We start from the raw sequence: 95,049 nt of genomic DNA, 5'->3' as shown, positions 1-95,049 counted from the left end.
GGGGTGATGGGTGGCTGGTCGTTGTTTGAGAACTGCACAGTGGACGCGAGCATCTGTGGCCAAGTTTTTAAGGGCGCACGGTGGATGCCTTGGCACCAGGAACCGATGAAGGACGTGGGAGGCCACGATAGTCCCCGGGGAGTCGTCAACCAGGCTTTGATCCGGGGGTTTCCGAATGGGGAAACCCGGCAGTCGTCATGGGCTGTCACCCGCTGCTGAACACATAGGCAGTGTGGAGGGAACGAGGGGAAGTGAAACATCTCAGTACCCTCAGGAAGAGAAAACAACCGTGATTCCGGGAGTAGTGGCGAGCGAAACCGGATGAGGCCAAACCGTATACGTGTGAGACCCGGCAGGGGTTGCGTGTGCGGGGTTGTGGGATCTCTCTTCYRYSGTCTGCCGGCSRYRGGACGAGTCAGAAACCGTTGATGTAGGCGAAGGACATGCGAAAGGTCCGGCGTAGAGGGTAAGACCCCCGTAGTCGAAACGTCAGCGGCTCGTTTGAGAGACACCCAAGTAGCACGGGGCCCGAGAAATCCCGTGTGAATCTGGCGGGACCACCCGCTAAGCCTAAATATTCCCTGGTGACCGATAGCGGATAGTACCGTGAGGGAATGGTGAAAAGTACCGCGGGAGCGGAGTGAAATAGTACCTGAAACCGTGTGCCTACAAGCCGTGGGAGCGTCGGAWMWSWGCTTGCWSWKWTCTCGTGACTGCGTGCCTTTTGAAGAATGAGCCTGCGAGTTTGCGGTGTGTTGCGAGGTTAACCCGGGTGGGGTAGCCGTAGCGAAAGCGAGTCCGAACAGGGCGRYTTTAGTAGCACGCTCAAGACCCGAAGCGGAGTGATCTAGCCATGGGCAGGTTGAAGCGGAGGTAAGACTTCGTGGAGGACCGAACCCACCAGGGTTGAAAACCTGGGGGATGACCTGTGGTTAGGGGTGAAAGGCCAATCAAACTCCGTGATAGCTGGTTCTCCCCGAAATGCATTTAGGTGCAGCGTCGTGTGTTTCTTGCCGGAGGTAGAGCACTGGATAGGCGATGGGCCCTACCGGGTTACTGACCTTAGCCAAACTCCGAATGCCGGTAAGTGAGAGCGCGGCAGTGAGACTGTGGGGGATAAGCTCCATGGTCGAGAGGGAAACAGCCCAGAGCATCGACTAAGGCCCCTAAGCGTACGCTAAGTGGGAAAGGATGTGGAGTCGCAGAGACAACCAGGAGGTTGGCTTAGAAGCAGCCACCCTTGAAAGAGTGCGTAATAGCTCACTGGTCTAGTGATTCCGCGCCGACAATGTAGCGGGGCTCAAGCGTACCGCCGAAGTCGTGTCATTSMWRYAAYASGSCCAACGSCKNYWKKGATGGGTAGGGGAGCGTCGTGTGCCGGGTGAAGCYGCGCCGGAAGGCAGTGGTGGACGGTTCACGAGTGAGAATGCAGGCATGAGTAGCGATTCACACGTGAGAAACGTGTGCGCCGATTGACTAAGGGTTCCTGGGTCAAGCTGATCTGCCCAGGGTAAGTCGGGACCTAAGGCGAGGCCGACAGGCGTAGTCGATGGATAACCGGTTGATATTCCGGTACCCGCTGTGAAGCGTCAAACATCGAACCHRKYRATGCTAAGKCCGTGAAGCCGYYCCGGASCCTTCGGGGMAAGGRRAGTGGTGGAGCCGMYGRMCCARRSTKGYAGTAGGTGAGTGATGGGGTGACGCAGGAAGGTAGTCCAGCCCGGGCGGTGGTTGTCCCGGGGTAAGGGTGTAGSMCGWSAKGTAGGCAAATCCGCCWSWCAYWKAGKSTGAGACCTGATGCCGAGCCGATTGTGGTGAAGTGGATGATCCTATGCTGTCGAGAAAAGCCTCTAGCGAGTTTCATGGCGGCCCGTACCCTAAACCGACTCAGGTGGTCAGGTAGAGAATACCGAGGCGTTCGGGTGAACTATGGTTAAGGAACTCGGCAAAATGCCCCCGTAACTTCGGGAGAAGGGGGGCCAYVHYTGGTGAGRRSACTTGCTSYYCGAGCTGGGGGTGGCCGCAGAGACCAGCGAGAAGCGACTGTTTACTAAAAACACAGGTCCGTGCGAAGCCGTAAGGCGATGTATACGGACTGACGCCTGCCCGGTGCTGGAACGTTAAGGGGACCGGTTAGTCAVKMTTCGKSKTGGCGAAGCTGAGAACTTAAGCGCCAGTAAACGGCGGTGGTAACTATAACCATCCTAAGGTAGCGAAATTCCTTGTCGGGTAAGTTCCGACCTGCACGAATGGCGTAACGACTTCTCGACTGTCTCAACCATAGGCCCGGTGAAATTGCACTACGAGTAAAGATGCTCGTTTCGCGCAGCAGGACGGAAAGACCCCGGGACCTTTACTACAGTTTGATATTGGTGTTCGGTTCGGCTTGTGTAGGATAGGTGGGAGACTGTGAAGCTTGGACGCCAGTTCAGGTGGAGTCGTCGTTGAAATACCACTCTGGTCGTGCTGGATGTCTAACCTGGGTCCGTGATCCGGATCAGGGACAGTGTCTGATGGGTAGTTTAACTGGGGCGGTTGCCTCCTAAAGGGTAACGGAGGCGCCCAAAGGTTCCCTCAGCCTGGTTGGCAATCAGGTGTTGAGTGTAAGTGCACAAGGGAGCTTGACTGTGAGACCGACGGGTCGAGCAGGGACGAAAGTCGGGACTAGTGATCCGGCGGTGGCTTGTGGAAGCGCCGTCGCTCAACGGATAAAAGGTACCCCGGGGATAACAGGCTGATCTTCCCCAAGAGTCCATATCGACGGGATGGTTTGGCACCTCGATGTCGGCTCGTCGCATCCTGGGGCTGGAGTCGGTCCCAAGGGTTGGGCTGTTCGCCCATTAAAGCGGTACGCGAGCTGGGTTTAGAACGTCGTGAGACAGTTCGGTCCCTATCCGCTGTGCGCGTAGGAGTCTTGAGAAGGGCTGTCCCTAGTACGAGAGGACCGGGACGGACGAACCTCTGGTGTGCCAGTTGTTCTGCCAAGGGCATGGCTGGTTGGCTACGTTCGGGAGGGATAACCGCTGAAAGCATCTAAGCGGGAAGCCTGCTTCGAGATGAGGACTCCCACCCACTTGATGGGGTAAGGCTCCCAGTAGACGACTGGGTTGATAGGCCGGATCTGGAAGCACGGTAACGTGTGGAGGTGACCGGTACTAATAGGCCGAGGGCTTGTCCTCAGTTGCTCGCGTCCACTGTGTTGGTTCTGAAACCACGAACAGCCCCACGCCCGTGTCAGGGCGTGGTGCGGCTGAAACAGTTTCATAGTGTTTCGGTGGTCATAGCGTGAGGGAAACGCCCGGTTACATTCCGAACCCGGAAGCTAAGCCTCACAGCGCCGATGGTACTGCAGGGGGGACCCTGTGGGAGAGTAGGACACCGCCGAACTCCTTTTAGAGCTCTGGCTCTTGGGCACACAGCCCAAGGGCCAGAGCTTTTTTGCGTTGAGGTAGGGTCAGGGGGCATCGTTGGCTCATTTTCTACGGAGGCCCCCGGGTGGAGGTCCAGGAGACCCGCGTTCAGACGGATCGGGTTCTCACCATCCCGAACATCCTCAGCATGGCGCGTCTCGCCGGCGTGCCGCTCTTCCTGTGGTTGATCCTCAGGCCCGAGTTCGGTGGCCCGCAGAGCGACGGCTGGGCCCTGCTGGTGCTGGCCCTGAGCGGCATCAGCGACTATCTCGACGGCAAGCTGGCGCGACGCTGGAACCAGATCAGCAGCCTCGGCCGGCTCCTGGACCCGGCCGCCGACCGGCTTTACATTCTCTCGACTCTGGTGGGTCTCACCTGGCGCGAGATTCTGCCGCTCTGGTTGACGGCTGCACTTCTCGCGCGGGAACTCGTCCTGCTGGTGATGGTGGGCATCCTCAGGCGGCACGGCTATCCGCCGCCCCAGGTGAACTTCCTGGGGAAGGCGGCTACCTTCAACCTGATGTACGCGTTCCCGTTGCTGCTGCTCAGTGACGGAAGCGGATGGCTGGCGTCACTCGCTGCCATTTTCGGATGGGCGTTCGCAGGGTGGGGTACAACCCTGTATTGGTGGGCAGGAGTTCTCTACGTGGTACAGGTCCGCCGTCTCCTTCGCGCGGACGCCATGGCCGACTGAGCTCGCCCCTTGCGCGGCAGTAGTGGCTCGATGGCCCGCTGCGGGAAAGTGCGGGACAATCAAGACGGGTGAAGTCGGCTAGACCGTCGTCTCTTCTAGGAGGACGCTTCCGACATGAAGGCCGTCGTGATGGCCGGAGGCGAAGGCACACGCCTTCGCCCCATGACCTCAAGCATGCCCAAGCCGCTCCTGCCGGTGGTGAACCGGCCGATCATGGAGCACGTGCTGAGGCTGCTCAAAAGGCATGGGCTCAACGAGACCGTCGTAACTGTCCAGTTCCTGGCGTCCCTGGTCAAGAACTACTTCGGTGATGGTGAAGAGCTCGGAATGGAGCTCAGCTATGCAAATGAGGAGAAGCCGCTCGGTACTGCCGGAAGCGTGAAGAACGCCGAGGAGGCGCTGAAGGACGACGCCTTCCTCGTCATCTCCGGCGACGCGCTGACCGACTTCGACCTCACCGAGCTGATCAACTTCCACAAGGAAAAAGGCGCGATGGTCACCGTCTGTCTGACGCGTGTGCCCAATCCGCTGGAATTCGGCATCACCATCGTCGACGAAGAGGGCAAGGTCGAGCGTTTCCTGGAGAAGCCGACCTGGGGTCAGGTCTTCTCGGACACCGTGAACACGGGCATCTATGTGATGGAACCCGAGGTCTTCAACTATGTGGAGGCCGATGTTCCCGTCGACTGGTCCGGTGATGTGTTCCCCCAGCTCATGAAGGAGGGGAAGCCGATCTACGGCTTCGTCGCCGAGGGCTACTGGGAGGACGTCGGTACGCACGAGAGCTATGTGAAGGCCCAGGCCGACGTGCTCGAGCGCAAGGTCGACGTGGAGATCGACGGCTTCGAGATCTCGCCGGGCGTGTGGGTGGCCGAGGGCGCCGAAGTGCACCCCGACGCCGTACTGCGCGGTCCGCTGTACATCGGTGACTACGCGAAGGTGGAGGCCGGCACCGAAATCCGTGAGCACACCGTCGTCGGCTCCAATGTGGTCGTGAAGAGCGGGGCCTTCCTGCACAAGGCCGTGGTGCACGACAACGTGTATGTCGGGCAGCACAGCAATCTGCGGGGCTGTGTCGTCGGAAAGAACACCGACATCATGCGGGCGGCGCGGATCGAGGACGGCGCGGTCATTGGCGACGAATGCCTGATCGGCGAAGAGTCGATCGTGCAGGGCAATGTGCGGGTGTATCCGTTCAAGACGATCGAGGCCGGCGCGTTCGTCAACACCTCGGTGATCTGGGAGTCCCGGAGCCAGGCGCATCTCTTCGGCGCCCGCGGGGTGTCCGGGATCCTGAACGTCGAGATCACGCCGGAACTGGCCGTGCGGCTGGCCGGCGCCTACGCGACCACGCTCAAGAAGGGGTCCACGGTCACCACGGCCCGCGACCACTCCAGAGGCGCCCGGGCGCTGAAGCGGGCGGTCATCTCCGCCTTGCAGGCCAGCGCCATCGACGTACGGGATCTGGAGAACGTACCCCTGCCCGTGGCGCGGCAGCAGACCGCGCGGGGGAGTGCCGGCGGAATCATGATCCGGACGTCTCCCGGGGTGCCTGACTCCGTGGACATCATGTTCTTCGACGGGCAGGGCGCCGATCTGTCGCAAGGTAGTCAGCGCAAGCTGGACCGGGTCTTCGCGCGGCAGGAGTACCGGCGGGCGTTCCCGGGAGAGATCGGGGACCTGCACTTCCCGGCCAGCGTGTTCGACTCCTACACCGGGTCGCTGCTGCGGAACGTCGACACGACCGGGATCGCCGAGTCCGGGCTGAAGGTCGTGGTCGATGCCTCGAACGGCAGCGCGGGTCTGGTGCTGCCGAGCCTGCTCGGGAAGCTCGGGGTGGACTCGCTGACCGTCAATCCCGGCCTTGACGAGTCCAGGCCGACGGAGACGACCGAGCAGCGGCGGTCCGGGCTGGTGCGGCTCGGGGAGATCGTGGCCTCGTCGCGGGCCGCGTTCGGGGTGCGGTTCGACCCGGTGGGTGAGCGGCTGTCCCTGGTGGACGAGAAGGGCCGGATCATCGAGGACGACCGGGCGCTGCTGGTGCTGCTCGACCTGGTGGCGGCGGAGCGCCGCAGCGGCCGGGTGGCGCTGCCGGTGACGACGACCCGGATCGCCGAGCAGGTGGCGGCGTATCACGGGACGCAGGTCGAGTGGACGACGACCTCGCCGGACGATCTGACGCGGGTCGGGCGGGACGAGTCGACGATCTTCGGCGGTGACGGCAAGGGCGGGTTCATCGTCCCGGAGTTCAGCAGTGTCTTCGACGGCACGGCGGCGTTCGTGCGGCTGATCGGGCTGGTGGCGCGGACACAGCTCACGCTCAGCCAGATCGACGCCCGGATTCCGCGCGCGCACGTCCTCAAGCGGGATCTGGCGACCCCGTGGGCCGTCAAGGGCCTGGTGATGCGGCGGGTCGTCGAGGCGGCCGGAGACCGCTTCGTGGACACCACCGACGGCGTGCGGGTGGTGGAGACGGACGGGCGCTGGGTGATGGTGCTGCCCGACCCGGCCGAGGCCGTCACCCATCTGTGGGCGGAGGGGCCGGACGACGCCTCGGCGCAGGCCCTGCTCGACGAGTGGTCGTCGGTCGTGGACAGCGCCGGACGCTGATTCGCGCCGTACACGCGTGTGCCGGACCGGGCCTGGTCAAGGGGGTCCGTCCGGCACACGGGTGGGGCCGTTCGGAGGTATCGGCCGCGGCGTGCGACGATGTGCGGCATGCCGCAGCAGCCCCCCGTTCGGAGCACACCCGCGCGTGTGCCGCGCCCGGACGCGTCCATGTCGCTGCTCACCAACGTCATGGATCACAGCCTCGACGAGGGTTATGCCGAGGCGGCCGCCCGGAAGCAGGCGGACGGTACCGGTGGCCTGCCCCGGACGGCGCGCGCGAAGCTCGTCCTGGCGGCCGGGCTGGTGCTCGCGGCGCTGGTCGTGACCGTGGGCGCCGCGCAGACGCGCTACGTGGCCCCGGTGGTGGCCAAGGAGCGCGAGGAGCTGATCGACCGCATCGACCGCCAGACCGAGGCGGCCGAGGAGCTGGAGCGCACCGTCGACAAGCTGCGCGACGACGTGAACGCGCGGCAGCGTGAGGCGCTCGAGGAGAGCGGCGACAGCGGCAGTACCGACCTGGTGGCCGTCCTGTCGGGCGCCGTCGCCGTGCACGGGCCCGGTCTCAAGCTGGTCGTGGACGACGCGGCGGAGGCCACTACGGGCGGGGGGACCGATCCGCGCGAGACCTCCGGTTTCTCCGACACGGGGCGGGTCAAGGACCGTGACATGCAGCGGGTGGTCAACGGCCTGTGGGAGTCGGGCGCCGAGGCCATCTCGATCAACGGGCAGCGGCTGACGGCGCTCTCGGCGATCAGGGCCGCGGGTGACGCGATACTGGTGGACAACAAGCCGTTGGTGCCGCCGTACACGGTGCTCGCGGTGGGGGACGGGAAGCGGCTCAGCAGCCGGTTCCAGGACAGTGCCGACGGTGTGTACCTGTCCGTGCTTCAGGACAACTACGGCATCCGGACCGCGATCTCCGTGCAGGAGGACGTCCGGTTGCCGGCCGCGCCGAGTGTGACCGTTCGTACAGCACAGCCGAGAACTGAGAAGGACGCATCGTGATCGCCGTATTGGGCCTCGTCGTGGGGGTCGTGGCGGGCCTGCTGGTCCAGCCCGAGATTCCGGCGGCGGTAGTGCCGTATCTGCCGATCGCCGTGGTGGCGGCCCTGGACGCCGTGTTCGGCGGGCTGCGGGCCATGCTGGACGGGATCTTCGACGACAAGGTCTTCGTGGTGTCGTTCCTGTCCAACGTGGTGGTGGCCGCGCTGATCGTCTTCCTGGGCGACGAGTTGGGCGTGGGGTCGCAACTGTCCACGGGTGTGGTCGTCGTGCTCGGTATCCGGATCTTCTCCAACGCGGCGGCCATTCGCCGCCACGTGTTCCGGGCGTGAGGCCGATGAGCGACCAGGACGCGACGCCCGAGAACAGGCTGCGCAAGGAGCTGCCCGCCGAGGTGCCGGCGGAGATCCCGGCGATCCCGGCGCAGCCCGGCGGTTCCGAGGAGGTGGCCGCGCCCGAGCTGACCGGGCGGCAGCGGCTGGTGAAGGGGTTGTGGCCGCCGCGGGTCAGCCGGGCCCAACTCATCGTGGCGCTGCTGCTGTTCGGACTCGGCTTCGGGCTGGCCGTGCAGGTGGCCTCCAACAGCGACAGCGGGAACGCCCTGCGCGGGGCGCGTCAGGAAGATCTCGTGCGCATCCTCGATGAACTCGACGACCGAAGTCAGCGTCTTGAGGACGAGAAGGCCGGGCTCGAGAAGCAGCGGGACGAGCTGGAGAACAGCTCCGACCAGGCGGAGGAGGCCCGCAGGCAGACGGTCGAGAAGGAGCGGCAACTCGGCATTCTGGCGGGCACGGTGGCCGCCGAGGGGCCCGGTATCACCATGACCATCGAGGACACGAAGGGGACGGTCGAGGCGGACATGCTGCTCGACGCGATCCAGGAGCTGCGCGCGGCCGGTGCGGAGGCGATCCAGGTGAACGGCGTGCGCGTCGTCGCCGGGACGTACCTCTCGGATTCGGGCGAAGGTGTCGGCGTCGACGGGAACAAGATCAACGGGCCCTTTCGTTTCAAGGTCATCGGCAAGCCGCAGGACCTGGAGCCGGCGCTGAACATCCCTGGAGGAGTGGTGCAGACTCTGGAGAAGGAGCAGGCCACCGTGACCGTCGAGCGATCGAGCAAGATCGTCGTGGATGCCTTGCGAGCGGCGAAGCAGCCTGACTACGCTCGGTCGTCCTCGCAGTGAACCGGGGGTGCATGGGGGCCGTCGGGCAGGGGCAAGAGGTTGCGGGGGGTCGACGCACCGATCGGGTGGTGCGTGGTGGAAACTGTCTGGTGGATACGGACGTTGTGAAGGTGTCCGGGTCGACCGGTGTATTCAGTCAGGGTTCGTCCTGCCCCACGGGCGGGTCTGTTTCGGTCAAGGGGAATCGCCCGTGAAGTTGTTTGCGAAGTTGTTCGGCAAGAGTGCGCGAGAAGGCAGCGACAACGCGACCGCTCGCCATCGCGCCCAGCCCGACGCGGAAGGCCAGCGGCCGTTGTTCCGGGACCAGGTGGGTGGTCAGGGCGGCGACATTTCCGGTGGTCAGGGCGCGGCGTCTGTTGACCCTGCCCAGTCCGGCGGCATAGGTTTCGGCCAACCGTCAACCTCAAGCGCGGGTGGAGGGTTTTCTCCTATGTCGGCCCTGGTGTGTTCGAGGTGCGGTAACCGCAACCCGGAGAACAGCCGCTTCTGTTCCAACTGCGGTGCCCCGTTGCGCCCCGGGCTGACGCCCGAGCGTCCGTCGGAGACGACCTCGACCATCTCGATCTCCGGTCTCGAGGCGTACGACGCGGAGGCCACCGGCCAGACGCAGTTGCCGGCGCTCTCCCCGGAGGCGCAGGCCGCGGTCGACGCGCTTCCGCTGGGTTCCGCGCTGCTCGTGGTGCGCCGGGGACCGAACTCGGGCAGCCGCTTCCTGCTGGACGGCGATCTGACCACGGCCGGACGTCATCCGCAGAGCGACATCTTCCTGGACGACGTGACGGTCTCGCGTCGCCATGTGGAGTTCCGGCGCAACCCGGACGGCACGTTCAAGGTCGCGGACGTCGGCAGTCTGAACGGCACGTACGTCAACCGTGAGCGGATCGACGAGGTCCCTCTGGCGAACGGCGACGAGGTGCAGATCGGCAAGTACCGGCTGGTCTTCTACGCGAGCCAGCGGGGTTACTGACCCTCCCCCGGACCTATGTCCGGGGGGAACCGAGGGAAGGTCCATGCTTCGAACACCGAGGGGCGGTGCCGGGTTCGGCACCGCCGCCGCGGACGGTGGGCTGATGAGCATCGGCACCGTGCTGAACGCGCTCCGCGACGAGTTTCCCGAAGTCACCGTCTCCAAGATCCGCTTCCTGGAGTCGGAGGGGCTGGTCGAGCCGCAGCGGACCCCGTCGGGATACCGCAAGTTCAGCGCGGACGACGTCGAGCGCCTCGGACACGTCCTGAGGATGCAGCGGGACCACTATCTGCCGCTCAAGGTGATCCGGGAGCATCTGGACGCCATGGAGCGCGGCGAGGCCGCGGCGCTGCCCACCGTGGGCCGGCAGCGGGACGGCGAGGCGGTCCCGGAGGCGGCCGAGGCGCCCACCGTGGCCCGGATCGGGCGGTCCGAGCTGCTGGCGGCCGCCGGGGTCGACGAGTCCGAGCTGCTGGAGTGGGAGTCCTACGGCCTTCTGGTGCCGCTGGAGGACGGGGCGTACGACGCCGAGGCGGCCACGGTGGCGGCCCTGGTGGCCGAACTGGGGCGGTTCGGGATCGAGCCCCGGCATCTGCGGGTGATGAAGGCCGCGGCGGACCGTGAGGCAGGGCTGGTGGACCAGGTGGTGGCCCCGCTCAAGCGGCACCGCAACCCGCAGACCAGGGCCCACGCGGAGGCCCGTACGAAGGAGCTGGCGGGTCTCACGGTGCGGCTGCACGCGGCGCTGGTGCAGACCGCGCTCCAGGTGAGGCTGCCCTGACCCCGGCGGTTTCGCCCTGGGCGGATCGGTCACCCGTTCCCGGCCCGACTACCCAAACGTCCCGGGCACGGCCTAGGGTTGCTGTGTGAACGAGCTCGATGTCGTAGGTGTCCGGGTCGAAATGCCCTCCAACCAACCGATCGTGCTTCTGCGTGAAGTGGGAGGAGACCGTTACCTCCCCATCTGGATCGGACCGGGGGAGGCGACGGCCATCGCCTTCGCCCAGCAGGGCATGGCTCCCGCGCGACCGCTGACCCACGACCTGTTCAAGGACGTGCTGGAGGCCGTCGGCCAGGAGCTCACCGAGGTGCGTATCACGGACCTGCGGGAGGGCGTGTTCTACGCGGAGCTGGTCTTCGCCAGCGGGGTCGAGGTCAGTGCGCGCCCGTCCGACGCCATAGCTCTGGCGCTGCGCACCGGGACGCCGATCTACGGCAGCGACACGGTGCTGGACGACGCGGGCATCGCGATCCCGGACGAGCAGGAGGACGAGGTGGAGAAGTTCCGCGAGTTCCTCGACCAGATCTCGCCCGAGGACTTCGGCACCAGCAACCAGTAGCCGCACCGGTCGGGGTGGGCGGCCGGCACCGCGGAGCCGCCCCGTTCCCGGCAAATGCCAACGGCGAGTGAGAGCGTCCTGCGGCTACTCCTCAGCGCATTCGGCTAGCCTTTCCCCGCGGTGGGGTACGGGAAACCACTCCTAGGGTGATTATCACTCGGCGTGCCGAGTGTGGCGATCGTTGACGCACCCCTGGTGACTGCCTACCGTCGAGAAGGCAGTTCAAGGACGGAGGTCGGCGTGAGAAGCAGCGGCGACGGTACGGCTGGGGGTGCCCCCGGACTCGGTGTCGGGGGAAGCGGTCCGTACCCGCTTCACGGCAGCGCGGCGGCCGATCACACACCGCAGCGACCGGCGGCCGTGCCGAGCGGCGGAGGGGCGACGTCCATGGCGTCCGAGGAGATCGGCTACCGCGGTCCGACGGCCTGTGCGGCCGCCGGGATCACCTACCGGCAGCTCGACTACTGGGCCCGTACCGGCCTGGTCGAACCGAGCGTGCGACCCGCCCACGGGTCCGGCACACAGCGGCTCTACAGCTTCCGGGACGTCGTCGTCCTGAAGATCGTCAAGCGGTTCCTGGACACCGGGGTGTCCCTCCAGAACATCCGCACCGCCGTCCAGCATCTGCGGGAGCGCGGCTTCCGCGATCTGGAGCGCATGACGCTCATGAGCGACGGCGCCACGGTCTACGAATGCACCTCGCCGGACGAGGTCCACGCCCTGCTCCAGGGCGGCCAGGGCATCTTCGGCATCGCCGTGGGCGTGGTCTGGCGGGACGTCGAGAGCGCCCTGTCGCAACTGCACGGCGAGCGGGTCGACACCGGTGAGACGCTCGTCGGGCACAATCCGGCCGACGAGCTGGCGCGCCGCCGCAACCGGGCGGTCTGAGCCCCTCCTCGGCGGGTGCGTGACGTCTGACGGCGTCATTGTCAGTGGCGTGGTGCAGCATCGGAGATGTGAGAAACGCGCCCACGATCCTGCATCTCGACATGGATGCCTTCTACGCCCAGGCGGAGCAGGCGTCCAAGCCGAGTCTGCGCGGGAAAGCCGTGGTCGTGGGCGGTCTCGGGCCGCGCGGTGTGGTCGCCACCGCCTCCTACGAGGCGCGGGTGTTCGGCGTCCACTCGGCGATGCCGATGGGCCAGGCCCGCCGCCTCGCCCCCAACGCCGCCTATCTCGTGCCCCGCTTCTCCTTCTACCGCTCGATCAGCGAGCAGGTGATGGGGCTGCTGAGGGCCCTGTCGCCGCTGGTGGAGCCGCTGAGCCTGGACGAGGCGTTCGTGGATCTGGAGGCCGGGGAGGCGGCCTGGGACAGCGAGTCCGCGCGGCTGGCCGGGATCCGGCTGCGGGCCGACATCCGGCGCGTCACGGGCCTGACCGGGTCGGTGGGGCTCGCGGCCTCCAAGATGCTCGCCAAGATCGCTTCCGAGGAGGCCAAGCCCGACGGCCTGGTCCTGATCGAACCGGGGACCGAGCGGGCACTGCTGGGGCCCATGTCGGTGCGCACCCTGCCGGGGGTGGGGCCGGCCACCGGCGACCATCTGAGACGGGCCGGGATCACCACGGTCGACGAACTCGCCGAAGCCGGTGAGGACGAGCTGGTGCGGCTGGTCGGCAAGGCACACGGACACGGGCTGTACGCCATGGCGCTGGCCCGTGACGACCGGCCCGTGGTGGCCGAGCGGGAGACCAAGTCGGTGTCCGTCGAGGACACCTACGACGTGGACATCCACGACCGGACCCGGGTGGAGCTGGAGGTGCGGCGGCTGGCGGAGCGGTGCGTGAGCCGACTGCGCGGGGCCGGTCTGTCCGGGCGGACCATCGTGCTGAAGGTGCGGCGCTACGACTTCTCCACGCTCACCCGGTCCGAGACGCTGCGTGGGCCCACGGACGATCCCACGGTGGTGCGGGAGGCGGCGGCACGGCTGCTGGATTCCGTGGACACGACAGGTGGGGTGCGGCTGTTGGGGGTGGGGGTCAGTGGATTGGCGGACTTCACCCAGGAGGACCTGTTCGCGCAGGCCGTGGGGGAGGGGCGGGACGAGGAGCGGGCGGAGGGCGGCGGGGAGGAGACGGTGCCGGCCGCTGCGCCCGTGGTGGAGGAGGCCGTGCCGGCGGCGCACCGGTGGCGTCCGGGGCACGATGTGCGGCACGCCGAGTTCGGGCCCGGGTGGGTGCAGGGGAGCGGGCTGGGGCGGGTCACCGTGCGGTTCGAGACGCCGGAGTCGGAGCCGGGGCGGGTGCGGACGTTCCGGGTCGACGATCCGGAGCTGGAGTCGTCGGATCCGCTGCCGTTGGTGCGAAGACCCGGTGACGGCGCTGCGATCGCGGCGGCGGGGTCGGGAGCCGAGAATCCGGGTGTGAGCGCCGGGAACTCCTGAGAGACACCGCCCGTTACGCAGAGTGACTGGATGGATGGTGTCGGCTGGGGAGTGACGGGGAGTCGCTGTGCTGGAGGAGAGCGGGAGCGGTATGGACGGGCTGGAGCTGGAGGGTGTTCGGCCGGCGGCCGGGCAGGCGGTTCAGGCGCGGGAGGCCGAGAGGCTGGCGGTGATCGACCGCGTCACCCGTTGGGGTGCGAACCGGAGCGATGTCGTCGGGGTCCTGCTGGTCGGGTCCTGTGCGCGGGGGACGGCGCGGCCTGAGTCCGATGTGGACCTCGTCGTGCTCACGACGGACCCGTCCGGGTACGGCGAGGGCGGGGCGTGGCTGCGTGAGCTGAGCCTGGGGGAGGTGGCGCGGGTCCGGGAGTGGGGGCCTGTCACCGAGTGGCGGCATGTGACGGCGAGTGGCCTGGAGGTGGAGTTGGGCATCACGTCGACGAACTGGGCGCGTACGGATCCGGTTGACGCGGGGACACGTGCGGTGGTCGTGGACGGGGCCCGGCCCTTGTACGACCCGGCTGGGTTGCTGGGGGCGCTGATAGGGGTGTGTGGCTGAGGTGCGTCGGCGGGTGCGGGTGCGTGGGGGCCTTTCGCGCAGTTCCCCGCGCCCCTGAGTCTCGGCTGCGGCTGGCCCTTGCCCGGGGCCTTGTCTCAGGTCTCGTCTGTGCCTGCCAGGCGGCCGAAGTCGTGGTCCGGGAGAGGGGGTGGGGCGGCGACGTCCAGGCCGTAGTGGTGGTAGAGCTGGAGTTCCTGGTCGGGCGAGAGGTGGCGGCCCACGCCGAAGTCCGGGGCGTCCTTGATCAGCGAGCGTTCGAAGGGGACGTGGAGGGTGCCTTCGATCAGCTCGCTGGGCTCCAGCGGGACGAAGGCGTCCCGGGAGAACAGACCGGTGCGTATGGCGGCCCACTCGGGCACGCCGGTCGCGTCGTCGAGGTAGACCTCGTCGACGGTGCCGATCTTGGTGCCGTTGCGGTCGAACGCCTTGCGGCCGATCAGGTTGCGCGGATCGATGTCGGTCTGCACGGGCCCTCCACATGGTCGCAAACTCATCCGTAGGCACTACATCCGTAAGCACTACAAAAGAGCACATCGGGGCTCGCGGCCACTCGAAGGAGGTGGCGTTGACCTCGCTGGTAGTCTGGCAACGGCTGCTGACCCCGTGCGGGAGAGTCCTCCGGACATCACCGGAGGCGCCGAAGGAGCAAATCCTCCCCGGAATCTCTCAGGCCCAGGTACCGCACGGACGAGGTCACTCTGGAAAGCAGGGCGGGTGTCGACGGCTTCCGCTCTCACCGACGGTGAAAGCCGGGTGCCCCTTCGTGGGCGGCCGGTGAAGCTCTCAGGTTGAGATGACAGAGGGGGAGGCCGTTCGGGTACCCGCGCCGTGGTGCCCCTCGAAGGTCGTGTCGACCAGGAGGCCCCCGTAATGACCGCCTACCGCATTCCGCTCTCCGAGCTCGAGCGGGGTATCCCCTTCGAGCAGCGCCACATCGGCCCCGACCAGGAGGCGCGGGCCAAGATGCTCGCGCACGTCGGGTACGGCTCGCTCGACGAGCTGACCGCCGCCGCGGTCCCGGATGTGATCAAGAACGCCGACGCGCTGGACCTGCCGGACGCGCGCACCGAGGCCGAGGTGCTGGCCGAGCTGCGGTCGCTGGCCGACCGCAACCAGGTGCTCGACTCCATGATCGGACTCGGGTACTACGGCACCTTCACGCCCCCGGTGATCCTGCGGAACGTCATGGAGAACCCGGCCTGGTACACGGCCTACACCCCGTACCAGCCGGAGATCTCGCAGGGCCGGCTGGAGGCGCTGCTGAACTTCCAGACCATGGTCGCCGACCTCACCGGCCTGCCCACCTCGGGTGCCTCGCTGCTGGACGAGGGCACCGCCGCCGCCGAGGCGATGGCGCTGTCGCGGCGCATGGGGAAGAACAAGAAGGGCCTCTTCCTCATCGACGCGGACGTGCTGCCGCAGACCATCGCCGTGATCCAGACCCGGGCCGAGCCGACCGGCGTGGAGATCGTCGTCGCCGACCTCGGTGACGGCATCCCGGCCGACCTCGCGGCGCGGGAGATCAACGGCGTGCTGGTCCAGTACCCGGGCGCCTCCGGTGTCGTACGCGACATCACGGCCGTCATCGAGCAGGCGCACGAGCTGGGGGCGCTGGTGACGGTCGCCGCCGATCTGCTCGCGCTGACGCTGCTGAAGTCCCCGGGCGAGCTGGGGGCGGACATCGCGATCGGTACGACGCAGCGGTTCGGTGTGCCGATGGGCTTCGGCGGTCCGCACGCCGGCTACATGGCCGTGCACGAGAAGTTCGCGCGCAGCCTGCCCGGGCGGCTCGTGGGTGTCTCCGTGGACGCCGACGGCAACCGCGCCTACCGGCTCGCGCTCCAGACGCGTGAGCAGCACATCCGCCGGGAGAAGGCCACCAGCAACATCTGCACCGCGCAGGTGCTGCTGGCCGTGATGGCCGGCATGTACGCGGTCTACCACGGGCCCGAGGGCCTCCGGTCGATCGCCTGGCGCACGCACCGCTACGCCTCGATCCTCGCCGCCGGGCTGACCGCCGGCGGGGTGGAGGTCGTGCACGGGTCGTACTTCGACACGCTGACCGTGCGGGTGCCCGGCAAGGCCGCCGAGGTCGTGGCCGCGGCGCGCGCGGGCGGTGTGAACCTGCACCTCGTCGACGCCGACCAGGTGTCGATCGCCTGCGACGAGACCACCGCGCGGGCGCAGGTGGCCGCGGTGTGGGCGGCCTTCGGGGTCGAGGGGGACATCGAGGCGCTGGACGCCGTCACCGAGGAGACGCTGCCCGCCGGGCTGCTGCGGTCCGACGAGATCCTGACGCACCCGGTCTTCCACGACCACCGTTCCGAGACGGCGATGCTGCGCTATCTGCGCCGGCTCGCCGACCGCGACTACGCGCTGGACCGGGGCATGATCCCGCTGGGGTCCTGCACCATGAAGCTCAACGCCACCACCGAGATGGAGCCGGTGACCTGGCCGGAGTTCGGGCAGCTCCACCCCTTCGCGCCGGCCGAGCAGGCGCGGGGCTACCTCACGCTCATCCAGGAGCTGGAGGAGCGGCTCGCGGAGGTCACCGGGTACGACAAGGTGTCCCTCCAGCCGAACGCCGGGTCGCAGGGTGAGCTGGCCGGTCTGCTGGCGGTCCGCGGCTACCACCGGGCCAACGGGGACGAGGGGCGCACGGTCTGTCTGATCCCCTCCTCCGCGCACGGCACCAACGCCGCGAGCGCGGTGATGGCCGGGATGAAGGTCGTCGTCGTGAAGACCGCCGAGGACGGCGAGATCGACGTCGAGGACCTGCGCGCGAAGATCGAGAAGCACCGCGACGAGCTGGCGGTGCTGATGATCACGTACCCGTCGACGCACGGCGTGTTCGAGGAGCATGTCGCCGACATCTGCGCGCAGGTGCACGAGGCGGGCGGGCAGGTGTACGTCGACGGCGCCAACCTCAACGCGCTCGTCGGGCTCGCCAAGCCCGGCCACTTCGGCGGGGACGTCTCGCACCTCAACCTGCACAAGACGTTCTGCATCCCGCACGGCGGCGGTGGTCCCGGCGTCGGTCCGGTGGCCGTGCGCTCGCACCTGGCGCCGTATCTGCCGAACCACCCGATGCAGCCCGCGGCCGGGCCCGCGACGGGCGTGGGGCCGATCTCGGCCGCGCCCTGGGGCTCGGCGGGGATCCTGCCGATCTCGTGGTCGTACGTGCGGCTGATGGGCGGCGAGGGGCTGAAGCGGGCCACGCAGGTCGCGGTCCTCGGCGCGAACTACATCGCCAAGCGGCTCGAACCGCACTACCCGGTGCTGTACACCGGCCCGGGCGGGCTCGTGGCGCACGAGTGCATCATCGACCTGCGGCCGCTGACCAAGGCGACCGGGGTGACCGTCGACGACGTGGCCAAGCGGCTCATCGACTACGGCTTCCACGCGCCGACGATGTCCTTCCCGGTGGCCGGCACGCTGATGATCGAGCCGACCGAGTCCGAGGACCTAGGCGAGCTGGACCGGTTCTGCGACGCGATGATCGCCATTCGCGCGGAGATCGAGAAGGTCGGCGCGGGCGAGTGGCCGGCCGAGGACAACCCGCTGGCGAACGCCCCGCACACCGCGGGCGCGCTCGGCGGGGAGTGGGCGCACGCGTACTCGCGCGAGGAGGCCGTGTTCCCGGCCGGGGTGTCCGTCGCCGACAAGTACTGGCCGCCGGTGCGCCGGATCGACCAGGCGTTCGGTGACCGCAACCTGGTCTGCTCGTGCCCGCCGCTGGACGCGTACGACGACTGACGGCCGAAGCGGCTCAGGCCGTTGAAGCGGTGACCGAGGGCTCCCGTCCGGGCAGGGCGGGGGCCCTCGGTGTGTTCGGGGCCGGGCGGGTCATGCCGTGGCCAGGGACACCTCGGTCGACTTGATCAGGGCGACGACCGGGGAGCCGGTGGCGAGGGCCAGGTCGGTCACCGCCTCCCGGGTGACGGCGGAGGTCAGCGAGCCGCCGTCGATGTGCACCTTGACCGAGGCCATCGCGCCGCCGGTGGCGATCTCGGTGACCGTGCCGGGGATCCGGTTGCGGATCGACAGACCCTCGACCGGGCCGGTGGCGAGGGCGACCTCGGTCGACTTCACCAGGGCCCGGACGGCGGATCCGGCCGTGAGACCGAGGTCGGTCACGGCCTCCAGGGTGATCGCGGCGGTGAGGTCCTGACCGCCGGTGAGACGGATCCCGACGACGGCCATCACCTCGCCGGCGGTGACGGTGGTGACGGTGCCGGGGAGCTGGTTGCGGATGCTCAGGGTCATGGGCACCCACCGTAGGCGCGGGGACGGCGCGTCCCCGGGATGCGGCGGTGTGCGTCGCGGCCGGGCGTGGTTCAGACGCGGTCGATATGGACGTTCGTCGACTTCACGCGGGCGGTGGCCTCCATGCCGACCTCCAGGCCCAGTTCCTCGACCGCCTCCCGGGTCAGCAGGGAGACCAGGCGGTGCGGGCCGGCCTGGATCTCCACCTGGGCGGCGACGTCGCCGAGCTTGATCGCGGTGACGATGCCGGGGAAGGCGTTGCGCACCGAGGTGTACGAGGGTTCGTCGTCCGGGGCGTCCGACCGGGCGAGCTCCACGGAGAACGCGGCGAGGTCGGCGCCGTCGATGAGGCGTCGGCCGGAGTCGTCGCGGTGGGTCGTCACCCGGCCGGCGTCGGCCCAGCGGCGCGCGGTGTCGGGGCTCACGCCGAGCAGCCGCGCCGCCTGGCCGATTGTGTAGGACTGCATGCCGGTCACGATAGGGCCGCGGGCGCCCGGAGACGGAGCCGGGGCCGGTACGGGCCGGGCGCGTCGGGCGCGAGACGGACGACCGGGCGGGCCGCGCTCACCGAGGTGCTCGGCGGGGGCGGCGGGCACGCCCTGCGCAAGGCCCCGCGCAGTCGGCGGGTGTCGGTGGCGAAGTGCGCCGAACTCATGAGGAGGAATGCGGTGTTGCCCGTCCTGCCGGCGAGTCGGCCGTCGGGCAGGAGGCCGACGACGCTGGTCCCCGGGCGGCGGTCCCACGCCGTCCGGGTGGCGCTGAACGGGCCCTGGCCGGTGGGCCGTTCGCGAAGCCGAGGTGTCTCAGGCCGCGGTGACCGCCGGGCGGTGCGGGGCGATGACCTGGCCGTCGGGCAGCAGTTCGCCGGTGTCCTCGAAGAGCAGGACGCCGTTGCACAGCAGGCTCCAGCCCTGTTCCGGGTGGTGCGCCACGAGTCGGGCGGACTCCCGGTCTGCGGAGCTTGCGGTCGGGCACGGTGGCTGGTGCTGGCACATGGCTGGGTTCTTCCGCTCTGGCGTGTGAGGTGAGTTGACTGTCGTTTCTGACCCGCGGCGTGAAGCGTCGGTCACGTCCTTCATGGCCGCCCCCCGTTGTGATAGTGGTCGGAACCAGTGTTGCCCCACGGGCGCCGATCCGCAGGGATTTCGTGGCACCGCTTCTCACAGGTTGATGACGCATCACCCACGCGGGCGGTTCATCTCAACTGCACTGTCTCTTCGGGTGGTTTCGCGTGGCCGGATAGGGCTAGTCCGCCCGGGGACGCGGGGAGGAACGCCGTGCACGGCACCGTACCCCGCCACCGGGGCCGTGGTGGCGGGGTACGGGTGCGGTCCGGTCAGGTGCGGGTCGGGCGCGGGTCAGGCCGGTGAGCCGAGCAGCGGGGGCGGGGCCGCCGGCGGCACGCGCAGGGTCAGTACCGGGAGCAGTTCCGCGACCCGGTGCGGGCGGTGGGCGGCGATGCCGGGCGGTGCCGGGGCCAGCGGCACCAGCAGGTCGGTGGCGGCCGGGTGGCCGGTGGAGCCGTCCCCCTCGGTGTCGCCGTGCAGCCAGAGGGTGAGCATGTAGAGGCCGGGCACCGACAGCAGCCGTGCCTGGTACGGCCGGTCCGCCGACTCGGCCTGGCGCAGGGCGCGTTCGGTGGAGGCGATGTAGGGGCCCTCGAAGAAGTGCGAGAACGCCCAGCCGTCCGGGGTGAGCCGGGTGTCGGCGGCGGCGACCGACCGGTCACCGCAGCGGATCAGGAACCGCCAGCCGACCAGCCGGGTCGCGGAGACGCCCTCCGGGGTGATCCGGTCCAGGACGTGCAGGGGGAGCGGCTGTTCGGGCGTTGCCTCGCCCTGCGCGGTGCGCAGGGACGGTGTCCTGGCCTCACGGACCGCGGTGGGGGAACCGAGGGCGGTGAGGACGGAGCGGAGGGCGGGCGCGGGTGCCGGAGGGACATGCAGCGGCATGGTGGGTCGCCTCTCATTCACAGGCGGTGGCGCGAGGGCGGGGGCGGACGGCGCTGTCGGCTAGCTCTCGGGTGGTCAGAGAGGCGGGGGCCGGAGTCTGGGGTTCTCGGGGTGCGCGAGCGGCCTGCCGCCACCGGGACGACAGGCTCCTTCGACTGTGGATGCCCAACCTTCTCTGCCTTGTTTGCGGAGTTTATACGACACGTGTTCAGACTGTGTTTCGTCTACCCGATCCCAGGTCACTCGGCAAGGGTTCATTCGGTCGCGGAAACGCGTAAAAAATCCCGATTCAAAGCGGTCACACGGCGATGACCTCGGGATATGTGCGCGGAGCGGTCGGCCCATTGTCGTCGGTGTTTTTCACGAGTTCTCAATGGGAAAGGGCGCTCTGCCGCATGCCCGGTGAATGTGCCACCGGTCACCTCGGGCACGTTTCCGGTCAGCGTAGCGGGTCACACGCCCGTCAGGAGACGTTATCGATCGGTCCGGCTGGGCATCATCCCACCTGACCCGGAGACCGGCGGCCGCGGTGGCGGCCCGCCCATGCGAGGAGGGACGCTTCGATGGGGGAGAAGGTCGTGGCGGGCGCGTTCGATCTGTCCGATCGGCAGCAGTACCGCGACAAGCTCCGGCGCTGCCTGACGGGGCTGGAGCGGCTTCTGGCCCAGAAGCGCTTCGACCGGCCCAAGAACCTCATGGGGCTGGAGATCGAGTTGAATCTCGCGGGCGCGGACGGACTGCCGAAAATGCTGAATGGGCAGGTGCTGGAGCGGATCGCGAGCCGCGATTTCCAAACAGAACTCGCCATGTTCAACCTGGAAGTGAACATAGCCCCCCATCGATTGGGCGGGCGGGTATTCGATCAGCTCGCGGAGGAACTCCGTACGTCACTGGCATATGCCCATCGAAAGGCCGGTGAAGTCGACGCGGGAATCGTGATGATCGGTATTCTGCCGACCCTCGACCGGGACGACCTGGTGTCGTCCAACCTTTCCGAGGTCGACCGGTACACCCTGCTCAACGATCAGATCGTGGCCGCCCGCGGCGAGGACTTCGCGCTGCGGATCGAGGGCGTGGAGACGCTCTCCTGTACGTCGAAGTCGATCGTGCCGGAAGCGGCCTGCACCTCCGTGCAGTTGCACCTCCAGGTCACCCCGGCGCGCTTCGCCGACGTCTGGAACGCGGCCCAGGCCGTCACCGCCGCGCAGATCGCCGTCGGCGCCAACTCGCCTTTCCTGTTCGGCCGTGAGCTGTGGCGCGAGTCGAGGCCGCCGCTCTTCACGCAGGCCACCGACACCCGCCCGCCGGAACTCCAGGCGCAGGGCGTCCGGCCGCGCACCTGGTTCGGGGAGCGCTGGATCGGTTCGGCCTACGAGCTGTTCGAGGAGAACCTGCGCTACTTCCCCGCCCTGCTGCCGATCTGCGACGACGAGGACCCGCTGGAGGTGCTGGACGCCGGCGGGATCCCCTCGCTCGCCGAACTCGTCCTGCACAACGGCACCGTGTACCGCTGGAACCGGCCCGTCTACGGCATCGCCGACGGCGTCCCGCACCTGCGCGTCGAGAACCGGGTGCTGCCCGCCGGACCGACCGTCACCGACGTCCTCGCCAACGCCGCCTTCTTCTACGGCGTCGTGCGCGCGCTCGCCGAGGAGTCCCGGCCGGTGTGGACCCGGCTGCCGTTCGAGACGGCCGAGGCCAACTTCGACGCGGCCTGCCGGTACGGCATCGACGCCCGCCTCCAGTGGCCCCGGCGCGGCCGGCTCGGCGGGGTCACCGAGGTCGACGCGGTGAGCCTGGTCCGCGAGGAGCTGCTGCCGCTCGCGGAAGCCGGGCTGAACGCGTGGGGGGTGGAGGCGGCCGACCGGGACTTCTATCTCGGCGTCATCGAGGAGCGCTGCCGGCGGCGGGTCAACGGCGCGTCCTGGCAGGTGGCGACCTTCCACAAGGCGGTGGAGGCGGGACTCGCGCGCGACGAGGCCCTGGCGGCGACGACACGCCGGTACGCGGAGCTGATGCGCCTGGGCGAGCCGGTGCACACCTGGCCGGTGGGGCTGCCGGAGCCGGTGCCGGCGGGGTGAGGGGCGGCGGTGCAGGTGGGGTGAGCGGGTCGGTCCCGGTGGGGTGACGGCCACCGGTACCGCGGCAGGCCGAGGGGGCCGGTGCCGCCCGCGCCAGGATCATCGGGCAAGCTGTGACGTCCGATGACGGTGGCGTACTGGAGGCAGGTGTGCAGGTGGAGGCGGGGTCGCTGAGCGAGCCCTATCCCCAGGGGCGGCCCCCGCGGCGGATCCTGCGGGACGAGACACTGCTCGTCCTGGGGCTCTCGCTCGGTGCGAGCGGTGTGGCCGCGCTGATCAGCTTTGTCGGATCCGTGACGAAACCGGGCGGTCTGAAGGACCAGGCGGCGACCCTCAACGCGTCCGCCGCGCCGGGCCGCCCCTGGCTCGATCTGGCCTGGCAGCTCTTCGGGATCGCCTCGGCGCTCGTCCCGGTCGCCCTCGTCGCGCACTTCCTGATGCGCGAGGGCCAGGGGCTGCGCACGCTCGGCTTCGACCGCACCCGCCCCTGGTTCGACCTCGGGCGGGGCGCCGGGGTGGCCGCCGTGATCGGCAGTACCGGCATTGCCTTCTACCTGCTGGCCCGGGGGCTCGGTTTCAACCTCACCGTGGTGCCCGAGGCGCTGCCCGACGTGTGGTGGAAGTTCCCGGTGCTGATCATGTCCGCCCTCCAGAACGCGATTTTGGAGGAGGTCATCGTCGTCGGCTATCTGCTGCGCAGGCTGCGGCAGTTGGGCTGGAGCCCCGGGAACGCGCTGATGGCCAGCTCGGTCCTGCGGGGCTCGTACCACCTCTACCAGGGCATCGGCGGGTTCATCGGCAACATGGTGATGGGCGTCGTCTTCGTGTTCCTGTACCGGCGTTGGGGCCGGGTGGGGCCGCTGGTGGTGGCGCACTCGCTGCTCGACATCGGGGCGTTCGTCGGGTACGCCCTGCTGGCCGGGAAGGTGTCGTGGCTGCCCACGCCGTAGACCTCCTTCCGCCGGACGTCCGTTGCGTCAGACCAGCAGTTCGCCCTCGATGACGGTGACCGCGCGGCCGCCGAGCAGGGTGCGTTCGCCGCGCAGCTCCGTGCGGACGCGGCCGGCGCGCGGTGAGGCCTGGAGGCCGGTGAGCGTCGTACGGCCGAGGCGTTCGGCCCAGAAGGGGGCCAGCGCGGTGTGGGCGCTGCCGGTGACCGGGTCCTCGTCGATGCCGACGTTCGGGAAGAAGCAGCGGGAGACGAAGTCGTAGCCCAGCGCGGGGTTCTCGGCGCGGGCGGTGGCGATGACGCCCCGGCGGGAGTGGGCGCCCAGGGCCCGGTGGTCGGGGCGCAGGGCGTGCACGGACTTCTCGTCGGGCAGCTCCACCAGCAGGTCACCGACGTGCGGGCCGGTGTCGTAGGCGGAGAGCGGCTCGGTGCCCAGGGCCTCGGTGACGCCGTCCGGCAGGGCGACCGGGGTGAGCGGAGCGGTCGGGAAGTCCAGGGTGATGGAGCCGTCCTCGGCGGGCGTGGCCACCAGGACGCCGCTGCGGGTGGCGAAGCGTACGGGGCCCGCGTGGACGCCCGTCGAGTGCAGGACGTGGGCCGTGGCGAGGGTCGCGTGGCCGCACAGGTCGACCTCGGCGGCCGGGGTGAACCAGCGCAGCGCCCAGTCCGCCTCGCCGCCCGCCGGGAGCGGGTGGGCGAACGCCGTCTCGGCGTGGTTGACCTCCAGGGCGATGTTCTGGAGCCGGTCGTCGCCGGGGAAGGCGTCGAGGAGCAGGACCCCGGCCGGGTTGCCGGCGAAGGGGCGGTCGGTGAAGGCGTCGACGATTCGAATCCGCATGGCCGTGACGGTAGGCGGTGGCGGACGCCCGCGGCCAAGGCCAATCCGGGAGTCCTGGACTGGCCGCTCCGCGGGGCGATCGGCCGGTGCAGGTGATCATCGGTGGTCAACTGTCCTATATTTAACGGCAGTTCATGGCTTCCGGATGTGTGGTGAGGGGAGGACGGGGTGGCGGGGAACGGCACGGTGGTGGTGACGGGGGCGACCGGGTTCATCGGGTCGCACGCGCTGCGCGCGCTGGCGGAACTGCAAGGAACCGACGGCGACCGTCCCGCGCCACGGCTGCGGGCGCTGGTGCGCACCGTTCCTGATGTGCTGCCGCCCGGCACCGTGGAGTGGGTGCGCGGCGATCTCACCGACCCCGCGTCGGTGCGCGGGCTCTGTGAGGACGCGGCGGCGGTCGTCCACCTCGCGTCGTACATCGGCGGGGACGAGGAGCGGTGCGAGGCCGTCAACGTGGGCGGCACCCGGGCGCTGACGGCGGAGGCCGAGCGTGCCGGGGCGGCCCGGGTGGTCCATCTGTCCACGGCCGCCGTCTACGGGGCCGGGCCGCACCGGGGCATCGCCGTCGACGAGATCGAGGCCGAGCCGGTCTCCGCCGTGAGCCGGACCCGGCTCGCGGGGGAGGCGTACGCGCGCCGGGCGGGCGCGGTGGTGCTGCGGCCGGGGATGGTGCTCGGCGCCGGGGACCGCTGGGTCGTCCCCGGGCTGCGGGAACTCGTGGACCGGGTGCCGGCCGAGTGGGACGGCGGCCGGGCCTCGCAGACCGTGGTGGACGCCGGTGACCTCGGCCGGCTCATCGCCGCGATCGCCGTGGGGCCGTCCGTCGTACCGCCCGGCACCTATCACGCCGGGCATCCGGAGCCGGTGCGGATCGGCGCCCTGCTGGCCGAACTGGCCGCGGTGGGCGTGCTGCCGCCCCGCCCGGACGCGGACTGGCCCCTCGCCGACTGCCTGGAGCGGCTGCGGACGACGCCGGGTCGGGTCTCGGAACGGCAGTTCGCCCTGGCGGCGGAGGACCACTGGTACCTGGCCGACGACCTGTGGAAGCTGGCCGGTACGTCGCCGGGGCCGGGTCCGCTGTCGCGGCTCGCGGGGGTGGCTGCTTGGTATCGGGGGTGGTTGAGGGAAGCCGGGGGAGCGGGCTCGTCTGCGGGCGGGTGAGCTGGGTCGTCTGTTTCCCGCTGGTTTGTTCCTGCTGGTTTGTTCGGGTGTGGGCGGGGGTTCGCCCTGGGCGGGCTGGCCGCACTTGTGGAGGTGGGCCGGCACCTCGCTCGGGTCGGGTCCGCTCTCGCGGGTCGCGGGTCGCGGGTCGCGGGTGGCGGGTCGCGGGTGGCGGGTCGCGGCGTGGTATCGGGATGGTTGCGGGAGGCCGGGGTAGCGGGCTCGCAGCGGTTCGCCCTGGTCGCGCGTGACCGCTGGTACCTCGCCGAGGACTTGTGGACGGTGGCCGGCACGTCGTCCGGCCCGGGCCCGCACTCGCGGCTCGCGCGGTGCCGGGTGGCCGGCTCGCCCACCGGTGGGACCGCTGGGCGGCGGTTCGCCCTGGGTCGCGCCGGACCACCGGCATCTCGCCGACGATCTGTGGGAGTCGGCCGGTACTGCGCCGGGGACCGGGTCGCTCTCGTGGGGCGCCTCGGGCGGATCGCTGGGATGCTGAAGGTGGCGAGCGCCAGCTCATGACCTCGCGGTCGACCAGGGCGGTGAACGGATGGCTGGGCCGGACGAGGACGATCCGGAGCCGACGGCGTCGGCGGACCCGCGCGCGTCGGACGATCCGCGCGCGTCGGACGATCCGCGCGCGGCGGAGGCGGATCCGCGCGGGGATCCCTATCTGCGGACCCGGTTCGCGATACCCGCGCGCCCCGCGACTTTCCTCCGGCGCGACCGGCTCGTCACCCACCTGGACCAGGCCCTCGGCACCCCGTTGACGATGGTCAACGGCGCCGCAGGCGCGGGCAAGACCCTGCTGCTCGCCGACTGGGCGGCCGGCGTGGAGGGCCCCCTCGCGTGGTTCACCACCGACGCGGCGGACCTGGGGCCCGGCGTGTTCTGGGCCTATCTGATCGAGGCGCTGCGCCCAGCGGGCGTCACCCTGCCCCCGGGCGGCGGCAGCCCGGCGGACGCGAGCCATGTGCCCCAGACCCTGCTGGCCCGGCTCGCCGCCGAGCTGAGCACCCGCGAGCAGCCGGTGATCCTCGTGCTCGACGAGTACGACCGGGTGACCGACCCGGAGATCGCGGAGCAACTGGAGTTCGTCCTGCACCACGCGGGGGCGGGCCTGCGCCTGGTCCTCGTCACCCGCACCGAACCCCTGCTCCCGCTGCACCGCTACCGCGCCGCCGGCGATCTCACCGAGATCCGGGGCGCGGAGCTGGCCTTCACCCCGGAGGAGGCGGCCGCCCTCCTCGCGCTGCACGGCCTGACGCTCCCGGTGAGCGCAGCGCGGGCGCTGGTGGAGCGCACCCGGGGCTGGGCCGCGGGACTGCGGCTGTGCGCGCTCGCCGCGCAGGAGGACCCGGATCCGGAGCGGTACCTCAAGGAGTTCGAGGCCGACCGGTCCACCGTCGCCGATTTCCTGCTGGCCGAGGTCCTCAAACGGCAGAGCCCCGAGATCCAGGACCTGCTGCTGCGGGTCAGCGTCCTGGAGCGGTTCGGCCCCGAGCTGGCCAACGCCCTGACCGGCCGGTCCGACGCCGGACCGCTGCTGGCCGGACTGCACCGCGACAACGCGTTCGTCGAACACCTCGGGCACGACAGCTACCGGCTGCATCCGCTGTTCGGCGAGATCCTCCGGGCCCATCTGCGGATGCGTGAACCCGGCCTGGAGCCCGAACTGCACGGCCGGGCCGCACGCTGGCTGCGGCGCTCCGGATCCCTGACCGAGACGCTCGGGCACGGCGCCGCCGCGGGCGACTGGGAGTTCACCGCGGGCGCCCTGGTGGACGACCTCGCCATCGGCCGGCTCTTCACGGGACTGCACTCGGACGACCTGGTCGAGCTGTTCGCGGGCATGGCGCCCGAGGCGCACGGCCCCGCGCCGGACCTGGTGCGCGCCGCCCGTGACCTCGCCCGCCGCGACCCCGACCACGGCCTCGCCCATCTGCACCGTGCCGAACAGGCCCTCACGGAGCTGCGCCGGGCGGCGGACCCGCCGGACACGGCCGCCGCCGAACTGAGCTGTGCCCTGCTCAAGGCCCTGGCCGCCCGGCTGACCGGTGCCGCGGGACCGGCCGAGGAGGCCGCCGAGGCCGCCGTACGGCTGCGCGAACGCGTCCCGGCCCGGCTCCTGGACGAACACCCCGAGGTCACCGCCCTCCTCCAGGCCCACCTGGGCTCCGCCCTGCTGTGGGCCGGCCGTTTCGACGAGGCACGGGCCGCCCTGACCGAGGTGGCCGACTGTGCGGGCGGCGCCGCCACGGCCCTGCTGCGCGAGGACGCCCTCGGCCGACTGGCACTCATAGAACAACTGAACGGATGGCCCGGCCGGGCCGAGCGCACCGCACGGGCCGCGATGACCGAGACCGAGCGCTTCGGGCTGCCCCAGCCCGCCGGTTCCGGCGTCGCCCGCCTGGTCCTCGCCGCCGTCGCCGTAGACCGGAACGAACTGCGGCGGGCCCACGCGCTGCTCACCGTCGCCGACGCCCCGCACGCCGCGCTGTGCGATCCGGTCCTGGAGGCCGGTCGTGCGCTCGCCACCGCCCGCCTCCACCTGGCACGCGGTGACACCCGCGCCGCCCTCGCGGCGACCGAGCCCGCCGTCGCCGCCGTCACCGAATCGCCCTGGGTCCGTACGCAGACCGCGCTCGTGGCCGCCGCCGCGCACCTCGCCGCCGGGCGGGCCGAGGCCGCCGTGGAACTGCTGGAGGAACGGCTGCCCGACGACCGTGGGCCCGCCGTCGTGGCCGCCGCCCGGGCCCGGCTCGCCGCCGGACGCCCCGACGCGGCACGGGAACTGCTCGACCTGCTCCGCCCCGACGGCCGTACCGGGCCCGCCGTCACGGTCCGCGCCACCCTGGTGCGCGCGCAGGCCGCCGACGACACGGGCGATCCGGCCGCCGCGCGCCGGCTGGTCGCGCAGGCCCTGCACGACGCGCGCCGCGATCTGCTGCGCCGGCCGTTCCTGGAGGCCGGGCCCTGGATCCGGCCCTTCCTCACCACCGCGCCCCTGCGCGCACTGGCCGAGGACTGGCTCACCCCTGGTTCCGCGCACGGTACGAGTCCCAGCGCGGCTTCCGGTTCCACCCCCGCCTCCGTCCCGCCCGAGGACCGGCCGCCGCCGGTCGTGGAGGAGCTGAGCGGCCGTGAACGCGATGTGGTGCTGCGGCTGTCCCGGATGATGTCGACCGAGGAGATCGCCGCCGACCTGTACGTCTCCGTGAACACGGTCAAGACGCACCTCAAGAGCGCCTACCGAAAGCTGTCGGTGAACCGCCGCAACGACGCCGTACGCCGGGCGCGGGAGCTGGGACTGATCTGACCCGCGTCGTCCTCGCGCCGTCCCCGCGTCGACCTGGCGCCGAGCGGGTCTCGCCCGTGGCGGGTGAGGCGCGTCGGGGGTTCCTCGGATGGGATCGGGGGTGGCGGCCGGTCGCGGGGGCCGGCCGCCGGTCGGCCGGTCCCGGCCGGCGCACCCGGCCCCGAGCGGACGAGGTGGACGATGGCACGCTGGCGGGCCCTGGCCGTCCTGGGCACGGCCCAGTTCCTGATGGTCCTGGACACCTCGGTCATGAACGTCTCGATCAGCCAGTTGGTCGAGGACTTCGACACCGAGGTCACGGCCATCCAGGCGGTCATCACGCTGTACGCGCTGGTCATGGCCGCCTTCATGATCGTGGGCGGCCGGCTCGGGGACATCTTCGGGCGGCGCCGGCTGTTCCTGGTCGGTCTCGTCGTCTACGGCATCGGATCCGCCCTGACCGCCGTGGCACCCACCCTCTGGGTGCTCGCGCTGGGCTGGTCGGTGATCGAGGGGCTCGGCGCCGCGCTGGTGCTGCCGGCCATGGCGGCCCTCGTCGCCGAGTCCTACCAGGGCCGCGACCGGGCCGTCGCCTACGGCGTCATCGGCGGCCTCGCCGGTGCGGGCATCGCCGTCGGACCGCTGCTCGGCGGCTGGGTGACGACGTACCTCACCTGGCGGCTGGTGTTCGCGGGCGAGGTCGTGGTCGTCCTGGTCATGCTGCTCTGCCACCGGGTCGTCACCGAAGCTCCCCGGACCGGCCCGCGCCCCAAGCTGGACGGCGTCGGCGCCCTGCTGTCGGCCGCCGGGCTGGGCCTGTGCGTGCTCGGTGTGCTCCAGAGTGGAACGTGGGGGTGGGCGCAGCCCCGCAACCCGCCCTTCACCGTGCTGGGCTTCGCGCCGACCCTGTTCGTCATCGCCGCCGGAGCGGTCGTCCTGGCCGCCTTTCCGCACTGGGAGCGGCGCCGGGAGGACCGCCGGGAGGATCCCCTCTTCCACCTGGGGCTGCTGCGCGTCCCGGCCCTGCGTTCCGGGCTGCTGACCCTGCTCGCCCAGAACCTCATCCTGCTGGGACTGTTCTTCGCCATCCCGCTGTATCTCCAGGTGGTCCAGGGGTTCGACGCCTTCGAGACGGGGCTGCGGCTGCTGCCGGTGTCCGCGACCATGCTCGTGACCTCGCTGGCCGCCGCGCCGCTCGGACGGGCGGTCGGGCCCCGGCGGGTGGTCCGGCTGGGGCTGCTCCTGCTGGCCGCCTCGGTCGTGTGGCTGCTGGCGACCATCGACCCCGTCATCGACGACGGTCAGTTCGCCGGCGCCATGGCGCTCCTCGGCATCGGCATGGGGCTGCTCGCCTCGCAGCTCGGCAACATCGTGCAGTCCAGCGTCGGCGAGGCGGAGCGCAGCGAGGTCGGCGGCCTTCAGTTCACCGCCCAGAACCTGGGGTCGGCGCTCGGCACCGCGCTCATCGGGTCACTGCTCGTCGGGGCGCTCGCCCATGCCTTCACCACCGAGATCGAGGACGATCCACGGCTGTCCGAGCAGGCCCGGCAGGAGACCGGGGTGGCCCTGGAGTCCGGGGTCAGCTTCGTCTCCACCGACCAGGTGCGCACCGGTGCCGAGCGGGCCGGGCTGCCGCCGGGCGAGGTCGACGCGCTGGTGGACTCGTACGCGGCGGCGCAGCTCGACGGCTTGAAGGCGGCCGTACTGGCGGCGGGGGGTGTCACGCTCGCCGCGTTGCTGGTGACGCCGGGGTTGCCGGGTCGGGCGGGGGTGCGTTCCAAGTCGTCTGAAGGGGTCGGTGGGTCCGGCGCGTCCGATGAGTCCGGCGGGTCCGGCGCATCTGATGAGTCCGGCGGGTCCGATGCGTCCGGTCTGTCCGGTCCGACCGGCTGATTTCGTCTTCGGCTGACCCCGTCCAAGGAGGCCGCCATGTCCCGGACCGAGCGCGACGCGGGCGCCGGCCACGGTGAGGAGCACCGGGCCCGTGCCGACTACACCGGTGGTGTCTACGGCTCCATGCTCGCCACGTCCGTGATCGTCGGCGCGGGCACCCTGGGCTCGTTTCCCCGGGCGGAACTGGTGATCCTGCTGGTGCTGACCGGTGTGGTGTTCTGGCTCGCGCATGTGCACGCCCAGGTGTTCGGTGCGCGGCTGACGCGGCGGACGCCGGACCGGCGGATGCTGCTGCACGTGTGCCGCGACGAGTGGCCGATCGTCCAGGCGGCCTTCCCGCCCGCCGCCGCCGTGGCCGTCAGCCCGCTGCTCGGCCTCGACGTGGAGGGTGCCCTGTGGTTCGCGCTGTCGGTGGCGGTCGCGGGACAGGTGGGCTGGTCCGCGGCCGCGGCGCGGCGGGCCGGGGCCGGGTGGGGGATGGTGGCGGTCAGCGGCGTGGTGAACCTGGTGCTCGGGCTGGTGATCCTGTCGTTCAAGCTGTTCTTGAAGCATTGACGCAGGTCGTGGGGTCGGGCGGGGGTTGGCAGGGCCGGTGCCGGCGCTCGGGGCTTATCACCTGCACGGGGTGAGGCCGGGGGGGCTTGTCCGGGCGGAGGATCGCAGGAGTGGTAGAGGATCGCCGGAGTGAGGGCGCAGCCCGCCTGTCCCAGGCCCACCCGGGGAGAGCAGCTCATGCGCTATGAGATCCGCGTCGACGGACATCTGACGGAGGCGCTGAAGAGTGCCTTTCCGGAGCTGGACCATGTCGTGATGTCCGGTCAGACGGTGCTGTTCGGGCAGGTCGTCGACGAGGCGCATCTGTTCGGACTGCTGGCCCGCTGCCAGTCCCTGGGGCTGCGGGTGCTGGAGATGCGCCAGCTTCCGGAGTGACGGCGGGGCGTCCCTCTTCCCGGTGGCGGTATCACCCGTGGGGGGTGACCCGGGGGCCGGGGACGGGCGGCACGCTTTCCGGTGTGGGGTCACCACACACCGCCCCGTCGGCGGTCCGATCGCGGTCCGCCGGAGCGTGCGAGGAGGAGCCATGACCGAGTCGCGTGGTCCGGCACCGCACAGCGGACCGGAGTTCGAACCCGGCGGGGCGGAGGTGGAGCCGGATCCCTACGGGTCGGCCCCCGTCGCCGGACGTCGTCCCGCCCAGCCGTACGGCAGTGATCCGACCGCCGCTCTCACCGTGCTCGGCCGGTCCTGGACGTGGATCCTCGGCTCGGCCGTCGCCACGCTGGTGCCGGGCATCCTGGTCCTGGTGTGGCCGGACGAGACGCTGCATGTCCTGGCGGTGCTCATCGGTCTGTATCTGCTGGTGGCCGGGGCGTTCCGGTTCGTGTCGGCGTTCGGCCGCGAGGACCATGGGGAACGGCTGCCCGGGCTGCTGCTCGCCGTGCTGTACGTGCTGGCCGGTGTGCTGTGCCTGCGGAACCCGTTGCAGACGATCGCGGCCCTCTCGTTGATCGTCGGGGTGGTGTGGCTGGTGTCCGGCATGCTCACCCTGTTCACGGCGCTCGGTGCCAAGGATCTGCCGCACCGCGGCTGGGTGCTCGGCGCGGCGCTGCTCGCCATCGTCGCCGGCATCGTCGTCCTGGCCCTCCCCACGGAATCGGCCCGCGCCCTCACCCGCCTCCTCGGCCTCTGGCTCGTCCTGATCGGCCTGGTCGAGGTAGCGGTCGCCCTCGCATGGCGGTCGGCGCTGCGGCGGGCGGGGGTTTCGGGTGGGGGCGACGGGTAGTCCGGGGGGCGGCTGGGACGACGGGGGTGTGCGGCGGGCTGGGGTGGCCCGGGGCCGGCGTGTTCGGCAGGTCTGGCGGGCCTGTTGGTTCGGCAGGACTGGGGCGTGCGGTTGGTCTGGGGATCCCGGGGTGCTGGCGCATGCGTCACGCCGAGCTGGTTCCGTTGGTTCGGCAGGTTCGGTGTGTGCGGTTGGTCCGAGGGTTTGGCAGGACGGGCGTATACGGCGGGCCCTCGTGGGTTCCGTTGGCCCGGTGGGGCCGCGCGTGGGGCGGAACCGTTGCATTGGTTGGTCCGGCAGCCCCGGTAGGTCTTGGGGGACGCCGGGCGGGTTCTGTTGGTTCAGCGGGGCCGGCGCGTGTGGTTGGCCCGAAGATCCGGGGATGCTGGCCTGGTCGGCATGCGTGGCGAGTTCCGTTGGTTCGGCAGATCGGCTGGTGCGGCAGGACCGGTGGATCCCGCACGCCTGGCGGCCTTGTGGCTTGAGCGGGTCCGGGGCGTGTGGTTGGTCCGGGGATGCGAGAGGACCGGCGCATCCAGCGGGCGTCGCGGGTTGCGTCTGGTTCGGCGGGCCGACGGGTGCGGTGGGACCGTTTCATTCGGCTGGTCCGGCAGGTGGGGCGCGTCCCGCAGGTCCGGCGCGAACGGCTGCCCCGGGGGCGTGTCCGGCGGGCCTGTGCGTTCCATTGGTTCGGCGGGCCAGCGCGGGCGGTGCGGACCGTGGCATCCGGTTGGTCGGGCATATCTGGTGGGACTTGTGCCCGCCGGGTCCGCCTGGCCCCCCGTTCCCACCGGTTCCGCCCAGCCCAGCCACCGGCTCCGCCTGGCCCGCCGAACCCCACCAGCCCGACCGAGCGCACCAGCTCTACCTGCCCCACCGGTTGCACCTGCCCCCTGAACCCCACCACCCCGACCGCACCCACCGGCTCCGCCCAGCCGACGGGGACCTACCGAACCCCACCAGCCCGATCGAACCCACCGCCCCCCCCACAACCCACTCCACCGGCCCCGCCGCCCCCCCAACCCCCACCCCACCCCGGGTGAACCCCCCGATCACCCTCCCCGGGTGAGGCGCGCGCCGCTTGCCGTGCGCACGCTGAGAGCCGTACGGGCTCGGGCTCAGGTCCGGGGCGTATGTCGGGCGCAGGCCCGGTCGGACATCGGGCGAACGCCCGGAACGGAGGAGAGACATGTACCTCGCGTACGACTACCCGCTGCTCAGCGCGTTCTGGACCATGCTGGTCTTCTTCCTGTGGGTCATGTGGTTCGTGCTGCTGTTCCGGATCGTCGTCGACATCTTCCGCGACGACGACCTCAGCGGCTGGGCCAAGGCCGGCTGGCTGGTCTTCTGTGTCGTACTGCCCTTCCTGGGCGTGTTCGTCTACGTGGTCGCCCGCGGCAAGAACATGGGCAAGCGCGAGATGGCCCAGGCGCGTGCGCAGCAGCAGGAGTTCGACCAGTACATCCGTGACACCGCCAAGGGTCACGGCGGCGGCTCCGGCAGCAGTGTCGACCAGCTCCACAAGCTGTCCGAGATGAAGAGCCGCGGTGACATCACGGACGAGGAGTTCCGCCGGGCCAAGGCGCAGATCCTGGGCGACCAGCCCCCCGCGGACCGCCCCGGACCGGTCGCCTCCGGAACCGGCGCGAGCCGCTGAGCCCCGGGCACACCGAACGACACCGAATCGAGGCATCGGGATGACACACGCCACGCAAAAGACGTCGTCCGCGAGGCGACAGTGGGCCGAGGGCCTGATGGTCTTCGCCGCCGTGACGCTCATGATCGCCGGGGTGCTCGACATCTTCCGCGGCATCATGGGCATCGCCGAGGACGACATCTTCGTCACCACACGCGACTACGTCTTCCAGTTCGACCTCACCGGGTGGGGCTGGATCCATCTCGCCCTCGGCGTGGTCGCGGTGATCGTCAGCATGGGGCTGTTCCAGGGCGCCACCTGGGCGCGCTGGTCCGGTGTGGCGATCGCTTCGCTGATCATCATCGCCAACTTCCTGTCCCTGCCGTACTACCCGGTCTGGTCGGTCGTGATGATCGCGTTCTCCGCGTTCATCATCTGGGGCCTGTGCGTGGCACGCCCGACCGAGGACTCCGGCTACTAGAGCCGCCCGGGTACCGGGCCGGTGCGGGGAGCCCCACGCCGGGGCGGGCGGCGCCGACCGGGCGCCGCCCGCCCCCGCGCACCCGCCCGGACAGCAACATCGCACCGCCGACCAGGAAGGCAGGACCATGTGCCGTTGGCTCGCCTACTCGGGAACGCCCATCCTGCTGGACACCATCCTGTACAAACCCGAGCACTCGCTCATCGACCAGAGCCTGCACTCGCGGCTGGGCGTCGAGACGACGAACGGCGACGGCTTCGGGATCGGCTGGTACGGCGACGGGATGAAGACCCCCGGCGTCTTCCGGGACATCGGGCCGGCCTGGAGCAACCGCAACCTGCGGGAACTGGCCGACCACATCCGCTCGCCGCTGTTCTTCGCGCACATCCGCGCCACCACCGGGACGGCGGTGCAGCAGACCAACTGCCACCCCTTCCGGCACGGCCGCTGGATGTGGATGCACAACGGCGCGATCGCCGAGTTCCACCGGACCCGGCGTGACCTCGCGCTGGCCGTCGACCCCCAGCTCTTCCTGGACATGGAGGGCTCCACGGACTCGGAGATGATGTTCTACCTGGCCCTCACCTTCGGCCTGGAGGACGACCCGCCGGGCGCCGTCGCGCGGATGGCGGGCTTCGTCGAGCGCGTCGGCCACGAGCACGGCGTGGAGTACCCGCTCCAGATGACGGTCGCGGTGACCGAGGGACGGCGGATGTGGGCCTTCCGCTACTCCAGCCAGAAGCAGTCCCGGTCGCTGTTCTACAGCACCCGGGTGCAGGCCCTGCGCCAGCTCCACCCCGATCTGGGCTTCCTGCAGGAGGTCTCCGACGAGACCCGTCTGATCGTCTCCGAACCGCTGGGCGACCTCCCCGGCGCCTGGAACGAGGTGCCCGAGAGCACGTACGGCGTGGTGGAGGACGGGGACGACGAGATGCACACGTTCACTCCCCAGGCCGCGTAGCGTCACCGCCCGCCGGTTGCCAGCGCGCCCCCGTGCGCTGCCGGAACGCGGCGACGGCGGCCTCCACCGTCGGGAAGAAGTGCTCCGGGTCGATGGTGCGGGTCAGCTCGTACCGCTCGATCTTCCGGCGCACCGGGTCCTTCAGCTCGGCGAACACCAAGTGGACGCCCTCGGCGTTCAGGGTCGCGTCGAGTTCCTCCAGCACGTCCGAGGCGGTCGTGTCCACGTCCGTCACCGGCTCCGCCGCGACCACGATCCAGGTGGGCCTCGGCTCGGTGCGGGCGAGCCGCAGGATCTCGTCGCGGAACGTCTTGGCGTTGGCGAAGATCAGCGGCGCGTCCCACCGGTGCAGCACCAGTCCCGGCAGCCGTTCGGCCCCCGGGTGCGAGCGCACGTCGTGGTACCCCTCCAGCCCCTTCACCCGCCCCAGCACGGTGTTGTACGGCCACCAGGCGCGCCGGAACACGTTCAGCACCGACAGGGCCACCGCGATCGCGATGCCCTCCAGGACGCCGAGCAGGGCCACCCCGGCGAACGCGGCGAGCGACAGCAGGCATTCGGCCCGGCGCTGCCGCCACAGCCGTACCGTGCCGGGGATGTCGGCCAGGGACAGGGACGCGGTGACGACGACGGCGGCCAGGGCCGGCTGGGGCAGGTCGCGGAAGAGGCCGGGGGCGACCAGCAGCATCAGGGCGATCAGCGCCGCGCCGACGACCCCGGTGAGCTGGCTTCTGGCCCCGGTGCGCTCCGCCACCGCCGTACGGGATCCGCTGGCGCTGACCGGGAAGCCCTGGAAGAGGCCGGCCGCCAGGTTCGCGGCGCCGACGCCGGCCATCTCCTGGTTGCCGCGGACCTCCTGGCCGGTGCGGGCGGCGAAGGCGGAGGCGTTGGAGATGGTGTCGGCGAGGGAGACCAGCGCGATGCCCAGCGCCCCGACCGACAGCGGCGCCAGGTCGGAGAGCCGGACGTCGGGCAGGGTGAACGGCGGGAAGCCCTCGGGGAGTTGACCGACGAGGTGCACCCCGCGCCCGCCGAGGTCGAAGGCGGCGGTCGCGGCGATCGCGAGGACCACCATGACGAGCACGGCGGGGATCTTCGGCAGCAGCCGTTGCAGGACCAGGATCAGCGCGATCCCGCCGCAGCCGACCGCGGCGGCGGCCGGCACCACCGCGCCGTCGGCGATCTTCTCCACGACCCCGGCGGCCTCCTCGACGAGATGGTCCGCGTCGACCGAGAAGCCGAGCAGCTTGGGGAGCTGACCGATGAGGATGGTCAGGGCCAGGCCGTTCATATAGCCGATCATGGTCGGCTTGGAGATCAGGTCGGCGACGAACCCGAGCTTCGCCACCGAGGCCAGGATCATGATCGCGGCCACCATCACGGCGAGCATGGAGGCCAGCGCGACCGCGCGGTCGGGGTCGCCGTCGGCGGCCACCAGGGGCAGCACGCTCGCGGCGATCATCGGTCCGAGCGAGGAGTCCGGGCCCAGCACCAGGATCCGGGACGGCCCGCACACCGCGTAGCCGAGCAGACAGAGGATCGTCGTGTAGAGGCCGGTGATCGGCGGCAGCCCGGCGAGTTCGGCGTAGGCCATGCCCTGCGGCACCAGCAGGGTGGTCAGGACGACCCCGGCGACCAGGTCCTTCGGCAGCCAGGCGCGCCGGTACGTCGTCACCGCCCGGATCCCGGGGACGGCCCGCCACCACGAGGCCGCTTGTCGTCCGTCGTTCGTGGTCGTCATCGACCGCCCTTCCACATCGCCTCACTCGGTCGGTCGGGGACGTCCCTCGTCGTGCCGGTTCAGATGCCGATTCAGTGCACCGAGAAGCCGCCGTCGACGAATATCGACTGGCCGGTGACGTACCCCGAGGCGCGGCTCGCCAGGAACACCGCGGCTCCGGCGAAGTCGCCGGCCAGGCCGTTGCGGCCGACCATGGTCCGCGCGGCCAGGGCCGCGACCCGCTCCGGGTCGGAGGACAGCCGGGCGTTCAGCGGTGTCATGACGAAGCCGGGCACCAGCGTGTTGCAGGTGACGCCGTACGGCGACCACGCCTCCGCCTGCGAGCGGGCCAGCGACTCCAGCGCCCCCTTCGAGACGCCGTAGGCGCCGCTCTGCACGAACGCGCGGTGGGCCTGCTGGCTGGTGACGTGGATGATCCGGCCGAAGCCCCGCTCGGCCATGCCGGGCCCGAACCGGCGGCTCAGCAGATGCGGCGCCTCCAGATTGACGGCCATGGTGGCGTCCCAGACGTCGTCGCCCAGCTCGTCCAGCGGGGGCCGCAGGTTGATCCCGGCGCTGTTGACGAGGATGTCGGGCTCGCCGAACGCCTCGACGGCCCGCTCCGCCGCCGTGTGCACACCCTCGCGGCTGCCCAGGTCGGCGCTCACCCAGGCCGCCCGGCAGCCGTCCCGGGTCAGCTCCGCCACCGTCTCGGCCAGCTCCGGCTCCTGGCGCGCCACGACCACCACGCTCGCCCCGGCCCGGGCGAGCGCCCCGGCGACGGCGCGCCCGATGCCGGAACTGCCCCCGGTCACCACGGCGACCCGGCCCTCCAGCGAGAACAGTTCGGCGAGATAGCTCCGCGAGTCCATGCCCGAACCCTAGGGCTTGTCCGCCGGGTGTTCGCCGCCTGCATGCCGCCTGCTTGCCAAGCGAAGTGTTCCGATATATCGTTGACGCATCGCGACAGATCAACGATCGATGGAATGGAGTGGTTGCGATGCGTACCCACGGATATGAGCGTGGACATGGTCAGGACGGCCCCTTCCGGCGTGGCCGGGGTGGCTTCGAGGGTGGGCGTGCGGCCTTCGGGCCCTTCGGTCCGGGGGGCCCGGGTGGTCCGGGGTTCGGCCCCGGCGGCGGGTTCGGGCCCGGATTCGGGCCCGGTGGGCCCTGGGGCGGCCGAGGGCGTGGCGGGCCCAGGGGGAGGGCGCGGCGCGGTGATGTGCGGGCCTCGATCCTGGCCCTGCTCAAGGACCGGCCGATGCACGGCTACGAGATGATCCAGGAGATCGCCGAGCGCAGCGGCGGGGCGTGGAAGCCCAGCCCCGGTTCGGTGTACCCCACCCTCCAACTGCTGGAGGACGAGGGCCTGATCGGCAGTGAGAGCGAGGGCGGCAAGAAGCTCTTCGCGCTCACCGAGGAGGGCCGCGCGGCCGCCGAGGAAGGCCCCGACGCCCCCTGGGAGGACGCCGGCCGCGGTGTCGACTGGGAGGCGCTCGGCGAGGTCCGCCAGGCCGGCTTCGGTCTGATGGAGGCCTTCGGGCAGGTCTGGAAGGCCGGCAGCAAGGAGCAGCGCGAGAAGGCCCTCGCGGTCGTCAACGAGGCCCGCAAGAAGCTGTACCTGATCCTCGCCGACGAGGACTGACCGGCCGACGACGGCACTTGGTGTCGTACGACGGTGAAGGCGCCCCGCGGAACACTCCGCGGGGCGTCTCGCGTACCCGGGGCCCGGGGCCCGGGCCCGTGTCAGGAGACCAGGCCGCCCAGCTTGCGCAGCGATTCGTTGAGGGCCGCCGTCCCCGAGTCCTTGAGCCGGCCCGCCATCAGCGACACCGCCGCGCCCGTGAACTCGCCGTCGATGCGGACCGTCGTCCCGTCGCCGTCGGGGGTGAGGGTGTACCGGGTCGCGACGTCCACGGCCATCGGGCCCTTGCCGCGGATGGCCAGCACGCGGGCCGGTTCCAGTTCGGCGACCGTCCACTCGACCTCGGCCGGGAAGCCCATCAGCTTCATGTTCTCCTGGAAGGTGGCGCCCACCTCCAGTGAATCGGGGCCGCCCTGCGGGAAGTTGGTGTGGGTCGCGTTCCACTCGCCGTACGCCGGCCAGTCGGTGAGCTGGGCCCACACCTTCTCGGCCGGTGCCTCGATGCGTGCCTCGGCGTTGATCTCGGCCATGCGACCACCTCTTCGTGTCAGGCAACTCCGGCTGCGACGGCGTGCGTTGTCGCGGAAAGTAGCTCCGGGGCCGTCAATGTTCAATACTGATGAACTGTCAGAATCAGTGCGGGGCGGCCTGATCTCCTCCCCGAGGAGGAGATTTCGGCCCGCCCGGTCCACTCGACGTGGGACGCCGAAATGGTTCCCGCCGGGGATGCCCCCGCCGGCCGGGGCTGGTGGGGTGGGGGAGTGCAGCCCCGTACTCCCGGTACTTCCCGCGGTCCCCGGCAGCCGATCCGTGAGCGCTCCGGGCTCGGTGCCGAGCCCACGGCTGCGCTGGCCGCCGCGCGCCGCCGGGCCCTGCGGGACGGGGACCGGCAGATCGACACCGCGCACCTCCTGCACTCGCTCCTGGACCACGACCCCCAGGTGTGCGCCCTCTTCGACGGCCCCCAGCTCGCCCGGCTGCTCGGCTACCTCGTGCAGCGCAGCATCGGCTACGGCTTGCGCTGGCGCGGCGGTGTCGAGGACTCCGGCGCCCTGCCCGTCGTAGGCCCGAACGCCCCGCCCGGCGAAGGGCTCTCCCCGCTGGCCGCCGTCGCCCTGGAGCGGGCCGGTGCGCGGGCCGCCCGGCGGGACGGCGGGCCCGCGCGCGGCGCCGATCTGCTCGCGGCGATCGTCGACGACCCGCGGGCGCGGGCCGTCGAGGTCCTCACCCGCGCGGGCGTCGACGTCCCCGCGCTCCGCACCCGCCTGGGCGACGGCTCGCAGGAGCCCACCGGGGAGTGAGGCCCGCGCACGGGTCCAGACGGTGAGACAGGTGTCATCGAGGATGACGGTCATGTCATGCCCTGTCATCATGGGTGCCGTGCATACGTCTGTGAGCAGTACGGTCAACCGCGGCAAGGGCATCGGGCTCGGTCTGGCGGTCGGGTCGGCCATCGCCTTCGGCGGGTCCGGGGTCGCGGCCAAGCCGCTGATCGAGGCGGGCCTCGACCCGCTGCACGTGGTCTGGCTGCGGGTGACCGGCGCGGCCCTCGTGATGCTGCCGCTCGCCGTACGGCACCGCGCGCTGGTGCGCCGCCGCCCCGCGCTGCTCGCCGGGTTCGGTCTGCTCGGCGTGGCCGGCGTCCAGGCGTTCTACTTCGCGTCCATATCCCGGATCCCGGTCGGGGTCGCGCTGCTCGTCGAGTACCTGGCGCCTGCGCTGGTGCTCGGCTGGGTGCGGTTCGTGCAGCGGCGGCCGGTGACACGTGCCGCCGCGCTCGGGGTGGTCCTCGCGGTGGGCGGCCTCGCCTGTGTGGTGGAGGTCTGGGCCGGACTCGGCTTCGACGCCCTCGGCCTGGCGCTCGCGCTGGCCGCCGCCGGCTGCCAGGTCGGCTACTTCGTCCTGTCCGACCAGGGCAGCGACTCCGGCGCGGACGCGCCCGACCCGCTCGGCGTCATCGCGTACGGCCTGCTCGTCGGCGCCCTCGTGCTGACGGTCGTCGCCCGCCCGTGGGGCATGGACTTCTCGGTCCTCGGGCACGGCGCCGACATGAACGGCACCGAGGTGCCGGCCTGGCTGCTGCTCGCCTGGATCGTGCTGATCGCCACGGTCGTCGCGTACGTCACCGGTGTGGTGTCCGTGCGCCGCCTGTCCCCGCAGGTCGCCGGGGTCGTGGCCTGCCTGGAGGCGGTCATCGCGACGGTCCTGGCCTGGGTCCTGCTCGGCGAACACCTCTCCGCACCGCAGATCGCGGGCGGCGCGGTGGTCCTGCTGGGAGCGTTCATCGCACAGTCGTCCACCCCGTCGAAGGGCTCGGCAACGCCGGTCGTGACGGGCAGCCCGGAGCCGGTGCCTGCGCGGGAGTCCGAGCCGGTGCCCCGCTAGAGCGTCGTCTGACGAACCCCCGAGAGGCGGGCCGCCCGGGTCGGGTCAGTCGGCTCTCCGTCGCAGGAGGTGCCCCAGCGCCGCCGCGTCGCCCGGTGCGTTTCGTGCCGCCAGTTCGGCCGCGATCCGGTCCCGGACCTCGGTGGGGCGGCGGCCTCCGTACTTGAACTTTGCTCGGACGCCGGTCACCTCCAGGCGTAGGCCGCGGATTCCGGGAAGCAGGCGGCCGTACGGGGCCTCGCCTGCCGTCGCGCGGGCCGAGCCGCCCTCGGGCTGGAAGTGTTCGACCTGGCGGTTGAGCAGGGTGGCCTTGGCGGTCGGGTCGTCCACGATGTGTGCCCGGCAGCGGAGCTGGACGGCCGCGTAGAAGCTCGTCGGCGTGCCGTGCTCGGCGGGTCCGTCGGGCGGTGCCTGCCAGGGGCCCGGCACGAACACGTAGTCGTCCACCACGCTCAGCACGACCTCCGGAGCCGCCTCCAGTGCGGGCCAGAGGGGGTTGGGGCGGGCCAGGTGGGTGAGCGCCTCGCCGCGGTCGGGGTCGTAGACGAAGTGGAGGGGCTGGACGAACGGGGGCTCGCCGGCCGGCCCGTTGACGGCGAGCTGGCCGAAGTCGCGTCCGGCCAGCCAGCTCTGCCATTCGGTGTCGTCGCGGGGCGCGTCCCAGGGGTGGATCAGCATCAGAGCGCGGCGAGGTAGTCGGGGAACGTCGTGCCGGGGGCGAGGTCGGCCTCGGGGAGCGGGGCGCCGTAGCCCGTGCGCAGCGGGATCACGCCGGCCCAGTGGGGGAGGCCGAGGTCCTCGGGCTCCTCGTTCACCCCGCCGGTGCGGGTCTTGGCCGAGACCTCGTTCAGGTCGAGACGGATCACGGCGGTGGCGGCGAGTTCCTTCTTGTTCGCGGGGCGGGAGTCGGCGGCCCGGCCCGGCACCACATGGTCGACCAGGGCGTCGAGGGCGACGCGCTTCTCCTCCGGGTCCGTGACGGTGCGGGCCACGCCGTGCACCACGACCGAGCGGTAGTTGATCGAGTGATGGAAGGCGGAGCGGGCCAGGACCAGGCCGTCCACGTGCGTCACCGTCACGCACACCGGCAGCCCCGGGTCGGCCTTGCCCGTCATCCGCAGCGGCCGCGAGCCCGTCGAACCGTGCAGATAGAGCGTCTCGCCGACCCGGCCGTAGAGCGTCGGCAGCACGACCGGCGCGCCGTCGCGGACGAAGCCCAGATGGCAGACGTACCCCTCGTCGAGTATCGAGTGCACCAGTTCCTTGTCGTACGACGCCTTCTGCGCCGACCGTGTGGGGACCGTGCGGTCGGTCGGGGTGTAGGCGGCGGGCCGGGTCGTCGTCTCCGGGGTCCCCTGCATGGCGCTCTCCATTGCACTAGTGCATACTTGGGTTTGTGCTAGGAGAGTATCGGATCACGGGGCGGCGCGCAGCGGACATTTCCGCGAGCATCGAGCGCGCGGTCGGCGAAGGCGCGCTGGAACCGGGGCAACTGCTGCCCCCGATGCGGGAGTTGGCGGCCACGCTCGGGGTGAACCCGAACACCGTCGCGGCCGCGTACCGCACCCTGCGGGAGCGCGGGGTGATCGAGACGCACGGGCGCCGGGGCAGCCGGGTGCGGCCCAAGCCGGCCACCACCGGCCGCGAGAAGGTGCGGCTCGACGTGCCCGAGGGGGTGCGCGACCTGGCGGGCGGCAACCCCGATCCGGCCCTGCTGCCCCCGCTCGCGGGCGCCTTCGCCGCGGCCGCCGAGCGCGGCGACCGGGAGCCTGTGCTCTACGGCGCCGAGCCCGTCGACCCGGAGCTGGCCCGGCTCGCGCGGGCCGCCCTCGACGCCGACGGGGTGCCCGCCGGTCCGCTGACCGTGGCCTCCGGTGCCCTGGACGCCGTCGAACGCGTCCTCGCCGCGCATCTCAAGCCGGGGGACGGCGTCGCCGTCGAGGACCCCGGCTGGGGCCGGACGCTCGACCTCGTGCCGGCGCTCGGGCTGCGCACGGTCCCGGTCGGCGTGGACGACGAGGGTCCGCTGCCCGACCGGCTGCGGGCCGCGCTGGAGGGAGGGGCGAGCGCCGTGGTGGTGACCGCCCGCGCGCAGAACCCGACCGGCGCCGCCGTGAGCGCCGCCCGCGCCCGCGCCCTGCGGGCCGTCCTCGCCGACCACCCCGGAACCCTGCTGATCGAGGACGACCACGGCCACGGCGTCGTCGACCTCCCGCTGCACCCCCTCGCCGGTGTCACCCGGCACTGGGCGTTCGTCCGCTCGGTCGCCAAGACGTACGGCCCCGACCTGCGGCTCGCCCTGCTGACCGGGGACGACGTCACCGTCGACCGGGTCCGGGGACGGCAACGCCTCGGCCCCGGCTGGGTGAGTCTGCTGATGCAGCGGGCCGTGGTGCGGCTATGGACGGACGGCGCGGTGGACGGCCCCGCGGTGGCCGCGGCCTACCGGGAGCGGCGCGAACGGCTGATCGACGCGCTGGCCGAGCGGGGGGTGACGGCGCACGGGCGCAGCGGGATGAACGTCTGGATCCCGGTCCCGGACGAGACGGGAGCGGTGGCACGCCTGCTGCACGCGGGCTGGGCGGTGTCCCCGGGGGCCCGTTTCCGCCTGTCCTCCCCACCGGCGATCCGCATCACGATCTCCACCCTGACCGAAGAGGAAACGGCCCCCTTGGCGACGGCGGTGGCAGCAGCCTCGGGCCCGTCCCCGTCCCGCAGCTATGTCTGACAGCGAGGTCAGGCACCCCAGGGGCGACTTCGAACGCGGGTCGCGGGTGCCGGCCTCAGGGGCGCGGGGAACTGCGCGACCGGCCCCCACGCACCCGCACCCGCCGACGCACCGCACTTCCCGGGACCGTACGCGCGGCCCCGGTTCTGCGGCGGCTGTCGAACGCGGGTCGCGGGTGCCGGCCTCAGGGGCGCGGGGAACTGCGCGACCAGCCCCCACGCACCCGCACCCGCCGACGCACCGCACTTCCCGGGACCGTACGCGCCGCCCCCGTCTCCCCGGCGGCCCTCGAACGCCGGCCGCGGATGTCGCCCTCAGGGGCGCGGGGAACTGCGCGACCAGCCCCCACGCACCCGCACCCGCCGACGCACCGCACTTCCCGGGACCGTACGCGCCGCCCCCGTTTCCCCCGGCGGCCCTCGAACGCCGGCCGCGGGTGCCGGCCTCAGGGGCGCGGGGAACTGCGCGACCAGCCCCCACGCACCCGCACCCGCCGACGCACCGCACCCCCCGTGACCCCACGCGCCCCCCGAACCTGCGTCAGCGCCGCCCCCGCCAACACCACCACCGCCCCCACCGGCGTCGACCACCGCAGCGACTCACCCAGCACAGCCACCCCCGCCCCCGTAGCGATGACCGGAATGAAGTACGTGACCATCTGCGCCGTCGTCGGCCCGACCTCCGTCACCAACCCGTACTGGATCAGCAGCGCCAACCCCGTCCCCAGCGTCCCCAACGCGACGATCGCGAGCAGCGGCAGCACCGCGAACCGGCTCGGGAACGACGTGAACAGCGGCGTCACCACACCCAGTTGCACCGTCGCGAGAAACAACTGCGCCCCCGTCATCGACAGCGCCGAGAACCCGGTGTCGGCCAGCGTGCGGCGGACGTAGATCCAGCCGATCGGATAGCTCAGCGAGGCCAGCAGTGCCATCGCCGTGCCCCGCGCGTCCAGACCGTGGAAGCCCTGCCAGGCGCCCAGGACGGTCAGCACCCCGAGGAAGCCCAGGCCGAGCCCCGCGACCCTGACCCGGGTGGGCCGGTCCTCGGAGAGGGCGACCAGGGAGAGGGCCATGCCCCACAGGGGCGAGGTCGCGTTGCAGATGCCGGCCAGCGTGGAGGGGATCGTCAGCTCGGCATAGGCGAACAGGGAGAACGGCAGCGCGTTGAGCAGGAACGCGGCGACCGTCAGATGGGCCCAGGTCCGCACCCCGCGCGGCAACCGCTCCCGCTTCACCGCCATCGCCGCCGCCAGGACCGCCGTACCGAAGACCAGCCGGCCCAGGGTGACCTGGAAGGGCGCGTAGCCGTGCGTGCCGACCTTGATCAGCAGGAAGCTGAAGCCCCAGATCAGCGAGAGCGCGCCGAAGCGCAGCCGCCAGTCGAGCGCGCGGCGCGGGGTGGAACGGGGTGCGGTGCCGAGGTCGGCCTCGGGAACGGTGACGGGGGTCGTGGTCCTCATGGTCCACACCATGCCGCCCACGATCTCGTAGCACAAGCGAGACTTCGCACCCGATACCTCGTAGTATCGCTTACATGTTGAACCTGGAGCGCCTGCGCACCCTCGACGCCCTCGCCCGGCACGGCTCGGTCAGCGGGGCCGCCACCGCTCTGCACATCACCACCTCGGCCGTCTCGCAGCAGATGGCCAAGCTGGAGCGGGAGGTCGGGCAGCAGTTGCTGGCCAAGAACGGGCGCGGGGTGCGGCTCACGGACGCGGGCCGGCTGCTCTCCGCCCACGCGGCCCGGATTTTGTCCCAGGTCGAGCTGGCCCAGTCCGATCTGGAGGCCCAACGCGGGCAGGTGGTAGGGGAGTTGAGACTGTCGGCGTTCCCGACGGCGGCGCGCGGACTGTTCCCGGTGGCGCTCGCCGCGCTACGGGAGGAGCACCCCGGGCTGCGGCTGCGCTCGTGCGAGCTGGAGCCGGAGCGCGGTATCGCCGGGGTGGTCCGCGGCGACCTGGACCTCGCGGTCGTCCTCGACTGGTACAACAAGCCGATGCCGCTGCCCGACGGCCTGGTCAAGGCGCCCATCCTCGACGACCCCGCCGAGGTCGCGATTCCCGCCGGGCACCGACTCGCGGACCGGGACGAGGTGGACCTCGGGGAGTTCGCCGGGGACGAGTGGATCACCTGGGGCGAGGGCGAGTTCTGCCACGAGTGGCTGATGTTCACGCTCCGCTCGCGCGGCGTCGAACCGATCGTCGGCCACCGGGCCGCCGAGACCCACACGCAACTGAACCTGGTGGCGGCCGGGTTGGGGGTGTGCATCGCCCCGGTGCTGGGCCGGCACCCGGTGCCCGACGGGGTGGTGATGATCCCGCTGCGTCAGCGGGTGCGCCGGCACGTCTACGTGGTGTGGCGGGCGGACGCCGACCGCCGTCCGTCGATCCGGGCGGCGGTCAGGGCGCTGAAGTCCGCGGCGACAAAGGTGGGTTGACCTGGGCCGACGGGCTACCGGTCGCCGAGCTTGCGGAAGTCCCAGGACACGATCTTGTCGGGCCGCAGCCGCACCCAGGCGTGCCGCCCGTCGTGCGGCATCGCGTCGAGCCCGAAGTTCTTGCGGGCGAACAGCGTCTCCACGGCGTCGAGTTCGGCGCACAGTTCCCCGGTGCGCGGAGCCTCGCCCACGAACTCCACGGCCCCCGACAGCTCGACGCCGCGCAGCGACTCGTACTCCTCTCCGGTGTCGACCACGATCGCGACCCGCGGATCGCGCCGGAGCTGGGTCCAGCGCTTGCTGCGGACGACGGAGTACAGCCAGAGCGCGCTGCCGTCCCACAGGTACCACAGCGCGCTCACATGCGGCGCGCCCTCGGCGGACACCGTGGCCACCCGGCAGGTGCGCTGGGTGGTGAGGAACGCGTCCAGCTCGCCCGGCGTCATCATGATCTTCCGGCCCCGGCGCTGTGTGACGGTCATCCGGCCCCCTCTTCTCTTCTCCTGTGCCGCTTTCTGACGTACCGTCAGAAAAGAATGAGACTTCTTCCTGCTCCGCGCAATGGCGGTTCAGTGTCGCCGCCCGGTCCGCACCGACACCAGGGGGAGCCGTGCCGCCGTCCGAAGAACTGAGCGCCCTTCTCGACCCCGGCTCCACCGTGCTGATCACCGTGGAGTGTCAGCAGGGCGTCGTGGGACCGGACGCCGCGCTGCCCCAACTCGCCTCTGAGGCAAGGGAGTCGGGGGCTCTCGCCAATGTGGCCCGGCTGGTCGGCGGCGCGCACGCGGCCGGTGTCCAGGTGATCCACGCCGTCGCCGAACGCCGCCCGGACGGCCGGGGCGCGAACCGCAACGCGCGCCTGTTCCGCGCCGCCGGGCGCCTCCCGGTCCAGCAGCTCACCGGCACCCCCGCCGTCCGCGTGGCACCCCCGATCGAGGTCGCCGAGCACGACCTCGTCGTCCGGCGGCTGCACGGACTCTCGCCCGTGCAGGGCACCGACGTCGACGCGCTGCTGCGCAACCTCGGCTGCCGTACGCTCGTCGTCGCCGGAGTCTCGGCCAATGTGGCCGTTCCCAACACCGTCTTCGACGCCGTCAACCGCGGCTACACGGCCGTCGTGCCCTCCGACGCCATCGCGGGGGTGCCCGCCGACTACACGGACGCCATGATCCGTCACACCCTCGCGTTGGTCGCCACGGTCGCGACCACGGACGAGGTGCTGACGTGCCTGCGGACGCCGGACGTCAGGCCAGACTGATCGAGTCGCCGCTCACGGTGATCTTCACCTCGGGCAGCGGCTTCGTCGCCGGACCGCTCTTCACACTGCCGTCCTCGATCGAGAAATTGCTGTTGTGGCAGGGGCAGTTGATGACCCCGTCCGCGACGCTCTTCACCCCGCAGCCCGCGTGCGTGCACACGGCCGAGTACGCCTTGTACGTGCCCGCCGACGGCTGGACGACGACCACCTTCTCGGAGCCGAAGACCTTGCCGCCGCCCTCCGGGATGTCGGCCGTCGTGGTGAGCGCGCCGCTGTCCGTGCCGCCCGCGGCGTTGTCCCCGCCGCCCGTGCCTCCGCTGCTCGCCCCCGCGGAGCCGCCGCCCGAAGCGCCCCCGGACGACACCGACGAACTGGCGCCGCCGTCGTCGGACCCCCCGCACGCGGTCAGCGCGACGGCGAGCCCCGCGGCTCCGGCGGCCGTCACGACGGTACGACGGGCGGGCCCCGACGAGGGTTTGATGGATGCGCTGGTCATGCTGTGGTCCCTTCCAGGGGGATCGGGTGGATCTGCCGAGTGGTACGGACCATCTGAGCCGCTCGTTCAGTGCCCGTGCCAACTCCGGACAGTGTCGAGATATTGACCGTTTCGAGGTCGGGGCCGCGTAAGCCGGAGCTGTCACCAACCTGTCGGCGCCGCTCCGTCGCACGCCAGTAACCTGGGTCGATGCTCAAGGAAGTCACCGCCACCCGCTACATCACGCCCCTGCGGGAGGGCGGCTCGCTGCCGGGGCTCGTCGAGGCCGACGACCTCGGGACCTACGTCCTGAAGTTCACCGGCGCCGGACAGGGCCGCAAGACGCTCGTCGCCGAGGTCGTCTGCGGTGAACTCGCCCGCAGGCTCGGCCTGCGGATGCCCCGCCTCGTGACCGTGCACGTGGAACCGGTGCTGGGACTCGGCGAACCCGAACAGCAGGTGCAGGACCTGCTGCGCTCCAGCGGCGGCACCAACCTCGGTATGGACTTCCTCTCCGGCGCCCTCGGCTTCGACCCGCTGGCCTTCCCGGTGAGCCCCGAGGAGGCCGGCCGGATCGTCTGGTTCGACGCGCTCGTCAACAACGTCGACCGCTCCTGGCGCAACCCCAACCTCCTGGTCCACCACGGCGATCTGTGGCTCGTCGACCACGGCGCCACGATGATCTGGCACCACAACTGGCCCTCCGCCGAGACCTCCGCGGCCCGCCCCTACGACGCCTCCGACCACGCCCTCGCGTCCTTCGCGCCCGACATCGCGGCGGCCGCCGCCGAACTGGCCCCCAGGGTCACCGCCGGCCTGCTCGCCGAGGTCACCGCCGAGATCCCCGACGTCTGGCTCACCGACGAACCGGGCTTCGCCACCCCCGACGACCTCAGACGGGCCTACGCGCGGCCCCTGCTCGCCAGGGCGGCGGTCGTCGCCGGGCGCATCCAGGGCATCGACGGCCGCCAGGAGGAGGGCAAGTGAGCGGCAACCGCATCCACATGGCCGGCCATGTCACCGAGCGCCACATCACCCGCTCGGGCCAGGGCGGCGACCGGGACGTCTACGAGTACGCGCTGCTGCGCGTCGTACCGCGCGTCGAACGCGGCGAGTGCATCAACGCGGGCGTCCTGGTGTACTGCCGCGCCCGGGGCTACCTCGGCGCCCGCACCCATCTGGACGAGGCACGGCTGCTCGCCCTGGACCCGGCGGCGGACCTGGCCGGGGTGCGGGCCGCGCTGGGCGCCGTCGAGGGAGTCTGCGCCGGTGGCGCGGCGGCCGGGCAGGCGGCCGGGGACGACCCCGGGCGGCGGTTCCGCTGGCTGGTCGCGCCCCGCTCCACCGTGGTCCGGCCGGGACCCGTGCACACCGGGCTCACCACCGATCCGGCGGCCGAGACCGAGCGGTTGCTGGATCTGCTGGTGAGGTAATGGATCACACCGGCGCCGTGTGCCGTTGACACCGGGTGCCATCGCTTCTAGCGTCACGTGACGAAGGTACTAAGCGGTCGCTCACCACATCACAGGTTCTACTCGAGGGCGAGGAGACACATCAATGTCCACCACTGAACAGCGGGTCGCGGTCGTCACCGGCGGGGCGCGGGGCATCGGCGCCGCCACCGCCGTACGGCTGGCCGCCGAGGGCCGCGCGGTCGCCGTGATCGACCTGGACGAGGCCGCCTGCAAGGACACCGTGGAGAAGATCACCGCGGCCGGCGGCCGGGCGATCGCGGTCGGCGCGGACGTCTCCGACGAGGCCCAGGTCGAGGCGGCCGTCGCGCGCGTCGTGGCCGAGCTGGGCGCGCCGACCATCCTCGTCAACAACGCGGGCGTGCTCCGCGACAACCTGCTGTTCAAGATGAGCGTCTCCGACTGGGACACCGTGCTCGGCGTGCATCTGCGCGGCTCGTTCCTGATGAGCAAGGCCGTCCAGAAGCACATGGTCGACGCGGGCTTCGGCCGGATCGTCAACCTGTCGTCGTCCTCGGCGCTCGGCAACCGCGGCCAGGCCAACTACTCGGCCGCCAAGGCCGGTCTCCAGGGCTTCACCAAGACCCTCGCCATCGAGCTGGGCAAGTTCGGCATCACCGCCAACGCCGTCGCCCCCGGCTTCATCGCCACCGACATGACCGCCGCCACCGCGGCCCGCGTCGGCATGGGCTTCGAGGAGTTCAAGGCCGCGGCCGCCACCCAGATCCCCGTGGCCCGCGTCGGTGAGCCCGACGACATCGCCAACGCGATCGCCTTCTTCACGAACGAGGCCGCCGGCTTCGTCTCCGGCCAGGTCCTGTACGTGGCCGGCGGACCGCTCGACTAGCCGACCCGAGCCCGACCCGAGCCCGATCCGACCCGGATTCCGGCCCGGACCGGCCCCTTCGACCCCCTGGGATCATCACCATGACTGAACTGCCCGCACTCTCCGGCAAGGTCGCCCTCGTCACCGGCGCCAGCCGGGGCATCGGATACGGCGTCGCCGAGGCGCTGGTCGCCCGCGGCGACCGGGTCTGCATCACCGGCCGCAACGAGGACGCCCTCAAGGAGGCCGTCGAGCAGCTCGGCGCCGACCGGGTCATCGGCGTCGCCGGCAAGGCGCACGACCTCGCGCACCAGGCCGCCGCCGTCGAGCGCACCATGGAGGCGTTCGGCCGCGTCGACTACCTGGTCAACAACGCCGGGACCAACCCGGTGTTCGGGCCGATCGCCGACCTCGACCTCGACGTCGCCCGCAAGGTCTTCGAGACCAACGTGGTCTCCGCGCTCGGCTTCGCCCAGCGGACCTGGCACGCCTGGCAGAAGGACAACGGCGGCGCGATCGTCAACATCGCCTCCGTCGCCGGTCTGTCGGCCTCGCCGTTCATCGGCGCCTACGGCGTCAGCAAGGCGGCGATGATCAACCTGACCCAGCAGCTCGCGCACGAGTTCGCCCCGAAGGTGCGGGTCAACGCGATCGCCCCGGCCGTGGTGAAGACCAAGTTCGCCCAGGCCCTGTACGAGGGCCGGGAGGAGGAGGCCGCCTCCGCCTACCCGCTGGCCCGGCTCGGCGTCCCCTCCGACATCGGCGGCACCGCCGCGTTCCTCACCTCGGAGCAGTCGGACTGGATCACGGGGCAGACACTCGTCGTCGACGGCGGTATCTTCCTCAACGTCGGCGTCGGCTGAGCCCGCAGGACCGCGTCTCACTCCGCGGGCGCCGCTCCTTGACGGAAGCGGCGCCCGTGTCGGTGCAAAAAGGTCGCATCCGGCATGACAACGTCGTCAGGGCGACCGTGATCCAAATGGTGTATCGAGCAAGGGTCCAGGGCCCCGGGCGCTGCGGTATGGTCTGCCAACCCTTGGCATGGCTTATCGAGGAGCGTGCGCGTGTTCAACCGGAACCGATCCTTGCGTTACATGGCGGCGATCGTGTCCATATCCCTGGTGAGCGGATGCGGTCTTCTCGGCGACGAGAGCTCCGACGAGGCCGGACCCATCGTCATGGGGACGACCAGCGCTCCCAGTACGTTGGACCCCGCCGCGGCCTGGGACGGCTCCTGGGAGCTGTTCCGCAACATCTACCAGACGCTGCTGTCCTACCCGCCGGGCGCGACGACCCCGCAGCCGGACGCCGCCGAGAACTGCAAGTTCGACGACAGCGCCAGCCGTGTCTACCGCTGCACGCTCCGCGACGACCTGAAGTTCTCCAACGGCGACGCCATCGACGCCGAGGCCGTCAAGTACTCGGTCGACCGGATCAAGAAGATCAACGCCGAGACCGGCCCCGCCGGTCTGCTCGGCAGCCTGAAGAGCGTCGAGGTCTCCGGCGACCGTGAAGTGACGTTCAAGCTCAACAAGTCGGACGCCACCTTCCCGTTCGTCCTCGCCACCCCGGGCCTGGGCCTCGTCGACCCCGACGAGTACCCCGCCGACGCCGTCCGCAAGGACTCCGGCATCGTCGGCTCCGGACCGTACCGGCTGGACTCGTACGAGGAGGGCAAGCAGGCCGTCCTCGTCCGCAACGGCAACTACAAGGGCTTCGCCGACCGCAAGAACGACGCGGTGACCATCCGCTACTTCCAGGACTCCGGCGAGATGGTCAAGGCCCTGCGGGCCGGCGACATCGACATCACCTACCAGGGTCTCGCGGCCGACGACATCGTCGCCCTGGACACCAAGGGCGGCGAGAACGCGGGCCTCCAGATCGTCGAGGGCGTCACCGCCAACATCAACTACCTGGTCTTCAACCCCAAGGACCCCTGGTCGGACAAGCTCGCCGTGCGCCGCGCCGTCGCCCAGGTCGTCGACCGGGCCGCGATCGCGCACAAGGTCTACAAGGACACCGTCGACCCGCTGTACTCCATGGTCCCGACGGGCCTGACCGGCCACACCACCGCGTTCTTCGACGACTTCGGCGACCCGGACCCGAAGAAGGCCCGCGCCATCCTCACCGAGGCCGGGATCACCCAGACCGTCCCGCTCACCCTCTGGTACACCACCGACCGCTACGGCTCCGACACCGCCCTGGAGTTCAAGGAGCTGAAGCGGCAGCTCGAAGCGTCCGGGCTGTTCAAGGTCACCCTCAAGAGCCGCCCGTGGAACACCTACGTGGTCGGCTACCAGAAGGGCGAGTACCCGGTCTTCGGCCGCGGCTGGTCCCCCGACTTCCCGGACGCCGACAACTTCATCGCCCCCTTCGTCGGCGAGCAGAACGCGCTCGGTACGCCCTACCCGGCCAAGGAGATCACCCAGGTGCTGCTGCCGCGCTCCCGCGAGGAGAGCGACCGCGCCAACGTGGTGAAGGACTTCGAGGCGGCCCAGCAGATCCTCGTCGACGACGCCCGGCTGCTGCCGCTGTGGCAGGGCAAGCAGTACCTCGCCGTCAACGAGGACCTGTCCGGCGCGGAGCGCTCGCTCGACCCGTCGACGATCATGATGGTCTGGGAACTGTCCCGCAAGACGAGCTGGTAGCCACTCGGGGCCCCCGTTGTCAGTGGTCGCCTGTAGGTTCTGTGGCAGGTAAGTGACCGCACGACGGAGGACGTTGACGTGACCGACATCGCCATGCTGCCCGAGACCTGGCGCGAGGTTCTGGGCGGCGAACTCGACCAGCCCTACTTCAAGGAGCTGACCGAGTTCGTCGAGGAGGAGCGGGCGAAGGGCCCCGTCTACCCGCCGCGCGAAGAGGTGTTCGCCGCGCTGGACGCGACACCGTACGACCAGGTCAAGGTGCTCGTCCTCGGCCAGGACCCGTACCACGGCGAGGGGCAGGGCCACGGACTGTGCTTCTCCGTGCGCCCGGGGGTGAAGATCCCGCCCTCGCTGCGCAACATCTACAAGGAGATGCACGAGGAGCTGGGCACGCCCATCCCGGACAACGGCTATCTCATGCCGTGGGCCCGGCAGGGCGTGCTGCTGCTCAACGCGGTCCTCACGGTCCGCGCGGGCGAGGCGAACTCGCACAAGGGCAAGGGCTGGGAGAAGGTCACGGACGCGGTGATCCGCGCCGTGGCCGACCGGCCCGACCCGGCGGTGTTCGTCCTGTGGGGCAACTACGCGCAGAAGAAGCTCCCGCTGATCGACGAGAGCCGGCACATCGTGGTCAAGGGCGCGCACCCCTCGCCGCTGTCGGCGAAGAAGTTCTTCGGTTCGCGTCCGTTCACCCAGATCAACGAGGCGGTGGCCGCGCAGGGCCACGACCCGATCGACTGGACCATCCCGAACCTGGCCTCGGCCTGAGGTCCCCCCGGGCCGGTCGCTCCGCGCACCGGCCCGGTGCCGCCTGACCGGGAATGCCGGTGGCTGCCGATAGCGTCGCCCTGAGGACGCAGCGTCGTCCCGGAACGGCAAGGAGAACGCGGTGGCGGAGCGACACGGGCAGACGGCGCCGGACGCCCTGCTGACGCGGATCGGGCAGGTCGTGATGCTGCACCACGGCGGCGACCGCGAGGAGGCCCGCCGCCGGCTCCTCGAACTGTGGGCCGAGGTCGGCGAGGACGGTGACGCGCTGCACCGCTGCACCCTCGCCCACTACCTCGCCGACACCCAGGACGACCCCTTCGACGAACTCGCGTGGGACCTGCGCGCGCTCACGGCCGCTGAGGAGCACGAGGAGTCCCGCGCGGCGCGGGCCCTGTACCCCTCGCTGCATCTGAACCTCGCGGCCGACTACCTCAAGCTCGGCCGCGCGGGCGCCGCCCGCACCCATGTCCGCAAGGCCCGCAGAGCGGCCCGCGCCCTGACCGACGACAGCTACGGCGACGGCGTACGCGCGGCGATCAGCCGGATGGAACACCGGCTGGGCGAGGACGGGCGCGACACCTGATCCGGCCCGCCCTACCGTCCGTACGCCTGGTCGCAGATCGTCGCCTCCGGGCTGTCGCCCTTCCAGCCGCCGTACTTCCGGCCGAGCGCGCACACGTCGGCGCCGCCGCGCGGCACGCTCGGGATCTCGGCGCGTGGTGCCGCGGGCCGTCGCGGTTCCGGACGGGCGGACCGCGGGAGGGGGCGCGGCTGCGCCGGACGTGGACGGGCGGGGGCCACTTGCTGTCTCTCCGCCGGGGCCGCCGACCGCTCCGGCCCGCGGGACGGCCCCGGCCCGGTCATCTCCAGCGCCTCACGGGCGGGCGCCTGCACGACCCGCGTCCCGGCCCGCCCGTCCGGCCGGGGCACCGACGCCCGGGACGGTACGGCGGCCCCCGGCGCGGGCTCCGTCGGCGCCTGGACGGTCACACACCCGGTGAGGGCCGAGACGGCCACGGTGACCAGGAGCGTTGCGGTAGTCGTCGTTCGCTGCACGCGCGCAACTCTGGTGGCTGCGGGCGCCGCGGCGACAGCGGACGGGCGCAGGTTGCCCCGCACGGGTGATCTCGTGCCCCGTACGGATGGGGGCGCGGTCGCTCGCGCTGACGTCCGTCGGGTCAGGCGGTCAGGCGGTCAGACACTCAGTCGCCGGTCGCGCCGTCGATGCGCTCGCGGATCAGGTCGGCGTGGCCGTTGTGGCGGGCGTACTCCTCGATCATGTGGGTGTAGATCCAGCGCAGGTTGAACGGCTCCCCGTTGTGCCTGCTCAGGTTGCGCGAGAGGTCGTCCAGCGCGAAGCCGGCGGCGTTGCGCCGGGCGGTCTCGATCTCGGCCTGCCAGGTGGCGTACGCCTCCTCCCAGGTGTCCTTGTCGGTGAGATGGAAGTCGCCGTCGTGGTCCTCCTCGCTGTAGTAGATCGGGTCCGCGTCCTCGGCCAGGAGCGTCCTGCGGAACCAGCCGCGCTCCACCTCCGCCATGTGCCGCACCAGCCCCAGCAGGGACAACTCCGAGGGCGGCACGGAGGCGGTCCTGAGCTGGGCGTCGGTCAGCCCCTCACACTTCTGCGCCAGGGTCTGCCGGTGATACTCCAGCCACCCCTCCAACATGGCGCGCTCATCGGCGTTCTGGGCGGGTTCACTGCGCTGCGTCGTCGTCATCCTGGCATCGTCGCCGGGGAGGGGCGCGGGGGCCACGGGTTTTCCACCGTGGCTTCTCGCTGATCGCCGGCCGGTGGCCCGTGGGAGCCCCGTATGCTGCGAGGAAAGGTGGGGTCGTGGGTGAGGGAGTTGGCGTGAAGGTTGGTTGTGTCGGGCTTGGGGACATTGCTCAGAAGGCCTATCTGCCGGTGTTGAGTGCGTGGCCCGGGGTCGAGTTGCACCTTCAGACCCGTACGCCCGCCACTCTCGACCGGGTCGGGGACGCCATGCGTGTGCCCGACGCGCAGCGGCACCGGGATCTTGACTCCTTGATCGGGGCCGGGCTCGACGCCGCCTTCGTGCACGCGCCCACCGGTGCGCACCCCGAGATCGTCGGGCGGCTGCTGGAGGCGGGTGTGCCGACGTATGTCGACAAGCCGTTGGCGTACGAACTCGCCGACTCCGAGCGGCTGGTGGCGCTCGCGGAGGAGCGGGGCGTGTCCCTGGCCGTCGGTTTCAACCGGCGTTTCGCCCCCGGGTACGCCCAGTGCGCCGACCATCCGCGCGAGCTGATCCTGATGCAGAAGAACCGCGTCGGACTGCCCGAGGAACCCCGCACGATGATCCTCGACGACTTCATCCACGTCGTCGACACCCTGCGGTTCCTCGCGCCCGGTCCCATCGACGACGTCACCGTGCGCGCCCGCGTCCGGGACGGGCTGCTGCACCACGTGGTCCTTCAGCTCGCGGGGGACGGGTTCACCGCGCTCGGTGTGATGAACCGGCTCAGCGGATCCAACGAGGAGATCCTGGAGGTGTCCGGGCAGGACACCAAGCGCCAGGTCGTCAATCTCGCCGAGGTGATCGACCACAAGGGCCAGCCGACCGTGCGGCGGCGCGGCGACTGGGTGCCGGTGGCCCGGCAGCGTGGCATCGAGCAGGCCGTCGGGGCCTTCCTGGACGCCGTGCGCGCGGGCAAGCAGCTCAGCGCCCGCGACGCGCTGGCCACTCACGAACTGTGCGAGCGGGTGGTACGCGCGGTGGGGGAGCCCGACGGGGCCGCATGACCGCCGCCGACCCCGCCGTGCTGCCGCACCGCGCGTGCCCCCTCCGTGAGCCCCAGCGCGGCCAGTACCAGCAGCGCCAGATGCAGCGGCCAGTCGCCGAAACGGACGTACAGGGTGGTGCCGTCGGCGCGCGGGACGTCGTACACCGCGAAGGCACTCGTGTCCGTGCCCAGCCAGGAGCCGATCCGGTGGCCGCCCGGGTCATGGACGGCGGAGACGCCGGTGAGGGTGGCGTGGACGAACGGCCGCCCGGTCTCCGCGGCCCGCAGCGCGGCCAGCGAGGCATGCTGCCCGGGCGCCCAGCTCCCCTGGAACGTGGACGTCGACGACTGAGCGACCAGCACGTCCGCGCCGTCCTCCGTCAGATGCCGGCTCATGTCGGGGAAAGCCGTCTCGAAACAGACCATCGGCCCGATCCGCAGCCCCGGCCCCGCGTGCATCACGACCTGCTCGGTCCCGCGCCGCCGGTCCTCCCCGGCCGCCTTGCCGACGGAGGTCGCCCAGCCGAGCAGCGAGCGCGCCGGGACGTACTCCCCGAACGGCACCAGCCGCATCTTGTCGTACCGGGCGCCCGTCGGACCGTCCGGACCGACCAGGACCGAACTCTTGTAGATGCCGGGCCGGTCGGCGCGGCGGGCGTCGACGTTGACGAGGATGTCGGCGCCGGTCACCCGGGACAGCGTCGCGAGCCGGTCGGCCAGGTCGGGCCGGTCGGAGAGATCGAAGCCCACACTGCTCTCGCCCCACACGATCAGGTCGACGTCCTGCCCGGCCAGCCGCCGGGTCAGCTCCTCCTCACGGTCGAAACGGGCGTCGGGCCCGTCGATCACGCCCGGCTGCACGACGGCGATCCTGACCCGCCCGTCGACGTCGGGCCGCGGCGACCACGCCCAGGCCGCCGACGCGGTCGCGGCCGTGGCCACGAGCCCCGCGACCGCCGGCACCCGGGCCGCCGGGACCGCGACGAGCACGGCGACCGCCACATTGACCGCCACCACCAGGAAGCTCAGCAGCCACACCCCGCCCACCGAGGCCAGCCGCAGCGCCGGTTCCACCTGCCACTGACTCGCCCCGAGCACACCCCACGGCCCGCCCAGCCCCTGCCAGGACCGCACCAGCTCGACCGCCAGCCAGGCCGACGGCACGACGAGCAGGGCGGCCAATACCCGGCCCCGGGCCGGCACGCCGTCGGGCGCCGCGAGGAACCTGCGCACCAGCCACGCCCACGGCGCCCACAGGGCCCCCAGCAGCGCGGCGATGACCAGGGTGAACACATGCAGGCTCGGCAGCAGCCAGTGGTGCATCACCAGCATGAAGCCGAACCCGCCGCACCAGCCGTCGAGCGCCGCCCGCCGTGCCGTCGGCGCCGAGCGGATCAGCAGGATCCACGGGACGAGCGCCCCGTACGCCCACCACCACAGCCCCGGGGCCGGGAACGCGAGCACGGGCAGGGCGCCCGCGAGGGAGGCGACGGCACCGCGCCGCCAGGGGGAGGCGATCCAGTGGCCGAACGTCCTCACACGGCACCTCCCTGTCCCCACCCGTCCCCTCCAGTGTGCGCGTCCGGGACGATCTACGACAGGGCGCCTTTCGGCTCAGGCGGGCATCCTGCGCCATTTCTCGGCGACGACCACCTCGCTCAGCCGCCAGCCGTCGGCCGTCCGCACCAGACCGAAGGAGTATCGGCCGCCGCAGACGAAGTCCGGCGCGCCGGCCGGGGAACCCTCCGCGGTCGCGGCCAGCCGCATCGGGTTGACGTAGTCGGCCCGTACCCGGGCCGTGTCGCCGGTGTCCTGATCCAGGATCCCGAAGGCGATCCTGCGGTTGACGATGAGGTGCTGGCACATCGAGAACAACTGCATGCTCTCCGCGAGCCACGCGGCGACGCTCCCCGCTTCTCCCTCGATCCCGCCGGCCGAGCGGTAGTCGGCCCGCCCGCCGGGTGCGAACAGGTCGCGGTACGCCGTCCAGTCGCCGTCGTCCACCGCCCCCGCGTAGTCGGTGATCAGTCCGTCGACGGCCAGTCGGTCCATCACGGTGGCCAGCTCCACACGCTGCGTCATGGGCCGAGTGTTGGGCATGACGGCCCGGGGGCCAAGAGCCCTGCGGTGATATTCGGTGGCCCCGGCTGGCGTTCGGCACCGATTCTGTTGCCGTGAACGATCTCCCCGAACCCGAACCCGCGACCGCAAGCACAACCGAACCCGAACCCAAGTTCCGCATCCGCGCCCGGCACACCGGGACGACACTCACCGTCTACCAGGCGTACCGCCCGGGGTTGGGCCTCCCGGCGGCCCGCAACGGCCGCTTCCCGGCCAAGTGGAGCCGTACGCGCATGACCTGGATCAAGCCCAGCTTCCTGTGGATGATGTACCGGTGCGGATGGGGCCTGAAGGAGGGTCAGGAGACCGTACTGGCCGTGGAGATACGCCGTGACGGCTTCGAATGGGCCCTGCGCAACTCCTGCCTCTCGCATCACGTGCCCGTCCTCCATGGCGAACAGGACGAGTGGAAGCGGCAGTTGAAGCAGGCCCCGGCGCGCGTGCAGTGGGACCCGGAGCGTGACCTGCGGTTGCAGCCCTTGCCTTACCGGTCCTTGCAGTTGGGCCTCGCGGGGGAGGCGACCGAGCGGTACGCCGACGAGTGGATCGTCGGCATCGAGGACGTCACCCCGCTGGCCACCGAGATCCACGCCCTCGTGCGGGCCGGTGAACTCGACCGCGCGCAGGCGCTGTTGCCGGTGGAGCGGCCGTATCCGACGGAGCCGGGCATGCTGGATCACCTGCGGCGTTAGGGCGCGTGGCCGAATATAGGGTGGCGGCATGTCTGCCCCGCTGAGTTCCGCGAGAACCCGTGCCGCGCTGCGCGCGTCCGCCCGTGCCTCGCTCGACGTGCTGCTGATTCTCGTGCTGCTCGCCGTCGCGCTGTGGGCGCTCGGCCGGATGTGGTCCGTCGTGTGGCCGCTCGTCGTCGCCCTGTTCCTCACCACGCTGACCTGGCCGGCGACCCGCGCGCTGCGCCGGTGGGGGTGGCGTCCGGCGCCCGCCGCGTCGGCCGTGACCCTGCTGTTCCTCCTGGTCGTGGCGGGTATCGTCGCGCTGATCGCCGTCCCCGTGTCCTCGCAGTCCGGGGAGCTCACCGACGGTGTCGTGGCCGGTATCCAGCGGCTGCGGGAGTGGGCCTCGGGTCCGCCGCTGAACATCGGCGACGACCAGATCGCGGGGGCGTTCGACTCCGCCGTCGACCGGGTGCAGAACAGTGTCGGCAGCATGGTGTCGGCGGTCGCCACGGGGGTGGGGACCGTGCTCAACGGGGTGGTCACCGCGGTGCTCGCGCTGTTCCTGATGTTCTTCTTCCTCAAGGACGGTCCGCGGTTCCTGCCGTGGCTGACCCGGCAACTGCCGGGCCGGCTCGCCGTCGACGTGCCGATCGTGGCCGAGCGCGGCTGGAACACGCTGGGTTCGTTCGTGCGGTCGCAGGCGCTCGTCGGGCTGCTGGACGCCGTCTTCATCGGCATCGGGCTGTGGGTCCTGGACATCCCGCTGGTGCTGCCGCTGGCGGTGCTGACGTTCGTCTCGGCGTTCGTGCCGATCGTGGGCGCGCTGTTCGCTGGCTTCGTCGCGGTCCTCATCGCGCTTGTCTCGAACGGGCCGATGGACGCGCTGATCGTGCTCGGGATCATCGTGGTGGTGCAGCAGTTGGAGGGCAATGTCTTCCAGCCGATGATCCAGAGCCGCGGGCTCGGTCTCCACGCGACGGTGATCCTCCTTGCGGTCACCCTGGGCGGCAGCCTGGCGGGCATCGTCGGCAGCCTCCTCGCGGTACCGGTCGCCGCGATGATCGCCGTGGTGTGGAACTACGTGCGGGAGCAACTCGTCGATCCGGCGGGCGAGTCGGGGGAGCCGGGGGAGCCGGACGACGTGGAAGAGACGCGGGAATCGGGGGAATCGGGGGAGTTGGCGGGGGCCGCTGTGCCCGAGGGGGCGGTCGCGCAGCCCGGACCTGAGCCGGCCGGGGCCTGAGATCGCCTGCACTCGGGGTGCGACCAAAGTCGGGACGGCGTAGACCATCGGCCGACGACCGGGCGTGCGACGGCCGCGCAGAGTGGTCGCATGAGGAAGAGGACGGTGGTCGCGGAGTCGGCCCGGGGCGTGATGGCGTTCTGCGTCGGGTGCGGGGTGGGGGTGGGGCTGCTGGTCCCGTTCCTCGCGGACTGGCTGGTGTCGCTGCCGTGGGCGCCGTTGAAGGGTCCGGCCGAACTGGTGGACTCGGTGCCCGAGCCCGCCCGCACCCTGGGCACCGCCGTGGTCGGTGCCGTACTGGGCCTGTTCTTCGGGTTCGGCGCGCTGCACGAGTCGTTGACCGTGACGGTGGACGACGCGCGGGTGGGTCTCGCGGTCCGGGGCGAGAAGCGGGAGTTCGCCCGCGAGGAGATCGCCCTCGCCGCGCGTGACGGCAAGCAACTCGTCCTGCTGAGCCGGACGGGCGCGGAACTCGCCCGGGAGAACTGCGGCTTGTCCTGGGCGCGACTGGCCCGGGCCTTCACCGAGCACGGCCACCGCTGGGCCGACGAGGATCCGCACCGGGAGGAGTTCCGGCGTTGGGTGCCGGGTGCGGCCGGTCTGCCCGAGGGCGCGAACGCCCTGCTGCACGCCCGGGCCAGGGCGTTGAAAGCGAAGGACGACGCCTCGGACGCCCGTGAGCTGCGGACGGAACTGGGGCGGCTCGGCGTGATCGTGCGCGACGAGAAGGACCGGCAGTACTGGCGCCTGCCCGAGCCGTGAGCGTGCCGCGCGCCCGGCCTCACGCCGCGACGACGACCTCGCCCCGGACCGCCTCGGCCCAGGCGACCACCAGCACCTCGTACTCCGCCCGCTCGTCGGTCGACAGCGACCCGCCCGCGCGCAGCCACAGGGCTCTGATCCGCTCGTTCAACTCGGTCGCGGACAGCACGGAACCAGGGGCACCAGAAGTGGGGGACACGGCGCAAGCCTAGGCGCAAGCACTGACAGTGCGCTACCGGACGGCTACGCGGGGGGTATGGGGTTGGTCACGGATGATCGATCAACCGGTGCCGTGGCGGCGGGGGGTTCGCCGGGTCAGTCGATCCAGGTCAGCACGCACAGGCCCCGCTCCGCCGCCTCACGGTAGAACATCCGCAGCGCCTCGAAGTGCCGGACCAGGTACTCCCGGACGTCGCCGTTGAATCCCCCGAACCCGCAGGCCTCGGCCGCCTCTCCGGGGGAGGCAGGCAGGGCGGCGAGGTATGCGTCGAGGTCGATGGCGTCGAGGCCCCGGGACAGCTCCCGCACCGCCTCCGGCGCCAGCAGGCGGGGCGGGTCGCCGTAGCCGTCGTAGACCTCGTCATGGTCGAGGAAACCGATGTTCCCGCCGGGGTCGCCGTCGATCGCCCGCTGGATCAGCGCCCTCGCTTCGGCGTCGGCGTCCGCTCGGCGGCCGTACCAGAGCAGGCCCCACAGCCCCCAGTCCGTGTCGAGGAGGTCGGTGTCCGGCGGGTCCCAGCCGGGTGCGGCGCCAGGAGAGTCGAGCGCCGTGTCGCGACAGCGGTCCAGGTACGGCACGGAGACGCGCGCCAGCTGTTGGGTGAGGGCCATCGGTCGTGGTGGGTCAGCCCGCCGACTCCGCCGCGTGGGGGCTGAGGGCGCCCATCGCGACGAGGGCGATGATCACTATGCCGAGGACGACCCGGTAATAGACGAACGGCATGAAGGACTTCGTGCTGATGAACTTCATGAACCACGCGATCACCGCGTACCCGGACACGAACGCGATCACCGTCGCGAAGGCCGTCGGTCCCCAGTCCACGTGTCCGCCCTCCATCGCGTCCTTCAGCTCGAAGACGCCGGAGGCGAGGACGGCTGGGATGGCGAGGAGGAAGGAGTAGCGGGCCGCCGCCTCGCGCCGGTAGCCCATGAAGAGGCCGCCGCTGATCGTGGCGCCGGAGCGGGAGACGCCCGGGATGAGGGCGCACGCCTGGCAGAGGCCGTAGATCAGGCCGTCCCGGACGCCCAGGTCCTCCAGCGACTTGCGCTGCTTGGGGGCGCGGTGTCGGCCGCCCTTCTCGTCGCGCGCGGCCAGCCGGTCGGCGATGCCTATGACGACGCCGATCACGACGAGCATGGTCGCGGTGATCCGCAGATCGCGGAACGGGCCCTCGATCTGGTCCTTGAGTGTGACGCCCAGCACACCGATCGGGATGGAGCCGACGATCACCAGCCAGCCCATCTTGGCGTCGTGGTCCTTCTTGCGGACCGCGCTGTCGAACAGCGACCGGGTCCACGCCGAGATGATCCGCCCGATGTCCTTGCGGAAGTAGATCAGCACCGCGGCTTCCGTGCCGATCTGGGTGATCGCCGTGAAGGCGGCCCCGGGGTCCTCCCAGCCGGAGAAGGCCGCGGTCAGGCGCAGATGCGCGCTGGAGGAGACGGGGAGGAACTCGGTCAGCCCCTGGACGAGTCCGAGGATGAGGGATTCAAACCAAGACATGAGGTTAAGGAGTCCAAGCGCCGATCGGGAAAAGGGGCGGCGGGGACGGCATGCCGCCGCGCGCGTGATCAAGAGGTGTGCACAGGAAGCGTAGCGGTCCTGGGTGACGGCCCCGCACAGGGGTTTGGTGCACGACGGCCCGGGGCGTTCGGACGGTTGACCGGGCCGGTGGGTGGCGCCTACTTTGCTGCCGGGTGGGGAAAGCGCTTGCTACGGCTCTGGTGTCGGCGTTCTCCTCGCGTGTACCGCTCACGAGCCGTGTCCGCCGTCCGTCGCCCCTCGGAGGAGTGCTGATCCGCCGATGTCGTCGTCCCACATCCCGCCACCGCGGCCCGCTCCGCTCGCCGACCGTCCGGTCCGCGTCGCCGTGATCGGGACCGGCGCCATCGCCCGGGGCTCCCATCTGCCCGCGCTGCGGCAGCTCGCCGCCGAGGGCGGGACGGAGGTGGTCGCGGCCGTCGACATCGACGCCGCGGCGGTCGAGGCGTTCTGCGCCGAGGGCGGGGTCCCGCACGCCTACACCGACCTGGAGCGGATGCTTGCCGAGCGGCGCCCCGACCTGGTGACCGTCTGCACCCCGCCCACCCTGCACCGTGAGCAGAGCGTGGCGGCGCTGCGGGCCGGCGCCTGGGTGTGGTGCGAGAAACCCCCGGTGCCGACCCTGGCCGAATACGACGCCGTACAGGCGGAGGAGGGCGCGGAGAGCGGGCCGTACTCCTCGATCGTCTTCCAGCACCGGTTCGGCTCCGGGGCCCGGCAGGTGCGGCGGCTGCTCGCGGAGGGGGCGCTCGGGCGGCCGCTCGTCGCGCACTGCCAGACCACCTGGTACCGCGACACCGCGTACTACGCCGTGCCCTGGCGCGGCCGCTGGGGGACCGAGGGCGGCGGCCCCGCGATGGGTCACGGCATCCATCAGATGGACCTGCTCCTGGACCTGCTCGGCCCGTGGAGCGAAGTCCGCGCCATGGCGGGCCGTCTCGTCCACGACGTCGAGACCGAGGACGTCTCCACCGCCCTGCTCCGCTTCGACGGCGGCACGCTGGCGACGGTCGTGAACAGCGTCCTCAGCCCCGACGAGGTCAGCCGTATCCGCATCGACTGCGAGCGCGCCACCGTCGAGCTGACCCATCTCTACGGCCACTCCAACGCCGACTGGCGGATCACCCCCGCCCCTGGCGTCACCGCGGACGAGGTGGCCGTCTGGCGGGACTTCGGCCCCGACGAGCCCAGCTCCCACCTGGCCCAACTGCGGGAGCTTCTCGCCGCCCTGCGCGCCGGGACGCGGCCGCGGGGCAGCGGCGCGGACGGGCGCACCAGCCTGGAACTGGTCACCTCGCTCTACAAGTCCGCCTTCACCGGCGCGACGGTACGGCGCGGGGAGATCGGCCCCGGGGATCCGTACTACACGGCCCTGCACGGGGGTGCCCCGGGCTGGGCCCCGGCGGTCGTGGAGGCGGCCGTATGAGCGCCGCAGGAGGTGCGGACGAGGGCGGCGGTCTGCGTCTCGTGCACTCCCTGGGCGACCGGATCACGGTGAGCGACCCCGCGAGCGGCGTCGAACTGCTCGCCTACGTCTACCGGCCCGAGGCGGCCTGGGAGGCGCCACGGCCGTACCTCCACCCGCTGCGGACCCTCCGGGGCGACCTCGTCACCGGCTACCGGCCGAACGACCACCGCTGGCACAAGGGCCTCTCCCTGACCGCCTCCCATCTGTCCGGGGCCAATCTGTGGGGCGGCAACACGTATGTGCGCGGTGAGGGGTATCTCGCCCTGCCCGAGCGGGTCGGCTCGATGGTCCACGTCGGCTTCGACGAGGTCGCCGCCGACGGTGACCGGGCGGTCGTCGCCGAACGGCTGACCTGGCATCCGTACGGCGGGGAGCTGTGGGCCGAGGAGTCGCGCCGGATCGAGGTGCACGACGTCGACCGGGACGCCGGCGTCTGGGCCCTGACCTGGGCCAGTGCCGTCACCAACCGCCGCGAGGAGCCGTTGCGCTTCGGCAGCCCGTCCACCGCCGGACGGGAACTGGACGGGTACACGGGCCTGTTCTGGCGTGGCCCGCGCTCCTTCCGGGGCGGCCGGATCATCGGCCCCGACGGGGAGGGGCCGGGTCTGATGGCCTCGCAGAGCGAGTGGCTCGCGGTCACGGGCGAGCACGACGGCAGCGACGGTCACGCCACCGTCGTCGTCGCGCACGCCCCCGGGAACGACCACACGGGCGCCCGTGGCACCCACCCCGCCCACTGGTTCGTCCGCAACGAACCCTTCGTGGGACTCGCCCCGTCCTGGGCCTTCTTCGACGAGCTGGAGCTGGCCCCCGGCGACACCCTCACCCGCCGCTACCGCGTGATCGTGGCCGACGGCGCCTGGGGGCGGGAGGAGATCGCCGGGTATCTGGAGTCGCATCCCTGGTGAGCGTGAGCGTGAGCGGGTGCGCGCATCGAGTGTGCTAGGCCGCCGTCGGTCCCTGGGTCGTCCAGCCCGGGGCCTGGGGGTGGGCGATGAGGTCCTCGTGGCGGACCTCGTCGCCGCACGCCTGGCAGGTGACCACGGGGACGAGTTCGTTGCCGCAGGCGTGCTCGATGACCATGGGGCGCTCCGCGTCCCCGCGCAGATGGCGGTCGCCCCAGGCCATCAGGGTCATCAGGACCGGCTCCAGGTCGAGGCCCGCCTGGGTGGGCCGGTACTCGAAGCGCTGCGGGCGTTCGCTGTAGGGCCGCTTGGTGAGGATGCCGGCGTCGACCAGGCGGCGCAGCCGGGTGGTGAGGATGTCGCGCGGGGCGCCGATGTTGCGCACGAGCTGGTCGAAGCGGCCGTTGCCCAGGCACACCTCCCGCAGGACGAGCAGGGAGTACTTCTCGCCGACGAGCGCGAGGGCGTCGGCGATCGAGCAGGGGCGCGGGTCCTTGGGGGAGGCCATGGCCGACAGTCTAGGTGAGGGTTGGAAAAACAAACTCTAGTGGGTTGGATTTTCAAACCCTCGGGTCTATGGTGAGTTCGGATTTCCTACTCACCAGTAGCCGTGCCCGTAGCCGTACCCGTACTCGTGCCCGTACTCGTGGAGGCCCGCCCATGCGTGACGCCGTCATCGTCGAAGCCGTACGCACACCGATCGGCAAGGGGAAGCCGAACGGCTCCCTGGCCCATGTCCACCCCGTCGAACTCCTCGCCCACACCCTGCGCGCCCTCGTCGAACGCTCCGGGGTCGACCCCGCGCTGATCGACGACGTCATCGGCGGCACCGTCGACCAGGTCGGCGAGCAGGCCATGAACACCACCCGGCAGGCCCTGCTGTCCGCGGGCTTCCCCGAGTCCGTCCCGGCGACCACCGTCGACCGGCAGTGCGGCTCCTCCCAGCAGGCCGTTCACTTTGCCGCGCAGGGCGTCATGGCGGGCGCGTACGACCTCGTCGTGGCCTGCGGGGTGGAGTCGATGAGCCGCGTCCCGATGTGGTCCAACGTGCCGCCCGGCGTGGACCCGTTCGGCCCCGGCGTCGCCGCCCGCTACCCCGAGGGGCTCGTGCCGCAGGGCATCAGCGCCGAGCTGATCGCCGCCAAGTGGTCGATCACGCGCGAGCAGATGGACGCCTTCGCCGTGTCCTCCCACCAGCGGGCCGCCGACGCCTGGCAGCGCGGCCTGTTCGACGCCGAGGTCGCCCCGCTGGACGGCGTCTCCCGCGACGAGTGCGTACGGCCCGGCAGCACCCCCGAGATCCTCGCCGGGCTCAAGTCCGCCTACCACGACCCGGCGTTCGCCGAACGCTTCCCGCAGATCGAGTGGAACGTCACCGCGGGCAACGCCAGCCCCGTCAACGACGGCGCCTCGGCCGTGCTCATCACCTCCGGCGAGACCGCAGCCCGGCTCGGGCTGCGTCCGCTCGCCCGGCTGCACAGCTTCGCCGTCACCGGCTCCGACCCGCTGCTGATGCTCACCGGTGTCATCCCGGCCACCGAGAAGGTGCTGCGCCGGGCCGGACTCCGCCTCGACGACATCGACCTCTTCGAGGTCAACGAGGCGTTCTCCAGCGTGGTTCTGGCCTGGCGGCAGGAGACCGGGGCCGATCTCGCCAAGGTCAATGTGCACGGCGGCGCCATCGCGCTCGGCCATCCGCTCGGCGCCAGCGGCACCCGTCTCACCACGACCCTGGTGCACGCCCTGCGGGAACGCGGAGGGCGCTACGGCCTCCAGACCATGTGCGAGGCGGGCGGACTGGCCAACGCGATGGTGGTGGAGGCCGTCTAGCCGCCGCCCGCTCGGTCCCTACCGCGTCTTTCGCCCCCGCAGATGGTGCCGCTTGCGCCAGGTCAGCACCGCCGCCGCGACCATCGGCAGGGTGATGCCGGCCAGGGCGATCAGGAAGGCGGGGGAGGTGGGGGCCGACGCCTGGGCGCCGGCGACGACGTAGGCGGCCGTGTTCGGGATCGAGCCGAGGGCGGTCGCCAGCAGGAACGGCACCCAGCCCATCCGGGAGATCGCCGCGCAGTAGTTGACACCCCAGAACGGCAGCCCGGGGAAGAGCCGTGCCGCCAGCATCGAGCGCATGCCGTGGCGGCTGAGCTGGCCGTCCGCCGCCGTCAGCAGTCTGCCGCGCAGCAGCGGCCGTAGCGCGTCCTGGCCGAGCACCCGGCCGAGCCCGAAGGCGAAACCGGCGCCCAGGACCGTGCCCGCGAGCGCGGCGCCCAGGCCGAGCTGGGAGCCGAACAGCGCGCCCGCGGCGAGGTTGAGCAGCGGGCGCGGTACGAACGCCACCGTGCACAGCCCGTACGCCACCGCGAACACCACGGCCGCCGAGGCACCGGCGAGCTGGGGCGGCCAGCCGTCCGCGAGCAGTCTCTGCGGCTCGAACAGCAGGACGCTCGCGCCGGCCGCCGCGAGCAGCGCGACCAGCAGCGAGAACCGTGACCAGGGCGAGAGCAGCACTCTCGCCCAGCGGGCGACGGCAGCGGCGGGCGCGGTGGCCGCGGGCGCGGCGTTCGCGGTGGCGAGGGCGGGCACGGGAGCCACGGGCACGGGGAGGAGAAGCTCCGTGGCGGCGGCCGGGGGAGCGGCCGTGGCGGTGCCCCCAGAGCGGGTGTGGGCATCGAGCATTCCGCGACAGTAACGGAAGGAGATGTCTGATCGCCGTATGGTTCGTCTCATGACCGCCACAGCCCGGGGAACGTCCGGCGCACCGCACAGCGCGCTCGCCGACACCGTGCTGGAGCGGCTGACCGTCGCGTACGCGGGCGCGGCCGACCCGGTCAGGGCGGCGGGGATGCGGTCGTACATGAAGGACGTGTCCCCCTTCCTCGGCATTCCCACCCCGGAGCGCCGCGCCCTGTCGCGGACCGTCCTGGCGGGTACGCCCCGCCCGAGCGAGGGTGACTGCACGGCCGTCGCCCTGCGCTGCTGGGCGTTGCCGGAGCGGGAGTACCAGTACTTCGCCGTCGACTACCTGCGCCGGCACACCGCGCGCTGCTCGTCGGCGTTCCTGCCGGTGGCCCGCGAGCTGATCGTCACCAGGCCCTGGTGGGACACGGTCGATCTGCTCGCCGCGCACGTCGTCGGCGGTCTGGTCGCCGCCGACCCCCGCCTGACCGCCGTCATGGACGACTGGATCGCCGACGACGACCTGTGGCTCGCCCGCACCGCCCTGCTGCACCAGCTCCGCTACAAGGACCGCACCGACACCGACCGGCTCTTCGCCTATTGCCTGCGCCAGTCCGGGCACCCGGACTTCTTCATCCGCAAGGCGATCGGCTGGTCCCTGCGCGAGTACGCCAAGACCGATCCGGACGCGGTCCGCGCCTTCCTCGCCCGTGAGGGCGACCGCTTCGCGCCGCTGTCGGTCCGCGAGGCGCTGAAGAACATCGGGGCCGGTTAAGAAGTACCGCTGTGTGAGGGTCGCCAGCGGGGCGCCTCGTCGTCCGCGGTGTCCGGGCTCGCGAAGTGGAACGGCACGCCGAGGTGGGCGGCCAGGGCCCTGCCGGTCCGGTCGGCCACCAGCGCGGACGGGTGCCGGGCGCCGGGGTCCTCGCCGTCGAGGTGACGGACGGCCCGCCCCCGGTACACGGTCGCGAGACGGTGGTCGCCGTCGGGAGCGGTGGTCACGGCGAGCAGGTTCACGAACCAGTCGTGGACCGTGTCGCCGTCCCAGACGGCCTCGACCGCCACCACCCGGCCCGGCGCACCGGCCGCGAGCGCGGTGAGCGAGTCGACGTCCAGCGGATCGTCGGGGGTGCGCGCGATCCGGTCGCCGAGCCGGACGTACCGCTCGTGGACGACGCGCTGCGCGTCGGTCAGGCCCAGACCGGCGGCCCGGCCCGCCGTCCAGGCCACGCGCACCGCGCGCATGAAGGCGTCCTGGAGGACGTATCCGTCGACCTGCGCGCGGATGCCGTCCGGCAGCAGGTCCCACCACTCGTCCGCGCTCGTCTCGTCCGCGTTCATCGCCCTGATCACGCCCCCTGTGGAAAACCTGCGGCTGTGGAAAACCATTCGACGCCGAACGAACCGTCGGCGATGATCTGTTCCATGTTCCGGTACGCCTTCCTCCTCGCAGCATCCGCGGTCGCGGATGCGCCGAAGGCTGCCGTTCCGCTTCTCCCGGCCGCTGTCGACGGCGCCCGAAGCTGACCCTCTCCGGATCGTCCGGCGGACCCCGCAGGGGGAGGGTCGGGCAGGACCGCGGGGTCCCCTCTCCCACCGGAGATCACCAGGACACACGGACACGCTTCGAGGTACAGCCATGCCCAAGACCGCTTACGTGCGGACCAAGCCGCACCTGAACATCGGCACGATGGGTCACGTCGACCACGGCAAGACCACCCTGACCGCCGCCATCACCAAGGTCCTCGCCGACCGCGGCGCCGGCACGTACGTGCCGTTCGACCGCATCGACCGCGCCCCCGAGGAGGCGGCGCGCGGCATCACCATCAACATCGCGCACGTCGAGTACGAGACCGACACCCGGCACTACGCGCACGTCGACATGCCCGGCCACGCCGACTACGTCAAGAACATGGTCACCGGTGCCGCGCAGCTCGACGGGGCGATCCTCGTCGTCTCCGCGCTCGACGGGATCATGCCGCAGACCGCCGAACACGTCCTGCTCGCCCGGCAGGTGGGCGTCGACCACATCGTCGTCGCGATCAACAAGGCCGACGCGGGCGACGAGGAGCTGACCGACCTCGTGGAGCTGGAGGTCCGGGACCTGCTCACCGCGCACGGCTACGGCGGTGACGCCGCGCCCGTCGTCCGGGTGTCCGGGCTCAAGGCCCTGGAGGGCGACCCGCGCTGGACGGCGTCCGTCGAGGCGCTGCTCGACGCGGTCGACACGTATGTGCCGATGCCCGAGCGGTATCTCGACGCGCCGTTCCTGCTGCCCGTCGAGAACGTGCTCACCATCACCGGGCGGGGGACCGTCGTCACCGGTGCGGTGGAGCGGGGCACGGTACGGGTGGGCGACCGGGTCGACGTGCTCGGCGCCGGGGTGGAGTCCGTCGTGACCGGTCTGGAGACCTTCGGCAAGCCGATGGAGGAGGCGCAGGCCGGGGACAACGTGGCGCTGCTGCTGCGGGGTGTGCCGAGGGACGCGGTCCGGCGCGGGCATGTGGTCACGGCGCCGGGGAGTGTCACCCCGAGCCGCCGGTTCACGGCGCAGGTGTATGTCCTGTCGGCGCGCGAGGGGGGCCGTACGACGCCGGTCGCCACCGGGTACCGGCCGCAGTTCTACATCCGTACGGCGGACGTCGTGGGCGATGTCGACCTGGGCGAGGCGGCCGTGGCGCGGCCCGGTGAGCGGGTCGTCATGACCGTCGAGCTGGGGCGTGACATCCCCTTGGAGCCGGGCCTGGGCTTCGCGATCCGCGAGGGCGGCCGGACGGTGGGGGCGGGGACGGTGACGTCCCTGCTCTGAGCCCCGGTCCGGCCGACGGGCTCCACCGTGCGGGCACAATTGAACGGTGGAGCCCATACCCGTCACCCGAGCCGTCGACCACGGCACCGCCAAGCTGATGCCCGACGTCGACCGGGAGCGGGCCTGGCTGCTGACGGTCGACGGCGCGCCGCAGTCGTACGTCGACCTGGACGAGCCCGAGCATCTGGAGTTCGAGTACGCGCGCCGTCTCGGGCACGTCCTGGACACGGTCGCCGAGCCGGGACGGCCCCTCGACGCGGTGCACCTCGGCGGCGGGGCGCTCACCCTGCCCCGCTATCTGGCGGCGACCCGGCCGGGCTCACGACAGGACGTCGTCGAGGCCGACCGGGCGCTGCTGGAGCTGGTGGCCGACCATCTGCCGCTGCCCGCCGGCACCGGTGTCACGCTGCACCCGGCCGACGCCCGGGCCTGGCTGCAGTCGGCCCCGGACCGCTCGGCCGACGTGCTCGTGGCCGACGTCTTCGGCGGCTCCCGCGTCCCCGCCCATCTCACCTCCCTCGCCTACGCGCGCGAGGCGGGGCGGGTGCTGCGCGGGGACGGCGTCTACCTGGCCAACCTCGCCGACGCGGCGCCGTTCGCCTTCCTCAGATCCCAACTGGCCAACTTCGCCGAGGTGTTCGAGGAACTGCTTCTGATCGCCGAACCGGCGGTCCTGCGCGGACGCCGCTTCGGCAACGCCGTACTCGTCGCCGCACACCACCCCTTCGACGTCCCCACCCTCACCCGCCGCACCGCCTCCGACGCCTTCCCGGCCCGCGTCGAACACGGCCCACCCCTCCACGCCTTCATCGGGACCGCCCACCCGGTCCACGACGAGGACGCGGTCCCGTCCCCGGAACCCCCGGAGGGCGCGTTCGGCATCGGCTGACCCGACGGACTCATCCCAACGTGGCGCCGAACCGGCCGGCTTCGGCGTCGGCACCGGACAACTGGACCGTCCCCCGGTGGGAGACCTCCACTTTGTAGAAGTCCTTGCCCTTGGGGACGTTCTCGACAGCGACATCGAACGTGCAGCTTCCGGAGGCCAGTGTCGAGTCACCCAGGTAGCCGGTGGCGATGACGGTGCCGGCCGCGTCGTACACGGTGACGGACGAGCCTTCGGCAATGTCGTCGTAGCCACCGGTGCCCTTGCAGCCGGTCGAACCGTCACTGACCGCGCCCTCGGTCAGCTCGAAGCTGCCGGTGAGCGTGAACGTGGTGGGCTCCGGCTCGGCGGTCTGCGTCTCCGTCTCGCCGGCGCTCGCACTCGTCCCGCTGACGGCGGAGTCGGGGTCGGGGTCGCCGGTGAGGGCCCACACCGCCCCCACGGCGCCGCCCCCGATGACCGCGCCCGCGAGCGCGGCGAGCAGGAGAGGCACGCGCCTGGGCGCGGGTGGTACCGGAGGTCCCGGAGGCACATCTGGTGGTGGCGGTGGAAATTCGGCGGTCATGGCCCCTCTTGGACGTACGTGCCAGATGCGCCTATCGTGCGCACCGCGAGGGCGGGGTGCACGCAAAGCGTCCAACTTGTAACCGAACGTGCTCGCCGATTCCTGGTCGGGAAGGTGAGCTGGCGTCGAGCGAGGTGAGCGTCGCGTGAGCGGAGGGGTGCCGTGGATGGTTCTGGTCGGTCCGGCCGGTGTCGGGAAGAGCACGCTCGGGCGGGAGTTGGCGGCGAGGACGTGCCGCTTGTTCGTCGACCTGGATGCCGTGGCCGACGCGTACTACGCGCAGGTGGGGTGGAGCATGGATCGGCTGCGTGAGCGGATCGCCGCCGTCGGGCGTCTCGAGGCCGAGGCCGAGTGGGAGCCGGCCCGGGCGCATGCGGTGGTGCGTGTGGTCGCCGACCATCCCGGTGCCGTGGTCGCGCTGGGGGCGGGGCACACCAGCTATGCCGACCGGTGGCATCTGGCCGCCGTGCGTGCCGCGCTCGGTCGTTGCCCCGAGGTGGTCCGGATTCTGCCGTCCGCGGACCGCGAGGTGTCGCTGGGCGTCCTGCGGCGGCGCTGCGAGGTGGACAAGGGTCGTTCCTGGGTCGTCGACGGCCATGACTTTCTGGCCCACTGGCTCGACGACCCCGGTGCTCGGCTCGTGGCGACGCGGACCGTCCACACCGACGGTGAGACCCCGGCCCAGACCGCCGCGCGACTGATCTGAGCGGTGTCAGCCGAGGCCCTCCAGGGCGTTTTCGGGGTGGGACGGCGTCGGGGTGTGGCGGGTGATCGGCTTTGTGCGGCGGGTCAGGTTGCGTACGTCCGGGACGCACAGGACCGCTGCCGTGACGATGACGACCAGGGCGGCGCAGCCCCAGAGGGCGTTCGTGCGGCCGAAGGCCGATTCCGCCGGGCCGGCCAGGGCCGTGCCGACGGGGACCATGGCGACCGAGCCGAACCAGTCGTAGGCGGAGACGCGGGAGAGCTTGTCCTCCGGGATCTCCTGGTGAAGGGCGGTCATCCAGGAGACGCCGAAGACCTCCAGGGTGACGCCGGTCAGGAACATCGTGGCGCAGAGGAAGGCGATCGGGACCGGGACGGCGAGCGCGGCGGACGGGAGGGCGAGGGGGAACAGGCAGAGCGTGCCGGCGAGAAGCAGGCGGCGGGGCTTCCAGCGGGTCATCAGGAGCGCCCCGACGACCGTGCCCGCGCCGAAGAAGCCGAGGGCCAGGCCCCAGGGGCCCGCGCCGCCCAGATGGTCCCGGGCGACCAGTGGGCCGTAGACCGCGTCGGCGGCGGCCACCATGGCGTTGACCACGGAGAACTGGAGGACGATCGTCCACAGCCAGGGGCGGCCGATGAACTCCTGCCAGCCCTCCCGGAGATCGGTCAGGAGACCGCCGTTGCGGTGCGGGCGGAGGATGTCCTCGACGCGGAGGAACGCGCGCAGCGACCCCGCGACGGCGAAGGCGACGGCGTCCGCGGCCAGCACCCAGCCGGGGCCGACCACCGCGACCATCGCCCCGCCGAGCGCCGCGCCGCCCAGGCCCGCGCCCTGCATCGCCATCCGGAACACCGCGAACGCGCGCCCGGCCTGCTCGCCCCGGACCGTGGACAGCAGCATGCCCTCGGCCGCCGGGGAGAAGAACGCCTGGCCGGTGCCGCCGAGCGCGGTCAGCAGCATCATCTGCCACAGCCGCGGCTCCCCGAGCAGCACGAGCGCCGCGAAGGCGCCCTGCGACAGGAAGTTCAGGGCGTTCGCCGCGACCATGACCCGATGCCGGGGGAAGCGGTCGGCGACCGCCCCGCCGATCAGCAGGAACAGCACCAGCGGCAGCGTGCGGGCCGCCGCCACCAGACCCACGTCGCCGCCGTCGCCGCCCGCCTCCAGGACGGCGAACGCGGCGGCGATCAGCGCGCCGTTGCTGCCCAGGCTCGTCACGAAGGCGGAGGCGGTCAGCAGGGTGTAGTTGCGGCCCGCCCAGGCGGGCGCGCGCAGGCGGCGGGAGGTGTCGGCGGCTCTGGTCACCGGCCGACTATCCCCGGAGAAGCACGGATGTGCCAATCCGGTTCCCCGCCACATGCGTGCCGAGCGCGCCCCGCCGCCGGTACGGCGGGGTGACGATCAGTTCGCCGTGGGCTCGCCGTGCAGCCGCACGGTGCTCAGGATCTTCAGGACCGTCTCCTTCGGGACCTCTTCCTTCACGCCCTTGGCCCCGTACCAGTTCCAGGACACGTAGTCGCCCTTGGAGTTCTTGAAGCCGAAGGTGATCGCCTTGCCGTCGCTGTCGCACTTGCCCTTCTGGGGCGTGTTCGTCGACTGCGCCCAGGCGTAGCTGCCCACGACACCGGACGTCGTCGTGTAGGCGGTCGCCTTCTTCTCGAAGGTGATGCTCTTCTTGTCCGGCTCGGTGTACCCGCCGAACACCCACCAGGCAGGCGTGTTGATCGCGATCTCGTCGGTGCTCTTGGCGCCCGAGGCGCCCTTGGAGCCGGCCATCGCGAGCGGGGTGTAGTCGATCTTGCCGTCCTTGTCGTCGTCCACGCCGCACCATTTGGACTTGTACTCGACGGTACCGCCCATGATGATCGAGTCGTAGCCGCTGGACTGCTTCTTGTCCTCCCACTCGAAGCCCTGGCTCAGCCCCGGCGACTGCACCTCCCAGTCCGCCGGCACGTCGAAGGCGATGCCCCACTTGGGGTTCACGACGACCTTCCAGCCGGCGATCGTCGCCTTCTCCTCCTCGCCGTTGCGGGGGTTGTCGTCGGAGCCGGCCGACGCGGAGGCCGAGGCGGACGCGGAGGCCGTCGGGCTGGGGCTGGTCTTCTCCGACGCCTTCGCCGGATCGTCGTCCTTGCCGCCCAGGACGAGGAAACCGGTGACACCGGCGGTCACGACGACGGCCGTGGCCGCCACGATCGCCACCAGCTTCGTCCGGTTGCCGCCGCCCCCGCCGCTTCCGTCCCCGCCGGTCTGCTGGAGCCCGACGGGCACCGTCGGGGCGCCCCACTGCGGTTGCTGTTGCCCATACGGGTTGGGCTGCTGCTGATAGCCGGGTTGCTGATAGGGATTCGGCTGCTGGTATCCCGGCTGCTGGTACGGGTTGTTCTGCGCCTGCGGGTTCTGCTCTCCCCCGGGCGGCTGCTGTCCTGGCCACATGGCCAGAAACCCTAGTTCCCCCATGGACACGGTTCGGTCACCGCCCCTTGTCAGGGACGTACCGAAATCGTGGCCCGGCCGCCCCGGCCCGCCGCCGTCGGGTACGCGGTCCCCCTCCCGCGCGTCTGGTCAGCCGCCCTACCCATGGGTAACATCGCGGCCATGAGCGCAGACCAGATGTCCATCGGCGAGATGCTCGCCGCCACGGTGCCCATGGCCCGGACCCTGAACCTCGACTTCCTGGAGACCACTCCGGAGAAGGCCGTCGTCGCCCTGCCCGACCAGAGCGACTACCACAACCACGTGGGCGGACCGCACGCCGGCGCGATGTTCACGCTGGGCGAGTCCGCCAGCGGCGCGATCGTCCTCGCCGCGTTCGGGGACCAGCTCGCGCGTGCCGTGCCGCTCGCCGTGCGCGCGGAGATCGCCTACCGCAAGCTCGCGATGGGCGCCGTCACCGCCACCGCGACGCTGGGCCGCCCGGCCGCCGAGGTCGTCGCCCAGCTCGACGCGGGCGAGCGCCCCGAGTTCCCGGTCGCCATCGAGATCCGCCGCGCGGACGGGGCGGTCACCGGGGAGATGACCGTGGTGTGGACCCTGCGGCCCAACGGCTGAGGAGGGCGGTCCGGGCGCGGCGGTCGTCTGAGCGCCTCGGCCCACCGGCTGCGAACGCCGCGTCCCGTGCTCACGCCGCCGCCCGCCCCTCCCGCCCCTCCCGCCACGGCTCCCCCTGCTCCAGGCCCGCCACGAACGTCTTCAGCCAGCCGATGAACTCCGGCCCCAGATCGGGGCGTTCGCAGGCCAGCCGGACGACCGTGCGGAGATAGTCGGCCTTGTCGCCGGTGTCGTAGCGGCGGCCGGAGAAGATCACGCCGTGGACCGTGCCGGTGGCGGCGAGGTGGGCCAGGGCGTCGGTGAGCTGGATCTCGCCGCCGCGTCCGGGGGCGGTGCGGTCGAGCACGTCGAAGACGGCCGGGTCGAGGACGTAGCGGCCGATCACCGCGTACCGGCTCGGCGCGTTCGCGCGGTCCGGCTTCTCCACCAGGCCCGTGACCCGCACGACATCGCCCTCGTCCCCGCCGCAGGGCGCGACGGCCGCGCAGCCGTACAGGTGGACCTGCTCCGGCGGGACCTCCATCAGCGCGACGACACTGCCCGCGTACCGGTCGCGGACGTCCAGCATCCGGCTGAGCAGGGTCTCCCGGGGGTCGATGAGGTCGTCGCCGAGCAGCACCGCGAACGGCTGGTCGCCCACGTGCTGCCGGGCGCAGAGCACCGCGTGACCGAGGCCGAGCGGGTCGCCCTGGCGGATGTGATGGATGTCGGCGAGACGCGCCGGATCGCGCACCGCGTCCAGCCGTACCGTGTCGCCCTTGGCCGCGAGGGCCTGCTCCAGTTCGAAGGCGTGGTCGAAGTGGTCCTCGATGGCCCGCTTGTGCCGGCCGGTGACCATCAGCACGTCGTCCAGACCGGCCGCCGCGGCCTCCTCGACGACGTACTGGATGGCCGGCTTGTCGACGACCGGGAGCATCTCCTTCGGGGTGGCCTTGGTCGCGGGCAGGAAGCGGGTGCCGAGCCCGGCGGCCGGGACGACGGCCTTGCGGACGCGGGCGGTGGTGTGGGGGGTGCTCATGGCGGTCATGCTGGCCGAGCCGGATAGGAGTTCCCGGTCAGACGGCTCGGAGGATCCTGTGGAGAGCGCCACGGTAGGCTTCCCGGGAATCCAGGAACGCCGAAGGGGAGGAAGCGCCGGTGCACGTGCAGGAGTGGCTCGACACGGTACCCGCGGCCGCCGTGTACGCCGTGGTCGGTCTGGTCATCGGACTGGAGAGCCTCGGGATCCCGCTGCCGGGCGAGATCATCCTCGTCTCGGCCGCGCTGCTGTCCTCCCAGCACGCGGGCATCGACCCCTTCATCCTCGGCGCCGTCGCCTCGACGGGCGCGGTGATCGGCGACTCCATCGGCTACGCCATCGGCCGCAAGGGCGGACGGCCGCTGCTGGCCTGGCTCGGCAAGAAGTTCCCCAAGCACTTCAGCGAGGGGCACATCGCGACGGCCGAGCGGTCCTTCGAGAAGTGGGGCATGTGGGCGGTCTTCTTCGGCCGTTTCGTCGCCCTGCTGCGGATCTTCGCCGGTCCCCTCGCGGGCGTGCTGCGGATGCCGTACTGGAAGTTCCTGATCGCCAACGTCTTCGGCGGGATCCTCTGGGCGGGCGGCACGACCGCGGTCATCTACTACGTCGGTGTCGTCGCCGAGTCCTGGCTGAAGCGGTTCTCCTGGCTGGGCCTGGTGCTCGCGGTGCTGATCGGCGTCACGTCGATGCTGGTCATCAAGCGGAAGGCTGCCAAGCAGAGCGCCGCCTCCGCGGAGGAGACCCCGGCGGAGGCGGAGCCGGTCGGCGTCACGGACTGACGGCGCGTACCGACGACGTCGTCCTACTCGTGGATCTCGTCGTGCGCCTTCGCCAGGTCCGCGTACAGCGTCCCGTTCAGCGTCACGCCCTGGCGTTCCTCCTCGCTCAGTTCGCGCCGCACCTTGGCCGGTACGCCGGCCACCAGTGAGCCCGGCGGTACCCGCATCCCCTGCGGCACCAGCGCCTGCGCCGCCACCAGGGAGCCCGCGCCGATCACCGCGCCGTTGAGGACGGTCGCGCCCATCCCGATCAGACAGTCGTCCCCGACGGTCGCCCCGTGCACGACGGCGTTGTGGCCGACGGAGACCCGCTCGCCGATGGTCACCGGGAACCCGGGGTCGGCGTGCAGGGTGCAGTTGTCCTGGATGTTGCTCCGCGCGCCGACGGAGATCCGCTCGACGTCACCGCGCACGACAGCGCCGTACCAGACGCTCGCGCCCGCCTCCAGCGTCACGTCCCCGATCACCGACGCCGTCGGCGCCACGAACGCCTCCGCGTCGACCTTCGGTTCCCTGCCGCCGATGCCCACGATCAGCGCCTTGTGCGTCGTCGTCACCGTGCCACCGCCTCCTCGTCGATCCGTGTCCCCGCACCGTACGCCACCCGGTGGGGTGAAGATCACAGGGCTCCGGGCCGGTGCGGTCACCGCGCGCTGAGTACGGTGAGCGGGTGCCGACGGACAAGAACACGTTCTCATCATGGCGCCGCCGCCTCGTACAGCGCGCGGTCCATGCGGGCTGGGCCTGGGCGCAGCGCGCGGGCTCCGTCACGGCGGAGCACCCCGGGCGGCTGCGTTTCGGCGCGATCGGCCCGGCGACCCGGCTCGCGTTCCCGCTCGGCACGGTCTTCGGCGAGCCCTGGATCCACCTCGGCTCCCACTGCATCGTCGCCGAGCAGGTCACCCTCACGGCCGGACTGATGCCCGACCTCGACCTCGGCCCGGACCCCATCCTGCGGATCGGCGACGGGGTCGTGCTCGGCCGCGGCAGCCATGTCATCGCCGACACCACCGTCACCATCGGCAGCGACTGCTACTTCGGCCCGTACGTCTACGTGACGTCCACCAACCACTCCTACGACGACCCGCACGAGCCCATCGGCCGGCAGTGGCCGCGCATGGAGCCCGTGGAGATCGGCCCGGGCTGCTGGATCGGCACCGGGGCGGTGATCCTGCCGGGTGCGCGGATCGGACGGAACGTGGTCGTTGCGGCCGGCGCCGTGGTGCGCGGCACGGTCCCCGACCACGCCGTGGTGGCGGGCGCGCCGGCCCGCGTCGTACGGCGCTGGACGCAGGCCGAGGGCTGGCAGCCGCCGCTGCGCACCCCGCCGCCGGTACCGATCCCGGACGGGGTCACCTCGGACCAGTTGGTCGCGCTGTCCGGACTGGACGAGGAGACGGCGGCGCGGCTGGCGCAGCTCGACGACGAGGGCGCGGGGGAGCTGGCGCGGATGGAACGCGAGGGCTGAGGGCCGTACGGGCATCGCCCACTCGTCGGACACTCCATGCCCGAAGCCTCCATCCGACGCTCACCGGGCAGGAGGCCGCCCGGGACCCGCACGGTCGGTGTCGTCGCAGTACAGTGCGGTGGACGATCAGGTGCACTTCACCGTAGTTCAGGCGACTGGACCCTGTCGTCCAACGCATTCACCTCTGAACGGAACGGAACGTGTCGGACCTCGACCTGCTGACCCAGTCCCTCGCGCGCAACGTCAAGCACTGGCGTGCGGTGCGGGGCTTCACCCTGGACGTGCTCGCCGCCCGGGCCGGGGTCAGCCGGGGCATGCTCATCCAGATCGAGCAGGCCCGCACGAACCCGAGCATCGGCACCGTCGTCAAGATCGGTGACGCCCTCGGCGTCGCCATCACCACCCTGCTCGACTACGAGCAGGGCCCGAAGGTCCGTATCGTGCCCGCCGACCGGGCCGTGCGGCTGTGGCACACCGAGGCCGGCAGCTACAACCGGCTCCTCGCGGGCACCGAGGCGCCCGGACCGCTGGAGATGTGGGACTGGCGGCTGATGCCCGGCGAGAGCAGCCCCTCCGAACCGCACCCGCGCGGCACCGTCGAGCTGCTCCATGTGAGCGCGGGCGAGCTGACCCTCACCGTGGACGGCGAGGACCACCGGATCCCGGCGGGCGCCAGCGCCTCCTTCGAGGCCAACGCCCCGCATGTGTACGGCAATCGCGGCGACGTGCCGATGGAGATGGTGATGGCCGTCTCGGTCCCGCCCGTGTCCGCGCAGCCCGCCCCGACGCCGCCGCCCGTGCAGTGAGACGGTGCGTCGTCGGCCCGGCGGGCCTTGTTAGCGTGCGGTCATGGACGCACCCATCGGACACTTCGACAACGCCCGGCCCGCCCCCGACTGCCTCGACGAGCTGACCCGCCCGGTCGCCGACGCCGTACGCCACTGGAGCGGCAGCGTGCCCGCCGACCAGATCGTGTACGTCGACACCGACCCGGAGTGGGCCGACACGGCCGTCTTCGTCGAGCACTACGGGCGCGACCTGCTGGAGACGTCCGCGAACTGCGTCGTCGTGGCCGGCAAGCGCGGCGGCGAGACCTCCCTGGCCGCGTGTCTCGTCCTGTCGACCACCCGGGTCGACGTCAACGGTGTCGTACGCCGCCAACTGGGCGCCCGTAAGGCGTCGTTCGCGGCGATGGACACGGCCGTGGGGGAGACCGGCATGGAGTACGGCGGCATCACCCCCGTCGGACTGCCCGCCGCCTGGCCGGTGTTGGTGGACTCCGCCGTCGTCGACCTGCCGTACGTCCTCGTGGGCAGCGGCCGTCGCCGTGGCAAACTCCTCGTGCCGGGCAAGGCGTTCGCCGAACTGCCCGGCGCGGTCGTGCTGGAGGGGCTGGGCGTCTGACGCGCCGAGCGCGGGTCCGTCGACCCGGGCGCGGTGTCATGCCGCCGTGTGATGGGCGAGCCCCAGATGCGGGTCCGCCTCGCCCGGCACCGGCGCCGGATCGGCGTGCACCAGCGCGGCCGTGAGACGCGGTACGGCGTGCAGCAGCGCGTGTTCGGCGTCCACGGCGATCGCGTGGGCCTGGCGGACGGTGGCCTCCCCGTCCACGACCACCGCGACCTCCGCGCGCAGCCGGTGCCCGATCCAGCGCAGCCGCAGCTCACCCACCCCGCGCACCCCCGGCACCTCTCGCAGCGCCTGTTCGGCCCGGTCGACGAGGGCCGGGTCGACGGCGTCCAGCACCCGCCGGAACACCTCGCGCGCCGCGTCCCGCAGCACCAGCACGATCGCCGCGGTGATCGCCAACCCCACGACCGGGTCGGCGAGTTGCCAGCCGAGGGCCGAGCCGCCCGCGCCCAGCAGCACCGCGAGGGAGGTGAAGCCGTCGGTGCGCGCGTGCAGCCCGTCGGCCACCAGCGCCGCCGAGCCGATCTCCCGGCCGACCCGGATGCGGTAGCGGGCCACCCACTCGTTGCCCGCGAAACCGACCAGCGCGGCGACGGCCACGGCGGGCACGTAGGCGACCGGACGCGGATGCAGCAGCCGTTCGACGGCGGTCCACCCCGCGAACGCGGCCGACGCCGCGATGGTCAGCACGATCACGATGCCCGCCAGGTCCTCCGCCCGCCCGTAGCCGTAGGTGAACCGCCGGGTGGCCGCCCGCCGCCCCAGCACGAAGGCGATGCCGAGCGGTACGGCGGTCAGCGCGTCCGCCGTGTTGTGCACGGTGTCGCCGAGCAGCGCGACGGACCCGGACAGCGCCACGACGACCGCCTGCGCGAGGGCCGTCACGCCCAGCACCGCCAGCGAGACCCACAGCGCCCGCATGCCCCGGGCCGAGGACTCCAGGGCGTGATCGAGCTTGTCGGCGGCCTCGTGGGAGTGCGGGGTGAACAGATGCCGCAGGCGGTGCCACGGGCCGGCGGGGGAGGGGTGGTGCGGGTGCTCGTGGGCGTGGGTGTGGGCGTGGGCGTGGTGGTGGTGTTCGCTCACGTCGGTCCCTTTCGGCGCGGAAAAAGGGGGAGAACTGGACGTCTACCCGTCCTTCTCGCCATTATGTGCGTATGAGCGCACGCATGCACCTGTCATCTGCACACCATGCGCATCCGCGCACCCCGGGCGAGGAGCAGTTCGCGCTCGCCGCCGAACTGCTCGCCCTGCTCGGCGACCGCACCCGGCTCACTCTGCTGCACGCCCTGATGTCGGGCGAGGCCGACGTGACCACGCTGACGGAGGTGTGCGGGGCGGCCCGCCCGGCGGTCAGCCAGCATCTGGCCCGGCTGCGGCTGGCCGGCCTGGTCCACACCCGCAAGGAGGGCCGCCGGGTGATCTACTCCCTCTCCGACGGCCATCTGCGCCGCGTGGTGGACGAGGCCCTGAACGTGGCCGACCACCGCCTGGGGGACAAGCCCCTGCACGACTGACCCGGCGCGACGGCGGTCCCGCGCGTTCAGTACCGCTCCGCCGTCCCGAGGTACTGCTCGGCGAAGGCCGCGGCCGCCACCGGCGAGGTGAACGGCCGCCGCAGCCGGGCCGAGGCCGTCCCCGCCCGGAACGGATCCCCGGCCGCCGCCCCGTGGTAGACCTCCGACAGCCACTGCGAGAACTCCTGGTAGTCCCACACCCGCCGCAGACACGCGTCCGAGTACCCGTCCAGCCCGGCGCGGTCCCCGGCGTCGAGACACGCCACCAGCGCGTCGGCGAGCAGGAACGCGTCGTGCAGCGCCAGGTTCATGCCCTTGGCGGCGATCGGCGCCACGAGATGCGCGGCGTCACCGGCCAGGAAGAGCCGCCCGTACGTCATCGGCTCGACCACGTAGTCGTGCATGTCGAGCACCCGCTTCTCCACGAGCCGCCCCTCGGTGAGCGGCGGCGCGCCCTCGGCCGCGAGCCGCAGACGCAGCTCGGACCAGACGCGGTCGTGGGACCAGTTCTCCGGGTCGTCGCCCGGCGGGCACTGGAGGTAGTACCGGGTCACCTCGGGGCTGCGCGCCATGTGCCCGGCGAAACCGTTCGGATGGACGCCGAACACCACACAGTCCGAGGACGGCGGCGCCTCGGCGAGCAGCGCCAGCCAGCCGATGCCGTAGTCGTGCCGCGCGATCCGCGCCCGCCCCGCCGGCACCGCGGCCCGGCTCACCCCGCGCGCCCCGTCGGCCCCCACCACGAAGTCACAGTGCAGCAGCCGCCGTTCACCCGTGTCCGGGCACGTGTACGACACCGACGGACGGTCCGTCTCCAGACCGCGCAACTCGACGTCCCGCACCCCGAACCGGGCGTCACCGCCCCGCACGTCGACGTACTCGCGCACAAGGTCCGTCACGAGCAACGGCTGCGGATACACCCAGTGATGACGACCGGTCAGCTCGCCGTACTCCAGCCGATGACGCTCCCCCGCGAAACGGAACTCACACGCCGAGTGCCGCTGAGCCCGCGCCAACAGCCCTTCCCCCAGCCCCCGTTGCTCCAGCGCGCGAACAGCCCACTCCTCGACCACCCCGGCCCGCGGCCGCCGCTCGACCACCGCCCGGCTCTCCGCCTCCAGCACCACACACCCGACGGAAGCGGCCCGCAGCACATTCCCGACAGCGAGCCCCGCGGGCCCGGCACCGACGATGACGACCGGACGGCGTTCAGCGGAAGGGGAGTTGACGGAGGTGATGGCCACCGGCCCAGTATGGGCGGCCGACCTCGACCGATCGAGACGGCTCGCCCGCACCAGGACGGCTGCCGTACGTCACCCCAGTCGCGGAATCTCGATCGCCGGGCAGCGGTGCATGACCATGTCCAGGCCCGCCGCGCGGGTGCGGTCGTAGGCGGCCTCGTCGATGACGTCCAGTTGGAACCAGACCGCCTTCGCGCCCTTGGCGACCGCCTCGTCCGCGACGGCGCCCGCGAGGTCGCTGTTGACGAAGACGTCGACCACGTCCACCTCGAAGGGGATGTCCGCGAGGCTGGCGTAGCCCTGCTCGCCGTGGACCGTCTCCGCCTTCGGGTGGACGGGGACGACCCGCTTGCCGTAGCGCTGGAGGACGCGGGCGACGCCGTAGGCCGCCCGGGAGCGGTTCGTCGACAGCCCCACCACCGCCCAGGTGTCGCCCGCCTCGGTGAGAATCCTGCGGACCGTTGCCTCGTCGCCGTACACCGGCGGCCTCCTCGGGATCGGACAGCTCTTCCAGTCGTTCTGACCTGTCCGCTGCAACGCACCGCCGCGGATCCTGATTCCGCGCCGCCCGCGCACGAGCGCCGCCGCTCTCCTAAGCTCGGCACGTGCTGCGCATCATCGACGCCCGTACCGGCGAAGCCGTCGTCGCCGCCCCCGTCCGCCGCGGTCCCACCCGGATCGAGGCACACGTCCAGGGGCACGGCACCGGCGCGCTCCGGGTCCTGCTCGTCACCGACCTGCTCGTGCGCGCCCTCGAACTCGACAGCACACCCGTCCGGGCCGTGCTCACCGGCGAGGGGGACCGGGCCGTGCTGCGGGCGGGTGCCGCCGCCCTCGGCATCCATCCGCTGGAGGAAGGACACGAGCCCGGCGGCCGGCCGGCCGAGCGGCAGGTGCTGCGGGTGGCGGCCGAGGGGGATGCCGGGGCCGACGGCGTTCAGGTCGTCGTGGGGGACGTCCTCGGAGAGGCGCCTTCCGATCCCACCGTTCTGCGGCTCGCGCTGCTCCAGCACGCACGTACCGAGACCGTCCGGCTCGACGCCGCTGCCGTCGGCGACGCCCACGACACACTCGCGGGCTGGCGGCGGGCCGTCGCCGGGTGGGCGCGGCAGCCCTCGCGGCCCGTGCCCGACGAGGTGCGCGGGCGGCTGCGCGCCGCCTGGGAGGACGATCTGGACGTGCCCGAGGTGCTGAACGTCCTGCGGTCGGTCGCCGACGCCGGGCCCGAACTGCCCGACGGCGCCCGCTTCGAGACCTACGCCTACGCCGACCGTCTGCTCGGCCTGGAGCTGACCCGCGACATCGGAGCCGCCCCATGAGCACCCCCACCGGCCCGCCCCGCCGCCTCGTCGTGCTGCGGCACGCCAAGTCCGACTGGCCCGACGGCGTCCCCGACCACGAACGGCCCCTCGCCGGACGCGGCCGCCGCGACGCCCCCGCCGCCGGCCGCGCGCTCGCCGAGGCCGGCTGCCTCCCCGACCTCGCCGTCTGCTCCACCGCCGTCCGCGCCCGCCGGACCTACGAGCTGGCCTCCGCCCAGTGGGACACCCCGCCCCCCGTGCACTACGAGCCGCGGGTCTACGCCGCCGACGTGCCCGAGCTGCTCGGCGTCGTACGGGAGACCCCCGCCGAGGTCGGCACACTGCTGCTCGTCGGGCACAACCCGGGACTGGAGGACCTCGTCCTGGAGCTGGCCGGGGAGGCGCTCGGCGACGCCCTCGACGAGGTGCGGCTGAAGTTCCCCACCTCCGCGATCGCCGTGCTCGCCTGGCACGGCCCGACCTGGCGCGCCCTCGCCCCCGGCACCGCCCTGCTGACCTCGATGACCGTGCCCCGGGGGCCCAGGGGCGGCTGAGGGGCGACTGAGGGGCGGCCGGGGCACGGCACCCGCCACCAGCGCTTAGGCTGACCGGATGCAGGACGAGTACCGCACCGTGGCCCACGCGGGTGTGCACGAGACCGAGGTCAACCGCTCCCGCTTCCTGTGCGCGCTCGCCCCGGCCGCCACCGAGCAGGAGGCCCAGGAGTTCATCGCCGAGGTCCGCAAGCGGCACGCGGACGCCACCCACAACTGCTGGGCGTACGTCATCGGCGCCGACGCCTCCGTCCAGAAGGCCAGCGACGACGGCGAACCCGGCGGCACCGCCGGCGTCCCGATGCTCCAGATGCTGCTGCGCCGCGACATGCGCTACGCCGTCGCCGTCGTCACCCGCTACTACGGCGGCGTCAAGCTCGGCGCCGGCGGTCTGATCCGCGCCTACGGCGGAGCCGTCGGTGAGGCCCTCGACACCCTCGGTACCCTCACCCGCCGCCGCTTCCGGCTCGCCACCGTCACCGTCGACCACCAGCGCGCCGGCAAGATCCAGAACGATCTCCGGGCCACCGGCCGCGAGGTGCGTGACGTCCGTTACGGCGAGGCGGTCACCATCGAGATCGGCTTGCCCGACGCCGACGTGGACGCCTTCCGCTCCTGGCTCGCCGACGCGACCGCCGGGACGGCCGCCTTCGAGCTGGGCGGAGAGGCGTACGGGGACGCATGAGGTTCGTGACCGCCGAGGGGACGGCAGGCGTTAGCGTGGTGGCAGCCGACCGCCGCGACCGCGCGGCCCGGCAGGGACGTCAGGGACACCAGGGGCGGGAGCAAGGGGAAGCCATGCCGGGGCGGGAACGTGCGGGCGCCATGCGGGGGCGGAACGATGTCGTGAGACCTCGGAGCCTTGTCGCGTGAGACTGCTGCACACCTCCGACTGGCACCTCGGCCGCACCTTCCACCGCGTCGGCATGCTCGGCGCCCAGGCCGAGTTCATCGGCCGGCTCGTCACCACCGTGCGCGAACGCGACGTCGACGCCGTGGTCGTCTCGGGCGACGTCTACGACCGTGCCGTACCGCCCCTTGCCGCCGTCGAGCTGTTCGACGACGCCCTGCACCGGCTCGCCGCGCTCGGCGTGCCGACCGTGATGATCTCCGGGAACCACGACTCCGCCCGCCGGCTCGGCGTCGGAGCGGGACTCATCGACCGGGCCGGCATCCATCTGCGTACCGACCCTGCGGCCGCCGGTACCCCGGTGGTGCTCGCCGACGCCCACGGCGACGTCGCCTTCTACGGTCTGCCGTATCTCGAACCCGCCCTGGTGAAGGACGAGTTCGGGGTCGAGAAGGCCGGCCACGAGAGCGTGCTCGCGGCCGCCATGGACCGGGTCCGCGCCGACCTCGCGCGCCGCGCCCCGGGCACCCGCTCGGTCGTCCTCGCGCATGCCTTCGTCACCGGCGGCGAGCCCAGCGACAGCGAGCGCGACATCACCGTCGGCGGGGTCGCCGCCGTACCCGCCGGGGTCTTCGACGGCGTCGACTACGTGGCCCTCGGCCATCTGCACGGCTGCCAGACCCTCACCGAACGCGTCCGCTACTCCGGCTCCCCGCTGCCGTACTCCTTCTCCGAGGCCGCGCACCGCAAGACCATGTGGCTGATCGACCTCGCTGGCGACGGCTCCCTGACCGCCGAGCGCATCGACTGCCCGGTGCCGCGCGCCCTCGCCCGCATCCGCGGCACCCTGGACGACCTGCTCGCCGACCCCGCGCTCGCCGTGCACGAGGACGCCTGGGTCGAGGCGACGCTCACCGACGCCGTCCGCCCCGCCGACCCCATGGCCCGGCTCACCGACCGCTTCCCGCACACCCTCAGCCTGGTCTTCGACCCGGAACGCTCCCCGGGCGATCCCGACGTGTCGTACGCCCGCCGCCTGGCCGGCCGCGACGACCAGGAGATCGCCGAGGACTTCGTCGCCCATGTCCGCGGCGCCGGACCCGACGCCCGCGAGCGGGGCGTCCTGCGCGACGCCTTCGACGCGGTCCGCGCGGACGAGACCGTACGCGAGGTGGCCCGGTGACGTTCCCCGGCGACGCGCACGTTCACCTGGGAGGCGTCCGATGAGGCTGCACCGGCTCGACCTCACCGCCTTCGGGCCCTTCGGCGGCACGCAGCGCGTCGACTTCGACGAGCTGTCCACCGCCGGGCTCTTCCTGCTGCACGGCCCGACCGGCGCCGGGAAGACCTCGGTCCTGGACGCCGTCTGCTACGCGCTCTACGGCTCCGTCCCCGGCGCCCGCCAGAACGGCCAGGGCCTCACCCTGCGCAGCGACCACGCCGCCCCCGGCGTCCGCACCGAGGTCACCCTCGACCTCACCGTCGCCGGACGACGGCTGGAGATCACCCGGCAGCCGCCCCATGAGCGGCCCAAGAAACGCGGCACGGGCGTCACCGTCGACAAGGCCCAGACCTGGCTGCGCGAGTACGACGCGGCCGCCGGCGTCTGGAAGGACCTCAGCCGGTCCCACCAGGAGATCGGCGAGGAGATCACCCAACTGCTCGGCATGAGCCGCGAGCAGTTCTGCCAGGTCGTGCTGCTGCCCCAGGGCGACTTCGCCCGCTTCCTGCGCGCCGACGCCGAGGCCCGCGGGCGGCTGCTGGGCCGGCTCTTCGACACCCGGCGGTTCGCCGAGGTCGAGAAACGGCTCGTGGAGCGCCGCCGCGCCGCCGAGGCACGCGTGCGGGAGGGCGACGCCGCGCTGCTCGCCGACGCCCACCGGATGCAGCAGGCCGCGGGCGACACCATGGAGCTTCCCGAACTGGCCCCCGGGGAGCCGGGGTTGGCCGACGCCGTGCTCACCGCCGCCGCCCTGGCCCGCAGTACCGCCCGCGAACGGCTGACGGTCGCCGAGTGCGGCCGCCTCGCCGCCGCGTCCGCCCAGGCCGCCGCCGACCGCGCCCTGGACGACGTACGCGAACTCGCCCGGTTGCAGGGGCGGTTCGAGGAGGCGACCGGACGGGCCCGGCGGCTGGAGGAGCGGGCCGGGGAGCATCAGGCGGCGCGGACCCGGCTGGAGCGGGGGCGCAAGGCCGAGGCCGTCGCACCGGCGCTGGACCTGCGGGACGCCGCCGACGCCGAGCACCGGCGGGCGGCCGAGGCCGAGGCACGCGCGCGTGCCGCCCTGCCGGAGCGGTTCGCCGAGGCCGGCGCCGCCGGACTGGCCGCCGCCGCACGCCGGGCCGCCGAGGAACTGGGCGGCCTGGAGTCGGCACGGCGCGGTGAACGTCGACTGGCCGAACTCACCGATGAACGGGCGCGGTTGGACCGGCAGGAGCGGGCCGACGACGACGTCCTGACCGAGACCGAGAGCTGGCTCGCGGACTGGGACACCACCCGGACCGCGCTCCGGGAGCGGATCGAGTCCGCGCAGGAGGCCGCCGCCCGTGCCGAGCGGCTGGCCGTCCGGATTGAGCCCGCCCAGCGGAAGCTGCGCGCCGCCCGGTTGCGCGACCGGCTCACCGGCGAGGCCGAGACGGCCCGCGCACGCGTCCGCGCCGCCGAACAGCGGGCCCTCGACGCCCGCGCCCACTGGCTGGACCTCAAGGAACAGCGCCTCGACGGCATCGCCGCCGAACTCGCCGCCCACCTCAGCGACGGGGCGCCGTGCGCCGTCTGCGGCGCCACCGAACACCCCGCCCCGGCCCGCAAGGACGCCGGGCACATCGACCGAGAGGCCGAGGACCGGGCCCTCGCCGCCCAGCAGGACGCCGCCGAGACACACGGCCGGGAACTGCGGCGACTCGCCGACGTGGAACGGGAGTTGGCCGCCGCCCTCGCGGAGGCCGGTGAAACCCCAGCCGAGACGCTCGCCGTCGAGGCCGGGGAACTGGAGCGCGACCACGAGGAGGCGCGCCGCGAGGCCGGCGCGCTGCACTCCGCCCGCGAGGAACTGCGCGCCGCCGAGCAGGAGCACGAGCGGCGAACCGCGGCCCAGCGTGACGCCGCGGTCCGCGCCGCCTCCCGGATCGGGCACCGCGAGCGGCTGGACAGTGAACGGGCCACGCTGGAAGAGGAGTTGGCGCAGGCCAGGGGTGCCGCGCACAGTGTGGCCGCACGGGCCGAGCAGTTGGAGCGCCAGGTCCGGCTGCTCACCGCCGCCGCCGACGGCGCCCGGGCCGCCGAGGACAGCGCGGAACGCCTCAAGGTCGCCGACGGACGCCTGGACGAGGCCGCCTTCCGCGCAGGGTTCGACACTCCCCGGGCCGCCGCCGACGCCCTCCTCGACGACACCGCCCACCGCGAGCTGCAACGGCGCCTGGACGCCTGGCAGTCCGAGGAGGCGGCCGTCCGCGCGGTCCTCGCCGAACCCGACACCGTGGCCGCCGCCCAGCGGCCGCCCGCCGACCTCGCCACGGCCGAACGGACCGCCGCCGAGGCCGCCGAACGGCTGCGCCGGGCGTCCTCCGCCCAGGACGCCGCCGCCCGCCGCTGCGCCGAACTCGACCAGCTCTCCGCGCGCGCCGCCGACGGCGTACGACGGCTCGCGCCGCTGCGCGACGAGTACGACCGGGTCGCCCGCCTCGCCGGACTCACCGCGGGCACCTCCGCCGACAACGAGCGCAAGATGCGGCTGGAGGCGTACGTCCTCGCGGCCCGGCTCGAACAGGTGGCGGCCGCCGCGACCGCACGGCTCCAGCGGATGTCGTCCGGCCGCTACACGCTCGTGCACTCCGACGACCGGGCCGGGCGCGGCCGCAGCGGGCTCGGGCTGCACGTCGTGGACGCCTGGACCGGGCGGGAGCGGGACACCGCGACCCTGTCGGGCGGCGAGACCTTCTTCGCCTCGCTCGCCCTCGCGCTCGGCCTCGCCGACGTGGTCACCGACGAGGCGGGCGGGGTCCGCCTCGACACCCTCTTCATCGACGAGGGCTTCGGCAGCCTCGACGAACAGACCCTGGACGAGGTCCTCGACGTCCTCGACTCGCTGCGTGAGCGCGACCGCAGCGTCGGCATCGTCAGCCATGTCGCCGACCTGCGGCGACGCGTCCACGCCCAGTTGGAGATCGTGAAGGGGCGGTCGGGGTCGACGCTGCGCCAGCGGAGTTAGCGGCCCGGCAGTGCTGACGGCCGCTGACGGCCGCTAACGGCCCAGCGGGCGCCGGGGGAGCGGGGACGAGTAGACGACGCTCGTGGTGACCGAGCCCAGGGTGCCGATCTTGCCCGAGACCTCCTCCAGATGACGCATCGAGCGGGCGGCGACCTTGATCACGAAGCAGTCGTCGCCCGTCACATGGTGCGCCTCCAGGATCTCCGGCGTGACGGCCACCAGATCGTGGAACGGCTTGTAGTGGCCGTTGGGGTAGCGCAGCCGCACGAACGCCAGGATCGGCAGGCCCAGCCGCTCGGGGTCCACCACGGCCGCGTACCCCTGGATCACGCCGGCCTCCTCCAGCCGGCGCACCCGCTCGGTCACGGCGCTCGCCGACATCGACACGGCCCGCGCCAGCTCGGCGAAGCTGGCCCGGCCCTCCCGCTGGAGGACCTCCAGGATGCGCCAGTCGGTGGCGTCCGGGGAATACGCGTCCGGGGAATGCGCGGTCATGACCGAGAAATAGCAGGGGAATCCCCGGTGCGGCAAGGGTGGGGCCGGGGAAATCCCCTTCAGTGGGACGGATCACCGGCCGTAGATTTCTAGGCGTTGGCGCATTCGCACACAGAGAGGCACCGCCCACGATGACCACCGCCCCCACCGCCCCGAACCCGGTCCTCCGGGTCGCCCCCGCCGCCCCCGCCGAGGCCGCCGCCCACTTCCGGGCGAGCCTCGTCTTCCACGCCGACGTCTCCGACGTGGCCGCGGCGCTCGCCGACGGCGGTGACCCCGGCTTCGTCGTCCTGGACTCCCGCTCCACCGCTTCCTGGGACCAGGGCCACGTCCCCGGCGCGGTCCATCTGCCCACGGCGCTCATTCCCGAGCAGGCCGAGTCCCTCCTCGACAAGGACGTGCCGGTGGTGACGTACTGCTGGGGCCCCGGCTGCAACGGCGCCACCCGCGCCGCCCTCGCGCTCGCCGAACTCGGCTACCGGGTCAAGGAGATGCTCGGCGGCTTCGAGTACTGGGTGCGCGAGGGCTTCGCGTACGAGACCTGGGAGGGCGACGACCGGCGCCCCGCCGACCCGCTGACCGCGCCGGTGAACGGCGCGGCCGACTGCGGCTGTTGACGGGTCGGGCGGGCACCACCGCCCCGACCTGCCCTAGAGCGAGGCCAGTTCGTCCACCAGGTCGTCCAGGCCCAGCGAACCCTGCGAAAGGGCCGCCATGTGCCAGGACTTGAGGTCGAAGGCGTCGCCGTGGCGCTCGCGGGCCCGCTCCCGGCCGAGCAGCCAGGCCCGTTCGCCGAGCTTGTAGCCGATCGCCTGGCCGGGGATGCTCAGATAGCGGGTCAGCTCGCTCTCCACGAAGTCCGCCGGACGGCTGCTGTGCGCGCCGAAGAACTCCTGCGCCAGCTCCGGCGTCCAGCGCTCCCCGGGGTGGAACGGCGAGTCCGCCGGGATCTCCAGCTCCAGGTGCATGCCGATGTCGACGATGACCCGGACCGCCCGCATCATCTGCGCGTCGAGATAGCCGAGCCGCTCCTCCGGGTCGGTGAGGAAGCCCAGTTCGTCCATCAGGCGCTCCGCGTACAGCGCCCAGCCCTCCGCATTGGCGCTGACGCCGCCCACGGTGGCCTGGTAGCGGGAGAGGTCCCCGGCGACGTGCGTCCACTGCGCGAGCTGGAGATGGTGACCGGGGACGCCTTCGTGGTACCAGGTGGAGACGAGGTCGTAGACCGGGAAGCGGGTCTGTCCCATGGTCGGCAGCCAGGTGCGGCCGGGCCGGGAGAAGTCCTCCGACGGGGGCGTGTAGTAGGGGGCCGCGGCGCTGCCGGCCGGGGCGATCCGTGACTCCACCTTCCGTACCCGCTCGGCGAGTTCGAAGTGGGTGCCGTCCAGCGCCTCGATCGCCCGGTCCATCAGGCCCTGGAGCCAGTCGCGGACCTCGTCGACGCCCTCGATGTGCCGGCCGTGCTCGTCGAGGTGGGCCAGCGCCACCCAGGGCGTGGCCGCGCCCGGCAGGACCTTCTCGGCCTCCTCGCGCATCGCGCCGAGCAGCCGGTGGTACTCCGACCAGCCGTAGGCGTACGCCTCGTCGAGGTCGAGGTCGGTGCCGTTGAAGTAGCGCGACCAGCGGGCGTAGCGCTCCCGGCCGACGGTGTCCGGCGCGTCCTGCACGGTCGGCGCGTACACGTCGCGCAGCCAGTCCCGCAGCTCCACCACGGCCGCGGTCGCCGCGCGGGCCGCCTCCTCCAGCTCGGCGCGCAGGGTGGCCGGGCCGGGGGCGACGAAGTCCTCGAACCAGCCGCGGCCGGTGCCCTCCGGGTCCGACCACTCGGTGAGCTGTCCGACGAAGGTGGCCGTGGGGCGCGGCGCCGCGTACAGCTTGCGCTCCAGGCCGAGTTCCAGCGACTCCCGGTAGCCGGCCAGCGCGGTGGGCACCGCGCGCAGCCGCTCGGCGATCGCCGCCCAGTCGGCGTCCGTCCGGTTCGGCGTCACGGTGAACACCTCGCGCACCTGGTGCGCGGGCGTGGACATGTTGCCGACCGAGCGCAGCCCCTCGTCGGCGTCGTGCACGGCGAGTTCGGCGGTCAGGCGCTCGCGCAGCAGGCGTGCGCACCGGCGCTCGATGTCACTGTCCGCGCCGGGCCGCGTTTCGGCCTCGGCCAGCTTCGTCAGGGTGTCCCGGGCGAGCCGGGCGAGCGCCTCCTGGCCTGCGGGGGAGTAGTCGGGCAGCCGGCTCGAACTCTCCGGCACCCCGAGGAAGGTACCGGTGACCGGGTCGAGGGCGATGAGATCGTCGACGTAGGCGTCGGCGACCTCACGGGGCAGCGGGCTGGTGGTGTGTGGCATGCACACCATCTTCGTACGGCGGGCCCGCGCACGTCACCGGCGTCTTTCAGGGAGTCTGTCCGGAAGGCGCGGGTGGCGCCGGAGGGCCGGGTGGCTGCGGCGGGCCGGGTGGCAGCAGGGGGCCGCACTCCCACTGCTGGAAGATCAGCCGGGTCTCCACCCGGGCCACCTCGCGCCGGGCGGTGAACTCGTCGAGCACCAGCCGTTGCAGATCCGCCATGTCCGCGACGGCGACATGCACGAGGTAGTCGTCGGGGCCGGTGAGATGGAAGACGCTCAGCGCCTCGGGAAGCGCCCGTATGCGCTCCACGAACGGCCCGACCAGCTCTCTCCTGTGCGGTCTGACCTGCACGGACAGCAGTGCCTGGAGCCCGCGCCCGAGCTTGGCCGGATCCAGTCGGAGCTGATGCCCGAGGATCACGCCGGAGCGGCGCAGCCGCGTCACCCGGTCCAGACAGGTGGACGGCGCCACGCCGACCTGGGCCGCCAGATCGCGGTAGGTCGTCCGGGCGTCGTTCTGAAGGAGCCGCAGGAGCTGGAGGTCCACCGGGTCCAGTACGACAGATTCGGCCATCGGCCGAACGTAGCACGGTGTTCGATTCATGTGACCCGTCCGGTGTTCACCCTGCGGTGCATGGACTCAGCCGCAGCGAGCACCTCCACGTACGACGACGTACGTCCGTCCGCGACGACGCCCCGTGCCCTGGCCACCGAGGCCGTGCACGCCGGCCGGGACGATCTGGCCCGGCAGGGCCTGCACGCCCCGCCGATCGATCTGTCCACCACCTACCCCTCGTACGACAGCCGTGCCGAGGCCGCCCGGATCGACGCGTTCGCCGCGACCGGCGCCGAGCCGGACGGCCCGCCGGTCTACGGGCGGCTGGGCAATCCGACGGTCGCCCGGTTCGAGACGGCCCTCGCCCGCCTCGAGGGCACCGAGAGCGCGGTCGCGTTCGCCAGCGGCATGGCGGCGCTGAGCGCGGTCCTCCTCGCCCGCGCCTCCATGGGCCTGCGGCACGTCGTGGCGGTGCGCCCCCTGTACGGATGCAGCGACCATCTGCTGACCGCCGGGCTGCTCGGCTCGGAGGTCACCTGGACCGACCCGGCCGGGACAGCGGACGCGCTGCGCCCCGACACGGGCCTCGTGCTGGTCGAGTCACCGGCGAACCCGACGCTCGCCGAGGTCGACCTGCGGGCCGTCGCCCACGCCTGCGGTTCCGTGCCGCTGCTGGTCGACAACACCTTCGCCACCCCGGTGCTCCAGCGGCCCGCCGAGCAGGGCGCGCGCCTGGTGCTGCACAGCGCCACCAAGTACCTCGGCGGCCACGGGGACGTCCTGGCCGGGGTGGTGGCCTGCGACGAGGAGTTCGCCGGGCGGCTGCGGCAGGTGCGGTTCGCGACCGGCGGGGTGCTGCACCCGCTCGCCGGCTATCTGCTGCTGCGCGGCCTCGCCACCCTCCCGGTGCGGGTCCGGGCCGCCTCCGCCAACGCCGCCGAACTGGCCCGGCGGCTGGCCGACGACCCGCGGGTGGCGCGCGTGCACTATCCGCGGATCGGCGGCGCGATGGTCGCCTTCGAGGTGCACGGCGATCCGCACGACGTGATCGCCGGCGTCCGGCTGATCACCCCGGCCGTCAGCCTGGGCAGCGTCGACACCCTGATCCAGCACCCG

The 95,049-nt window shown here is 71.9% G+C and carries 95 protein-coding genes, 2 rRNA genes and 1 riboswitch (1 of these 98 cut by a window edge); of the genes, 62 read left to right on the top strand and 35 right to left on the bottom strand.

Translation table 11 applies throughout. The features are described from left to right. Positions 1–57 precede the first annotated feature (57 nt). The 13 genes from AFM16_RS07150 to AFM16_RS07090 all read left to right on the top strand — a co-directional run bounded on the left by AFM16_RS07150 (position 58) and on the right by AFM16_RS07090 (position 14,146). A 23S ribosomal RNA gene (locus tag AFM16_RS07150) occupies positions 58–3,179 on the top strand. Positions 3,180–3,270: 91 nt separating this feature from the next. After that, positions 3,271–3,387: ribosomal RNA gene (gene rrf / locus AFM16_RS07145) — 5S ribosomal RNA — on the top strand. A gap of 108 nt (positions 3,388–3,495) precedes the next feature. Beyond that, positions 3,496–4,104: a cardiolipin synthase ClsA gene (clsA, locus tag AFM16_RS07140; protein WP_078632812.1), complete on the top strand. Its 609-nt coding sequence runs from the start codon at positions 3,496–3,498 to the stop codon at positions 4,102–4,104. Between the two features lie 114 nt (positions 4,105–4,218). After that, positions 4,219–6,714: a mannose-1-phosphate guanyltransferase gene (locus AFM16_RS07135; RefSeq protein ID WP_030798522.1), complete on the top strand. Its 2,496-nt coding sequence runs from the start codon at positions 4,219–4,221 to the stop codon at positions 6,712–6,714. A gap of 108 nt (positions 6,715–6,822) precedes the next feature. Then, complete coding sequence (locus tag AFM16_RS07130) at positions 6,823–7,719, top strand: DUF881 domain-containing protein (protein WP_245177660.1); 897 nt, start codon at positions 6,823–6,825, stop codon at positions 7,717–7,719. Then, on the top strand, positions 7,716–8,048 hold the full coding sequence (locus tag AFM16_RS07125; protein WP_030798533.1) for a small basic family protein: 333 nt from the start codon (positions 7,716–7,718) through the stop codon (positions 8,046–8,048). Before AFM16_RS07130 ends, AFM16_RS07125 begins: the two co-directional genes overlap by 4 nt. Positions 8,049–8,053: 5 nt before the next feature. Beyond that, positions 8,054–8,899 (top strand): DUF881 domain-containing protein, encoded by an 846-nt coding sequence (locus AFM16_RS07120; RefSeq protein ID WP_078632810.1) that lies wholly within the window; start codon positions 8,054–8,056, stop codon positions 8,897–8,899. Positions 8,900–8,981: 82 nt separating this feature from the next. Next, a complete protein-coding gene (locus AFM16_RS07115) occupies positions 8,982–9,866 on the top strand; it encodes a double zinc ribbon and FHA domain-containing protein (RefSeq protein WP_078636867.1) in 885 nt (294 codons plus the stop codon). Positions 9,867–9,909: 43 nt separating this feature from the next. Continuing rightward, on the top strand, positions 9,910–10,647 hold the full coding sequence (ftsR, locus tag AFM16_RS07110) for a transcriptional regulator FtsR (RefSeq protein ID WP_078632809.1): 738 nt from the start codon (positions 9,910–9,912) through the stop codon (positions 10,645–10,647). 85 nt (positions 10,648–10,732) lie between these two features. Beyond that, entirely contained in the window at positions 10,733–11,206 is a 474-nt protein-coding gene (locus AFM16_RS07105) for a bifunctional nuclease family protein (protein ID WP_004934251.1), read from the top strand. A 240-nt stretch (positions 11,207–11,446) separates the two neighbouring features. Further along, a complete protein-coding gene (locus AFM16_RS07100; protein ID WP_078632808.1) occupies positions 11,447–12,094 on the top strand; it encodes a MerR family transcriptional regulator in 648 nt (215 codons plus the stop codon). Positions 12,095–12,162: 68 nt separating this feature from the next. After that, positions 12,163–13,587, top strand: a complete 1,425-nt coding sequence (locus tag AFM16_RS07095; protein ID WP_078632807.1) for a DNA polymerase IV — start codon at positions 12,163–12,165, stop codon at positions 13,585–13,587. Positions 13,588–13,678: 91 nt separating this feature from the next. Continuing rightward, a complete protein-coding gene (locus tag AFM16_RS07090; RefSeq protein ID WP_078636866.1) occupies positions 13,679–14,146 on the top strand; it encodes a nucleotidyltransferase domain-containing protein in 468 nt (155 codons plus the stop codon). Positions 14,147–14,241: 95 nt separating this feature from the next. Here AFM16_RS07090 and AFM16_RS07085 read toward each other — a convergent pair whose 3' ends face one another. After that, the gene (locus tag AFM16_RS07085; RefSeq protein WP_030798314.1) at positions 14,242–14,613 is read right to left on the bottom strand and encodes a PRC-barrel domain-containing protein; all 372 of its coding nucleotides are present in this window, start codon (positions 14,611–14,613) and stop codon (positions 14,242–14,244) included. 129 nt (positions 14,614–14,742) lie between these two features. Then, positions 14,743–14,838, top strand: a riboswitch (glycine riboswitch). A gap of 178 nt (positions 14,839–15,016) precedes the next feature. On the opposite strand from AFM16_RS07085, the gene gcvP reads away from it, so the two are divergent. Beyond that, the gene (gene gcvP, locus AFM16_RS07080) at positions 15,017–17,902 is read left to right on the top strand and encodes an aminomethyl-transferring glycine dehydrogenase (RefSeq protein ID WP_078632806.1); all 2,886 of its coding nucleotides are present in this window, start codon (positions 15,017–15,019) and stop codon (positions 17,900–17,902) included. Between the two features lie 90 nt (positions 17,903–17,992). Here gcvP and AFM16_RS07075 read toward each other — a convergent pair whose 3' ends face one another. The 4 genes from AFM16_RS07075 to AFM16_RS07060 form a co-directional block, all read right to left on the bottom strand. Further along, complete coding sequence (locus tag AFM16_RS07075) at positions 17,993–18,412, bottom strand: TOBE domain-containing protein (RefSeq protein ID WP_030798320.1); 420 nt, start codon at positions 18,410–18,412, stop codon at positions 17,993–17,995. A 71-nt stretch (positions 18,413–18,483) separates the two neighbouring features. Further along, a complete protein-coding gene (locus tag AFM16_RS07070; RefSeq protein ID WP_030798323.1) occupies positions 18,484–18,879 on the bottom strand; it encodes a TOBE domain-containing protein in 396 nt (131 codons plus the stop codon). A gap of 336 nt (positions 18,880–19,215) precedes the next feature. After that, the gene (locus AFM16_RS07065; protein ID WP_030798326.1) at positions 19,216–19,407 is read right to left on the bottom strand and encodes a DUF5999 family protein; all 192 of its coding nucleotides are present in this window, start codon (positions 19,405–19,407) and stop codon (positions 19,216–19,218) included. Positions 19,408–19,770: 363 nt separating this feature from the next. Beyond that, complete coding sequence (locus AFM16_RS07060) at positions 19,771–20,364, bottom strand: hypothetical protein (protein ID WP_078632805.1); 594 nt, start codon at positions 20,362–20,364, stop codon at positions 19,771–19,773. Positions 20,365–20,927: 563 nt separating this feature from the next. On the opposite strand from AFM16_RS07060, the gene AFM16_RS07055 reads away from it, so the two are divergent. Both AFM16_RS07055 and AFM16_RS07050 read left to right on the top strand, forming a co-directional pair. Beyond that, positions 20,928–22,445, top strand: coding sequence for a glutamate-cysteine ligase family protein (locus AFM16_RS07055; protein WP_030798330.1), 1,518 nt, complete (start codon positions 20,928–20,930; stop codon positions 22,443–22,445). Positions 22,446–22,594: 149 nt separating this feature from the next. After that, complete coding sequence (locus AFM16_RS07050; RefSeq protein ID WP_078632804.1) at positions 22,595–23,395, top strand: CPBP family intramembrane glutamic endopeptidase; 801 nt, start codon at positions 22,595–22,597, stop codon at positions 23,393–23,395. 27 nt (positions 23,396–23,422) lie between these two features. Here the strand turns inward: AFM16_RS07050 and AFM16_RS07045 are convergent, their stop codons facing one another. Continuing rightward, positions 23,423–24,232: a PhzF family phenazine biosynthesis protein gene (locus tag AFM16_RS07045; protein ID WP_078632803.1), complete on the bottom strand. Its 810-nt coding sequence runs from the start codon at positions 24,230–24,232 to the stop codon at positions 23,423–23,425. A gap of 168 nt (positions 24,233–24,400) precedes the next feature. Between AFM16_RS07045 and AFM16_RS07040 the strand changes: the two genes are divergently transcribed. The 9 genes from AFM16_RS07040 to AFM16_RS07000 all read left to right on the top strand — a co-directional run bounded on the left by AFM16_RS07040 (position 24,401) and on the right by AFM16_RS07000 (position 35,445). Further along, positions 24,401–25,396 (top strand): NAD-dependent epimerase/dehydratase family protein, encoded by a 996-nt coding sequence (locus AFM16_RS07040; RefSeq protein ID WP_245177658.1) that lies wholly within the window; start codon positions 24,401–24,403, stop codon positions 25,394–25,396. Between the two features lie 547 nt (positions 25,397–25,943). Beyond that, on the top strand, positions 25,944–28,712 hold the full coding sequence (locus AFM16_RS07035; protein WP_078632802.1) for a winged helix-turn-helix domain-containing protein: 2,769 nt from the start codon (positions 25,944–25,946) through the stop codon (positions 28,710–28,712). A gap of 180 nt (positions 28,713–28,892) precedes the next feature. Further along, a complete protein-coding gene (locus tag AFM16_RS07030; RefSeq protein ID WP_078632801.1) occupies positions 28,893–30,584 on the top strand; it encodes an MFS transporter in 1,692 nt (563 codons plus the stop codon). 36 nt (positions 30,585–30,620) lie between these two features. After that, positions 30,621–31,139 carry a hypothetical protein gene (locus AFM16_RS07025; protein ID WP_030798340.1) on the top strand — a complete coding sequence of 173 codons (519 nt, stop codon included), beginning with the start codon at positions 30,621–30,623 and terminating at the stop codon, positions 31,137–31,139. 177 nt (positions 31,140–31,316) lie between these two features. Beyond that, complete coding sequence (locus tag AFM16_RS07020; RefSeq protein WP_030798341.1) at positions 31,317–31,514, top strand: DUF8691 family protein; 198 nt, start codon at positions 31,317–31,319, stop codon at positions 31,512–31,514. Between the two features lie 151 nt (positions 31,515–31,665). Then, positions 31,666–32,367, top strand: coding sequence for an HdeD family acid-resistance protein (locus AFM16_RS07015; protein ID WP_030798343.1), 702 nt, complete (start codon positions 31,666–31,668; stop codon positions 32,365–32,367). Positions 32,368–33,556: 1,189 nt separating this feature from the next. Then, complete coding sequence (locus AFM16_RS07010; protein ID WP_030798516.1) at positions 33,557–34,024, top strand: SHOCT domain-containing protein; 468 nt, start codon at positions 33,557–33,559, stop codon at positions 34,022–34,024. Positions 34,025–34,058: 34 nt separating this feature from the next. Continuing rightward, positions 34,059–34,484 carry a DUF7144 family membrane protein gene (locus tag AFM16_RS07005; protein WP_370628134.1) on the top strand — a complete coding sequence of 142 codons (426 nt, stop codon included), beginning with the start codon at positions 34,059–34,061 and terminating at the stop codon, positions 34,482–34,484. A 127-nt stretch (positions 34,485–34,611) separates the two neighbouring features. After that, positions 34,612–35,445, top strand: a complete 834-nt coding sequence (locus AFM16_RS07000) for a class II glutamine amidotransferase (RefSeq protein WP_030798511.1) — start codon at positions 34,612–34,614, stop codon at positions 35,443–35,445. Here AFM16_RS07000 and AFM16_RS06995 read toward each other — a convergent pair. Both AFM16_RS06995 and AFM16_RS06990 read right to left on the bottom strand, forming a co-directional pair. Next, complete coding sequence (locus AFM16_RS06995; RefSeq protein ID WP_078632800.1) at positions 35,426–37,186, bottom strand: SulP family inorganic anion transporter; 1,761 nt, start codon at positions 37,184–37,186, stop codon at positions 35,426–35,428. The genes AFM16_RS07000 and AFM16_RS06995 overlap by 20 nt on opposite strands. Before the next feature lie 71 nt (positions 37,187–37,257). Next, positions 37,258–38,037, bottom strand: coding sequence for an SDR family NAD(P)-dependent oxidoreductase (locus tag AFM16_RS06990; protein ID WP_078632799.1), 780 nt, complete (start codon positions 38,035–38,037; stop codon positions 37,258–37,260). 128 nt (positions 38,038–38,165) lie between these two features. Here AFM16_RS06990 and AFM16_RS06985 point away from each other — a divergent pair, with 128 nt between their 5' ends. Further along, complete coding sequence (locus AFM16_RS06985; RefSeq protein WP_030798504.1) at positions 38,166–38,813, top strand: PadR family transcriptional regulator; 648 nt, start codon at positions 38,166–38,168, stop codon at positions 38,811–38,813. Between the two features lie 101 nt (positions 38,814–38,914). On the opposite strand, the gene AFM16_RS06980 is transcribed toward AFM16_RS06985, so the two are convergent. Further along, positions 38,915–39,343 carry a type II toxin-antitoxin system Rv0910 family toxin gene (locus AFM16_RS06980; RefSeq protein ID WP_030798503.1) on the bottom strand — a complete coding sequence of 143 codons (429 nt, stop codon included), beginning with the start codon at positions 39,341–39,343 and terminating at the stop codon, positions 38,915–38,917. Between the two features lie 231 nt (positions 39,344–39,574). Between AFM16_RS06980 and AFM16_RS06975 the strand changes: the two genes are divergently transcribed. After that, positions 39,575–40,114 (top strand): Clp protease N-terminal domain-containing protein, encoded by a 540-nt coding sequence (locus tag AFM16_RS06975; RefSeq protein ID WP_370628025.1) that lies wholly within the window; start codon positions 39,575–39,577, stop codon positions 40,112–40,114. Positions 40,115–40,184: 70 nt separating this feature from the next. Then, the gene (locus AFM16_RS06970; RefSeq protein WP_078632797.1) at positions 40,185–41,198 is read left to right on the top strand and encodes an EamA family transporter; all 1,014 of its coding nucleotides are present in this window, start codon (positions 40,185–40,187) and stop codon (positions 41,196–41,198) included. 45 nt (positions 41,199–41,243) lie between these two features. Here the strand turns inward: AFM16_RS06970 and AFM16_RS06965 are convergent, their stop codons facing one another. Further along, positions 41,244–41,876 (bottom strand): FMN-binding negative transcriptional regulator, encoded by a 633-nt coding sequence (locus AFM16_RS06965; protein WP_078632796.1) that lies wholly within the window; start codon positions 41,874–41,876, stop codon positions 41,244–41,246. Further along, positions 41,876–42,559 (bottom strand): pyridoxamine 5'-phosphate oxidase family protein, encoded by a 684-nt coding sequence (locus tag AFM16_RS06960; RefSeq protein ID WP_078632795.1) that lies wholly within the window; start codon positions 42,557–42,559, stop codon positions 41,876–41,878. The genes AFM16_RS06965 and AFM16_RS06960 overlap by 1 nt, the downstream gene beginning before the upstream one ends. A 35-nt stretch (positions 42,560–42,594) precedes the next feature. On the opposite strand from AFM16_RS06960, the gene AFM16_RS06955 reads away from it, so the two are divergent. Then, the gene (locus AFM16_RS06955; protein ID WP_078632794.1) at positions 42,595–43,926 is read left to right on the top strand and encodes an aminotransferase class I/II-fold pyridoxal phosphate-dependent enzyme; all 1,332 of its coding nucleotides are present in this window, start codon (positions 42,595–42,597) and stop codon (positions 43,924–43,926) included. Positions 43,927–44,371: 445 nt separating this feature from the next. Here the strand turns inward: AFM16_RS06955 and AFM16_RS06950 are convergent, their stop codons facing one another. Then, the gene (locus AFM16_RS06950; RefSeq protein ID WP_245177657.1) at positions 44,372–45,388 is read right to left on the bottom strand and encodes a DMT family transporter; all 1,017 of its coding nucleotides are present in this window, start codon (positions 45,386–45,388) and stop codon (positions 44,372–44,374) included. Between the two features lie 74 nt (positions 45,389–45,462). Between AFM16_RS06950 and AFM16_RS06945 the strand changes: the two genes are divergently transcribed. Beyond that, positions 45,463–46,365, top strand: a complete 903-nt coding sequence (locus AFM16_RS06945; protein WP_030795763.1) for a LysR family transcriptional regulator — start codon at positions 45,463–45,465, stop codon at positions 46,363–46,365. A gap of 14 nt (positions 46,366–46,379) precedes the next feature. On the opposite strand, the gene AFM16_RS06940 is transcribed toward AFM16_RS06945, so the two are convergent. Continuing rightward, complete coding sequence (locus tag AFM16_RS06940; RefSeq protein WP_078632792.1) at positions 46,380–46,847, bottom strand: pyridoxamine 5'-phosphate oxidase family protein; 468 nt, start codon at positions 46,845–46,847, stop codon at positions 46,380–46,382. Between the two features lie 128 nt (positions 46,848–46,975). On the opposite strand from AFM16_RS06940, the gene AFM16_RS06935 reads away from it, so the two are divergent. After that, positions 46,976–47,623, top strand: coding sequence for a cysteine hydrolase family protein (locus AFM16_RS06935; RefSeq protein WP_078632791.1), 648 nt, complete (start codon positions 46,976–46,978; stop codon positions 47,621–47,623). Here AFM16_RS06935 and AFM16_RS06930 read toward each other — a convergent pair. Continuing rightward, a complete protein-coding gene (locus tag AFM16_RS06930) occupies positions 47,610–48,119 on the bottom strand; it encodes a Rieske (2Fe-2S) protein (protein WP_078632790.1) in 510 nt (169 codons plus the stop codon). The two genes, AFM16_RS06935 and AFM16_RS06930, sit on opposite strands and share 14 nt — an antisense overlap. A 189-nt stretch (positions 48,120–48,308) precedes the next feature. Here AFM16_RS06930 and AFM16_RS06925 point away from each other — a divergent pair, with 189 nt between their 5' ends. The 7 genes from AFM16_RS06925 (at position 48,309) to AFM16_RS06895 (ending at position 54,398) form a co-directional block, all read left to right on the top strand. Continuing rightward, a complete protein-coding gene (locus AFM16_RS06925; RefSeq protein WP_078632789.1) occupies positions 48,309–49,085 on the top strand; it encodes a HipA family kinase in 777 nt (258 codons plus the stop codon). Between the two features lie 17 nt (positions 49,086–49,102). Next, on the top strand, positions 49,103–49,531 hold the full coding sequence (locus AFM16_RS06920; RefSeq protein ID WP_051780943.1) for a DUF3037 domain-containing protein: 429 nt from the start codon (positions 49,103–49,105) through the stop codon (positions 49,529–49,531). Positions 49,532–49,655: 124 nt separating this feature from the next. Further along, on the top strand, positions 49,656–50,417 hold the full coding sequence (gene fabG / locus AFM16_RS06915; RefSeq protein WP_030795754.1) for a 3-oxoacyl-ACP reductase FabG: 762 nt from the start codon (positions 49,656–49,658) through the stop codon (positions 50,415–50,417). Positions 50,418–50,497: 80 nt separating this feature from the next. Next, positions 50,498–51,259, top strand: coding sequence for an SDR family oxidoreductase (locus tag AFM16_RS06910; protein WP_078632788.1), 762 nt, complete (start codon positions 50,498–50,500; stop codon positions 51,257–51,259). 231 nt (positions 51,260–51,490) lie between these two features. Beyond that, the gene (locus AFM16_RS06905; protein ID WP_179123256.1) at positions 51,491–53,044 is read left to right on the top strand and encodes an ABC transporter substrate-binding protein; all 1,554 of its coding nucleotides are present in this window, start codon (positions 51,491–51,493) and stop codon (positions 53,042–53,044) included. Positions 53,045–53,122: 78 nt separating this feature from the next. After that, positions 53,123–53,812: a uracil-DNA glycosylase gene (locus tag AFM16_RS06900; RefSeq protein ID WP_030795748.1), complete on the top strand. Its 690-nt coding sequence runs from the start codon at positions 53,123–53,125 to the stop codon at positions 53,810–53,812. 121 nt (positions 53,813–53,933) lie between these two features. Beyond that, positions 53,934–54,398 (top strand): hypothetical protein, encoded by a 465-nt coding sequence (locus tag AFM16_RS06895; protein WP_030795747.1) that lies wholly within the window; start codon positions 53,934–53,936, stop codon positions 54,396–54,398. 11 nt (positions 54,399–54,409) lie between these two features. On the opposite strand, the gene AFM16_RS06890 is transcribed toward AFM16_RS06895, so the two are convergent. Then, on the bottom strand, positions 54,410–54,871 hold the full coding sequence (locus AFM16_RS06890; protein ID WP_078632786.1) for a hypothetical protein: 462 nt from the start codon (positions 54,869–54,871) through the stop codon (positions 54,410–54,412). Between the two features lie 146 nt (positions 54,872–55,017). Next, positions 55,018–55,533 carry a DinB family protein gene (locus AFM16_RS06885; RefSeq protein WP_078632785.1) on the bottom strand — a complete coding sequence of 172 codons (516 nt, stop codon included), beginning with the start codon at positions 55,531–55,533 and terminating at the stop codon, positions 55,018–55,020. A 134-nt stretch (positions 55,534–55,667) separates the two neighbouring features. Here AFM16_RS06885 and AFM16_RS06880 point away from each other — a divergent pair, with 134 nt between their 5' ends. Next, a complete protein-coding gene (locus AFM16_RS06880; protein WP_030795742.1) occupies positions 55,668–56,579 on the top strand; it encodes a Gfo/Idh/MocA family protein in 912 nt (303 codons plus the stop codon). Here AFM16_RS06880 and lnt read toward each other — a convergent pair. Beyond that, positions 56,522–58,099: an apolipoprotein N-acyltransferase gene (gene lnt, locus AFM16_RS06875; protein WP_107419039.1), complete on the bottom strand. Its 1,578-nt coding sequence runs from the start codon at positions 58,097–58,099 to the stop codon at positions 56,522–56,524. The genes AFM16_RS06880 and lnt overlap by 58 nt on opposite strands. A gap of 75 nt (positions 58,100–58,174) precedes the next feature. Then, positions 58,175–58,642: a nuclear transport factor 2 family protein gene (locus AFM16_RS06870; RefSeq protein ID WP_078636864.1), complete on the bottom strand. Its 468-nt coding sequence runs from the start codon at positions 58,640–58,642 to the stop codon at positions 58,175–58,177. Between the two features lie 92 nt (positions 58,643–58,734). Between AFM16_RS06870 and AFM16_RS06865 the strand changes: the two genes are divergently transcribed. The 3 genes from AFM16_RS06865 to AFM16_RS06855 all read left to right on the top strand — a co-directional run bounded on the left by AFM16_RS06865 (position 58,735) and on the right by AFM16_RS06855 (position 61,363). Beyond that, a complete protein-coding gene (locus AFM16_RS06865) occupies positions 58,735–59,373 on the top strand; it encodes a DUF4291 domain-containing protein (protein WP_078632783.1) in 639 nt (212 codons plus the stop codon). Positions 59,374–59,401: 28 nt separating this feature from the next. After that, positions 59,402–60,601 (top strand): AI-2E family transporter, encoded by a 1,200-nt coding sequence (locus AFM16_RS06860; RefSeq protein ID WP_078632782.1) that lies wholly within the window; start codon positions 59,402–59,404, stop codon positions 60,599–60,601. A gap of 90 nt (positions 60,602–60,691) precedes the next feature. Then, positions 60,692–61,363 (top strand): YqeB family protein, encoded by a 672-nt coding sequence (locus AFM16_RS06855; protein ID WP_078632781.1) that lies wholly within the window; start codon positions 60,692–60,694, stop codon positions 61,361–61,363. Positions 61,364–61,382: 19 nt separating this feature from the next. On the opposite strand, the gene AFM16_RS06850 is transcribed toward AFM16_RS06855, so the two are convergent. The 3 genes from AFM16_RS06850 to AFM16_RS06840 form a co-directional block, all read right to left on the bottom strand. Beyond that, positions 61,383–61,562, bottom strand: a complete 180-nt coding sequence (locus AFM16_RS06850) for a hypothetical protein (protein ID WP_078632780.1) — start codon at positions 61,560–61,562, stop codon at positions 61,383–61,385. Positions 61,563–61,678: 116 nt separating this feature from the next. Next, entirely contained in the window at positions 61,679–62,194 is a 516-nt protein-coding gene (locus tag AFM16_RS06845; protein ID WP_078632779.1) for a DUF1877 family protein, read from the bottom strand. A 13-nt stretch (positions 62,195–62,207) separates the two neighbouring features. Then, positions 62,208–63,086, bottom strand: coding sequence for an undecaprenyl-diphosphate phosphatase (locus AFM16_RS06840; RefSeq protein ID WP_030795731.1), 879 nt, complete (start codon positions 63,084–63,086; stop codon positions 62,208–62,210). Positions 63,087–63,387: 301 nt separating this feature from the next. Between AFM16_RS06840 and AFM16_RS06835 the strand changes: the two genes are divergently transcribed. Both AFM16_RS06835 and AFM16_RS06830 read left to right on the top strand, forming a co-directional pair. Further along, positions 63,388–64,551, top strand: coding sequence for a Gfo/Idh/MocA family protein (locus AFM16_RS06835; RefSeq protein WP_078632778.1), 1,164 nt, complete (start codon positions 63,388–63,390; stop codon positions 64,549–64,551). Beyond that, positions 64,548–65,501, top strand: a complete 954-nt coding sequence (locus AFM16_RS06830) for a DUF6807 domain-containing protein (protein ID WP_078632777.1) — start codon at positions 64,548–64,550, stop codon at positions 65,499–65,501. Before AFM16_RS06835 ends, AFM16_RS06830 begins: the two co-directional genes overlap by 4 nt. A 34-nt stretch (positions 65,502–65,535) precedes the next feature. Here the strand turns inward: AFM16_RS06830 and AFM16_RS06825 are convergent, their stop codons facing one another. Then, a complete protein-coding gene (locus tag AFM16_RS06825; RefSeq protein WP_078632776.1) occupies positions 65,536–66,006 on the bottom strand; it encodes a winged helix-turn-helix transcriptional regulator in 471 nt (156 codons plus the stop codon). A gap of 152 nt (positions 66,007–66,158) precedes the next feature. Between AFM16_RS06825 and AFM16_RS06820 the strand changes: the two genes are divergently transcribed. Then, on the top strand, positions 66,159–67,328 hold the full coding sequence (locus AFM16_RS06820) for a thiolase family protein (RefSeq protein WP_078632775.1): 1,170 nt from the start codon (positions 66,159–66,161) through the stop codon (positions 67,326–67,328). Positions 67,329–67,346: 18 nt separating this feature from the next. Here the strand turns inward: AFM16_RS06820 and AFM16_RS06815 are convergent, their stop codons facing one another. Next, positions 67,347–68,174, bottom strand: coding sequence for a TVP38/TMEM64 family protein (locus tag AFM16_RS06815; RefSeq protein WP_078632774.1), 828 nt, complete (start codon positions 68,172–68,174; stop codon positions 67,347–67,349). A 49-nt stretch (positions 68,175–68,223) separates the two neighbouring features. Here AFM16_RS06815 and AFM16_RS06810 point away from each other — a divergent pair, with 49 nt between their 5' ends. Then, positions 68,224–68,949, top strand: a complete 726-nt coding sequence (locus AFM16_RS06810) for a DNA alkylation repair protein (RefSeq protein ID WP_078632773.1) — start codon at positions 68,224–68,226, stop codon at positions 68,947–68,949. Here the strand turns inward: AFM16_RS06810 and AFM16_RS06805 are convergent. Next, on the bottom strand, positions 68,946–69,515 hold the full coding sequence (locus tag AFM16_RS06805; protein WP_078632772.1) for a hypothetical protein: 570 nt from the start codon (positions 69,513–69,515) through the stop codon (positions 68,946–68,948). The genes AFM16_RS06810 and AFM16_RS06805 overlap by 4 nt on opposite strands. 298 nt (positions 69,516–69,813) lie before the next feature. On the opposite strand from AFM16_RS06805, the gene tuf reads away from it, so the two are divergent. Continuing rightward, positions 69,814–70,983 carry an elongation factor Tu gene (gene tuf, locus AFM16_RS06800; RefSeq protein WP_030795719.1) on the top strand — a complete coding sequence of 390 codons (1,170 nt, stop codon included), beginning with the start codon at positions 69,814–69,816 and terminating at the stop codon, positions 70,981–70,983. A 97-nt stretch (positions 70,984–71,080) separates the two neighbouring features. Beyond that, positions 71,081–71,872 carry a spermidine synthase gene (locus AFM16_RS06795; protein WP_078636863.1) on the top strand — a complete coding sequence of 264 codons (792 nt, stop codon included), beginning with the start codon at positions 71,081–71,083 and terminating at the stop codon, positions 71,870–71,872. 10 nt (positions 71,873–71,882) lie between these two features. Here AFM16_RS06795 and AFM16_RS06790 read toward each other — a convergent pair whose 3' ends face one another. Next, a complete protein-coding gene (locus AFM16_RS06790; protein ID WP_280921758.1) occupies positions 71,883–72,362 on the bottom strand; it encodes a hypothetical protein in 480 nt (159 codons plus the stop codon). A gap of 238 nt (positions 72,363–72,600) precedes the next feature. Here AFM16_RS06790 and AFM16_RS06785 point away from each other — a divergent pair, with 238 nt between their 5' ends. Further along, complete coding sequence (locus tag AFM16_RS06785; RefSeq protein WP_078632771.1) at positions 72,601–73,140, top strand: shikimate kinase; 540 nt, start codon at positions 72,601–72,603, stop codon at positions 73,138–73,140. A gap of 6 nt (positions 73,141–73,146) precedes the next feature. Here the strand turns inward: AFM16_RS06785 and AFM16_RS06780 are convergent, their stop codons facing one another. Together AFM16_RS06780 and AFM16_RS06775 are read right to left on the bottom strand one after the other, a co-directional pair. Continuing rightward, positions 73,147–74,499, bottom strand: coding sequence for an MFS transporter (locus AFM16_RS06780; protein ID WP_179123255.1), 1,353 nt, complete (start codon positions 74,497–74,499; stop codon positions 73,147–73,149). 42 nt (positions 74,500–74,541) lie between these two features. Beyond that, complete coding sequence (locus AFM16_RS06775) at positions 74,542–75,576, bottom strand: DUF8017 domain-containing protein (protein ID WP_078632769.1); 1,035 nt, start codon at positions 75,574–75,576, stop codon at positions 74,542–74,544. 162 nt (positions 75,577–75,738) lie between these two features. On the opposite strand from AFM16_RS06775, the gene AFM16_RS06770 reads away from it, so the two are divergent. Beyond that, complete coding sequence (locus AFM16_RS06770; protein ID WP_175520965.1) at positions 75,739–76,191, top strand: DUF4442 domain-containing protein; 453 nt, start codon at positions 75,739–75,741, stop codon at positions 76,189–76,191. A gap of 70 nt (positions 76,192–76,261) precedes the next feature. Here AFM16_RS06770 and galU read toward each other — a convergent pair whose 3' ends face one another. Further along, positions 76,262–77,218 (bottom strand): UTP--glucose-1-phosphate uridylyltransferase GalU, encoded by a 957-nt coding sequence (galU, locus tag AFM16_RS06765; protein WP_107419038.1) that lies wholly within the window; start codon positions 77,216–77,218, stop codon positions 76,262–76,264. A gap of 110 nt (positions 77,219–77,328) precedes the next feature. On the opposite strand from galU, the gene AFM16_RS06760 reads away from it, so the two are divergent. Beyond that, the gene (locus tag AFM16_RS06760; protein ID WP_078632768.1) at positions 77,329–77,988 is read left to right on the top strand and encodes a DedA family protein; all 660 of its coding nucleotides are present in this window, start codon (positions 77,329–77,331) and stop codon (positions 77,986–77,988) included. Positions 77,989–78,011: 23 nt separating this feature from the next. Here the strand turns inward: AFM16_RS06760 and AFM16_RS06755 are convergent, their stop codons facing one another. Beyond that, on the bottom strand, positions 78,012–78,545 hold the full coding sequence (locus AFM16_RS06755; RefSeq protein ID WP_078632767.1) for a gamma carbonic anhydrase family protein: 534 nt from the start codon (positions 78,543–78,545) through the stop codon (positions 78,012–78,014). Positions 78,546–78,658: 113 nt separating this feature from the next. Between AFM16_RS06755 and AFM16_RS06750 the strand changes: the two genes are divergently transcribed. From AFM16_RS06750 to AFM16_RS06740, 3 genes are all read left to right on the top strand, one after another. Next, positions 78,659–79,456 carry an acyltransferase gene (locus AFM16_RS06750; RefSeq protein ID WP_078632766.1) on the top strand — a complete coding sequence of 266 codons (798 nt, stop codon included), beginning with the start codon at positions 78,659–78,661 and terminating at the stop codon, positions 79,454–79,456. Between the two features lie 200 nt (positions 79,457–79,656). Beyond that, positions 79,657–80,262, top strand: a complete 606-nt coding sequence (locus AFM16_RS06745) for a helix-turn-helix domain-containing protein (RefSeq protein ID WP_078632765.1) — start codon at positions 79,657–79,659, stop codon at positions 80,260–80,262. Positions 80,263–80,305: 43 nt separating this feature from the next. Next, on the top strand, positions 80,306–80,860 hold the full coding sequence (locus tag AFM16_RS06740) for a YbaK/EbsC family protein (protein WP_078632764.1): 555 nt from the start codon (positions 80,306–80,308) through the stop codon (positions 80,858–80,860). A gap of 36 nt (positions 80,861–80,896) precedes the next feature. Here the strand turns inward: AFM16_RS06740 and AFM16_RS06735 are convergent, their stop codons facing one another. Continuing rightward, positions 80,897–81,952, bottom strand: coding sequence for a cation diffusion facilitator family transporter (locus AFM16_RS06735; RefSeq protein WP_078632763.1), 1,056 nt, complete (start codon positions 81,950–81,952; stop codon positions 80,897–80,899). Positions 81,953–82,023: 71 nt separating this feature from the next. On the opposite strand from AFM16_RS06735, the gene AFM16_RS06730 reads away from it, so the two are divergent. Further along, positions 82,024–82,383 carry an ArsR/SmtB family transcription factor gene (locus AFM16_RS06730; RefSeq protein WP_037876609.1) on the top strand — a complete coding sequence of 120 codons (360 nt, stop codon included), beginning with the start codon at positions 82,024–82,026 and terminating at the stop codon, positions 82,381–82,383. A gap of 26 nt (positions 82,384–82,409) precedes the next feature. Here AFM16_RS06730 and AFM16_RS06725 read toward each other — a convergent pair whose 3' ends face one another. Then, positions 82,410–83,627, bottom strand: a complete 1,218-nt coding sequence (locus tag AFM16_RS06725) for a 4-hydroxybenzoate 3-monooxygenase (protein WP_370628024.1) — start codon at positions 83,625–83,627, stop codon at positions 82,410–82,412. Positions 83,628–83,696: 69 nt separating this feature from the next. Next, the gene (locus tag AFM16_RS06720) at positions 83,697–84,104 is read right to left on the bottom strand and encodes a CoA-binding protein (protein ID WP_078632762.1); all 408 of its coding nucleotides are present in this window, start codon (positions 84,102–84,104) and stop codon (positions 83,697–83,699) included. 125 nt (positions 84,105–84,229) lie between these two features. On the opposite strand from AFM16_RS06720, the gene AFM16_RS06715 reads away from it, so the two are divergent. From AFM16_RS06715 to AFM16_RS06695, 5 genes are all read left to right on the top strand, one after another. After that, positions 84,230–84,943, top strand: coding sequence for a hypothetical protein (locus tag AFM16_RS06715; protein WP_078632761.1), 714 nt, complete (start codon positions 84,230–84,232; stop codon positions 84,941–84,943). Beyond that, positions 84,940–85,479, top strand: a complete 540-nt coding sequence (locus AFM16_RS06710) for a SixA phosphatase family protein (RefSeq protein ID WP_030795695.1) — start codon at positions 84,940–84,942, stop codon at positions 85,477–85,479. Before AFM16_RS06715 ends, AFM16_RS06710 begins: the two co-directional genes overlap by 4 nt. A 58-nt stretch (positions 85,480–85,537) precedes the next feature. Next, positions 85,538–86,164, top strand: coding sequence for a YigZ family protein (locus AFM16_RS06705; RefSeq protein WP_078632760.1), 627 nt, complete (start codon positions 85,538–85,540; stop codon positions 86,162–86,164). 184 nt (positions 86,165–86,348) lie between these two features. Then, positions 86,349–87,512: an exonuclease SbcCD subunit D gene (locus tag AFM16_RS06700; RefSeq protein ID WP_078632759.1), complete on the top strand. Its 1,164-nt coding sequence runs from the start codon at positions 86,349–86,351 to the stop codon at positions 87,510–87,512. A gap of 40 nt (positions 87,513–87,552) precedes the next feature. Continuing rightward, the gene (locus AFM16_RS06695) at positions 87,553–90,540 is read left to right on the top strand and encodes an AAA family ATPase (RefSeq protein ID WP_078632758.1); all 2,988 of its coding nucleotides are present in this window, start codon (positions 87,553–87,555) and stop codon (positions 90,538–90,540) included. Between the two features lie 33 nt (positions 90,541–90,573). Here AFM16_RS06695 and AFM16_RS06690 read toward each other — a convergent pair whose 3' ends face one another. Next, the gene (locus AFM16_RS06690) at positions 90,574–91,035 is read right to left on the bottom strand and encodes an Lrp/AsnC family transcriptional regulator (RefSeq protein WP_078632757.1); all 462 of its coding nucleotides are present in this window, start codon (positions 91,033–91,035) and stop codon (positions 90,574–90,576) included. Positions 91,036–91,166: 131 nt separating this feature from the next. Here AFM16_RS06690 and AFM16_RS06685 point away from each other — a divergent pair, with 131 nt between their 5' ends. Next, positions 91,167–91,652, top strand: coding sequence for a rhodanese-like domain-containing protein (locus AFM16_RS06685; protein ID WP_078632756.1), 486 nt, complete (start codon positions 91,167–91,169; stop codon positions 91,650–91,652). 33 nt (positions 91,653–91,685) lie between these two features. Here the strand turns inward: AFM16_RS06685 and AFM16_RS06680 are convergent, their stop codons facing one another. Beyond that, positions 91,686–93,377 carry a DUF885 domain-containing protein gene (locus AFM16_RS06680; RefSeq protein WP_030795686.1) on the bottom strand — a complete coding sequence of 564 codons (1,692 nt, stop codon included), beginning with the start codon at positions 93,375–93,377 and terminating at the stop codon, positions 91,686–91,688. 46 nt (positions 93,378–93,423) lie between these two features. After that, positions 93,424–93,951, bottom strand: a complete 528-nt coding sequence (locus AFM16_RS06675) for an Lrp/AsnC family transcriptional regulator (protein WP_078632755.1) — start codon at positions 93,949–93,951, stop codon at positions 93,424–93,426. Positions 93,952–94,011: 60 nt separating this feature from the next. Here AFM16_RS06675 and AFM16_RS06670 point away from each other — a divergent pair, with 60 nt between their 5' ends. Continuing rightward, a protein-coding gene (locus tag AFM16_RS06670) for a trans-sulfuration enzyme family protein (RefSeq protein ID WP_078636859.1) crosses the window boundary here: on the top strand, positions 94,012–95,049 show its 5' portion. 153 nt of this gene lie beyond the right edge of the window; only the first 1,038 of its 1,191 coding nucleotides appear in the window; the start codon lies at positions 94,012–94,014; the stop codon falls past the right edge of the window.

This window comes from Streptomyces antibioticus (assembly GCF_002019855.1).
Taxonomy (GTDB): Bacteria; Actinomycetota; Actinomycetes; order Streptomycetales; family Streptomycetaceae; genus Streptomyces; species Streptomyces antibioticus_B.
This window is presented reverse-complemented; position numbering and strand designations above follow the sequence as displayed.

Bases quoted from the DNA above. Each gene is read 5' to 3' on its own strand.
- AFM16_RS07135 (WP_030798522.1), top strand. From the start codon at position 4,219: ATGAAGGCCGTCGTGATGGCCGGAGGCGAAGGCACACGCCTTCGCCCC.
- AFM16_RS07130 (WP_245177660.1), top strand. From the start codon at position 6,823: ATGCCGCAGCAGCCCCCCGTTCGGAGCACACCCGCGCGTGTGCCGCGC.
- AFM16_RS07120 (WP_078632810.1), top strand. From the start codon at position 8,054: ATGAGCGACCAGGACGCGACGCCCGAGAACAGGCTGCGCAAGGAGCTG.
- ftsR (WP_078632809.1), top strand. From the start codon at position 9,910: ATGCTTCGAACACCGAGGGGCGGTGCCGGGTTCGGCACCGCCGCCGCG.
- AFM16_RS07090 (WP_078636866.1), top strand. From the start codon at position 13,679: ATGGACGGGCTGGAGCTGGAGGGTGTTCGGCCGGCGGCCGGGCAGGCG.
- gcvP (WP_078632806.1), top strand. From the start codon at position 15,017: ATGACCGCCTACCGCATTCCGCTCTCCGAGCTCGAGCGGGGTATCCCC.
- AFM16_RS07075 (WP_030798320.1), bottom strand. From the start codon at position 18,412: ATGACCCTGAGCATCCGCAACCAGCTCCCCGGCACCGTCACCACCGTC.
- AFM16_RS07070 (WP_030798323.1), bottom strand. From the start codon at position 18,879: ATGCAGTCCTACACAATCGGCCAGGCGGCGCGGCTGCTCGGCGTGAGC.
- AFM16_RS07065 (WP_030798326.1), bottom strand. From the start codon at position 19,407: ATGTGCCAGCACCAGCCACCGTGCCCGACCGCAAGCTCCGCAGACCGG.
- AFM16_RS07060 (WP_078632805.1), bottom strand. From the start codon at position 20,364: ATGCCGCTGCATGTCCCTCCGGCACCCGCGCCCGCCCTCCGCTCCGTC.
- AFM16_RS07055 (WP_030798330.1), top strand. From the start codon at position 20,928: ATGGGGGAGAAGGTCGTGGCGGGCGCGTTCGATCTGTCCGATCGGCAG.
- AFM16_RS07045 (WP_078632803.1), bottom strand. From the start codon at position 24,232: ATGCGGATTCGAATCGTCGACGCCTTCACCGACCGCCCCTTCGCCGGC.
- AFM16_RS07035 (WP_078632802.1), top strand. From the start codon at position 25,944: ATGGCTGGGCCGGACGAGGACGATCCGGAGCCGACGGCGTCGGCGGAC.
- AFM16_RS07030 (WP_078632801.1), top strand. From the start codon at position 28,893: ATGGCACGCTGGCGGGCCCTGGCCGTCCTGGGCACGGCCCAGTTCCTG.
- AFM16_RS07025 (WP_030798340.1), top strand. From the start codon at position 30,621: ATGTCCCGGACCGAGCGCGACGCGGGCGCCGGCCACGGTGAGGAGCAC.
- AFM16_RS07020 (WP_030798341.1), top strand. From the start codon at position 31,317: ATGCGCTATGAGATCCGCGTCGACGGACATCTGACGGAGGCGCTGAAG.
- AFM16_RS07015 (WP_030798343.1), top strand. From the start codon at position 31,666: ATGACCGAGTCGCGTGGTCCGGCACCGCACAGCGGACCGGAGTTCGAA.
- AFM16_RS07010 (WP_030798516.1), top strand. From the start codon at position 33,557: ATGTACCTCGCGTACGACTACCCGCTGCTCAGCGCGTTCTGGACCATG.
- AFM16_RS07000 (WP_030798511.1), top strand. From the start codon at position 34,612: ATGTGCCGTTGGCTCGCCTACTCGGGAACGCCCATCCTGCTGGACACC.
- AFM16_RS06995 (WP_078632800.1), bottom strand. From the start codon at position 37,186: ATGACGACCACGAACGACGGACGACAAGCGGCCTCGTGGTGGCGGGCC.
- AFM16_RS06990 (WP_078632799.1), bottom strand. From the start codon at position 38,037: ATGGACTCGCGGAGCTATCTCGCCGAACTGTTCTCGCTGGAGGGCCGG.
- AFM16_RS06985 (WP_030798504.1), top strand. From the start codon at position 38,166: ATGCGTACCCACGGATATGAGCGTGGACATGGTCAGGACGGCCCCTTC.
- AFM16_RS06980 (WP_030798503.1), bottom strand. From the start codon at position 39,343: ATGGCCGAGATCAACGCCGAGGCACGCATCGAGGCACCGGCCGAGAAG.
- AFM16_RS06970 (WP_078632797.1), top strand. From the start codon at position 40,185: ATGGGTGCCGTGCATACGTCTGTGAGCAGTACGGTCAACCGCGGCAAG.
- AFM16_RS06965 (WP_078632796.1), bottom strand. From the start codon at position 41,876: ATGCTGATCCACCCCTGGGACGCGCCCCGCGACGACACCGAATGGCAG.
- AFM16_RS06960 (WP_078632795.1), bottom strand. From the start codon at position 42,559: ATGCAGGGGACCCCGGAGACGACGACCCGGCCCGCCGCCTACACCCCG.
- AFM16_RS06950 (WP_245177657.1), bottom strand. From the start codon at position 45,388: ATGAGGACCACGACCCCCGTCACCGTTCCCGAGGCCGACCTCGGCACC.
- AFM16_RS06945 (WP_030795763.1), top strand. From the start codon at position 45,463: ATGTTGAACCTGGAGCGCCTGCGCACCCTCGACGCCCTCGCCCGGCAC.
- AFM16_RS06940 (WP_078632792.1), bottom strand. From the start codon at position 46,847: ATGACCGTCACACAGCGCCGGGGCCGGAAGATCATGATGACGCCGGGC.
- AFM16_RS06930 (WP_078632790.1), bottom strand. From the start codon at position 48,119: ATGACCAGCGCATCCATCAAACCCTCGTCGGGGCCCGCCCGTCGTACC.
- AFM16_RS06925 (WP_078632789.1), top strand. From the start codon at position 48,309: ATGCTCAAGGAAGTCACCGCCACCCGCTACATCACGCCCCTGCGGGAG.
- AFM16_RS06920 (WP_051780943.1), top strand. From the start codon at position 49,103: ATGGCCGGCCATGTCACCGAGCGCCACATCACCCGCTCGGGCCAGGGC.
- fabG (WP_030795754.1), top strand. From the start codon at position 49,656: ATGTCCACCACTGAACAGCGGGTCGCGGTCGTCACCGGCGGGGCGCGG.
- AFM16_RS06910 (WP_078632788.1), top strand. From the start codon at position 50,498: ATGACTGAACTGCCCGCACTCTCCGGCAAGGTCGCCCTCGTCACCGGC.
- AFM16_RS06905 (WP_179123256.1), top strand. From the start codon at position 51,491: ATGGCGGCGATCGTGTCCATATCCCTGGTGAGCGGATGCGGTCTTCTC.
- AFM16_RS06885 (WP_078632785.1), bottom strand. From the start codon at position 55,533: ATGACGACGACGCAGCGCAGTGAACCCGCCCAGAACGCCGATGAGCGC.
- AFM16_RS06870 (WP_078636864.1), bottom strand. From the start codon at position 58,642: ATGACGCAGCGTGTGGAGCTGGCCACCGTGATGGACCGACTGGCCGTC.
- AFM16_RS06860 (WP_078632782.1), top strand. From the start codon at position 59,402: ATGTCTGCCCCGCTGAGTTCCGCGAGAACCCGTGCCGCGCTGCGCGCG.
- AFM16_RS06855 (WP_078632781.1), top strand. From the start codon at position 60,692: ATGAGGAAGAGGACGGTGGTCGCGGAGTCGGCCCGGGGCGTGATGGCG.
- AFM16_RS06845 (WP_078632779.1), bottom strand. From the start codon at position 62,194: ATGGCCCTCACCCAACAGCTGGCGCGCGTCTCCGTGCCGTACCTGGAC.
- AFM16_RS06840 (WP_030795731.1), bottom strand. From the start codon at position 63,086: ATGTCTTGGTTTGAATCCCTCATCCTCGGACTCGTCCAGGGGCTGACC.
- AFM16_RS06835 (WP_078632778.1), top strand. From the start codon at position 63,388: ATGTCGTCGTCCCACATCCCGCCACCGCGGCCCGCTCCGCTCGCCGAC.
- AFM16_RS06830 (WP_078632777.1), top strand. From the start codon at position 64,548: ATGAGCGCCGCAGGAGGTGCGGACGAGGGCGGCGGTCTGCGTCTCGTG.
- AFM16_RS06825 (WP_078632776.1), bottom strand. From the start codon at position 66,006: ATGGCCTCCCCCAAGGACCCGCGCCCCTGCTCGATCGCCGACGCCCTC.
- AFM16_RS06820 (WP_078632775.1), top strand. From the start codon at position 66,159: ATGCGTGACGCCGTCATCGTCGAAGCCGTACGCACACCGATCGGCAAG.
- AFM16_RS06815 (WP_078632774.1), bottom strand. From the start codon at position 68,174: ATGCTCGATGCCCACACCCGCTCTGGGGGCACCGCCACGGCCGCTCCC.
- AFM16_RS06810 (WP_078632773.1), top strand. From the start codon at position 68,224: ATGACCGCCACAGCCCGGGGAACGTCCGGCGCACCGCACAGCGCGCTC.
- AFM16_RS06805 (WP_078632772.1), bottom strand. From the start codon at position 69,515: ATGAACGCGGACGAGACGAGCGCGGACGAGTGGTGGGACCTGCTGCCG.
- tuf (WP_030795719.1), top strand. From the start codon at position 69,814: ATGCCCAAGACCGCTTACGTGCGGACCAAGCCGCACCTGAACATCGGC.
- AFM16_RS06795 (WP_078636863.1), top strand. From the start codon at position 71,081: ATGCCCGACGTCGACCGGGAGCGGGCCTGGCTGCTGACGGTCGACGGC.
- AFM16_RS06785 (WP_078632771.1), top strand. From the start codon at position 72,601: ATGGTTCTGGTCGGTCCGGCCGGTGTCGGGAAGAGCACGCTCGGGCGG.
- AFM16_RS06780 (WP_179123255.1), bottom strand. From the start codon at position 74,499: ATGTGGCGGGGAACCGGATTGGCACATCCGTGCTTCTCCGGGGATAGT.
- AFM16_RS06775 (WP_078632769.1), bottom strand. From the start codon at position 75,576: ATGTGGCCAGGACAGCAGCCGCCCGGGGGAGAGCAGAACCCGCAGGCG.
- AFM16_RS06770 (WP_175520965.1), top strand. From the start codon at position 75,739: ATGAGCGCAGACCAGATGTCCATCGGCGAGATGCTCGCCGCCACGGTG.
- galU (WP_107419038.1), bottom strand. From the start codon at position 77,218: ATGACCGCCATGAGCACCCCCCACACCACCGCCCGCGTCCGCAAGGCC.
- AFM16_RS06740 (WP_078632764.1), top strand. From the start codon at position 80,306: ATGGACGCACCCATCGGACACTTCGACAACGCCCGGCCCGCCCCCGAC.
- AFM16_RS06730 (WP_037876609.1), top strand. From the start codon at position 82,024: ATGAGCGCACGCATGCACCTGTCATCTGCACACCATGCGCATCCGCGC.
- AFM16_RS06710 (WP_030795695.1), top strand. From the start codon at position 84,940: ATGAGCACCCCCACCGGCCCGCCCCGCCGCCTCGTCGTGCTGCGGCAC.
- AFM16_RS06705 (WP_078632760.1), top strand. From the start codon at position 85,538: ATGCAGGACGAGTACCGCACCGTGGCCCACGCGGGTGTGCACGAGACC.
- AFM16_RS06695 (WP_078632758.1), top strand. From the start codon at position 87,553: ATGAGGCTGCACCGGCTCGACCTCACCGCCTTCGGGCCCTTCGGCGGC.
- AFM16_RS06690 (WP_078632757.1), bottom strand. From the start codon at position 91,035: ATGACCGCGCATTCCCCGGACGCGTATTCCCCGGACGCCACCGACTGG.
- AFM16_RS06685 (WP_078632756.1), top strand. From the start codon at position 91,167: ATGACCACCGCCCCCACCGCCCCGAACCCGGTCCTCCGGGTCGCCCCC.
- AFM16_RS06680 (WP_030795686.1), bottom strand. From the start codon at position 93,377: ATGCCACACACCACCAGCCCGCTGCCCCGTGAGGTCGCCGACGCCTAC.
- AFM16_RS06675 (WP_078632755.1), bottom strand. From the start codon at position 93,951: ATGGCCGAATCTGTCGTACTGGACCCGGTGGACCTCCAGCTCCTGCGG.